The sequence below is a fragment of the Bacteroides sp. 3_1_13 genome, from assembly GCF_001185845.1.
Classification (GTDB): domain Bacteria; phylum Bacteroidota; class Bacteroidia; order Bacteroidales; family Bacteroidaceae; genus Bacteroides; species Bacteroides xylanisolvens.
On record NZ_KQ236955.1, the window covers coordinates 1,317,720 to 1,433,062 of the forward strand.

Below are 115,343 nucleotides of genomic sequence, written 5' to 3' on the forward strand. Positions count from 1 at the left end.
AAGCAATCAGATGTGTTAATGAAGTAAGACGTCGTGCAGGGCATGTCGAATTGAATAATGCAACTTATCCTGCTACGAAAGTTAACGGGCAGAGTGATTTGCGTGAACGTATCCGGAATGAGTATTACTGGGAAATCGGTGGCGAAGATTCCATGTATTTCCATGAATTGCGTTGGGGAACGTGGAAAGATAAGAAGTTTGATAATAATCGTAACGGTCTGATGCAGATGTGGGGTGAAACGACTTATACCTGGTACTGGTTGGGAGATCAGTGCTGGAGCTGGCCTATTCCTGCTAAAGAAATGGAAATGAACTCGAATTTGGAACAGAATGAAGGTTGGATAAATTAATCTTAGTTTTAACTAATAAAGTATATATGAAAAAATTATCTTTTTTAATTGCAACAGCATTGTGTATCATGGCATGTTCCGGTGGCTCTGACGAACAACCGGATGGGCCGGGTAACGGTAATGGAAATGGGGGTGGGGGGAGTACACCTAACCCTGTTTCATTCTCCAATCCTATAGTCGGCAAACAGTTGCCTGATCCGACAATAATTCATGCGGCAGACGGGAACTTTTATTTGTATGTTACCCAACAGGATAATATCTATATTCCGATTTACAAATCTACTAATATGACACAGTGGACTTATGCTGGGGCAGCCTTTCTGCAAAAACCGAACTGGCAGCCGGACACTCGCTTATGGGCTCCGGACATTAACTATATCAATGGCAAATATGTGCTCTATTATACTCTCGGGCACTGGGACTTGCCTAAGAATAGTTGTATCGGGGTGGCGGTCAGCGACTCTCCTGTAGGACCTTTTACGGATCACGGAAAACTTCTTGACTACAATTCTGGTACTATGCAGTGCATCGACCCTTGTTATTTTGAAGATAATGGTAAGAAGTATCTTTTCTGGGGAAGTTATAATAGTACTTCTAAAGGCTATGAAGGAGGTATCCGTTATGTAGAGTTAAGTGCTGACGGTCTATCCATTAAAGGTGCTGTTTCCGAAAAGATAGCGGGTCCTTCAATAGAAGGCATCATGGTTCATAAACGCGGGAATTATTATTATCTATTTGGCTCTACGGGTAGTTGTTGTGAAGAGGAAAGAAGTACGTACCGTGTAGTGGTGGGGCGTTCTAAAAATATCGAAGGTCCTTATGTGGGTAAAAACGGTACTGTGATGAAAGAAAATAGTAGTTATAATGAAGTAATTCTACAGGGTAATAACCTGTTTGCCGGAACCGGGCACAATTCCGAAATTATCACGGATGACGAGGGGAACGACTGGTTCTTCTATCATGCTTGGCAGAAAGCGAAAATAGATAATGGTCGTCAACTGATGTGTGACCGCATACAATGGAGCAGTGATGGCTGGCCTTATATTACTAATGGCACACCGGCATCCGTATCTCGTGCACCTGTATTTAAAAACGAAGAAGAAAAAGAGTAACTTATGAAACTATTCAACTATTTATTGGCCGGGATATTGTGCGCTTCTGCTATTGCTGTCTCGGCGCAGCATCGGGCTGATCCCCAGAAGCTGGTCGATCCGGAATCCTTTTCTATGATTTTGCTTGGTGATCCACAGGGGTATACCAAGTATGATATTAACCAGCCGCTTTTTGATCTTTGCACTGCATGGATTGCGGACAACATAGAACCACTTAAAATTAAAGCTGTCCTTTGTACGGGGGATTTGGTAGAACAGAATGACAACAATGTGTTAAACCGTAAGATGCTAAATCAGACCAGTCGTGAGATGTGGGAGGCAGCGTCGCAGGCTTTGAAAAGACTGGATAACAAAGTACCTTATATTATTGCCGCAGGCAATCATGATTATGGATACAAAGCCGCAGAAAACGGTCGTACTTATTTTCCTGATTATATTCCTTTTGAGCGTAATTCTACCTGGCGGAATATCTGTGTCAGTGAATTTCCTAATCGTGAAGGCAGGGCGTCTTTAGAGAATTCGGCTTTTGAGTTTGATGAGCCGGGATGGGGAAAGATTTTGGTCATAGCAGTAGAGTTTGTGCCTCGTGATGAAGTGCTGCAATGGGCGAAAGATTTGGTAAACAAGCCGGAATACAAGAATCATAAGGTGATTTTTATCACTCATTCTTATCTTAATATAGGTAATAAGCGTGTTACGAAAGATGGGTATAAGATTTCTCCACAAAACTCGGGGCAGGCTATCTGGGAGAAACTTATTTATCCTTCTTCCAATATCCGTCTCGTACTTTGCGGACATGTGGGAAAAGGTACCGGTGAATATGAGAATAATGTGGCTTATCGGGTGGATAAGAACAGTGCCGGGAAAGATGTATCACAAATGACGTTTAATGTACAATATGTAGGAGGTGGTCCGGAAGGGAACGGAGGGGATGGCTGGCTTCGTATTCTGGAATTTATGCCGGATGGTAAAACGATTAAAGTACGTACTTACTCTCCTTTGTTTGGAATTTCAAAATTGACTAAGCATTTGGCGCATCGTACGGCACCGTACGATCAGTTTGATATTATATTGGAATAACTTGACCTAGTAAAAATACTCTTAATAGAAATAATGTAGATGAGAAAAATTATATGCTCTTTAGTGATACTTATTAATAGTGTTTATCTATTTGCACAGTGGAAACCGGTTGCCGGACGAATTATGACGGAATGGGCGGCGAAAATAGATATTGAAAATGTACTGCCCGAATATCCCCGTCCAATTATGGAACGTGCTGACTGGATAAATCTGAACGGATTGTGGAATTATGCTATTTCTCCGGTAGGTCAAGCTATGCCACAAAGTTATGATGGCCGGATTTTAGTTCCTTTTGCTGTAGAATCCAGCTTGTCCGGAGTGGGGAAAAGCCTTGGGGAGAAGAATGAACTCTGGTATCAACGTCAATTTTCGGTTCCTTCCAAATGGAAAGGACATAAGATTTTATTGCATTTTGGGGCTGTTGACTGGAAAGCGGATGTTTGGGTAAATAAGGTAAAGGTGGGACAACATACAGGAGGATTTACTCCTTTTTCTTTTGATATTACGCCTGCCTTGTTGAATGGGGAAAATGAATTGATCGTGAAAGTGTGGGACCCGACTGATAAAGGTCCTCAACCCAGAGGAAAGCAGGTTAGTAAGCCGGGAAGTATTTGGTATACTCCAGTCAGTGGTATTTGGCAAACTGTTTGGCTGGAACCTGTGCCAATCCGGTCGATTGTCAATGTCAAGACGACTCCTGATATTGACAGGAATAAGTTGACAGTAGAGGTTATGACAGATCATCAGATGCTTTCAGATAAATTGGAGGTGAAGGTATTAGAAGGAAAGCAGCTGGTGGCTGTAGGAAGTTCCGTAAATGGTATTCCGGTTGAAATTGCTATGCCGTCTGATGTAAAGTGGTGGTCGCCGGATTCTCCGTTTTTATATGATATGGAAATTTGTCTATATTCAGAAAATAAGTTGATCGATAAGGTTAAGAGCTATACTGCCATGCGTAAATATTCAACGAAACGCGATAAAAATGGAATTGTGCGTCTACAATTGAATAATAAGGACTTGTTTCAGTTTGGTCTTTTAGATCAGGGCTGGTGGCCGGATGGCTTGTATACGGCACCTTCGGATGAGGCTTTAGTATATGATATTCAAAAGACAAAAGATTTTGGATATAATATGATTCGCAAGCATATAAAAGTAGAGCCTGCCCGTTGGTATACGTATTGTGATCGTTTAGGGGTTATTGTGTGGCAGGACATGCCGAGTGGAGATAAGAATCCCGAGTGGCAGAATCGGAAGTATTTTGAGGGAACAGAATTTAAACGGTCTGCTGAATCAGAGGCTATTTATCGTAAAGAATGGAAAGAAATTATCGACTGCCTTTACTCTTATCCTTGTATTGGCACATGGGTACCTTTCAATGAGGCTTGGGGGCAGTTTAAAACCCCTGAAATAGCAGAATGGACAAAGCAATATGATCCTTCCCGTTTAGTGAATCCTGCCAGTGGAGGTAATCATTATACCTGTGGTGATATGCTCGATTTGCATAATTATCCCGGTCCGGAGATGTATTTATATGACGCACAGCGTGCAACTGTACTCGGAGAGTATGGAGGAATTGGTTTAGTGCTGAAGGAGCATCTTTGGGAGCCGAATCGTAATTGGGGGTATGTTCAGTTTAGTACTTCCAAAGAAGCTACTGATGAGTATCTGAAGTATGCTAATATGCTGAAGGATATGATTGCACGTGGATTCTCGGCTGCTGTTTATACACAGACTACAGATGTTGAGATCGAAGTGAACGGATTGATGACATACGACCGCAAAGTAATAAAACTGGATGAACAGAAATTGAAGAGGGCAAATACGAAAATTTGTGAAAGTTTAAAGTAAGAAGCCGGATTAGCTATTTGGCTGAACAAAAAACTCATCTGTAATAACTCGAATTATAGATACTGTTTGCAATATTATATAATTGAGAAGAGGGTATCTGAAAATGAAGTGACCCCTAAAAGTTAGACAAAAAATTTTAGGAGTCACTTCATTTTCAGATACTTTCTTAAAGAATGAGATGTGTCAATATTTTATTAATCTTATAGGCCCTAATAATCCAGAAGGTAGTAATGCCGAATCAGATTTGAAAAAATGGTAGGATGTATAATATTGGGGAGTTACACCTTTTTGTTGATCACCTATTAGTCCATTTCTCCAAAGGTTGGTGACTTTTATTTCCAGAGTATTTTCTCCAGGATTGATTGCAGCGGTTATATCAACAATAAAAGGAGCTTTCCAAAATGTGCCGCATATTTTTCCATTCACATAAACCTCTGCAATATTTTTAACTGATCCCATATCAAGTAATAGCTTATCCGATTTTTTATAATTCTCCGGTTTGATAATAAAAGAGTTAGTATAAGTAGCAGTTCCAGAGAAGTATCGGATGGAAGGAGATGAGTAGTCGGTGAAGGAAACTAAACTATCCATTAAAAGAGATTCGGAATTTCCTATTTTAGGTTGAAATTTTACAGTCCAGTTAGAATCAATTGTAGTTAATTCTTTTTTGTGAGGTAAAGGAATCTCTTGTTTTATACGTTTAGTGGGTTTTATAAATACAACGAATACAGCATCATTTTGTACCATTGAGAATTTAACAATAGTCCGTCCGTCCTTCATCTCATAAGAAACATCCTCTGAAAGTCCGGTTTCAGGATGCCAAATTTCAGGTTTCAATCCAGATACCCGAAAAGAAACTTCCGTATATAACTCTTTATCAGAAGGATTACTGACCCAATAAATATGACCATGATCAAGCAAGCGGTGTCTGTATTTTAAAGTTATATGTTTATTATTGCGGTATATAAAGTCCGGTTGCACACCTGTTGATTCCAGGATTTCTTCTATAGGAGTATCGGTATAGACGTTTTTTCGGTTGGTATGCCAGATGGAAGTTACTAACGCTTTAAATTCATCAGCATTATCCAAATTGCTTCCGCGAAAAATAGGTTCTCTGCCTAAAACAGCAACACCTTCTTCTACCAAAGATGCTATTTTTTTCAATACTTTGAGTGACATTACTTTGGTATTCTCTCCTAATATTAAAATAGAATATTTTCGTCCGGAAGGAGCTAACAAGCACTTCTTGTCCATCTTGATATCATGCACAAATCCATATGGGTCAATAAAGTCGTATTCATATCCTGCAGGTATGTCCGGAAGAGTATGTGCATATAAACCTGTAATACAATTATCTTCTCCGTAATAGTATAAAATGTCTGCCACATTATTACCTTGTTGAAGCATATAACTACTGCGCGCAAGATAATCTATCCATACTTTTGCTTGTTCAGCCCAAGTTTCATGGCGGTTAAACCATTGCCCGTATTGTATTAATCCAAGTCCCGGTATTTTATCATCCACAGGCTGGTGCGATGTCTCATGAATAACAAAACGATTTAATCCGTTTGCTAAAGCTTTATCTGCGATAGGCTTAATGTTTTCTGGACAACATGCATATGCATGGTGGGCTATAGCAGAGCCAAATTCAGCTGCTACAATGTTTTGTCCATAGATATGGGCGACTGAAGCGCTTTCTCTAATATCCGCTTGTCCCATCTGTTGTGATGAACAGGCACCGGAATTAGGCATCCAAAGTGCTGCCATGGGGAATGTTGCCGTTCTTTTTATTTCCATTCCATCACCTACATATACTCTTCCGTTTTCGTGAGCTTCTGTATATCGTCCTTTTAAACCATATTCTTTTACAATAGAATTTATGCGGTCATAATTTTTACGATACAATTCTGCGATAGCCAGGCGCCAATCGCGAAGAAAACACTCGCTTTCACTTGTGTTTTCTATGATTTCGCCGGTTAAAACAGGCAACCAAGGTAATAAATCATATCCATATTTATGCTTAAAGAAGCTAGGTAACGATGGGGTCCAAGTCTGCCAATGCGCTTCGTAACTATCCGTTATAATATATTGGATTCCGCGTTTTCCCATAAAACCGCCGGCAGCTTCTTTATACATATCCATATAAGTGCGAAAATATGAAAGCCAACTTTCCGGATCAAGTTTATCCACTTCTAAACCGGTAGCCTCGGCTGGGGCAGGATGATTGCGTTTACCTGTAAGTGAATAGCCGAAACGGTAAATGCGCCACTTCCCTTCTGGGACATTCCATTTTAAAATGCCGTTCGAGTCGAGCTTGTTCGTTAATATAATAACATTTTTTTTATCAATGGGAGTATTTGTTTCCGGTGTTGGATAGTTCATCAGGTCGTGCGGAGAAGAAAACCCCGCTTTCTCTTCTGTGTGATTTATCTTTACAGTCGGGTGTAATACAAATTCTGGTATTTGAGTACCCGGAGCATTGTTTGTAGGATTAGGAACAAGTACCCGGAAATAACGTGCTGTTGTTTCCGGAATAGATATGGTTTGCTGAGCATTACCTCCATCCGGAATTCCGCAAACCATCCGATAATCAACCCCATTGTCACTACATTGTAGAAAATTTACTGTTTGAGGAGATTCTGAACGCCATTCTGTACGCAAACGGCCACTGACAAAAGATAAAGCTCTTATCGTTTGCGGTTTGGGAAAAGAATATTCTATCCAACCATATTTATCAAATGGGTTGAACGGTAGAAGCTCGGCATTTGTAAAATCTCCGTCTGTAAGTTTATGTAGTGAGAAATTACCACCACTTGAAGTTATTTCAGCATCTAACTCATTTAACGATAATTCTTCGCTTGGCAATCGTACGGCAATCGTGGCAATATCTTCGTAATATTCGGTATAGTTGTTCATGTTTCGTATGGGGATATTTTGAAATTCCCCTGTCGTGGTATATGGGCTTGGTAGTTTCCCGGAAAACATTTTTTGACCTTCTACCGTGAATGTTCGCCACACTAGTTTTTTCATAGCATTTTTAGGATTTACCCAAGGACCTCCTGTTGAGCTCCATCCTGGAGCACTGGCTATACCGACTTCCATATTTAAAGAGTCTGCTAGATGGATGGCATAGCGGAAGGCTTTTTTCCATTTGGGAGTCATGTATACAAGCCGTTCTTTGACAATCGGTTTGGTATACAAGGAAGCGTCAAATTGATGAAATCCTCCTATTCCGATCCTATTCATCCATAATAAGTCTTTATAGATTCCTTCTTCCGTAATATTACCGTCCATCCAATGCCACCATACTCTTGGTTTTGCTTCTTGTGGTGGATTAATAAATCCCTTGTAGATTTCGTGTTCGGAAGTCAAAGCAGATGCGTGTGTCTTTATTGAATATAAGGTTAGGATATAAGAAAACAAGAGTATTGTTACTATAGGGATATTGTTAAAGTGTTTCATATAATTATAATCGTTAAAAGTATGTTTGAAATTCTAAGTTTCTCGCAGAAAGAAGAAGTGCTTTTTCTGTAAGAAACATGAATCACATAAAATGTAGAGGGGTGTGTTAAATTAACGTATTACTCCCCAAATAGTCTCTGCAATCATTTGCATTCCTTCATCATTGGGATGCGTTATGATAAAATCTTGAGTGATTACATATGGCTTCTTATTTATGTCATAAAGTGTATCGCCTATTTGTGGGCGGACATTATATAGATTATCTATCCAATAGAGTGGCACGTAAGTAAGATCGTTGGTTCGTGCGGCATGAATGATGCTCCGTTCTTTACTGTCGTTTTTCCAGAAACAACCGGTAATAATAACACGCTTTGCTTTGCTCTGACAATATTTCACAAGTCGTGAAATTGCATCTGGAAAAGTGGTAACATCTTGTACATTTTCACCTAAACGTATAATAATGATATCTTTGTTTTTGCAATAAGATCCAATTAGGGAGTCAATATCGCATGATAGATTACGCTCCCAAGATGCAATGTTTAAGGGGGTGACAGTTGAGTTCGGATGATACTTACAAAGCATCTTTTCCAATTGATGGCAATAGTCATATTCTATATTGGAAGCAGCCATACCCCAATCGGAAAACCATTCGATATCTTCTTTTATCGGATGTTTTGTAATAGAGTTTCCTAAACAAAGGACCTGTAGCGGGTCATTGACATTATGCGGTTGTTGGCAGGCGATAAATAACCCTCCACAAATAGCTGCAAATAGTATCTTTTTTATTTTATTGTATTTTTTCATTGTTATAACACGATTAATATTCCGTAATGGCTGGTTCTCCTTCAAGCCAGGCTATCATATTTAGTACTTTTTATAAGGTTCGGACATGGCATGGAATGTTTGTGGTATCCATACCCTGTAACGCCCATTGGGATTCCAATCATTGCCAGAAGAAGAAAAGTCGCAAAAATTGATAAGTTTGGGAGTCTTGTTTTCTACGTTTTCTAAATCCGTACCCAATACGGCAGGAACTGTAAGTGTGATCCAAGGGAAGGTTCCTGTTTTGTTTTTTTTAATTTTCGCTTGTATTACACCTTGATTGTTACACTTAATGGTTGCACATTCGTCTATATCACCATCGTTGAAACGACTGTCTCGTGCGAAAAGTAAAGGACCGCGTACTATGGCTTGAGAATTATTTAGTTTTACGACTTTGGTTTCTATCTTGAAATCAAGTGTCACCTTATCCGCATTTTCCCAGATACGTTCTATGTATAGGTAGCCTCCTTTATGCGTTATTTCCTGCTCCTCTCCATTTATATAGGCTTTCATCTTTTCTATTTGAGTCGGTATACGTAACGCAAGCGTGAATTTCTCCTTTTTTTGTACTCCTATGTTTACATTTACCTTACCATGTATAGGATAATCGCTCTCTACATTTAAATGAACTTTATTTTTTTTATTTAGTGAAATAGTGGCCTGTAAAGGTAAATAGAGGTTGAGATAAATGTGGTTGTCTTTTATTGTACAAGCCGTTTTGGGTATTAGAGCAAACCCTCTTGGTCCATTGGCGTTACAACAATTTATATGCATACCACATTGCTCTTCGCCGGGTTGTCTTCGACCTTCCAATGGGCTGTATTTAGAGATTTGACTGCCGTCATTTTTCATGGTTGCCATCAAAGCGTTGTACATGGTGTGTTCAAATTCTTCTGCATAGAACGAGTTGCCGGTTTTGCATAGCAGGCGATGACATAGTTGCATGTAAGTAAATGTGACGCAAGTTTCCATGGTATGGTATGTAGGCAATGTTTGTTTCTCCTTTCCTTTATACCAGCATTCAAAAGCGGCTCCTGAACCTGCTATATTAATCTCATCTTCTTGGATATTGTTTACTGCTTTCTCTGCAATTTTTATGTAAAAAGGATCATTTACTATGGTGCCAAGTTCTATCAGCCCTTCATAACATGACATCATTTCATAAGCTTTCTGACCATTTTCGAATGACCACCAAGATTTTGGAAAAGCGGAACGCTCAGAAACAGGAATGTTTTTCAATGTTTTAGTTATCAGTTGAGAACTCCCTTCCCGTTCGATAGAAGAAACAATGCTTTTGGCAAAAGATAAATATCGGGGATTTCTGGTAATATCGTATAAATAAACCACAGGCTCCAAAATGGAGCAACTGGCCATGCCTAAATAATAACCGGTTGCAGCAATATTAATATTATGTATTTGTAATTGTTCCATGAGATGGTTTATCAGTCGTTCAACTGCATTCAAGGCTTTTTTATCGCCGGTGAGCCTATAATAAGAAAGCAAGGAGAGCGAAGTGTATTTTCTTCCCCAAATATCCCAATTGGTCAGTTGTGCTTCTCGTTTGTAATTTCCTATATATCCATCACTTGTTTGGGTATTCATGAGCTTTTCTACGCTGTTTGTTATCAAATTATACAATTCTTTATCCTTTGTATATTGGTATGAAGCTATTGCCCCGAGTAGCCATTTTCCGAAAAATTCAGATTGCCAGAGATGATCCTCGTTTCGATGCTTGAAAGGCTCGATTAGGTGGTCTGTATTTTGGGATTTTACTCGATGTTCTATGCAGGTGTTAATGCGATTGCCGATATAGCCATCAATATGAATATTTTCTATGTTATATTCTTGAGAGAGAGCTGGTAGTATATTGAGTATACATAATCCGATAATCCATTTTTTATAGTTCATATATTTTTGAGTATTAATTGTTTTCTGCAAATTCATTTGTCATATGTATTGTGTTATGGTAATATTTTTGTGTGCAAATTTGACAAAAACTATACTGGCAACTGTTTTTAACTATTAACAGCTGTCGGCAATCGAATGTGTAAACAGAAGTGAGGCCCCTTCTTGGTATGCAGACGTTTGCTAGTCTATGGGCACTCACTATGTCAGGCTCACGTTAATTTGTCTTCATTATAATTCTGCTTTTATCATAATAGGATAATGATCGGAAGAAAATCGTCCTTGACGCGCATCATCCGTAATGGTTTCAAAGGAGAGAACTTTAATGCTTTTTTCCACTAAAATATAGTCGATTCGATGTTCTGGGTTGAAATCGAAATTCCAATAATGCAAAGTGCCTGCAGGACCTTTCGGGGTAGTCTCTGATATGCTATAAGAATCTTTGAATAGTCCGGAATTTAGAATAAAGGAAATAGGTTCTTCATCTGGGTCACAGTTTAAATCACCGGTACAAAAGTAAGGCAGATCTCCTGCTATTTCTTGTACTTTCTGAACAAGTAACTTTGCGGAGTTGACGCGTGCTTCATTGCTGACATGATCAAAATGCGATGAGAAGAAGAAAAAATATTTGTCCGTCTTTTTATCTTTGAATTTACCCCATGTGCAGATTCGGTTGCAAAAAGAGTTCCAACTTTTAGACGGCTTGTCCGGAGTTTCTGAATACCAAAATTGTCCATGATATAATAATTCCACTCTTTCTTTTTTGTAAAGAATAGGGCAGAACTCTCCAGCTTCTTTTCCATCGTCACGACCTGTACCTATGTATTCATATTGTTTTAATTCTAACAGATCATTCAGTTGGTTTAAAAGACACTCATTAACGCCAAAGATATCAAAATCATGTGATGTGATGATTTCTTTTGCCATTGTCTTTCGGTTTGCCCAAACGTATTGTCCATCTTCAGGTGTGTCATAGCGAATATTGAATTGGGCTACGCAAAGAGAGTTGGATGGCGTTTCATTGTTAAATGGAGGCATTTCTAGTTCATCTTCTATTGTTGAATTGGAGCAACCAATAAAAAAAAATGAAAGAAGAAAGAAGTTGTAAATGAAATTTCTTTTAGAGTTCATAGGTCTTGTTTTAATTATTAGTATTTTATAATTCCATATATTAGTGAGATGGTAAGTTTGAAAATGAATTCAGGTGAAAAAGCGGAGTTATTGCATAAATAGAGAGTTAAAACTTGCATCCTTGCAATAGCTCCACTTGATTTCCTATTGAATATTTTCGACTAAAAATTTAAGCCGTCATCCCAGCCCGGATTTTGCGTAAGTGCACCATTTGTGATGAGACGTTCATTAGAGGGTATTGGGTAAAAATAATCACGTTGTTCATTCCAGAAAAGCGTGAGGCCTTTATGAGGAGATAGATAACCTTTATTTCCATCAGAAAGTTTAATGTCGGAATCTATCTTTAAGTATGTTATACCTTGTGCATTACCAGGCTTTGTGTCTGTATAAAGACAAATATCGTTTTGTCCGTCACCGTTAAGGTCATATTCGCCGGGAGATGGAAAATACATACCCAATATGGCTTGTTTCATGTTTTGCCCGGCTTTCCAGCGCAGGATGTCATCATAACGAAAATGTTCAGAAAGCAATTCGATTGTTCTTTCACGACGAATTTCCAAGATTACCCCTTGATTAGCGCCGGAGACATTTGGGTAGCCGGTAGTGTTTGCTAATAAATAGGGGTCTGGATTTGCATTGGCTGTTTTCATGATGAGATGGGGCATTCCTACACGGTCGCGCAATTTATTGATAGAAATATCCAAATCGTCTTGAGTTAATTGGTTGATTTCAGCTAAAGCTTCTGCATAGTTAAGGTAAACTTCTGCAAGTCTAAAATAGAAGAGATCAATATCACTTTTTCCTCCTACTGCTTCATCTTCATATTTAATTAACTGATATCCGGTCACGCAAGCATTAAGGTCTGGAATATTTTTTCTGTTTGATACTATGGGCTGATAACTTGGGGTACAAATAGACTGTGCAAGACGTGGATCACGATTTTTGCATTCATCTACAAAAGTCATAGTTTCCCAATTGGGATTGTCTGTAAACCGGGAACCATCATTCATCAGATAACTAGCTATAATTTTTCTAGTCACTCCAGGACGTCCTTCACCTACGCTTGTGTGATATGTACCAACTGTATTGTATATATCATACGTTAAATTATAATTTCTTGCCATAATTACTTCCGTTGTTGGAGCATTTTGTGAAGTAAAGAGTTTTCGGTATGCCTGGTTCGTTCCACCTTCTGTATATAAGGTATAATTGCTTTCCTTCATTAATTCTCTAGAGGCTGTTATAGATTCTTGCAAGAAAAAATCGGCATTAGTGCTAAGATTTAAATTGTGGTACTTTCTGAATGTGCCTTCAAAAAGGCAAACTCTGGATTTAAGAGACAATGCTGTCCACTTTGTTACTGTATAAACAGAAGGCGTTGTAGAAAGATTGGTGATGGCAAAATCGAGATCTTCCAATATATTTTTCATGACCAATTCTCGAGAGTCTCTCGGTTTGTTTAATTGGTCTGTTTCAGAAACGAATAATTCTGTGTCATACCATGGGACATCCCCAAATCTTTTTACCATTTCGAAATAAAAATATGCTCTGAAAAAACGGGTTAATGCTTGATAACGTGTCCTGACCGTTTTATCCTTACAATTGACAGAGTATTGCAATAGAGTGTTGAAACGCCGTAAGTATCCCCATTCCCAGCCTCCTCCTGAAGCTGGAACTGTACGGGAGTCTGTTGCCGCGCTATTGGGAGTACTATGAGTTATATTATCGGCATCATCTTTATAAAGATCTCTGTCTTTGGGGAGAGAATTGTAGAAATTTGTGCTAAAAGCCTGTAAATCAGCTTCGGTAGAAAAGAACGTTTCTGGAGTGATTTTGTCTTTCGGCGTTACATCAAGTAAATCATCACATGAACTAAAGCTCAGTATAAATATTGAAGCTGCGATGAGTAAGAATATGTTATTTTTCATATAGTCAAAATTAATTAGAAGTTAATATTAACACCAAATGTGAAACTTTTTTGCCAAGGATAGACCTTCAAAGTTCCGCCTTGTCTGGCTTGTTCCGGGTCGACATAGTCGGTTTTTATCGGTGACCAATAAGCAAGATTTTCTCCGGAAAAATAAAGACGAACTAAGTCAAGGCCTATTTTGTTAGTCAGAAACTTAGGAAGTGAATAACCGATTGTCAGGTTTTTTAATCGACAATAACCAATATTTTGAAGATAGCGGTCATTCACTGTTGAAAGTTCCGAATTTTCTGTAAGGGCAACAGCTGTTCTAGGTCTGGGGAAGTAAGCGTTGGGATTATCTTCTGACCAACATAATTTTTGAAAATCCTTCGGAATAAATGTTCCGTAGGGGCGGTTGTAATATCCCCAAAATGCTTGGGCTTCTCTTCCTGGATACCAATCTATGTGGCCGATACCTTGGAAGAATATATTAAAATCAAATCCATACCATTGGAAAGCCAAGTTAGTGCCATATTGATAGCGTGGAGAACTATTTCCTAAAATTTCGCGGTCACCGGAGCTTCCGACTCTGTTTTCACCGATACTTATAGTTTTGTTACCATCCAGATCCCGGTATTTTAAATCGCCGGCACGTACTCCCCGGTATTCACCCGATGAACTATTGATAGTGGTGTTTACAGATCTTTGATCTACTTCATAGTTCTTAGCTTCTTCATCGGTCGCAAAGAAGCCATCGACGCGATATCCCCATATTTCACCAATCCGCATTCCTTCATAATAAGTCTTAGCTAATAGTTTGTCGGGGTTGTCGAATTTGGTGATTTCACTGATGTAATCACTAAATGTAAAACTCAGTTGATAAGAGAAAGGTTTGTTGCCTAACTTAAACTGATCTCGCCAAGCAACAGAGAGTTCATAGCCCTTTGTACGCATATCTGCACTGTTCATTTTAGGAGCGGAAGTGCCATATACGGCGGGTAATGTGATGCCGGCGGTAAGCATATCCTTTGTATCCCGAATATAATATTCTCCGGTGAAAGTTAATCTGTTGTCCAAAAATGTCATATCCACACCAGCATTATGTTGTTGTACAGTCTCCCATGTCAGATTGTCGGCAGAGGGAGCGGAAATGTCTGCGTAAGATGGTCTCGCACCTCCGAATAAATATCCGGTAGTTCCTATACTGATAGTGCGGATATAGTCATAATAGCCAACTTGTTGGTTTCCTAAACTACCAAAAGAGTATCTGAACTTTAAATTGTTACACCAGTCTTTCATATTGCTGAAAAACTTTTCTTCCGAGACTCTCCAACCAACAGACATAGAAGGAAAGAATCCCCAGCGATGACCAGAAGCAAAACGAGAGGTACCATCATAACGTCCGCTTAGTTCAAGTAAATATATCCCTTTGTAGTCATAGTTTATACGTCCGAAAAAACCTGCAAGTTTATATTCATTTTGCCCTCCTGTCACTTCCATCCGTTTTTGGTTTGTGGCAGGATCTACTCCTATCAGGTTAAAATCATCCAAAACATCGGAAAGAAGATTATATCCTGTGCTACGAACAGTCTTGTTGTAACGAGTTTCATAATTAAAACCACCTGTAACTTTATAATTATGTTTGTTGGATACAGAACCTTGGTATGTGGCAAATACATTCGTTGCCCAATATTCATTGGGGGCAAATTGCTCAAACATTTGATTTTGGAAATTACCGGTATTAAGTATGGATGTTTCTCCCGGATATTTGGAATATGTTCCATTAGATTGCCGGCGTATGTCGTATTGGTTATAGAGCATGTATGTCAAGTTAGCTTTTATCTCCAACCCTTTCAATGGTTTTAATGTAAGTTCTGTAGTGGTCTTGAAGTTATCTTTACGAGTTTTATTTCTGAACCCTTCGCTGTCTAATATGACTAATAAACCGTCCATAATGGCATAGTCGGTCAGTGAAGTAGTATAAAGGCTTGTCCCGTCAGGATTTTGGGTAGGGAAACTTGCCAAACCATGGTTCTGGGCTTGAGATATGTTCGAATTTATACCTCCCAATCCAGGATAAGTATAATTAGAATTGAAAAATTCAGTATTGTTACTAATGTTAAGCCAATCAGTAATATCTGCGGAAATCCTTGAATGGAAATTTATTCTTCTGAATTTGTCAGTATTTCTTCGATACATTCCTTCTTCACTATTATAACCAGCCGAAAGGTAAAATTTCAATTTGTTTGTTCCTCCGGATATGGAAATATTGTGGCTTTGCAATGGTTTCTTGTCTTTGAACAAGTATTGCCACCAATCCGTATTGGCGTAGTATAAGTATACATTCTGTCCGTTTCTCTTATCCAATACGGTCCAAGGGCGGGCAGGATCTTCTGTCTTGTCGTTTCTTCTTTCCCATAACTCTTTCATGTCTTCTTCTGTATACGAGGTATAGCGACGCCCGTTATTGGGAATGTAAAACTGGTCAACCAAAGAAACATGGTAATAACCACGGTTTTCGTAATCCGTAGATGTAGTGGGTTCTGTCCAACCAACACGCCCACTATAGCTAATTTGTACTTTCCCATCAGAAGAACCGGATTTTGTTGTGACTAAAATAACTCCGAATGAAGCACGTCCACCATAAATAGCAGCGGCGGAGGCGTCTTTTATAACTGAAATTGATTCTATATCATTAGGGTTTACACGGTCAAGGTCCCCTTCAACTCCATCGACTAACACCAATGGTGAGCCTCCGTTGATTGAGTTCGTACCACGGATATTAAAGCTTGCAGTATTACCCGGTACACCGGAAGAAGTGGTGATATTGAGACCGGGTACACGTCCTTGTAGCATGTGTGTAACGCTACTGGCCGGTCTGTCTACAAGCTCTTGAGATGTAACGGTCGAAATTGCTCCTGTTAGATTAGTTCGTTTCTGAGAGCCATAACCAACCACCACTACTTCGTCTAAGGTCTTAACATCTTCCACTAAAAAGACTTTTAAGCTATTCAAGTTCTTTAATTTTATTGTTTGTGGAATGTATCCTATATAACTGAATTGAAGAACATCACCAATGTCGGCTGATAATGAAAACTTCCCGTTTATATCAGTTATTGATCCCTGTGATATACCCTTTACTGTTATTGTAACTCCGATCAAAGGCTCCCCGGCTCTATCTGTTACCACTCCGGTGATTTTCTTTATTGTCGGGGTTTGGGTAATTTCTTTTTTAGTGAGTATTATATGGTTTCCTTCTATTTTATAAATAATAGGAGATTCATGTAGTAATATGGACAATACTTCAGAAACCGGTCTGGCCTTCACGCTGATGCTTTTGTGCAAATTTACATCTACATTTTTTTTATAGATGAATAAGTAATTGGTTTGAGATTCAATTTCACTCAATATAGATTCCAGTCTGACATCTTGCTTATTAATTGTAACTTTGGCATTTTGAGAATTTGCATTCTTTGCCATTAAGCTAAATGAGCAGAATAACAAAAGGAATATAGATGTTCGCATAATTCTAAATAATTGTTTTGAATTTGGATTTTTTTTGCAGTAAAAATCCAATAAAGAAATATTTTTCATATATTTGTAACTGATTTATTAATACGATTTTATAAAAATTGTGTTAGGCAGGAGTTGATAGATAGGGCAAATATCTGTCAGCTCTTTTGTTTTTCAATTAGTATCATTTCATAGGCTTGTTTCTCCCGTGTTATTGAGTTAATATTCTTATTATTTTATATAAATGATGTCATCTGTTGTATGTTTGTCATAAATAAAAGGTACATCCTTTTGTAATATCCGAAGGGCGTAATCCAAGCCGTCAGAGATTCTGAATTTTCCTGTTAATATTATGTTGGTAATGCTAGGCTTGTCTACTATAATTTTCAGGTTATAATATTTCTCCAAGTCTTTTATTATTTCTATGAACGATTTGTTTTTGAAGCAATACAATCCTTCTTTCCAGCGATATATATTATAATCTTCAATTTTGCTTATCACTAATTTGCCATTTTTTAGGGTGCTCTTATAGTCAGGTAATAAAACTTGTGAAATATTATTGTCGGAAGGTGATTTGATTTTTATTTTTCCTTGTATTAAAGAAGCTTCGAAGTTTTGTTGTTTAGCATAAGCCTCTACATTAAATTTTGTGCCCAATACTTCTATGTCCATTGCATGAGTATGTACTATGAACGGGCACTTTTCGTTACGGGCAACATCAAAATAGGCTTCTCCGTCTAATATTATTTCACGTTTATCTTCCATGAATGAAACAGGATATTGCATTTGTGTTCCTGCATTTAGCCAAACATTTGATCCATCGGGCAATTCAATATTTACGCGTTGTCCGGCGGGGACTATTATTGTTTGCATAGCTATGTCAACATGCTTATGATGCTCATTCGTTATTGAAAAGATAGTAGCTGTAATACTTACCGCAATGATTATCACAGAAGCAATCTTTAAGAATTCCCTGATGAAATATCTGTTTCTTTTTGTTGTATTTATTGCTGTCCATTTAGGGTTTCCTATAAGAATCATTGCATTGAATAACTTGCGCTCTCGGTGAAACTGTTTGCTATGTTCTTCTGAACTTTCAGCCCACTCTTTCACTGCTTTCATTTCTTCAATAGATGCTTGTCCCTCGAAAAATCGGTATAATGAATTTTTGTCCATAGGTGTTTTTTATAATGATAGCGAACAAAGAGGGTTTATCCCTAGTGGAAAACTCATTTTTTGCAATTGTACAATTTTTTAAGTTTAGCCGCACACACAGGTTATAGAAGCTGTGTGTGCAGGTTATTTGAGTCGTTAATTAATTTGGGTGAATTTGATACATGTTATTTGTAGCCGATGGTAACTTTGTGTATAGCTTTGTTAGGACCGTCTGCTATGTATATGGTTCCATCTGTATCTTGTACAAAGTCAACCGGACTAGTGGTGCCTGAATCTTTCCAACCATTTTCGGCTTTACAAACGAGGATGATTGTGGCGTCCTGATAACCATTCTTTCCAGGTTTTAGGATCTTGGTTTTACGGGTGCCACTATTACCGTCACTGAACCAGATGTAGCCATCCTTATCTACCATTAGCCCCTCTGCTTTTTCCAATTTGGCCGCTTTAGGATCTTCTGTTATATCCTCCGTTATAACTTTGTTACCTCCACCTGCAATCAATGTATAAGCGCCGCTAGAGTCTACTTTATAAATATAGCCGGCATTTGATCCGTCTGTTGCTGCTGCTATCAAGTTACCAGCAGCATCAAAAGCTATGGCTTGTATTTGACGGCCGGTAATTTTAACAAATTCCAACCTTGAACTGCTGTTATAATTTCCTGATGGATATTTTTGGATCGTTCCGGAATTACGGCAAACCGCATACATATTGTTGTGTTGGTCAAATTTTACATCCATAAGGTTGTCCAACCCGTTGCGAGTTAACAAATCGGAAACTTGTTTTGTATTAGGATCCCATACGCTAATTTTATCTTCTCCTTTATATGCGAGGTAAAGTTTTCCATTAGTAGGATTAGTGGTGATTTTCAGCAGAACAGTTCCTGTGCCATTGGGGACGATTTTTTCTCGTTCCATTGTTCTTAAATCTATTGCCCAAGCCTCTGTAGCACTACCACCGTTAGTACTGTAAGCTAATCTGCCATCTTTTAAGAATGTAACGCTTTTTAAATCCTGGGTATTAATATCACTTGGTACAGTGATGAAATTTTGTGTACATTCGTAAATCCTCTCTCTTGTATCTTCGTATGTGAAAAGAGCCGGATTTTTGCCTGTTTTTACACCTACAGAGACGGTTACTGCATAAGTTCCTATTTCGTTTTGAGGTGCGATAATTTTCAATTCGGTCTCTGTGGCATATTTAACAGTTGCTATTGCATCTCCTATTTTTACAATGTTTTCTTCGGGGGTGGTACTGAAGTTCTCGCCGATGATAGTAATTTCCGTGTTTTCTGTTCCGGAGCTTGGGCTGATGGAGCTAACAACAGGAGTGTAGTCTACGTAAGTAAATCTTAAGTTCTCTGTCTTTTGGGCACCTACCATTACTTCTATAATACATTCTCCTGCTTCATTTGCCGGGGCAATTACCTGTAGTTGGGTAGCTGTTACCGATGTAATAGTAGCTTTGGCATTTTTTAAATATACTTTGGCTTGATCTGTAAAATTTTCACCGATAATGGTTATCTTAGTTCCTATTTCTCCTTTTGCGGGAGAACTGGTTGTTGTTTTCAGTTGGAGAGGTGTTGATTGCGAATTTTCATCATCACCGGAGCAGCTGAACATAAGTAAGGCTGTACAAACAGCCATGAATGCTGAAGTCGTTTTCATAATAAATTTGATTAGATGAATAAAAGTGTTTATAAATACAAATTATATAGGTTGAGTAAGAACGCTCTTCACTTTTGCGAATATAAATAGCTGTGTTTTCCATTTTTCATGTTCGCATATATGGTGGCTCTTTCATTGCGAAAATAATAGAGTAAGGTCTTATTCATAAATACTTTATTTTTTGATGTATTTATAGTAATAACGAACAGAGTAAGTTTATCCCTAGTAAGAAAGTGTTTTTTTTAGATTCTTCTTTTAAGTATTTGTGTTTTTTCTTTCATTCCGGCTTGCAGCACCTTTTTCGTGCGGAGAGGAAACCATGTGGATGTTTGTCATATCATACTTACGTTTTTGTGCTTTTATTGATCAAAAGGTTTTGGTTCTAGAATATAGGATACATGGGAAGTGAAAAAGTATGATTGGAGTTGTAGCGGTTTTCTAGTTTAAGAAAAAAAGAAGTAGCGTTGTTGGCAAATAGTCTTTTAAAGCTATTCGTAGAACTTTTGTGGCTTTGTTTATATGATATTCGACGCCTTTTGTTGTCATGTTCAATAGGTCTGCTATTTCTTTGTGGGATTTGTTTTCGTATCGACTCATGGCAAAAATACGTCTGGTTTGCTCCGGTAAAGTTTCTAAGGTTCTATTTACGATTTCTTGAATCTCAGCTGTGAAAATTTCATTAGGTTCAAGTTCTTCTAGAGTTGCGATTCTATTAGATAACTCCCAAGAGTAGATTTGAAAGATTTTATCGGAAGCCATTTGACGAACCTGTTGATTTCGAAGATAATCTATACATTTATGCTTCAAGACAGTCAAAACATAAGCTGGTATGTTTATGTCTGAAGGCAGTCGTTCCTTGTTTTCCCAATAATACATAATTGATTCAATGACAAAGTCCTCGGCCACGGCTTCATCATGCACGTACGTAGAGGCAAAATGAATGAAGCGGCGTTGATAGTCAATGAAAAATTGGTTGAAATTGTTGGTGTAATTGTTTTTATTGAACATGCGTTTTATAGTTATGCTCTGCAAATATACACTAATTTCCTATAAACGATGTCTTATTGGCTTCTTATAGGATTAAAAAAGGTTAAGTATTGCCTTTTGGCGTGAAAGAAGCTATCTGTAATGTACTTGAAATAAGGTGTTGTTGTCATTTAAACTTCGAGTTTACACTGGTTTTATAGCGGTAGAATATAGTTTTATATCTTTAATAACAATGAATAGAAATGAATTTAATGAATGAGTTTTGAGATAATAAATACTGTGCTGACTAATTTGTTGGGCCAGTTGTGTTAAGACGGCCAAACTGAGCTGGAAAGTCTTTGGAAATGCTTGTGCAAATAATTTTTTCAGTAAAATGTACCAAAATAGTTCCTCATTTGGATTATTTGGGTCGGTCAATTCTATTTAAATGCACTACTTTTGCCATTAAGAAAATTAATCACTTAACAAATAATCCATGTATTATGAAAACAATTCTTAGCGCATTAGGAGTTTCCCTTTTGATCTTAACGAGTTGCGGTGGACAAAAAAAGGTTGAAGTAGACTTTATTCAGGACAACATCGACAACGCAGTTGCACAAAACACGATTCAAACGGATATTATCGAAAAATCCGGTAAAATTTTGAATCCGAGAACTATCAATAAAGACGGTAGTATATCTTATATACCTATTGATGACTGGTGTTCCGGCTTTTTCCCAGGCAGTATGTGGCTGACATATAACCTGACTGGAGATCAGAAATGGTTGCCGTTGGCTGAGAAATATACTGAAGCCCTTGACTCGGTGAAATATCTGAAATGGCACCATGATGTAGGTTTCATGATTGGTTGCAGCTATCTGAACGGTTATCGTCTGGCAAACAAAAAAGAGTACAAAGATGTAATTGTTGAAACGGCTAAGTCGCTTTCCACTCGTTTTCGCCCGAATGCTGGCGTTATCCAGTCATGGGATGCTGATAGAGGCTGGCAGGGAACACGTGGATGGAAATGCCCGGTGATTATTGATAATATGATGAATCTCGAACTTTTGTTTGAAGCAACAGCCTTTTCAGGAGATTCTACTTTCTATAATATTGCAGTGAAACATGCCGATACAACAATAGCTCACCACTTCCGTCCGGACAACAGCTGCTATCATGTGGTAGATTACGATCCGGAGACAGGCGAAGTGCGCAAGAGACAAACTGCGCAGGGATATGCAGACGAATCTGCCTGGGCTCGCGGACAAGCTTGGGCTCTCTATGGATATACTACCTGCTATCGCTACACGAAAGATAAGAAATACCTCGACCAGGCGCAAAAGGTGTATAACTTTATCTTTAATAATAAGAACTTGCCGGAAGATCTCGTTCCTTACTGGGATTACGATGCTCCGAATATTCCGAACGAACCGCGTGATGCTTCTGCTGCTGCTTGTACAGCTTCCGCCCTTTATGAACTGGATGGTTACCTGCCGGGTAATCATTACAAGGAAACTGCTGATAAGATTATGGAAAGTTTAGGCTCGCCTGCTTATCGTGCAAAGGTTGGAACAAATGGAAATTTTATCCTGATGCATTCAGTTGGCAGTATTCCTCACGGTCAGGAAATCGATGTTCCTCTGAATTATGCTGACTACTACTTCCTGGAAGGACTGATGCGTAAAAGAGACTTGGAAAAGAAATAAGGAATGAGAAATACAAAAAAATAATGAACAGTAAACAGTGAACAATGAATAATCTATGGATTCTAACGTAACATGTTTACTGTTTATTATTCAATATTTATTGTTTATTATTTCCCTCTTATCATTTACTACTAACCTGTTTTAATTATTTATCATAAACTATCATGAATAAACCTATAAACCTTCTTGTAGGAGGCTTGACGCTCTTTGCCGCACAAGGTTGCAAGGCTCCGAAACAAGCGTCCCAACAAGCGGAGCATCCTAATATAATCTATGTATTTCCCGATCAATACCGTAACCAGGCGATGGGCTTCTGGAGGCAGGACGGATTCCGGGATAAAGTAAATTTTGAAGGAGACCCCGTGCATACTCCTAATCTGGATGCCTTTGCACGTGAATCTATGGTCTTGTCGTCTGCACAGAGTAACTGCCCGTTGAGTAGCCCTCATCGTGGAATGTTACTGACCGGTATGTATCCGAACAAAAGCGGTGTACCATTGAATTGCAATTCTACACGTCCGATCAGTTCCTTACGCGAGGATGCGGAATGTATCGGCGATGTGTTCAGCAAAGCAGGTTATGACTGTGCTTATTTTGGTAAACTTCACGCTGACTTCCCGACTCCGAACGATCCCGAACATCCGGGACAGTATGTGGAAGAAAAACGTCCGGCATGGGATGCCTATACACCGAAAGAACGCCGGCACGGCTTTAACTACTGGTATTCTTACGGAACATTTGACGAACACAAGAACCCGCATTATTGGGATACGGATGGTAAGAGACACGATCCGAAGGAATGGTCACCTTTGCACGAATCAGGCAAAGTCATTTCTTATCTGAAAAATGACGGTAACGTACGTGATACCAAGAAACCTTTCTTCATAATGGTGGGCATGAATCCTCCTCACAGCCCGTATCGCTCCTTGAATGACTGTGAAGAGCAGGATTTTAATCTTTATAAAGATCAGCCTCTGGATAGTCTGTTGATTCGTCCGAATGTCGATTTGAAGATGAAGAAAGCGGAGTCTGCACGTTATTATTTCGCTTCCGTTACCGGAGTAGACCGTGCTTTCGGACAGATTTTGACGACATTGAAAGAATTGGGATTGGACAAGAATACAGTCGTAATCTTTGCTTCCGATCATGGTGAGACGATGTGTAGCCAGCGCACTGATGATCCGAAGAATTCCCCTTATTCTGAATCCATGAATATTCCGTTCCTGGTTCGTTTTCCCGGTAAGATTCAGCCGAGGGTGGATGATTTATTGCTCTCCGCTCCTGATATTATGCCTACGGTGCTTGGCTTGTGCGGACTGGGTGATTCTATTCCGGCGGAAGTGCAGGGACGTAATTTCGCTCCTCTTTTCTTCGATGAAAAGGCTGAAATTGTTCGTCCTACAGGTGCACTGTATATTCAGAATGTAGATGGCGATAAAGATGAAAATGGATTGGTGCAGACTTACTTCCCTTCTTCAAGAGGTATCAAGACGGCTCAATATACATTGGCGTTATATATCGACCGTGATACGAAGCAATTGAAGAAAAGCCTCTTATTCGATGATGTAAAAGATCCATATCAACTGCATAACCTGCCTTTGGAAGAAAATAAGGAGATTGTGGCACAACTTTGCGGTGAAATGGGAGCTATGTTGAAGGAAATTAATGATCCTTGGTATACGGAAAAGATTCTGTCGGATCGGATACCTTATTAGCGATTAGTAATTTATAAAACGCTGATTAACGCAAATAAGTGCCAATTTTAGGAGTAAATCTCTGCGACAATAATAGGTGTTAATCCGCATCCGCGTTTAAATTGAAAATAGTAATGAAAAACAGTTGTTTTATAGTATTATTCCTTTTGGGAATCATTCCTTCAGCTTTCGCCCAACTCATCGGATTTGAAGAAGAAGTGCCCGAAGCATTTAAAGTTTCCGGAAAGGGAGAAGTGAAAATCTCTTCTCTTTTTTACAAGGAGGGTGAAAGTAGTCTGGAATGGGACTTTCAGCCCGGTTCTACGCTGGACGTGCAAATTGCTCCTTTATCGTTGAATACGAGAAACGAGAAGCAGTTCGGCATTACCTTATGGATTTATAATGAGAAACCACAGCAGGATTCCATTCGTTTTGAGTTTCTGAATAAGGCGGGAGAAGTCTCTTATTGGTTCTCTTATCGTTTGCCGGCAGCAGGCTGGCGGGCCTGCTGGATCTCTTTTGAGTATATGCAGGGAGACAAGAAAGATAAGAAGATTGTAGCCTATCGGCTGGTTGCCCCGCAACGGAAGGGGCGTATCTTTCTTGACCGTCTGATTTTCCCGGAAAAGAAAATGAATCTTCGTACCACCCCCGATCAGCAGTTGCCTACTAATAATGGGCTGTCTAATCGTGACTTGTGGCATTGGTGCCTCGTGTGGAAATGGGAACAACAGTTGTATGATATCCCTCTGCCTTCTAAATTGACAAGTAAGCAAAAGAAAGAATTGAAGACTATTGAACAGCGTTTGACAGATTTTCTGGAAATAAAGAAAGCACCCCAAGGAGCGATTAATGCTGCCTATAAGACATTTGAGAAGGCTGCAATTAGTCCGTCTATCGCCGGAACGGGATTTATAGGGACTCCTATTGTTGCTCCTGATGAACAGGACAAGAAGAAAGGAGAAATGTCATGGAACGATATTGAAACGATGCTTTCCGGCTTTGCCTATGATGCTTATTATAACCAGAACGAAACATCAAAGAAAAACTACTTTACCGTATTCGACTATGCTATCGATCAGGGATTTGCATACGGTAGCGGTATGGGTACCAATCATCATTATGGTTATCAGGTACGTAAGATATATACAACTGCCTGGCTGATGCGTGATGCTATCTATAAACATCCTCATCGGGATGCTTATCTCTCCACATTGCGTTTTTGGGCGGCTCTGCAAGAAACTCGTCAGCCATGTTCTCCAACACGTGATGAATTGTTGGATTCCTGGCATACGTTATTGATGGCGAAATTTATTTCCGCTATGATGTTTCCCGATGCAAGGGAACAGGCGCAAGCTTTGAGCGGCTTGTCACGTTGGCTATCTTCTTCTTTGCGTTATACTCCGGGAACGATCGGTGGTATAAAGGTAGACGGTACGACTTTCCATCATGGCGGTTTCTATCCGGGATATACCACTGGAGTACTTGCGACTGTAGGAGAATATATTGCATTTACCAATGGTACAAGTTTTGAACTGACCGAAGATGCGCGCAAACACATGAAATCAGCCTTTATTGCTATGCGCAATTATTGCAATTTCTATGAATGGGGCATCGGAATCAGTGGCCGTCATCCTTTTGGAGGGAAGATGGGAAGCGATGATATCGAAGCATTTGCCAATATCGCTTTATCCGGCGATTTGTCCGGTCAGGGAAATACGTTTGATCGTGGTCTGGCTGCCGACTATTTACGTCTGATACGCAATAGTGATACTCCGAATGCGCGTTTCTTCAAGAAGGAAGGTATTCAACCGGCACAGGCTCCACAGGGATTCTTCGTTTACAACTATGGTTCGGCAGGCATTTTCCGTCGTGCGGACTGGATGGTGACATTGAAAGGGTATACCACTGACGTATGGGGCTCTGAAATTTATACGAAAGATAACCGTTACGGACGTTATCAGAGTTATGGCTCCGTGCAGATTATGGGGAAAGGAAATCCCGTGTCACGTGCCGGAAGCGGTTTTGTGCAGGAGGGATGGGACTGGAACCGTTTGCCGGGCACAACTACCATTCATTTGCCTTTCAACTTGCTTGATAGCCCATTGAAAGGAACGACTATGGCACGCTCCAAAGAGAATTTCTCCGGAAGCAGTTCTTTAGATGGTAAAAATGGAATGTTCGCTATGAAATTGGCAGAACGGGATTATGAGAACTTCACACCAGACTTTGTGGCCCGTAAATCCGTTTTCTGTTTTGATAACCGGATGGTTTGCCTGGGAACAGGTATTGCGAACTCCAATGCGGATTATCCTACGGAAACGACTCTTTTCCAGACAAAATATAATGGTAAGGAGCCCAAAGTAGGAGAGGATAACTATTGGCTTCATGATGGTTATGACAATTATTATCATGTAGTGGACGGAACCGTTCGCGCACAGGTGGCAGAACAGGAATCACGGCATGAAAAGACGCGTGAAATAACCAAAGGAAAATTTTCTTCTGCCTGGATAGAACATGGCAAGGCGCCGAAAGAGGGGACTTATGAATATATGGTATTGATACAGCCTTCTGCTTCCGATCTCGACGAACTGCGCAAAACTCCTGCATACGAGGTGTTGCAACGCGATCAGACTGCTCACATTGTTTATGATAAAAAGACAGGTATCACGGCGTATGCTGCTTTTGAAGCTTATCAGTCTGCCACTGATAAAGTGTTCGTGGCTATTCCTGCGGAAACAATGGTGATGTATGCAAAGGAATCTGATAAGGGGATCCGTTTAAGCGTCTGTGATCCGAATCTGAATATAGAAGAGAAGACGTATACAACGAAAGAACCCAGTCGTCCTATTACTAAGGAGATACGGCTTAAAGGGCATTGGACATTGACAAGTCCGATGGAAAATGTCCGGTTGGAACAGCAGGGAGATCAGACCGTACTGACGGTAACTTGTCAGCATGGACAGCCGGTTGAAATGCTCATGGAAAATAAATAATTAGTGAATAAGATAAGAGAAAATAAGAATTTAAAGAGAGGGTATTAGTTATCATGTTTCTATGAAAAAAGAGAAGACCGGTTCGTGGTGAGCCGGTCTTCTTTGTATGTACAAGATGCATTGAGCACTCTCTTTTCTTGTTACTTATTCAGTCTCCATTCGAAACCGTCTTTGGTATCTTTGATTTCAAATCCGAGTGCTGTCAGTGTGTTGCGGATCTCGTCGGAAGTAGCCCAGTCTTTGTTGGCTTTCGCTTTCATACGTTGTTCCAGTAGCATATCTACTACTTTGCCGTAAGCTGCTTCACGACCATCTGAAGAGCCTTTTTCTTCTTTCAATCCCATGATGTCGAAACTGAACAGATGGAATGTTTCTTTCAGGTCTTTCAGGTCTTCGGCGGAGATGGTAGCATTACCTGCAATGATATTGTTTATAATGCGGGCGCCTTCGAAAAGCTGTGCGATGACAATCGGTGTATTTAAGTCGTCATTCATTGCTTCGTAGCATTTGGCGCGCAGTTCTTTCACGTTGATTCCCTCTGAAGTTGCCGATGAGGGAGTTATCTTATCTAATGCGTCAATGGCTTCCATCAGACGCTGCAGACCCTTTTCGGATGCTTGCAGTGCTTCATTGCTGAAATCTACCGTGCTGCGGTAATGAGCTTGCAGGATGAAGAAACGGATTGTCATTGGTGTGTAGGCTTGTGCTAGCAGCTTATGAGTACCGTTGAAGAATTCGTCCAAAGTGATGAAGTTGCCGAGTGATTTACCCATCTTGGTTCCGTTGATGGTAATCATGTTGTTGTGCATCCAGTAGTGAACCATGTCATCACCTTGTGAGGCTACCGATTGTGCGATTTCACATTCGTGGTGAGGGAAAATCAAGTCCATTCCTCCTCCGTGAATATCGAAGTGTTCGCCCAGGTATTTGCGTCCCATAGCGGTACATTCGGCGTGCCATCCGGGGAAACCGTCGCTCCATGGAGACGGCCAGCGCATGATATGTTCAGGTTGTGCCTTTTTCCAAAGGGCGAAATCGGCGGGATTGCGTTTTTCGCTTTGTCCGTCGAGGTCACGGGTGGTATTCAATACGTCGTCCAGATTACGTCCGGAAAGTTTTCCGTAATGGTGATCTTTGTTGTATTTGGCTACATCGAAATAAACGGAGCCTTCGCTTTCATAGGCGTATCCGGCATCCAAAATCTTCTGTACCAGTTGGATTTGTTCAATGATATGTCCTGAAGCATGTGGTTCGATGCTCGGAGAAAGTACATTCAGTGCTTCCATTGCTTTATGATAGCGGTTCAGGAAATATTGAACAACCTCCATTGGTTCCAACTCTTCCAGACGTGCTTTCTTGGCAATCTTGTCTTCTCCGTCATCGGCATCATGTTCCAGATGACCTACATCGGTAATATTGCGTACGTAGCGTACTTTATATCCTAGGTGGGTGAGATAGCGGAATAACACATCGAAGGTTATAGACGGGCGGGCGTGTCCTAAATGGGCATCTCCGTAAACAGTCGGTCCGCACACATACATGCCTACATGAGGTGCATGAAGCGGTACGAACAACTCTTTCTTTCTATCTAAGGTGTTGTAAATGGTAAGTTGATGTTCCATAACATTTTATATTTGTTTTATTGGAACTGCAAAGTTAGTATAAAATCTGAATATGCGCTCTATCTTTGATGAGTTGATTTTAGCTCTTGAGCTGTTTTACTGGTAATATTATTAGTTTCCCGGTATGAAACTAAAAGTTTCACACCGAGGAACCAATGGTTTCATTACGGGAAACCAAAGGTTTCTCACCGAGAAACTAAAATTTTGTCAGCATGAAAGTAAATGTTTGGTTATTGTTGACTGCAAAACTTATCAATAGCTTCTGCTACACCGTCTTCTTCGTTGCTTAGAGTGATGTAATTTGCTGCTTTTTTTACAGGTTCTTGTGCATTTCCCATAGCAATTCCCAGTCCTGCAAACTTAATCATGGATAAGTCATTATAGCCATCTCCCATTGCTATGACTTCTTCTCGTGCTACTCCTATTTCTTTCAATAAGACAGCAAGAGAAAGAGCTTTGTCAATTCCTTGCGGAACTAATTCGAGGAAATAGGGTTCTGAACGGAAAACGTTAATATGTCCTTGTAGCCGGAGACTAAGTTCTGCTTCAAGCGGAATGAGTTTATCTGCGTCTCCCACGATGAGGCATTTGGCTACAGGAAGCGTGATCTCTGTGAGGAAGTCGTTTGTTTTCCGTACTGCCATTTTATTGAGAAAGGCCTCTTTCTGTACGTATGGGTCTTGAGAGTTTTCTGTTATTATATCTGCTCCGTCATAGGTTAATATACTTAGTTGGTGGGTACGGGCACATTCGTAGAGCATCGGAACAACTTCATTAGGTAACACATTTTCATATACCATCTCTTTTGTTTCCCAATTGATAATTTCACCTCCGTTATAGGAAAGGATGAAACCTCCGAATTCATTCATCCGTAATTCGTTGGCTAATGGTACAATACCATAAGTAGGTCGTCCGGAAGCTAATACGAGTCGTATTCCTTGCTCTTGTATACGTATTAGAGTTTCCCTGTTGCGGGGAGTGATTTCTTTTTTAGAATTGGTGAGTGTGCCGTCAAGGTCGAGCACGATAAGTTTGTATTTCATGTAGCGTTGTTTTGGGTGCAAAGATAGATTAAAAAAGTTTTTCCGCAAGGTGGTGGGGGAAAAGATGTGGCTTTAGCTGAAATTGCACTATGATAGTGCAATTTGTTTTGCTATTTGCACTGTCATAGTGCAAATAATCGTATCTTTGCCTATAAATCAATGATATATGGATAAGTTATTTGAGTATTTCAACAAGATGATACGGGAAACTAATATAGAGTTTCACCGGTATATTTATGCCAAGATAAATTGGAATAGTCGCATGATAGGGCTTACGGGACCTAGAGGAGTAGGGAAGACTACTCTTGTATTGCAACATATTAAAGAAAGTCTGAATTTGAATGATTCTTTGTATGTGACAGCCGAGGATTTTTATTTTGCGAGCCATCGTTTGCTGGATTTAGCGGATGCTTTTGTCAAGATGGGTGGTAGGCATTTATTTATTGATGAAATTCATAAATATAAAGACTGGTCGAAAGAGCTTAAATTGATTTACGATTATCATCCAGAATTGAATATAGTCTTTACAGGTTCATCTGTATTGGATATTAATAAAGGAGCTTCAGATTTGAGTCGTCGGGCTGTCATGTATCAGATGCAGGGACTTTCTTTTCGTGAGTATTTGTATTTATTTCATCGTATTCCTTCTGAAATATATAGTTTGCAGGATATTGTAGCACATAAAGTGGAAATTCCGGGTTTGGAGCATCCGCTTCCACTCTTTCATGACTATTTGCAGAAAGGCTACTATCCTTTTGCATTGGAGGAAGATTTTGATATACGTTTGCGACAGATCATCAATTTGACTTTGGAGTCGGACATACCCCAATTTGCTGATATGAATGTTTCCACTGGGCGTAAACTTAAGCAACTTCTTGCTATCATTGCCAAGAGTGTGCCGTTCAAGCCTAATTTTAGCAATATAGCTAAAATTCTTGAAGTGAGCCGTAATAATATATCCGATTATTGTCTTTATATTGAAGAGGCAGGATTGATTGCGCAGTTGAGAGATGCTACCGGCGGAATACGCGGGTTAGGGAAAGTAGATAAAATTTATCTGGATAATACTAATTTGATATATAGTCTGGCTCAAGATAGTTCTAATATTGGAAATATCAGGGAGACTTTCTTCTTGAACCAGACCCGTATTTTTTCGGATGTAGTAGCTTCTCCTGTTTCTGATTTCTTGATTGATGATATGACATTTGAGGTGGGAGGAAAGAAAAAGGGACAAAAGCAGATTCAGGAGGTACAGAAAGGATTTGTGGTGAAGGATGATATTGAAAGAGGCTTTATGAATGTAGTGCCGTTGTGGCAGTTTGGAATGGGATATTAGTAAATAAAAAGGATACCTCATGAGATATCCTTTTTATTTATGATGGATGTATTTATTCGATATTTGCTCCGTATCCTTCCATATCTGCTGCTAAATCAAATATGCCGTTTTCAGCATCAGTAATAGTTAGTGGCGCAGTGGAATAAGGAGTTAATACATATGGGTCAACTTTCGCATTTGCATCACAATTGCTGTGGTAATTATACCATTTGTTGCTACTTGCTAATCCATATACGATATTATCTTTAACATCTACTGTAGTTACATTTACAGGATGAGTATTATTTCCTACGTAAGTATAAAGATTACTATTCTTTGCAAGACTTGAGTCTACATAAAAGATATTTTTTGTCATAGTGAGACTACCTTTATTGTGTCTGAAATATGGATTGTATCCTGCAATATTAATTATTGTATTATTAGATATTATTGCAGTGAGATTTCCTTCTGTAAATTCTGTTTGTAATCCCCAATTCAATATTTGTCCCGTACAAGGCGTTTTATTGTATACTATATTATTGGTAAATGTAAATTTCTCATATGGAGCCAAGTTTTTGGTTGTATACAGATGTATGAGAGCTTTGTTATCTGCATTGACCATGATACGAGTTCTATTAATAATGATCGTATTGATACCATTCAATTTATCTTTTGCTGTATCTTGATAAATTGGGTTTCCAACATTACTAATCTTACATTCATCTATAATTAAAGCAGTGAAATTGGTAGCACTTGAAGTATTGGAGTTATTAAAATATTGTCCATCAGTTGTGAACTCATTCATATCTAAATGAATATTTTTTATGAACAGATTTCCTGATACGGTTTTCCAAACTCTACTAGGCTTAATAACAGGTTTAGAATCTGAATATTTGCCAATAATAATGATCGTGTTATTAAGATTTACGGGGTTGGCTGTTGTAAAGTCGCTATTTCCTGTTAAAAACAGAATTCGGGTCTTATTTGAATTATTGATATAATTGTCAAGGCTTGTTTCTGTTCCATCCAATTCTACTACTTCTGCATCAGGATAAGTGTTTTTATCAAATGTGGCATCACCGATGGTTATACTTTCTCCGTTATCGAATCTAGCTTTATAGTCAATCCGCGTTTCTGCTTCTCCGAGTTCTACCTGTATTTTTGTAATGGCAGCATACGCTCCTGAAGTAGCGAGAATAGACACATCTTTTGTATTATCAGCAACAGCACGCGATAAAGTCTTTATTGTTGCAGGAGCTTTTATTGTCAATATACCTTCATCATTATCACCGGATGGTTCTGATAAAGTAGCCTCCCAACCTTCGGGAGCGGTGATGATATAAGATTCCACGCCCTTCATGTGTACGATGAAATCTTTTGTAGATCCTGCTGCAATCTTTTGTACTCCTACAATGCTTTCATCAAATATGCAGTAGAAATTGCTGATAATAGGTATGGATAGTTTTGTACCATCTTTTAACTCTAGATTAAAGTTATTACCTACCTTTTCTACAGAATTGAAGAATTTGTCATTTGCAGCTTCACCGTTAGTTGCTTTTACGGGATTGCCAGCAGAGTCTTTCACATTTTCATAAGTAGTCCCATCGTAGCTGACTTGCCAGTATCCTGTTTCTGCATTGATCCGGAAAAGAGGAGTCTTTCCATTTTCTGCAGTTGCTTTTATAGGATTTCCACTTTTATCTTTCAGTTGTGTAAAAGTGACTCCGTTGTCATAGCTGACCGTCCAATAACCATCGTTATCAATCCCCATTTGTGGAATCAAGGCACCAGCTCCGGTTTCCTCAACGAGTTTGAGTGTCTTGCCGTTGCTTAATGTTATTGTATATATACCATCCTTTAATTCAATATTAGTAATGGTAGCGCCTTCTTTACAAAGTTCGCGTACAGCTTCAATATTCCAGTTCAAATCTTGAACGGTTTTTTCAAGGGCAGTAACACGAGTCTTTAAATCGTTAACATCGTCCCACAAGTCGTCTGTCTTATTACATCCTGTCAGACATAAAGTCAGTAACATACATACGTACCAAAGTTTCTTCATAATTGTATCTTGTTTTTAAAGTTATTACTGGAGTGAATTTAACCAAGCCGGAACTGCACCTAAACGTTTGCGCAATTGGGCTTCGTAAAGTGAATATGGAGTGACTGCCTTACCTTGTTCCTCATTCAATTTCATTTGGCTTTCATTGAAGTTAATGCTTCCGCCATGATAGCCAACTACGATTGGAGGAAGGAATTTCCACCAAAGAGAATTACTATCCCACCAAATAAATGGAGAATCTGTGACATTATTCTTTGCGTTAAAGTTCCATAAGGTCAGATCGGCTAAATGATTAGGCATTTGATTATAATCACCCCCTTGGCGGAATCTCATAAAACCACCTGTACAACGGTCAATCAATGTAGCACGAGGTTGTGTTGCGTGAGATTCAAAACAAGCATCGGTTCCCCAGTCTACATTCCAAAGTACAGCACCTATACTTTGCTTGGAAACGCCACATGCATGATATTGTCCTGCTCCTTGTTCATATACATTTCTGTTGTCTATAAGGAATCCATTTGACTTATCTGTCACTTTACCTATAAATACACGTGATGAGGCTTGCGAACGAATGGCTGCATGTCCGCGGTTACCATCTATGATTACGTCGTATACTGATACGTTCGAACTATTAACGATAGAACTAGCTTCACTGACGCTACGAAAACCTACACGGCGCATCCATGAATTTGTTAGACGGACTAGATTAATTGGTTTGTAGGCTCCATCATCCTCCCATGAACCGTGATGGGCAAAGTCTACCTTGGCTTTTCCTTCAAAGGTCATATCTTCCACACCTACGTTTTCATAGTGGGGGTATTTTTGGATAGTCCATTTCCATTGTGAATCTACAGCGTGCATGATTGGTTCTTTGAAAGTGATAGTTTGTCCGTTGATCGCTGCTACTAAATGATAATCATAGACTTGTACACCATCATTATGTAGATTAGTCATGTTTGAAGTAGGTTGGTAAGGTGATAGCTCGGTTTTGATAAGTTCCGGACTATTATCCACCAATTGTAAACATACCCAATCTCCAACTTTAATGCCTGTGGTGGAGGCTACTTCTACGGAGAAAGTTCCCTTATCGGCACTTCCTGTAACTTCGGTAATCTGGGATAGTCCGCTATTATGCTTGATTTCCAGCATTACCGGCGAAGAATACATGACATTTGGATCTTTCGGTTGGTTGGGAGCATCCATTTTTATAATGGTTTGGTCGCGTCCGTCACCTTTTAGAATAACTCCTCCCATTAATAACTGGATTGTTTGTGATTGTCCATCTACATCGTCAGCTGCTGTATGTAAGATGTATTCTCCTTTGGGGAAATAAATTATAGCTTTGGCATTATCCACTTTAGAACCGATTTTAGCTAATATTTTTGTTAGAGCTTCTCGGTCAGACTTATTATCATTGGGAATAGCACCGTAATCTTTTACATTATATACTGTGTAACCTAAAGACCATACATCAGGGGGAGCAACTTCGCCATGCTTATAACCTGCATAGGAGAAATCAAGCAATAGATTGTCGGCTTCTCCCAAATTGTATTTATTCCATGCATCACATGCATTGGCATCATAACCTGTTGTCAGTAGTTGTACTTTAAGAGGTACTATACGAATATAGTTCTTGGAAGAAGTAATGATGATATTGATTATTTCTTCTTTATTCTCTATGTCGTTTGCTTTAGGAGAAGTAATAGAAAGTTCATTATCTTTTAAGACAATATTCCATTCTTTAGGAGCTTTTATTACTACTCCTGTTACATCTTGTTGTTCTACCTCATAAAGCCGTGTTTCATTTAGTGGGAAAATCTGCATATCTTCCATTCCTTTTACCTTTAAGTAGAAAGTATCTATCACTTGCAGTTCAATGGTTTTGTCTGCATAGGTAACTGTAAGCTTTTTGGAAGTTGTGTTATATTCTACTTTATCAAAGATAGAATTTTTTCCAGCACTTTCAATGGCTTCTATTTTACTGCCATCGTTGTTAGTTAGGTTCTGATATGTTTTTCCATTATCATAGCTGAGCAGCCAGTAACCATTTGCATCTATCTTCAGCTTGGGAGATTGAATGGGAGTGGCAGGTTTGTCGGGATCACTAGGCTTACTGGTTGGAATGGCATATATTTTATTGCCATTAGCGTCCTTTAAAGGCATATAGGTAATACCTCCGTCTATGCTATAAATCCAATAGCCTTCATTATCTACAGATAAGGAGGGTACTAGTGCATTGACGGCTTCTCCACTCATAACGGTAATACTTTTTCCATCGCTTAATTCTACAGTATAGCCATTTTTGATGGGAGTGATACCCACAATGACTGGATCATTTAATAAGTACTGTAAACTTTCGATAGAAGTGTTCAATTGATTAGCTGTTTCTTCCAATATTTGGACGCGATTTTTAAGCGAATCAATTTCAGAACGCAGATCATCCGTTTCTTGGCAAGATTGCAGAACGAATAACATGCTGCAAATACCAAATAGTAATAGGTAGGTAATGCTCCTGTTTTTCATACATTTATTATTTCGGGTTATTTATAATTTTCACAGTGGCAAAGATAACCGGATAAAATAAGAGTATATGGATAAAAAAATTCAGGAATACGATGAAATAATACATTTTACACACCTCTGTGATAGATTGAGGCTTTATGTATTATTAGAGCAGGTCTACCCATTGTTCATTGCTTAATATAGGCAATGATTCACTGTCGGCAACAAATGTTTCCGCCAGTTTTCGTTTCTCATCTTGCAGATGCAGAATCTTTTCCTCAATGCTGTTTTGTGTAATGAAGCGATAGGCAATCACCTGCTTGTCCTGACCGATACGATGGGCACGGGCGATGGCTTGCGATTCGGCGGCAGGATTCCACCAGGGATCTATGATAAATACATAGTCGGCTTGTGTAAGATTGAGTCCCACACCCCCTGCTTTTAGTGAAATAAGGAATGCCTGAACATCTTTTTGCTCGGTGAAATGGGCGATTTCGGAGGGCCGGTTGTTGGTTGCTCCTGTTAATAGGGCATATTTCCAGCCTCGTTCTCGGAAAGCTTCAGCCAAGACCTCCAGATGTTTGACGAATGAAGAGAAAATTAGGACTTTGTGTCCTTCGCTTTGTAATGTATCGAATGTTTCGATTATCTGTGCGGTTTTTCCGGATGTTCCGGTATAATCAGGAAGAATGAGTTGCGGATGACAAGAGAGTTGCCGTAAACGCAAAATGCCATTTAGTACACTAAACGAATGGAGCCTGTTCGTACTTTGAGAGTGCTGGAGAAGTATGTTTCGCAGGCTGTTTTTCTCCTGCTCGTAACACGTGTTCTGCTCTTCAGTCATGTCGCAGTAGATTGTTTCTTCCGTAAGTTCAGGAAGTTCCGGAGCTACCTCTTTCTTGCTTCTGCGGAGGATGAATGGGGCAGTCAGTTGTTGCAACTGCATTCGTACGCGTTCGTTTTCCTGGCGAATCGGCATTATGAACTGCTTTTGGAAAGCACTTTCCGTGCCCAGTAAGTCCGGTTGTATAAAATGAAATTGAGCCCACAGGTCCTTTAATGAGTTTTCGATAGGAGTACCTGTCAGTGCGAGTCGGTGTTTGCTTTGCAGTTGAATTGCCGACCGGAAGGTGAGCGATTCGCTATTCTTGATATTCTGGCTTTCATCGAGCACGACGTATTCGAAACGGTAGGAAGAGAGTATATCAATGTTGTTTCTCATCATGCCATACGTAGTAAAGATCAAGTGAAAATGACCGAAGAATTTTTCCGGACGTTTCTTGTCTATAGCCACGGTGTTGTTGTATTCCATCATTGAGAGCCCTGTAAAGCGCTTGGCTTCCCGTCGCCAGTTGTGAAGTAGCGATGTGGGGACTACAATTAGGGTAGCGGGTTGTTTGGGAGCGGATGGCTTATATATGTACTGTAGCAGGGTAAGAGTCTGAAGCGTCTTCCCGAGTCCCATGTCATCTGCCAGGCATCCGCCAAATCCTTGTTTATGGAGATGTACCATCCACGAGAATCCTTTCTGCTGATAGGGGCGTAACGTTGCTTTAAGCATTCTTGGTACGGCAACGTTATGTATTTGCTGCTTCGCGGGGAATTTTTTCACTCCATCCTCACCCAAAGCTGTCTGTACAGCACCTATAAATGCATGTTTCAACCGAATTCCTTTTTCTGTTTGTACTCCCATCTCCAGTAAGTTCGCATATTTGCTGAACCACTCTTCAGGCAGGAGAATCATACGCCCGTCAGGTAGCAGATATTCCCGCTTTTCTTCGAGGATATGTTTGCGGAAACGTGAAAAAGGAATGCGCAGATTACCGATAACAACAGTGATGTGCAGTTCAAACCAGTCAACCTCATCATCGCAGCTTTGTTCGATGCGTATCTCATCCAGACAATACAATGCATTCCCTACATTACTGGTAAGGTGAAAGGATTGCTGCAACATCTCCCGATGATTGTTGATCCATTCGACAATTGTCTTTTCCGGAGCTTTGGCAGATAGTTGGAAGTGTGTGTCATTGAGTTGTTGCAGACCGGCATTCGTTAAGAGTTGGACTGCTTGTTCTTCCACTGTAATGTTACGCCGGAAAAAGCCGATTTCACCGGATGTTTTCCGATAAATGATTTTCTTCATTTCATTAGCACTATCTGGTGCAAATGTCTGGTCTCCATAGCGGAAGACAAGTTGCAATGCTTGTCCGTTGTATGTGGCATCTTCGAATGAGAGAACAGCCTCACAGGCACATTCTTCTTCAGTAATATTCAAACCGTGAGTCTCGATATCGTGATAACGCGCAATTGGAATAACGATGTTGTCTATGTATTTTTCAATCTGTAAAGCGTTTACGCTAATCGATCTTTTCTTTGTGAAAGGTAAGATACGTGCGCTTTCAATGTGCGGAAAGAAATATAACTCCATTCCCAATAATAGAGTGGCCGGCGAGGAGGTCAGTACAACTACCGGTTTTAACTCACTCAAAGAGAACGGTTGCCCTTCATAATAACACTGCAACTGATAACGGAACGTTTTACTGTCAACATGAAATGTTACGCGAATTTCTACGTCGTGAGGGTTGATATGATAAATATGATGGGCGTATAAGATTTTGCTACCAGCTTGTTTCTGATAAAAAGGCAGTCCGTTTTCCCGTATCAACGCCAGCATCTCCAACAGCTTCTTTTCGATAAACGGGCGAATATTATTTTTAATTCGTTCCGGATCTTCGGATAGCTTATGTAGAAAGCGTGATACTGTTTTTTCACGGGAGTAGAGGCCCATCAGATACTTTTCTGTATAGTATGAAGCGATATCGATGGCTTGTCTTTCCGCTTCGCTCATTATGCTCATAGCTTCCGGAGAAGCGTGAAACGCTTGCTCCACTAATTGCAAGGTGCCATCGTTCAGCCTTTCCGCAATATACGGAATCAGTAATATGCCGAGTATCGGATGCTCTGTGAAAACGATTATAACTTGTCCGTTAGTTGGTCTCTCTTTCATTCTCTTTTAGGCTTTAACTGACAAAGATACGGGAAAATACTTAATTTTGCAGCATGATAGAGGAAAACAAACGCGTATTGCTTGGAATGAGTGGTGGTACAGATAGCTCTGTTGCTGCTATGCGACTGCTGGAAGCCGGTTATGAAGTAATCGGGGTAACCTTCCGTTTTTATGAATTGAATGGTTCGACAGAATACTTGGAAGATGCCCGTAATTTGGCAGAACGTTTAGGAATACGGCATATAACATACGATGCCCGTGAAATATTTGCCCGGCAGATTATTGAATATTTTGTGCAGGAATACCTGGCAGGACGTACTCCGGTCCCCTGTACCTTGTGCAATAATTATCTGAAATGGCCTTTGCTTGCTAAGATTGCCGATGAAATGGGAATTTTTTATATTGCTACCGGACACTATGCGCAGAATATACAACTAAATGAAACCTTTTATATAACGTACGCCGCCGATTCGGATAAGGATCAAACCTTCTTCTTATGGGGATTGAAACAGGATATTCTTAATAGGATGCTGTTGCCGATGGGCGATATTACGAAAGCTGAAGCCCGTGCCTGGGCTGCTGAACATGGTTTTCGAAAGGTGGCAACCAAAAAGGATAGTATTGGTGTCTGTTTTTGCCCGATGGACTATCGGACCTTTTTAAAAGACTGGTTGGTCAGAAATGGTCAGATGTCGGTCAGTAATAGTGAGGCATCAATCAACAATAGTCAGACATCGGGCAGCGATAAACAGACCTGGTCTGACAGAATCAGAAGAGGAAAATTTGTCGATGAAAAGGGAAATTTTATTGCCTGGCATGAAGGCTATCCCTTTTATACTATTGGGCAGAGACGCGGTTTGGGCATTCATCTGAATCGTCCTGTATTTGTGAAAGAGATTGATCCTGAAAAGAATGAAGTGATGTTGGCTTCTCTTTCATCGTTGGAAAAAACAGAAATGTGGTTGAAAGATTGGAATCTTGTAAATCAGGAGCGTACTTTAGATCGCTCTGACATAATTGTGAAGATACGCTATCGCAAGCAGGAAAACCATGGCACGATTACCGTCACATCGGATCATTTATTGCACGTGCAGCTTCATGAACCATTAACAGCCATTGCTCCCGGACAGGCTGCTGCATTCTATGGAGACGGATTGCTACTAGGAGGAGGAATCATAGTCAACGCCCGTTAATCTTACATATTGGGAAGATGAACGCTCTGACGCAAGTTTTTTAAAACAAAACTTAGCTGGCTAATCGATATAACTAAGGCACGGATTACACGAATAAACAAGGAAAGAGAATAAACTTATCCATGTAATTCGTGTAATCCGTGCCTGAAAGAAATCGGAGAGTTGTTTTGACGCTCTCTCCTTATACAAGTAACCTCTGTAATGGAAAAAAAAACTTGTAGTGGTTATGTTTTGGTTTTTGGTTATTCTTCCGGATGAGCGCTATTATTCAGCACCAGCATTGCTTCTATATATTCGCGTGTATTGCTTAATCTGGGTACTTTGTGTTGTCCTCCCAGTTTTCCTTTCTGTGCCAGCCAGTCATGGAACAATCCCTGACGGGCTACGATCACTTCCAATGGTTGCAAAGCGATATCTTTCCATCGTTTGGCTTCATAGTCAGAGTTAACCTCTTTCAGCGTAGCGTCAAGTATCGAAGCGAACTTTTCTACGGAATCCGGCATTTTGGCAAATTCTATTAGCCACTGGTGCCTGCATTTTGCGTTCTCATCCATAAACACCGGTGCTGCAGAGTATTCGCAAACTTGTGCTCCGGTCTCGGCGCAAGCTTTTGCCAATCCTTTTTCAGCATTATCGATAATCAGCTCTTCACCAAATGCATTGATGAAATGCTTCGTTCTTCCCGTGATGACAAACTTATAGGGATTCTTGCTGGTAAACTTCACAGTATCACCAATCATGTATCTCCACAGACCACAGGAAGTAGAAATAACCATTGCATAGTTCTTGTTGAGCTCGACTTCTTCAAGACAATAAGCCCGTGGATTTTCTTTTCCCACTTCCTCCAACGGAACAAATTCGTAGAAAATTCCATAGTCGATCATTAATAACATGGCAGGATCGGAAAGGTCGTTCTGGGTTCCGAAATATCCTTCCGAAGCATTGTAGGTCTCTACATAATGCATTTTAGGTGTTGTAATCACCTGTTTATATTGCTCACGATACGGTGTGAAAGCCACTCCGCCATGGAAGAAAACTTCCAGATTGGGCCATACTTCTTCCAGTGCCTGCTTTCCTGTCTTTTCAAGGATACGTTTGATAAGTACCAGCATCCACGACGGCACACCGGATAGGCTTGTCACATTTACCGGAATAGTGCTGTTGGCGATTGCTTCTATCTTGGTTTCCCATTCGCTCATCAACGCAATTTTCTTGCTTGGTACGCGAATGAAATTAATAAGCGGATTTACGTTTTGAATCAGAATAGCGGATAAATCTCCTACTAAACTATGATTGGAATTGAGGTTCGGGCTATGGCTCCCTCCTAGAATCAGTCCCTTGCCGGAGAAAAAATGGCTATCCGGATTGATGCGGAAATAAAGAGCTGCTGCGTCTTTTCCTCCTCTGTAATGAATATCTTCCAGCGCTTCCTTGCTGACAGGAAGGAATTTACTTTTATCATTAGTCGTTCCGGAGGATTTTGCAAACCAGCGTATCTCCGATGGCCAAAGCAGATTCTGTTCCCCAGCTCGCAAACGTTCTACATAAGGCTTAATTTCTTCGTATGTCTGGATAGGAACACGTTTACGGAAATCTTCATAGTTACGGATAGAGGAATAATCGTACTTTCTTCCCCATTCAGTTTGAGCGGCCTGGCGTGTTAAGCGGCTTAACACACGATGCTGTATCTCACTAGCCTGACTAGCATATAGGTCTATCTGTTTTAAACGGGAATCGAAAGTCTTACTAATAATTTTTGTAATATTCATTTCTGCTTTAACATAATAATGTTTAGTCGTGCAAAAGTAACTTATTTATCTTTTTTTTCTATCTTTACGACGGAAATAATCGTTAAAAATTGACGACTTTCATATAAATCCCGAGTTTTAGACTAAAAAATGCGACAATGAGAATTGGAATCTTAACATCCGGCGGGGACTGTCCCGGTATTAATGCCACGATTCGTGGCGTGTGCAAAACTGCCATCAATTATTACGGGATGGAAGTAGTAGGTATTCACAGCGGTTTTCAGGGCTTGCTGACTAAAGATGTCGAATCTATTACAGACAAGTCGCTCTCCGGTTTGCTCAATCTGGGTGGAACGATGTTAGGAACATCTCGTGAGAAGCCTTTCAAAAAAGGAGGCGTTGTCTCTGATGTTGACAAACCGTCTTTAATCCTTCAGAATATCCGGGAAATGGAACTCGACTGTGTCGTTTGTATCGGCGGAAATGGAACACAGAAGACAGCGGCGAAGTTTGCTGCGATGGGAGTGAATATCGTATCTGTACCTAAAACCATTGATAATGATATTTGGGGCACAGATATTTCTTTCGGTTTCGACTCGGCAGTAAGTATTGCTACCGATGCCATCGACCGTTTACATTCTACCGCAAGTTCTCACAAAAGGGTGATGGTGATTGAAGTGATGGGGCATAAGGCGGGTTGGATTGCCTTGTATTCCGGTATGGCAGGAGGAGGGGATGTGATTCTTGTCCCCGAAATTGCTTATGACATTAAAAATATTGGTAATACGATTCTGGAAAGACTGAAAAAGGGCAAGCCTTATTCTATTGTAGTGGTAGCAGAAGGTATTAGGACAGACGGGCGCAAACGGGCTGCTGAATATATTGCGCAGGAGATTGAATATGAAACTGGTATAGAAACTCGCGAAACAGTTCTAGGGTATATTCAGCGTGGTGGTTCGCCTACTCCTTTCGACCGCAATCTTTCTACCCGTATGGGCGGCCACGCGACAGAATTGATCGCCAAGGGTGAATTCGGGCGTATGGTAGCTTTAAAAGGAGACGATATTGCATCTATCCCTCTTGAAGAAGTTGCAGGAAAACTGAAATTAGTTACTGAAGATCACGATTTGGTGATTCAGGGGCGTCGCATGGGGATTTGCTTTGGCTAGTCTCCTCGGCTTCCATAGTAGGTTGTACCGTAGAAATTTCATTATCGGAGGTGTTTTCTTCTAAAACATTCTCCAGTTTTGTCTCGGGAATTACATTCAGTTCGGCTTCAAGTTCATTCTCAAATTCATTCTCAAGTTCAGTTGCCAATTCAGTTTCAGAGTTAGTTGCAAGTTCAACCTCCGGTTCTGTTGTAGTTGCTGAATGTTGTGCTTTGATCTCTTCGACAGTTGACATAAATACGGGTTCCTTTACTTTCTTTATAGCCATTTGGGCAGCATTCTGTTGAGACTCTTTCTTGGAATATCCCGTACCTGTTCCTGCCGGAAGTCCTTCAATGCGTACTTCGGTTTGGAAGACAGGGTTGCTGTCGTGATCGAGAAATTGCTCGATTAACTCAAAGGAAACCTCCATCTTATTTTTTTGGCTCCACTCAATAAGTTTGGATTTGAAGTTAACCTCTTTTCGGGATATTTTATCCAGGTCGATATAACGGTTGATGATCCGTTGCTCCATAAACTGTTTGCAGCGTTCATACCCCTGATCCAGATAAATAGCTCCGATAAATGCCTCAAAAGCATTTCCGTACATATAACTGTTGTGAGAAGAAGAGCGGGTGGAATACTTTATGAGTTTATCCAAACCGATTTCAACGGCCAACTTATTCAAAGTCTCCCGTTGTACGATCTTAGAACGTGTGTTGGTCAGGAAACCTTCTCGTTTCCCTTCAAAACGTTTATAGACAATATCTCCTACGATGGCGTCGAGGATGGCGTCACCTAAAAACTCCAGCCGTTCATTGTTGAGGGGACGTCCCTTGTCGGAGCGGACAGAAGTCGATTTGTGCAGGAGAGCCTGCTCATAAAGTTGGATATTGCGCGGGTAGAACCCGAGTATCCGGTAAAAACAAAGATAAGACTCTCTATCCTTGCGGAACAAGAGCCTTATCTTATCTATTTCGTTACGTAACACGATATTACTCTGCGTATTTCTTGAAGATAACGCACGCATTGTGACCACCAAATCCAAATGTATTGGACAAGGCAACATTAACTTCGCGTTTCTGTGCTTTATTGAACGTGAAATTAAGGTTATAGTCGATATTCTCGTCGTTGTCACCTTCTTCGTGGTTGATAGTCGGAGGAACAATGCCGTTCTTGATAGCAAGGATACTTGCAATAGATTCTACCGCACCGGCAGCTCCCAGCAAGTGACCTGTCATAGATTTTGTTGAACTGATGTTCAACTCGAACGCATGATCACCGAATACTTCCTTGATTGCTTTTGCTTCTGAAATATCACCAACCGGAGTAGATGTACCGTGTACATTGATATAATCTACTTCTTTCGGATCCATTTCCGCATCTTCCAGTGCATTTTTCATCACCAATTTCGCTCCCAGACCTTCTGGATGAGAAGCTGTCAGGTGATGTGCATCTGCAGACATACCTACACCGGCAACTTCTGCATAGATTTTTGCACCGCGAGCTTTAGCGTGTTCCAGTTCTTCCAGGATCAGGCAACCGCCACCTTCGCCCATAACGAAACCATCACGGCTTGCGCTAAACGGACGTGAAGCTTTAGAAGCTTCGTCGTTGCGTGTTGACAGTGCGTGCATAGCGTTGAAACCGCCCACACCTGCCGGGAAGATAGCTGCTTCCGAACCACCGGATACAATTACGTTTGCTTTACCCAGACGAATCAGGTTGAAGGCATCTGCAATAGCGTTGGTTGAAGTAGCACATGCTGAACAAGTCGCGTAGTTAGGACCATGGAAACCATACATGATAGAAATCTGTCCGGCTGCAATATCCGAAATCATCTTTGGAATGAAGAACGGATTAAACTTCGGACCCATTTCCTGACGAGTGTAGTAGTTGCCTACCTCTTCTTCAAATGTATGTATACCACCAATACCGGCGCCGAAAATAACACCGATTTTGTTCAAGTCTTCTTTCTCGACATCAAGACCGGAATCACTCACCGCTTCTTTGGCAACAGCGATGGCATATTGAGTATACAGGTCCATCTTTCTTGCTTCTTTACGGTCTATGTATTTCGTTGCATCGAAGTTTTTCACTTCGCATGCGAATTGGGTCTTGAATAACGACGCATCAAAATGAGTAATAGGCCCTGCTCCACTAACCCCGTTCACAAGGTTTTCCCAAAATTCGGGAACGCTGTTGCCAACGGGAGTAATGGCGCCAAGACCTGTTACTACCACTCTTTTTAATTCCATATTGATGAAATCGAATTACTTAGCGTGTTCTTCGATATAAGATACAGCATCACCTACAGTACCAATCTTTTCTGCTTGGTCATCAGGAATAGAGATACCGAATTCTTTTTCGAATTCCATGATAAGTTCTACAGTGTCAAGAGAATCTGCTCCCAGGTCGTTAGTGAAGCTTGCTTCGGTTGTAACTTCTGATTCTTCTACGCCTAATTTATCAACGATAATCGCTTTTACTCTTGATGCAATTTCAGACATAACTTTAAGTTTTTAATTAATAATTAGTTTTATTTCTTTAAATTTGCGGTGCAAAGGAATGAATATTTATCGTTTTGCGCAAATATTTGACTAAATAAATGCAAAGTTTTGCACATTTTTCACTGTTTTGTGCATCGAAATTGAGGGTTATGAAGAAAAACATCGCAATTTTTGCTTCCGGTTCCGGTTCAAATGCCGAGAATATTATCCGGTATTTCCAAAAAAACGATTCCGTTCAGGTTTCGTTGGTACTTTCTAATAAAAGTGATGCATACGTTTTGGAACGTGCGCATCGTTTGGGAGTGCCCTGTAACGTGTTTCCAAAGGAGGACTGGATAGCCGGAGATGAAATTTTGGCTATTTTGCAGGAGTACCGCATCGACTTTGTCGTACTGGCTGGCTTTCTGGTTCGTGTGCCTGACTTGCTTTTGCATGCTTATCCCGATAAAATTATAAATATACATCCTGCTCTTCTGCCGAAGTTCGGAGGCAAAGGAATGTATGGTGACCGGGTTCATGAAGCGGTAGTGGCTGCCGGTGAAAAGGAAAGCGGTATCACTATACATTATATAAATGAGCATTATGACGAAGGAAATGCAATCTTCCAGGCTACCTGTCCTGTTCTTCCGACAGATTCTCCGGATGATGTAGCCAAGAAAGTGCATGCCTTGGAATATGAATACTTCCCGCAAGTCATAGAACAAGTATTAAGAAATAAGTATTAATTAAGTATTACTCCATGCAGATAATCGTTTGACGGAATTTCATGAAGTTCTCGGTCGCTACGGTTAATACTTAATACTTATTTCTTAATACTTGATTAAATAAGCTGTCTCTTCTCGCCGCAAAGGATAATCCCCGCGTAAGGTTTCGAATTGTTCCGGTTGATTTTTCAATCGGGTGCTATCTTCGACTGGATTATATATTTGGAGGATTGCTTCTTCATGGTTTTTGGCATGTATAATAGGAGAGGCGGGTGCCGGTGCGTTTATTTTATAATCAGCTTCTATTTGGAAGAATTTGCAAATGGCATCCAGTGACATGCGTGTGGCGTTTGCTTTTCCATCGGCAGAGTAACCCGCAATGTGGGGGGTACCGATGAATGCTTTTTCCAGTAGTTCACGGTTAATTTCCGGCTCATGCTCCCATACATCAATGATAGCATCCGAAATGATCCGGCTGTCCAAGGCTTTTAAAAGAGCATCAGTGTCAATGACCTCTCCTCGGGAGGTATTAATGATAACCGGTTTTCGTTTGAGTGACTGGAAGAAGTTCTCATCTGCCAGGTGGAAGGTTTTATATTTCCCTTCCTTATATAAAGGTACGTGAAAGGTTATGATATCACATTCTTCTGCAATTTTATTTAGTGAGGCAAATAGCTCTGTTCCTTCTTTTTCCTCCCGTGGCAAATCATTCAGTAAAACGCGCATGCCAAAATCCAGGGCAACTTTAGCTACCTTACTCCCTACGTTTCCCACTCCTATGATTCCAATCGTCAGTTCGTTTAACTTTTTGTTTCTGCAAGATTTCCACACCAGAAGCGATGACTGTATATATTGGGCGACAGAAGCAGAATTGCATCCCGGAGCATTTGTCCATTCTATACCTGCCTGTTTGCAATACTTTGTATCAATGTGATCGAAACCGATAGTTGCCGTTGTTATGAATTTCACCTGACTACCTTCCAATAAATCCCGGTTGCAATGTGTGCGGGTACGGACAATGAGTGCGTCTGCATCCCGTACGAGCTCCGGAGTGAAATCTTTCCCCGGTACATAAGCCACCTCATCGGCTATTCTCTGAACCGCTTCTTTTATAAATGGTATTTTATTGTCGATAATAATTTTCATATACAATTCATCTTTTATACCCACAAAGGTAACAAATAAAAAAGTAAGAAAGGGTTGCTTGTCTGAAAAATATTACATAGATTTGCCCTATTATATATCTATTAGCTAGTTAAGATTATGACATTTAGTAACCTTTGCAACGAGATTTTTTGGAAATCGACAACAGATTACCATGTAACGGATAGTGTGGATGCTCCGATGAACAATCCTTACGAGTTGAAAACTATTGAGTATTATTTATATCTAAAGAACTGGATTGATGCTGTGCAATGGCATTTTGAGGATATTATCCGTGACCCGCAGATTGATCCGGTAGAAGCATTGGCTTTGAAAAGAAGAATTGATAAATCAAATCAGGATCGTACAGACTTGGTGGAATTAATCGATAGTTACTTTTTAGACAAATACAAAGAAGTAAAACCTCTCTCTGACGCAACGATCAATACAGAAAGTCCTGCATGGGCTATTGACCGCTTGTCAATTCTTGCATTGAAAATTTACCACATGCAGCAGGAAGTGGAACGTACGGATACTACAGAAGAACACCGTCTTCAATGTCAGACTAAGCTGAATATCCTGCTGGAACAACGTAAAGACCTCTCTGCGGCTATTGAGCAGTTATTGGCTGATATCGAAGCCGGAAGAAAATATATGAAAGTATATAAACAGATGAAAATGTATAATGACCCGGCATTGAATCCGGTGCTTTATGCTAAAAAATAACGAATGGCGCGTATTCTCATTATTCGTTTTTCAGCTCTTGGCGATGTAGCCATGACAATTCCGGTAATACATTCGCTGGCTGTTCAATATCCGCAGCACGAAATAACAGTGTTAAGTCGTGCTGTATGGCAGCCGCTCTTTCAGGGGCTGCCTGCGAATGTAGGCTTTGTCGGAGCTGACTTAACAGGCAAACACAAGGGACTTTGGGGCTTGAATAGCCTTTATTCAGAATTGAAAGCCATGCATTTCGATTACATCGCAGATTTTCATCATGTGCTTCGTTCAAAATATTTATGTCTGCGATTCCGTCTTGCCAATAAACCGGTAGCTTCCATATGTAAGGGAAGGGCAGGTAAAAAGAAACTGGTTCGTCGTCACGATAAGGTGATGGAGAATCAGAAGAGTTCTTTTCGCCGTTATGCCGATGTGCTTGAGAAGCTCGGTTTGCCGGTTTTATTAAATTTTTCTTCTATTTATGGCGAAGGAAAAGGCAACTTTGCGGAGATAGAGCCAGTCACAGGACCTAAAGAAGATCAAAAATGGATTGGTATAGCTCCTTTTGCCAAACACAGAGGTAAAATTTATCCGTTAGAGTTACAGGAGCAAGTTATAGCACATTTTGCAGCTAATCCGCAAGTGAAAGTTTTTCTTTTTGGAGGTGGTAAAAGCGAGCAGGAAGTGTTTGACGCATGGATTGCTAAATATCCTTCTGTTGTTTCAATGATCGGTAAACTGAATATGCGTACCGAGCTGAATCTGATGAGCCATTTAGATGTGATGCTTTCAATGGATTCTGCCAATATGCATTTGGCGTCCTTGGTCAATATTCCGGTTGTTTCTATTTGGGGGGCCACTCATCCTTATGCCGGTTTTATGGGTTGGAAGCAATTGCCGGTTAATACCGTGCAGCTTGATTTGTCATGCCGTCCCTGCTCTGTATATGGACAGAAGCCTTGTTGGCGTGGTGATTATGCCTGTTTAAGAGATATAAAGCCGGAACAGGTTATTGCAAAAATAGAAGGGATTGTAGGTTGATATTTGCAGGAATTCAATTTAGTTGTTTTTTGAACCGAAAGAGCGTAGAATCAAATAATGATGGAAAAAGAGATACAACGAAAGAAAAAGGTACTGATAGATCTTACGAATTATGGTAGTCTAACAGCTGGTTTCGGACAGATTGCGGCCAACTATGCGGCCGCTTTTTCGTCTATGCCGGTAGAGGATCTTCATTTTGTATATTTGTTGAGACAGAAATATATGCAGGAATTTGGCCCGAATGTGACCTCTGTTCCGGTACGTCGTATCAATAAGTTTTTCCCTTTTACCCTTCCTAAAGTAGATGTATGGCATGCGGTGAATCAGCAGCGGAAGTTGTTGCGTATTGCCGGTGGTACAAAGTTTATCTTTACTATACATGACTTTAATTTCTTAACGGAGAAAAAGCCTTGGAAGGCTAAAATGTATCTTCGTCGGATGCAGAATAAGGTCAATAAGGCAGCAGTAGTCACAACGATTTCTCATTATGTCGCAGATGTCATTCGTCAACATATAGATTTGAAGGGGAAAGAGATCCGGGTCATCTATAATGGGGTGGAGAGGATCGATATGTTGGAAGGAACCCAGCCGTCTTTTGCGACGGGACGTCCTTTCTTTTTTACGATTGGACAGATCCGTAGGAAAAAGAATTTCCATCTCCTGGTTGACGTAATGCGCCATTTTCCGGAATATGATTTGTATATTTGTGGAGATGCCCATTTCGCTTATGCTGAAGAAGTGCGTAATCTGATTCGTGAGAAGCAAGTCACTAATGTGTTTTTGACAGATGTAATCACTCAAAGTGAAAAGATTTGGTTGTATCGGAACTGTGAAGCGTTCCTGTTTCCTAGTGAAGGAGAAGGTTTTGGGCTGCCTGTGGTAGAAGCTATGCAGTTTGGAAAAGCTGTATTTGCTGCTAATCGCACTAGTTTGCCGGAAGTTTGTAATGGACATGCCATCATGTGGGAACATTTGGATACAGAATCTATGGTGCAAAGTATCCGGGAACATTTGCCTGATTTCTATAAAGATGAGGAACGCTTGACCAGAATGAAAGAACATGCAGCTTCATTCAGTTACGAGAAGCATATACAAGCTTATCTTGATTTATATCGCGAGTTAGCTCAATTGTCTTAATGTCGAAGTTAATTGATCGTATACCTTTTCCGGGGTAATTGATGCGAAACGTTCTTCATAAGTTAATGTTGCTTGTTGTTCCGGCGGAAGAATATCGTCGGGACTAATACCTCGGGCAAGTACGGAATTTGCAGGTAACCACATTGATTTAGAGGCGCTTGGTGAATAAATAGCGAATGAAGGAATTTCGAGGGCTTGCGCAATGTGTCGGGCTCCTCCTTCGTTTCCGAAATAAAACGAGCAGTTGGCGCAAAGTGCTGCCAGTTGTCGTAATGAAGAGGCTTGTATATCAATCTTGATGCGTTCCGGACATCCCAATTCCTTGTAGATATTTCTTGCATCTTCTTCTTCATACCCCGGTGCATAGTTGAAGATCATTTGTATGTCCTTGTATTCTTCCAATATTCTTTTAAGTGTGGTTATCATAAACTCCGTATTCCATTTTTTATGGAGGAGCTTGGTGGTGACTCCTATTAGGAATACAGGGCGCGCGAAATCTATCCCCTCCTTTTCCATATAATATCGAAAGTCTTTTTTCTCCTGGTCAGTGAGGTATAACCTGAATTCTTTTGTATATTGAATAGGCTTGATTTTCTCTAATGGCGCTGCAAGCAATAGGTTGCGTTCTACCATATCAGTTGTTAGACTATTGCTGTAAGTGTCTGTCCGATAATTTAATAGAAAACGTGTGTATCCCTTGATACGCCCTATCCGGAAAGGGGTTTTTAATGAAAAAAGAGAGAAAAAAAGAGTCCGGATCGTAGAACGCATATCGATGATGACATCGTATTTGTTTTGGTGCGTCACTTGCCATACTTTTTTTATATAAGCAGTGAATGGCTTATTCTCATTCTTGTCAAATGTAATAACCTTATCTATGTCCGGGTGACCCTCATAGAGCGATGCTATATTTTTATTCAGCACAAAGTGTATTTCTGCATCGGGAAAACTTTTTTTCAGCGTACTGCACAATGCAACAGCCAGAATAGAGTCCCCTATTTGTCTAAATCGAATAATCAGAATTTTTTTGATTGGTTTCATGCTTGACTTCTTTATGCTTTTTATCGTGCAAACATAGCTAAAAAAAAGCATTTATGTCTAAATATAAATGAAAAGAAAAAAGAAAAAACGACTAAAGTTGTTCGCAACAGTACTTATATGTATAGAGAGTTAGCCAATCTTTGTGAGAAAAGAAAAAAATATAGTCGGAATGTGCCTTAATTTCTTTATCTTTGCTCCATCTTTGTAATTAGTATTATATAGGAGAGTGTAATGAGAGTGATTGTAAATCCCAAGTACGCGCATCTGCAGAAGGAGATAGAAGAAATTCCAAGGTCCTTCCAGGAAAAAGGAGATGTGGTGTACGATGGGCGTAATGTTTTAAAACGAATTGGCTTAGGCAGCATTGATGTTGTGGTGAAGAGCTTTAAGAAGCCTCACATCATCAATCGTGTTGTATATTCGTTTTTCCGGCAATCAAAAGCAGAGCGTTCCTATATTTACTCTATGGAAATTCAACAACATGGCTTTGACACTCCGGAGCCAGTTGCTATGATCGAACAATTCCAGAGTGGCCTTCTTTCACATAGCTATTACATTTGTTGTTATGATGGTGGCGAAACAGTCCGTTCCCTGATGGATGGGAAAGTGGAAGGAAATGAAGATAAACTTTCTGCTTTTGCGCGCTACACAGCTGCTTTGCATCAGGCAGGTATCCTGCATTTGGACTATTCTCCCGGCAATATATTGATCCATCAGAATGATGCGAATGAATATAGTTTTTCCCTGGTTGACGTGAATCGCATGCAGTTACTATCGGATATTGATTGTGATACTGTGTGCCGTAATATGTGTCGTTTATGCATCTCTCGTGAAGTGCTGACTTATATAATGACAGAATACGCTTCTTTGAGGGGATGGGATGTAGAATCTACTGTTAGTCTGGCTCTTCGTTATAGCGATCAGTTCTTTACTCATTATATTTATCGTCGTGCGGCACGAAAAGAAAAAGAAAGGCATATCGTATCCCTAATTTTATTCTTCCGTTTGTACCGTTCTGTGCGTAAGTTCTTTTCCTGGGAACCGCATATCTCACGTTTCTTATTGAAAAAAGAAAAGCACATTTATGATACATACTTGTGTAAGTATGACTATTGCGAATTGCTTTCTGCTGATTATCAATGATTAACTCTTGCTTCCGCGCATGACTACACTGCGGATTTTATGCCTGAAAAAACCTTTCTGATTGGTATATGTGCAGTTATGCTTATCCAAAAATGCAGAAATGACTGCTTCGTCATCATGTAGATGGTATGTGCAAATTGCAAAATCCAACTTCTGGCAATTTTGAAATAAGTTCTTGCATCCGGCCAATGCATGCCGTTCAGCTCCTTCGATATCCATTTTTAGAAACAGATGCTCATCCGTTTGATTGTTGAAGAAGTCATCCAGGGTTTGTTCTCTTGAAGAGTTATGGTCGCTTACATACTTTTGGACAATCGTAACTTTATCTTGCCATGGCTCAAAGGTCGCTCTGATGGCCTCTAGCCATTGTTCGTCCTGCTCAAACAAGTAAACATGTTTGGCTTCATCGATGATTTCCAATGAAGAATATCCTTCGGCACAACCAACATCCACAAATACCTTTCCTGTCACTTCTTTAACGCTGTTGAAGTAATGGTGCGGTGAACGCCTGTCTTGTTCCATGCTCAAAGCCCTGTAATATTTTTGAATTTTCCTAGCCGGAGTGCTCTTTCTGAAATAGAGCCGTTTCTCTTCTTTTTGAACATAGTATAAACCTTTCTCCTCGTCTTTCTGTATGTCAACGGGCATATTTGCATATTCATCTTTGAATTCATACAGGTGTCTTGAATATCCATGTTCTTTAATATATTCATAGTATTTCAGATAAGGAGAGCCGGGCTTATATCCTTTCATGAAATAATATGGGAGAGTGCCATATATAAATTTCTTTATTGTGTGTTTAAGTATGTTCATCTCATTAATTTCTTGTAGATGTTTAAGATCTCTTCCGCTTGCTTTTCTTCAGAGAATCTTTTGGCAAATATTTGCCCTTTTTCAATCATTACTTTCTTTCTTTCAGGGTCAGAGTATATCTGTTTGAAAGCATTGGCCATTCCTTTGATATCGTCGGGATGTATATAGATCGAGTCGGGACCTCCGGCTTCTTCCAGGCAAGAACCTGTTGCGGCTATTACCGGAATTCCAGAGTATAAAGCTTCTATGATGGGGATGCCAAAGCCTTCAAAGCGTGAAGGATATACAAAAATTTCAGCTAGCTGATAAAAAGCCGGCAGATCATCAAAAGGAACATTGCTGATGATGTGCACTCTTTCTTCCAGCTTATTCTCCTTAATAAAACGTTCAATCTTATCAGTGTATTCCGTATGGCGTCCTACAATGACAAGATGAATTTGTTCGGGAAGCATCGTTAATGCTTGTACTGCTGAAAGGGCATTTTTTCGTTCTTCAATACTTCCTACGTTGAGGATATAATGATCCGGTAGCTGATAGTTAGCTCGAACTTCTCTTTTTTTCTTTTCCGTTGCAGGGCGTGTGAATGAAGTATCACATCCTTGATAGACAACTTCTATCTTATCGGCAGGAATCCCGAAATATTCAATAATATCACGTTTGGTACATTCGCTGATAGCAATGATTTTATCTGCATTTTCGCAGGCTTTGCGGAATTTATATGTATATATATTCCTGTCGATCGAATGGTAGTATTGTGGGTATCGCAGAAATATCAGATCGTGAATCGTCACAATGCTTTTTACCTCACTTTTATGGATATTCAGGGGCAATTCGTTGCTAAGTCCGTGAAAAATATCAATTCTTTCTTTTTCCAATTGGCGGGTGACTCCCAACACTCGCCATAACGAACTTAACTTTTTCCAGAAAGAAGTAGTGGGATAAGAAAGCTGTAGTTGCCGATATTGCTTCATTAATTTGTTCAGCCTTTTATTTTCCCGTTTCTTGGGGGCATACAATACATATTCATTCTCCGGATAGAATTGGCATAGAATATCCACTATATAGCGGCTATAATTACCCAAACCGGTGAAATTCAGTACTGCACGTTTTCCGTCAAAACCTATTCTCATTTCTACTTCTTACCTTTATGTGATTATAGTTAGACTTCAAACTCCCGATAAGGTTTATTCAGGTCTAAATAATGGAAATTGTGTTGTCTTTGCCCACTTTGTTTAGGTATGGTCATGTAATCTCCGTATTTCTGTGACAGATAGACATCATATTTCTGTACTCCCCATACTTCTTCATCTTCAAATAAGACTGGAGTAGGGATGCCCAGAATATCTTTAGACATGATTCCTTTCATTCCGTCATCATAATCACAGACCAATGCGGATTGGTCGAAATCATACTTTTTCATTACTTTCCTGATACTTTCTTGTGCTCCGGTAAGGGTAAAAAGCTTTCTGCATAATAGCGGTATCCATGAACTGGGGCCTTTTCCATGCTTGTATGGATCGCGATGAATCAGATAAAGTACACGTTTGTAGAATTCGTACTTTGCAAAATGCATTCTTTGCGCCATGCGGCTCTCCGGAACTCCGTCCAGTGGGAATATATCAATATATACGCCTCCCAAATATTTGAGATGCATACGTTCAATTAGAGTGGTGTCGGCATCCTGTACTTTTGCGAATGGAAGAGGATATTCCTTGTCGTTTTCAGCACATACAGCTTCGTATGGTTTCGGCAACCATTCTTTGGCATTAGCCATTAATAAATCATAATCGGCTCTTGGCATACCGATATCCAGATCATCATCCCAAGGGATAAATCCTTTGTGGCGGACGGCTCCCAGCATGGTGCCTGCCATGATGTAATATCGCAGATTATGTTCTTTGCAAACTTTGTCAACAGCTAATAAATTCTTTAATATGCGAAGCTGTAGAGGGCGGATATCGTAATTTGCCATTTCTATCTGAATTTTGATTAATAAAGACTTGCTGGAATCAGCTTCTGTGCCTGTTGAAAGTCCTCTACGGTGTCCAGTTCGGCCGAGAAGAACTCGGTGGTGTCCATAACGTAAAAACTATATCCTTGTGGAATCAGTCGTTCAAAAGCCCGTTCGTAGAAAATATTATCCAATCCTTCGGTGGTAATCATAATTTCCAGTTCCTGGAATAGAGCTTTGGTGTATTCAACTGACATCTTTTCGATACCGATAGATTCTCCGATAGCATCGGATATAGAGCAAACTTTACTGATTTCAACAACCTTTTGCGCATCGTCTACGATAACTTTTATTTCTTCCTCTCCAAGCTCGTGTCGATTCAGTGCCAATATGTCGGCCTTGTCCGAGTGAAGCAACTTTTCTACAATTTGAGGATCAAAAACAATATCGCTGTCTAATAACAATATTTCTTCCCCGTCTGTATACGGTCGGGTAAGCCATAATGAATAGATATTGTTGGTTGATTCATATTTGTCATTATAGATGAAAGTAATATTTTGGACTGGATAACGTGCCTGCAGAAAATCAACGATTTGTTGCTGGCGATACCCCGTGACGATAATGAATTCGTCGAATCCGTTTTGTATCAGAGCATCAAAAGCCCTTTCCAGTAGACATCGTTCTCCTATCTTGAGGAGACATTTGGGCGTTGTATCGGTCAGCGGGCGTAAGCGTGAGGCTATTCCTGCGGCTAATATTACTGCTTTCATTTGGATGCGATTTCTTTAATTGTGTCTATAACGATCCGGTTTTGCTCTGGGCGTCCCAATGTGATACGCAAATGAGTGTTGATATCCGGTTCATTCATAAACTTCACTTTATAACTTTGTTCGGCAAAAGCCTTTTGTAAAGCCTCTTTTAGCTCTATCGGGTATTTGATTAAAATGAAATTGGCAACCGATTCATATACTTTGAATCCGGGTAACACGCCGATTTCCTTTTCGTAACGCTCACGGTCTTCGTTCATCAGTTTGGCGATGTTGCGGTAGTGTGTGTCCGATTTAAGAGCTGCAATGGCGATATCTTCGGATATTCGGTTGTATCCCAGATATTTATTGCTGTATCTGCTGAATTTTTCCAGTTCTTTACTCATAAATCCGAATCCCATACGTAGGCCTGGTAATCCATAAAACTTGGATAAAGTACGGGAAATAATCAAATTCGGATATTTATTAACCAGTTTTTTGATATAACTGGTATCAGTTGAAACAAAAGAAGCGTATGCTTCGTCTATCAGTACCACTGTTTGGCTGGGTACTTCTGCAAGCAGTTCATCCAGTTCTTTCGGAGTTAAACCGTTGCCGGTAGGGTTATTGGGAGAAGCCAGTAAAAGAATCTTCGGATTCTCTTTCTGAATCATATCTTTCAGCGTCTCAAAGTCATATTTAAAAGTGTTTCCGTCTTCGTAAAGAGGATATTGCAAAGTATGACCATTCACCTCATCTGCAATTGACTTATAATACCACCATGAGAACTTGGGAATCAACATCGTTTTGTTTCCATCTTCTTGAGTCAGGAAGTAATGAACGGCTTGCTTCAGAATATCTTCTCCGCCGTAGCCTAGCAGGACTTGTGTTTCATCTATATCATATAATTCGGATAAGAAAACAGATAATATACTTTTCTTTCCTTCATCATAAATGCGGGTATAAAAACAAAGTTTATTTATATCGAAGTTTTTTAAAGCTTCTACTACTTCTTTTGATGGACTGTAGTTAAATTCGTTTCGATCTAAAAAGTTCAAATTCTTTTCCATATTAGTTTTGTATGATTCCTTTATCGCACCAGGTTAGTTTCCTGATTTTCGTTTCGTTCAAAATGCTGCGGTTGTTGCTCAAATTATCTGTTCCATGTAGTTCGTGATGAAGGTGGAACACAATTCCCGCAAATTTGATGGTACGCTTGCGTACACCGTTATTGATGAGGCGGCATACTAATTCATGATCTTCACTTCCCCATCCGGTAATAGCCTCATTGTACCCATTGACTTTTAATAAATCCTCTTTCCAGAAAGCCATATTGCACCCTCTGGAATATGAAATGTCCCATTGTCGATAATGCTGAAGTAGTGGGCTCAACCAAGGCAAATGTACTCCGTTGATTGTATTTTTAGTACCTTTGTCGTGAATGGAGATTATGCAGTTTTTTTCCGCTAACATTTTTTTTGTTAAACCTTCCCGGATTAATACACGGCTACCGGTTACGAAACTACCTTTTTGGGCAAAACGTGCATGATCTTTGACGAAATCTTTGTGTAAGACGATATCTCCGTCGATTTGTATAATATATTCTTTAGATGCTTTCGCAATAGCTTTGTTGCGGATGGAGGCTAGTCTGAAGCCTAGATCCTCATGCCAGACATGAATAATGGGAACTTCGGAGGAAGCAGCCAATTGATGAATTAGCTCTCTTGTGTCTTCTTTAGAACCATCATCAGCAATGATAATTTCATCAGGAAGGAGAGATTGACGTAGCACGCTTTTAACGCATAATTCTAACGCGTCGCTTCTATTATAGGTGGATATAATCAGCGATGTACTTATGTTGCTCGCCATTGGTTTATTCATATAATTATTACTAAGTTAGTTAAATAGTTAAGGGGGCTTGCACTAAAATTCTACAAATGTATACATTTTATTTGGTTGTGACAAGCATTGAGAGCTTTTTCAAGGTAGCTGCATCAGATTTTATGATTCTTTTTTTCTGTTCTGGAATTAATAAGTATACATACAAGTTCGTTATCTTTGTATCCCAGGCGAGTCACCTTTTCATTGTAACCATACTATTTTCCGCCACGCCAATTTTATCGGCTGTCTTTCAGCCGATAAAATAAAAATGCCCGTAAGAAAATATTTTTGTTTTAACATTCCGGTTTATAGAAACATGGCAGAAGAGCCTTCTTGTCGCAGTCCTTACCATGAAGAATACATTCAAACAAGTGTTTCAGGTAATTCTGAGGGTCTATGCCGTTCAACTTACAGCTTTCTATCAGAGAGAAGGTGAATGCAGAGTTTTCTGCCGCATCCTCACTGCCAACGTTCATACAGTTCTTGAGCAGCAGCTTTACAGGTTTCATCCTTTGCTCACAGAGGTTGTTCGAGATTTCTGCTGAACCGTCCTTGAGGATATTTCTCAAGGATTTCCACTGGTTTATCGTATAGTTCACGGCCTTTCTCATCAGTTCGTTAGCCATAATCTTCGCATCCTGCATCATAATGACCACCTTATGATGGATACGTTCAAGAATCGGTCCTGTTAGCTTAAGCCTTCTTTCCTTAATCTGCTCACCGCTGAGTTTCATCATACGGAACAGGTCTTCATTTCTGAACATCTCACCGATAGGATCTATTATGTCCATCGCTGTTCTGTCTGAAGGCAGGGCATCAACCCACAACCTTCTACAATGCGTCCAGCATCCTATATGAAGCACCTTTGAGTCGTCTCCGTCAAACATCCTGTAAACCGTATATCCGTCAGTGGATATGGTTCCCATAAAATATTCCAGGAATGATTTTGCCGCATCGGACGACCTGCTGCCGTTATTATAGTGATAATAGACCATCTTAATATGCTTGGCAAAGAAAGCCCATAAGTACTTTCTCCTGTAAGCCTTACCTTCCTTTGTTTCCACTCCAACAAGCTCAGTAGTCTCATCAACCATAAGGTAATTAGCTCTCTGTACAAACTCCTTGAAGACATCTTCCATGAACTCCCTTAGTTTGGCGATTCCGTTATGGATATAGCTGTTCAGCGTGGTATTGCTTATGTGGATACCCTCTCTTGCAAGCAGTCTTATCTGTCTGTTCTCAGGCATGCTGAAGTCATATTTCAGACAAAGCAGACGGGCAAGCAGTTCAGGAGAGAAGATACCTCCAAGGTTTTTCAGCGGATGTTCCATGGTGCTTGTGAAAGTGCCGTCCGCAAGCTTTACCCTTGCCACCTTGTAAACATGCTCCACGTTATAAGCCCTTACATGTTCTATGACCCTGTATTCCCACACATCAGGCATACCGTTGCGGTTCATAAACCGTCCCCCTTCTGGAAGCGTGTAATACTCGTCCACTTCATGTACTACCACCTTGTCAACTTTCAATTTTGTTTTCCCGGCACGTGGTGCGGTTTCCTTTCTCCTTGAAGGTTTGCTGTTCTGGGCAGGTATGTTGCCGGAAGAGGTATTGCTGCCGGTTTCGTTATCATCGGTCTTATTATTATCATCCTTCCTGTCAGAACCGTCATACTCGGATTGTTCCAGAGCGGACTTGTCGAGATTACGGTTGTTCAACAGCCTTCTTTGCTCGGAAGTACGGCCGAAACGGTGTTTCCTGCTGTCCTCAAGCTGAAGTCTGAGATTGGAGATCTCGTTTGCCAGCATCCTGTTCACCTCATCCTTTGCTTCAAGCTGCTTTCTCATAAGTTCCATTTCTTTCCTGTAATGTTCAACCGTGGTTGACTGCTTTTCGATGGTATCTTTGAGATCATTGATGGTATCTATCAGATTTTTAGAGTTCTCCCTGTTGGATTCTTCAATAGACTCAAGCCTCGCAATCAATTCTTTATTCTGTTTGCGAAGACCTGCCTTTTCCTCATTCGCCAGACCCAGCTGGCAGCAAAGTAACTCGTATGCTCTTTCATCAATCATGATATAAAGGTACGAAAAATCAGGCACTTACGCAAACTTTTTACCGTTTATTTTTTATACTATCCTGTTGATAATCAGTATGTTAATATTAGCCTTTCGGACTAACGTACATCTTGTCAACTACAATGCTTTCCGTAAGATAAGCCATGTCCGACCACTGTATCCGGTAGCACCTGGAGACTTCATCAAATACAGGTTTCTTGAATTTGCCCATAACAGGACGTTTTTCGTAAAGCACATAAAAACCGCGTTCGTAATGAAGTATCTTCACAACCTTTCGGTTCCGGGACATGAACATATATACATTGGACGCATCGCTCGGGTCAAGGGACATTTCTTCCCTTATACTCTCACACAGACGGAAAATGCCTTTCCGCAAATCAACATTACCGTTAAACAGGTAATAGTTAAGGTTAGCACTCAGTCCAAGCATATCATCCTATCATTTTATTAAGCAACAGGCTCAAATCAAGAACGGTGGTGTTTCTCAGGAACAGTGTTGCGCCAGACGCCAGCTGTAACTTGATCCATTTTATTGGTGGTTCACCTTCAGGATGTTTCACGTCCAACTTCACAGTTGGACTATTGCATGGTTTCCCGGTTATCTGGACTTTGGCAACCTTGGGCTGCTCAACCTGGACTGTCTTGCCTAACTTCTCACTCCACAACTGGTGACGCTGCCAGTTCATGAACTTGTCGTAATTTACACCATAATCAGCACAGAACTCTCGAAGATCTTTGGTCTCGCTGCATAACTGGTAGAGGTCATATACCTCCTGATAGTTTACTTTTTCTTTTGCCATAATCATTCTTGTTAAAGGTTACGGCGCAAAGATATGGCGGCTAACAACTTATGTCAAGGCGGAAAATAGAATGGTTACCTTTTCATTATAACCATTGGATTTGTATAAATCTTCTTTCCAAAAGGCCGTATTACATTCTATTATATGTAAAATATCATTGGCAATACTTCTCTTGTAAATGACTAAGAATAAAGGGGGGCTTCTCTCGTGTTTTTAGGAAGTATTGAACTGGAAATTTTGTAAATGGAAATGATATTTTCTAAGAAACTTATAGTGTACTATTTGTTAATAGTTTTTTCCGCTTAAGCTCTGCTCTTTTTGTATTTATGACTTTTAATTAGATATTGAATGTTAAAGGGCAGTTTTAGGAATAAAAAACGTTTTATAGATTTGAATGTTAGTCGAGTTTCTAAAATAGGAGGGAGACAGTTTTGAGAGAGTCTTGCTAATCCTTTTATTAAGTCAACCCTTTTAATGTTCGAGTACATCGCTGGTAGGTATCGATGATAAATTTCAAATAAATAATATAAGTTTATTTCTTTTTGAAGATGTTTGCTAAGGTTGTTGTCTGCTTGTATCAATCTCCTGATTTCACTAAAAACTATGGTAAGATCATTTAGATGCTTCAAGGTGTAGCCTTGTTCCATATTTGTAATAGAGTCTTCTCTCTTGCAATTATAAAGATAAGTTGTTTGGTTGGTTAAGGTAAATGATCTGGTATTTAAAGCGAGCATGGCATGCATTACTATGTCTTCGTGGTACACGTGTTCCAAAAAATGAATATGAAATTCTTTTAAAAAAGAAAGATTATATAATTTATTCCATGTAGTTACCCATATATCATTTTTTTCTTCATAAAAGTATTGAGCCATACATAATTTACCCTTTCGTGTTATATTAGGGTAATTAGTAATTTTGAGTGAATTTTCATTCTCATCAATTTGATTGATTCCGGCTGCTACAAAGTCTACTTTCTCTTGTGAAATAATATTATATAAAGTTTCAATGCAGTCAGGAACAATAGCATCGTCGCTATCCATAAAGTATAGATATTTCCCTTGAGCAGATTCAATTGCTGTGTTTCTCGTTCCTCCCAAACCGAGATTTTTTTTATGTGTAATTATACGGATACAGTTACCTCTAGGATGTGTGCTTTTAAGTTGGTGGACTATATTCATGCTGTTATCATGCCCTAAATCGTCTACTATCAAAATCTCTAAGTTTTGATAGGTTTGGTTTAATGCGGATAATAAGGCGCGTTCAATGTATTGTTCTACATTATAAATAGGCATTGAGAGAGTTATTAGGCACATACTTTTCTTTAATCATTATAACAAAATAATATTAGTTGATTACAAAGTTACTTTAATATTTGTAATGGTGAAAGTTATTTCGTTTTTTATTGATTTCTTATCCCGAGCTTGCTCTATATAGAAAAGAATAGTTTCATTAGAATAAAACTTTGAATTATTTTCATTACCTTTGTTCAAAATATTATGTTTGTCTAAATAATGAGACTGGTGTAAATTCGGCAATTCCTCTATTGTTTAAGACTATTGTTATTTAATTTAAATTTTGATAATTATGATATATGTTATTTGTTATGATTGGGCTTCAACATCTGGCAATCATACAGGAATGAGGTATCTTTATGAATATATTCAAAAAAGCAATCCTGAATTGTATAAAATGTATACTTTTAATATGGGTAGGCGTTTTTTGGATAAGGGAAAAAGGGGGAAACAAATTTCTGTGTTTTTTACGGCACTTAAATTAGCAATGACATATAAATCAGGAGATAAATTTATTCTTACTGAATATTTACATAGAGATTCGTATCAAATATTGTTTGCAAAAATAATACGCTTTATATGTCCTAAAGCACCTATATATGCTATGGTGCATCTTGTTCCGGAGAAATTGGAAGGGCAATATTCGAAAGCACAAATAAGGAAGAGTTCACGATTTGTTACAGAAATTGTAACATTAGGAAGTAGTTTGACATGCTATCTTAATAATTTAGGAATAGAGAATGTTTATACTTCTTTTCACTATGTCGATAATAATTACTATACTCCTTCTGCAAATCTTTATAACAGAGATGATGATGTTAAGGTAATAGTAATGGGTGCCTTGGCACGTGACTTTGAGCAGATCGCTTATATTGTTTCAAAACTTCCGCAAATTCGTTTTTATATATGCAAAGGGCGGGAGAAAATTGATTATTTGTTTTCAGGTTTTAAGAATGCAACATTGGTGGGATATGTTCCTGAGGTGGAATTAAAGCATTATATGAATGATTCTGATATTTCTTTAAATGTAATGAAGGATACTATTGGAAGTAATGTAATTTGTACTTCAATGGCAACTGGATTGGCGATGGTGGTTAGTGATGTTGGATCTATACGTGACTATTGCGATGAAACCAACGCATGTTTCTGTTCTTCTCCCGATGATTTTATAAAGAATATTATGATCTTAGCAAATGATCGAGAGTTGCTCAATTCGTTAAAGAAAATGTCTTTGAAAAAGGCACAGCAGTTTTCTATAGATAATTATTGTGCTAGCTTGTCATCTCTATTGAAATAATTGAAGAGTATGGTCGCTTTGTTATGATAGCAAATGATTTATATTTTTTGTGTTATTTGTTTCGGATATCGCATATTAGTAATTTTATAAAGTGTTTATAGAATCCTATAGCCTTACGTTTTTTGGGAGAGTATTTGTTTTGCATCTCTGGTACACTTTTATAGTAACTCTCTGCGAGGCGGGGAGAAAAGAAATAATGTGCATCACGAATTAAATTTCGTACGTTAAAAAGCTCCCAATAAAGAATTTTGTAATGTTTTGCATGAGGTAATAAACGAATTAGCGTGTATAGTGTGGGTATATAATCAGTGTGTTCTGCATATATACACTTACGTAATAAGCGAAGTTTTTCTTCTTCGATAAAAGAAAATACATCTTTATTGTTTAAAAGATGGAGACCGTTGGCGTAATTCGTGATTTCTGTTAATATGATTTTGTACATTTGAAAGTCTTTTTCAAATGTGAGGGTAGATGTTATTGATTTTTTTTGAATTTTGTAAATATAGGTTGTATGTTTTATTATGTCTATTATTTCTGCTTTACATGCGCATTGAAAACTCCAGAGACAGTCTTCGTGTATTAAATTATTTTTGAAGTATAGATTGTTTTTGACAATAAACTCTTTTCTAACTAATTTGTTCCATGCCATCACATAAAACTTTTCTTGCATATATGCTTGAATTATTTTTGAGTTCCCTTTAATGATAGATGTCCCAAGTTCAAGAGGAGGAAAAAAGTCTGAAGAACCTTGTACTATATAATCTCCAATTACTATATCAGCACATGATATCTTGGCTCTGTTAGATAAAGTTTCAATACAGTCCGTGGAAATTTCATCGTCACTGTCCAAGAAATATAGATACTCTCCCCTGCTGTTTTTAATTCCTGTATTACGTGCGGAAGATAAACCTTTATTCTCGGCATGTTCTATTATCTTGATTGGAACTGATGGTGCTTCTTTTTGTAGTACATCTTTTATAATAGATATGCTTTCATCTGTTGTTTTGTCGTTGATAATAATAATTTCTATATTTTTATATGTTTGATTGAGAACCGAGTGCAAGCAACTTTTTATAAAAGGTGCTACGTTATAGACCGGAATGATAATAGAGATAAGTGGCTTCATTTAATAAAAGTTGATATAGTGAAATTAGCGATTGATTTATTTGTTAGGCTCGTTTAATATCTGTTTGTAGATGTTGAATCTTTGTTCGAGCATGTTTGAAGGATTGTATATATCTTTCATTTTACTTTTAGCTTGCCTTACTAGTTTCTCTTGTAATTCAGTATTTTGAGAGAGAGTAATAATAGCATCTGCAAACTCTGTAGCACTATCAGCTTTTAAATATTCTTCTTTATCGAGAAGGTCAATTCCTTCAACTCCTTTTGTCGTGGTTATAAATGGAATATCGGCCGAAACAGCTTCTAAAATTTTCATTCTCATCCCACTACCTATACGAATGGGGACAAGCGCAATGCTTCCTTTAAGAAAGGATGGTAAGTCTTTTATATACCCAACTGTTTCCATTTCTGGACAACTATGTTGAAGCTCTCTTATGTGCGTTTTCCATTTACCTACTACCTGTAAAGTGAAAGTGAAATTTTGTTTACGTAAGTATGGTGCAATTTCCTTGCAGAACCAAATGAGAGCATCTAGATTTGGATAATGGGTTTCACTTCCTACAAATGTCAATCTGTTGCTTGTACAAGGTATGAATTGAGGCGGTGTATCCATATCTGTTTGTATTACTGCAGGAGAAGTGTAAATGCGATTATTTTGCCCTAAAAACTTAGTTAGAATTTGTCGGTCAATCTCGGTTAAAGTAATTATGTGCTTGTAATGTTGTAAGGCAAACCGTTCAAAGTCTTTTGCGATATGATATATTAATTGGTCGCTCTTAGTGATTCTTGGAAACAGTTGCATTTCATTTTCATTTCGAATATATCTAATTTCATGATGTACAAAAATTGTTTGTGTATTGGAGGGAAGTAAGTATCCTAAGGAGATTAATTTATAAAACTCAACTTGAATGATGTCAAAGCCGTATGTAGCAACTTCTGTGACATACTTTATATAATCTACATCTAATTCTTTGAATATAGAAGTTGATAGTGTAGATTCTTGACGTATAAAATCGGGCGTAAAAACAATGTTTTCAGGAATAATTTGTCGTCTTATTTTTCGCTCTATAGATTGTTTTGTCTTGATGAGCCATTTGTAGTAGAATGGATGGTGTACTTTAGGTTGCTTATCATCTTTTTTTGTAAATACAAAAAAAGTTACGTTATCCCATATTTCTTTTAATTTGCTTATGTCGTATGCTTCTGAAGCGTATTGCACTTGTAGCAAAATAGATACATCCATTTTATGGCGGAGGTAATCTACCATATTGAAGAAAGCTTGATTTCCTCCAGAATTCAGGGGGAATGGTATATACGGAATGATAAATAGTATTTTCATTTTTTTGATATTATTTTTTTCCAAATATGATGAATTAAAACTTGCAAAGAAACATTTGGCGTGAGTTTTCTTAGAGCATTGCATAAATGTAAAAGGTCATGTATACTAAAATTATTCTTCAATGAATGCTGTAAGAATTTATATATATAACATTTGATCGCTTTTTTGAATTTCTTTTCGTTAAGATGAGAATGATAGTTTATGCCGACCCATTCAATGAAAAGTATTGTTGCACTAATCTTCTCTTTATTGAAATGAGTGGAGTTTGATATATTTTCTCCTTCGGCATTTCTCCAACTGACGGGATTGCCAGGTAAAGAAATTATTCCTCCTGTAAATTCTGCAAATTTAGCCCATGTTGCATCATCGGTACACCAAGCCAGAGGGAATTTTATAAATCCTCCTGTTTGTTCCCATACTGTTCGGCTAAATACATACTCACAGGCAGCAGAACTAATTCTTCCAGATAATTTATCTAATAAGAATTCATATCCAGAAGTTAAATCGGTATTAAAAGGAGGGTTTTTATACTTAAGTTTACCATACTCGTCAACTACTTCTAAAGGGAAACGGAATATATATTTTCCACCAGAATGTTTTTGTAAGGCTTGAATTACACGTGCTACTCCGTCAAAGGGCATTAAGTCATCATCTGAAAAAAGCCATATAAATTCTTCTTCTGACAATAATATACATCGTTCCCAATGGCCGGGTAGGTCTTTCTTACCCATATTTTGTTCAAAACGATGATATATGATGTCAAATCTGTTTTTGTAGTGATCTACTATGGTATCTAATTGGTAGGGACTTGCATCATCACCTATGTATACGGTAAAGTCGTGGTTGTTTTGTTTAGCGATGGAATCAAGTGTTTCTCGCAAAAAACGTGGTTTATAAGCTGGTATGATAATTGCTAATTTCTTCATTTTTATTGCTATCAATTAAGTTTTGCAAATATACACACTAAGTTTGTTTAAATATTGTATTTGCAGACTTTTGTGATGGAAAACTGTACTGGCATGTTGCTGATTGCAAAATAAACTATAGAATTTTTCTTTTTTAGGTTCTTAGATTAGGTAGAGTAGCACAACATTGTGAATATATTATCAACGAAAGATTTGGCTTTTAACCAACAATCGTTTTTGATAATTATAGTCTCAAGGTCCAGACACAGAATAATATATTTCAGACAATGCACGGAAACTTTTGGGCTTATCTTTATGCTTGTTACAATTCATGGTACTAAAGATACGCAATATATCGTAAGTCTAATCTGTTTTAACTTTATTTTGTTTGGACCAGTGAGTCAATGTTTTAATATGTCCCAAATAATATAGCTCCTCTTTGGACATGTTGTCGTTGTTAATATACCAAGGTAAGTGTCTCACGGAATAAGGAAAGCCGGTTCGAATACAGAAACAATCAGGGTCGATAGGTTCTCCGACAAAATAGGGCTTATATACGGCAAAGGTCGTATCTATTAATGCTTTGAAAATATTAGGTTCTATCTCTTCTTTCCAGAAAATGCTTTCCCATTCTATAACTTTCTCTTTTAATTTATAATGGTCAGGTAAATCGTTTATGCATATTGAAAATCCAACCTTTAACGCTTTTGGATATTTTTGTAGTAATAAAATGAATTTCTCAATAAAATCGTCAGGACAATCAGGAAGGATTTCCAGATCCGAATCGGTGTATGCATAATAAGAATCTTTGAACTGCTTGAATATGCCAGTTTTCCATAATGCTAGATGTCCGACATTTTTATTTAGCATATATACAGGGTATGGTATTTTTGTATAGTATTCTAATAGTGGGGGATATGTTGATTGGTTATCGATGATATATAGATTGTGGTATCCTTTATTTTCTAAACCATGGATTAACTTTGTTAGCATTTCCAAACGGTTGTAGTTGTTAATAATGATAGGAATATCTTTATAGTTTATTCTTTTTACTCCCAAAAATCTTTTTTTAATTTCGGGAATAAACCATTTAAGAAATAGTTCTTTAGACCTTTGGAAGTCCTGATTGAATGCTTGATATTTTCGAATTAACTTTCTTCTCATTTTTTATTTCTATTAACAATGATGGCATACATTAACTCCTGATTATGCTCTGCAAATCTATTATTTTTTTTGTTAAGAACCTGTTAAAGATGGCTGAATTAAAAAAAGTTTTCGCCATAGCACAATAAATACTTTATCTGAAGTAATTAAACTGATAATAAAAAAGATGTATCATTGTTATAGAATCATTCTTTTTGCATGGTAATTAATTGCCGAATGAAACCTGCAGCTTTTCTAAAAAATGCTAGTTTTATTCGGCAATTTACTTCGTATTCCTTTTGCCATCTAATCTTAGGGGTGTACTTTATGCGTCTGCTCTGTCTTAATAAGGTGAAGAAAACAAGTAATAAAACAGCTGTTAGCATGAGAATAATAGCTCAATATTGCAACAGTAAAGCTGATCAATGAGTGCGGGATAGTTAGTATTAACTATAAAAACACCTTTGAAAGCTATAGTTAATACTATAAAATTGATATTTTGCTATTGTTTTATTATTCAATAAGAGAATTATTGTCATTATATCGAATTCACGTTAAATTATTGACAAACAGTTTGCAAATATCAAGATTATTTGCGAATATTGCATCTTAGTTGTGTATACGCCTGTTGGATTTAAATACTTGGGTGCTTCTATTATGCTAAATGACAGTAATAGTGCGCAACTTATTAATAATAAAATATTTAATTCCGCCGATAGGTGTAATACCGTTTTTATGTACAATTTAAAATTTCCAAACTATGTTGCTCCGGAAGCTGTAATAGGGGCTGAAACCATTATCGAAGAGGGTACTATTATATTGAAAGGAGCTATTATCGGTAGTCAGTGTAAGATTCATCGCCACATATTTGTGGATGAGGGGGTTAAGATAGGCGATAAGGTTAAGATTCAAGACGGTGTGATGATTCCACATGGTGTGACTATTGAGGATGGCGTTTTTATCGGTCCATCAGTTGCTTTTACAAATGATAAATATCCAAGAGCTATCAATAAAGATGGAACATTGAAAAGTGGGGGCGATTGGCAGGTTAGCGAAACTATTCTAAAGTATGGTTCTTCTATTGGGGCGAATGCAACTATAGTATGTGGTGTTACTATAGGTGAATGGGCAATGGTGGCTGCTGGTTCAGTTGTAACAAAAGATGTCCCTGCAAATGCATTGGTTATGGGGAATCCTGCAAAGGTGATAAGATATTTTGAGTAATATTAGCTATGACTGACTATCTTGTAGAATTTTTGGAAACTCCTCTATTTAAGCTGGGTTTAACTATCTTTTTTAGTTATGTAACTTGGAGACTGACAGAGAAGTTAAATCCAAGGTTTTTGTGGAAAGATTATAAACGCAGACAAAATCTTAAAAGAGGCTATATCAATAAGGATAATGTTAAATTCGGAATTGATCATCATGATTATTTTGATCATGATGATGGCGGGTATATTGATGATTTAATAACTATACGATTAGACAAAACTCTCTATGAGTATAATTTTGAGGAAGAGTTCTCACAAAATTGTCAAAGAATACCTAAGCTCAAGCTAATTAAAGAATATATTAATATTAACTTCCCAGAAATAAATCTTGACGAAGTTGTTAGAACTGTAATAGTGCCGGGGGTGCTTAGGAATTCAGGGGATAATATTTATGTGGTTAATGATATTCGGAAAAGTAGAAAAGACTATATTAATGGGAGAAATTCTGTAAAACGCCTTGAAGCCTCAGTTTTTGAGCTTGATTTAGTTAGGATGACTGCTGATACAGTTCAGTTGATTGATCGATTGTACTTATATTTCCAAGGAAAGAATCCGGATTTATTTGAAATTAATTATAAGACAAATAAACGGTTGGAAAATACAACAAAAGAGGTGACTGAGTTAATTGGATTTATGACTAAGGTTAGTTTAAATGGCTTTATCATAAGTACTAAGAAAGTTAATAAAGAATATCAGTTGTTTTATAATAAAAAACAAGGTTTCTCATATGGAATTTCGTTCTCAGAAACTACATTAAAAAGCATAATAAGAACTTCTAGAACTAAAGTAAACGGGCTGATGTTAAAAGAAATGCTATGTAAAGCAGTGCCGTCTTTAGAGGTTAGAGAACAGCAATTCACTGATATTGCCATATCATATTTAGATGGCCTGTATGTCGAGATTCTAGGTGTATTGCTTGTTGATAATCTTGCTCCCTTTTCTGACAGTGACTCTGTGTGGCTGGATTTTACTCTTGATAGTATTCGTCAAGAAGCATTCAATAAAGACAGTTCTTTAGAACATGCTTTGTCATATGCTGCTAATATCAGGCAAAGGGCGAATAATAATCGTTTTTATTCATTTAATAAGTAGCTTATCTATGAACATAAATTTAAAAGATACTCTTGTTGATGATACTATTATAGTGCAAGTCCAACCTGTTTTAGAGCAGGTTCAAACAGTGACTACTCATTTTGATATTGTTGGGAATTTGCTTTGGGATAATTTGTTTGCACCATTACTCTTTGGAATATCTATTCCACTTGTATATAAGTTTGTAAAAAAACTCTTGAAAAGGTATAATTTGAAGAAATATCAATCTAAAATAATACGGGAAGACCAATATAAAGTGCTTGTTAATAATGTTTGTCTGGAGGATAAGTATTTTCGGGTTAATAAGATTAATGATGACGAATTTATTATTCCATTTCCTGAAACAAGAGAGAAGAAATTGGAGGAATTAGGATTTAGAAAAGTATATAAAAAGAATAAAAATCAATGTTTGCATAATAGTCTTTATAATTATATTAGCAAGTATTATGGAGAACAATTGACTTATAGAGGAGAAAATTACTCAATCCCAGAATTTATAACTAGGCTTTCTGAAGAGACGGCTGATGTTTTTATACATGAAATGCATCAAGCGAAACTGCGGTTTAATAAATATCTATATGGTATATATGATGTGAGAGTGGATGAGGATGATAAATGTGAAATTTCTGTTTATAATTCAGACTATTTTACATATAAGTGTACTGTTAATTTGTATAATGCGTTGGCTACTATTCCAGTTAAATCATGCTTTCCGGATTTTAATGTAAATGTGGCACAAGTAAGACCTTTTTATAATTCAGTAGCTGTTGGAGGTTTTGTTATAATCGATCGAGGAAATGGTGATGAACTTGTTACTGGGTTTCGTGGGGAGAATTGCCAAAGTGGTGGGTATTGGCACTTTTCTTATGATGAGACATTTACGGAAGATGACAAGTCGGATGAGGATGATCAACCAAACCTTATGACATGTTTGAGGAGGGCGTTAAGTGAAGAACTTGGGATTTTAAGAAAAACTCAGGAAAAATGTATCCCTACATCTCAAATTACTTTTTTAAATGTGGGTGTCATCCGTACAGCTGGAAATGATAATAGACTGGAATTTGAGGTGTGTTCATTTGTTCGAGTGTGCTTGTCGGAGGCATTCACATTGGAGGATTTTATTCATGGTTATCGTTTTGCTAAAGATGCAGAGATTGAAACCAGATGCCTGGAGTTTATTCCAATCAAAGAATTGGATAAATTTATATCTACTCATAAGATATCTCCAGAATCCAAGCATTTGGCCCAAACGATCTCTTTGTTGAATGATTTTGATTTGCTCGGGACCGACAAAGAAGGATATCATGAAATTTTAGAAGCAAATAAGCAATAATGAAAATAGCATGAAATTATGACCCTTTTAATAGGTTGATAAGTTCTATTAAATAGCTATCAAGCTCATAAAATGTCGATATTTTACCAGAGAGGACAGAAATATAGAATGGCGGTTGCTTTGCCATTTGAATAAGGGTATTTCTTTCATCTGTTTTTTCTGATGAAATCTGAATGGGCTTAATTGCAAACATGGAAGAGATGTATTCAATACCATGTAATTGGGGGTGTATAAATTCCTCATACTGTGTTTTCATTGCTTCATATGCAGTTAGTGGTTTATGTAGGCATAGGTTACAGTTCCCGATATTGTGAGGACTGCAACTACCATTTTTCATACATGGAAATGATGGCTCTGGGGATGAAACGGTATGTGGGGTGTAGTGGACAGAAGTTAGTGTATGATATTTACTAAAGCCGAATGGCATGATTGAAAAGAATTCGCCGTCCATAACAGTAATGCCGATATCTTTCAAAGTGTCTGGTACTTTGCATAAAATAACTTCACAAAGTTCGTACTTTAAGTTGAATCCCGGTTTGTTGAATAATTGGCTTACTATATTGGTAGAAGCATAAGTTGCATTTACCACTCCTTTGCATTCAATATACTCGCCGTTTTCTATTTCTATTTGATAGCGTTCATTTTTATCTGTAATTGAAATAACCTTCGTTCCCGAAAACGTATCTACATTTTTAACATCACTAATGTGGTTTAGTAGTTTATTTAGAACAATCTTATAGCTATATGAGTATTCTTTAGTAAGATATAATGCTTCAACTTTATTTGAGTTAAATAGTGTATTAGGATCAACTTCAGAATATGGTATATTATTTCTATTCATAAAATCTTCATATTCAGATTTGTTGGTTAACGACTCATTATTTGCGATAGCATAATAGGCCTTAAATTGAGAATTAATACTTTCACCAAAGTCATGTATAAAGCGCTCTTTATATTTTAGTATTGTGTTTACTGTTTTTTGACCTCTTGGGTAATGTAAGCCATTGTGGAGGCGGGCTTGATTGACCATTGATGCTCGAGAGAAGAAATTTTGATCTATATCAATAACAGCAACGGTAACTTCACGTTGCGACAAAAAAAGGGCAGTATATAAACCATATATGCCTCCGCCTAATACGACTATATCAAACTGTTTCATAGTTGTTTAATTTGTTTTGCCGGTGCGCCATACCACATCTGATTATCAGGTATATTTTGGAGTATTAATGATCCCATACCAATAATAACATTATTCCCTATACGAATTTGATCTTTGATATTGCTGGATGCATAAATAATACACTCATTCCCGACTTTGACGGAACCGGCTATTGTGACGGAACTTGCTATCCAGTTATTTTTACCAATAACTGTATTGTGTCCAATAGAACACAAACCATCTATTTTAGTTCCATCTCCTATTGTTGTAGGTGATAATGTGCCTTTGGTAATTTGACAATTAGGGCCAATATCAACCTTGGAGCCTATAATGACGTTTGAGTAATGCGGGAATTTGTGTAAGCTTCCATATTGATCTCTTTCGCAGCCTAATCCGGAATGACCTATGACTGTTCCAGCATGAATGATTACATCGTCTCCTATTTCAACGCCATCATAAATGACAACATTTGAGTGAATGATGCAATTATTTCCAATGGAAGCATTCATAATTGTTGCAGATGGGCTTATCTGTGCGTTTTTGCCGATAGATTTTTGAATGTCAATAGGCTTATAATAATTGGGATGGAAAAATCTCTCTGCAATGAGAATGAAAACAAGACGCGGATTGCTGACATGGATGATGACTTTATTGAAAAGTTTCGGAGTGATTAAAACCTCTGTGTCAGTTATTAGATATTTTACATTTGATTGCTCAGCTAACTTTTGTTTCTCTTTTTTGTATGTTGCTATCCATCCCATACATTCGGGTAATGAAGAATCTAATGTCGAGATATTTTTAACAACTAAGTCCTCTACATCATGTGATACATTAATAACGTATTCTTTGATATATTCAATAATGTCTGATAGCTGAATCATCTTTATATTTGTTTGCAATTTATTGTGTGTAAGTATTCTTTTTGCTTATCCTTACAAAGATAGTTATATTTGGCATAACTCCTAAATAAATATCTATAAAAAGTTATGCACTATTCTATTTCAATATTCAAAAAGGAATGTGAAAAGTGGCTGGCGAAGAATTAATGTTTTCCTAGTTGTAGGAAATTGGAAAGTATTTTGTGGATGTGATATTTGCTTTTGCTGTCTTAAGCGGTAAATGGTTCTCTTTTTATTCAAAGTCTATTATCTATCTCTGCCATTATATCTTGCTTTTTGCAATTCTTTCCTTGTTGGACTTGTTGCGATACAGATATTTCTATGTATATTTGTATGATGTGAACTTAGACAGATTGAAATATGAGTGGCAAGATTTACCCTATCGGTATACAGAACTTTGAAAGTCTTCGTAATGATGGCTATTTTTATATTGATAAAACAGCATTGATTTATCAATTGGTGAAAACCGGAAGTTACTATTTTTTGAGTCGTCCGCGCCGTTTTGGCAAAAGTCTGCTCATTTCTACGCTTGAAGCTTACTTTCAAGGAAAGCAGGAACTCTTTGAAGGGCTGGCTATGGAGAAACTGGAAAAAGATTGGGTAAAATATCCCGTTTTATATCTTGATCTTAATACGGAAAAATATGATACTCCGGAAAGTCTGGAGAACAAACTCAATGGGGCGTTGGTGGAATGGGAGAAGATATATGGTGCGGAGCCCTCGGAGAAATCCTTAGCGATGCGTTTTGAGGGGATTATTAAACGTGCCTGCCGGCAGGAAGGACAGCGTGTGGCTATTCTTGTGGATGAGTATGACAAGCCGATGTTGCAGGCCATTGGTAATGATGCCTTGCAAAAGAGCTTTCGCAATACATTGAAAGCTTTCTATGGTGCATTAAAAAGTCAGGATGGCTGTATTAAGTTTGCTATGTTGACGGGAGTTACCAAGTTCGGTAAATTTAGTGTGTTCAGTGATTTGAATAACCTGAATGACATTTCAATGTGGAATAAGTATATAGATATTTGTGGTGTGAGCGAACAGGAACTATACGATAATCTGGATGCCGAGCTTCATGAGTTTGCCAATGTGCAGGGAGTGACGTATGAAGAGATATGTGTCCGGTTGAAAGAAATGTATGATGGCTATCATTTCACGCACAATTCCAAAGGAATGTACAATCCCTTCAGTCTGCTTTTGGCTTTTGATAGGAATGAGTTTAAAAGCTACTGGTTTGAAACAGGTACTCCCACTTATTTGGTGGAATTGCTGAAGAAACACCATTACGACCTTCATCGGATGGCTCATGAAGAAACTGATGAACAGGTACTGAACAGTATAGATTCTGAATCTACCAATCCTATTCCGGTAATCTATCAGAGCGGGTACCTTACTATTAAAGGGTATGATGAAGAATTTGGAATTTACCGTTTAGGTTTTCCTAATCGCGAAGTGGAGGAAGGATTTATCCGTTTTCTGCTTCCTTATTATGCGAACGTAGATAAAGTGGAATCTCCCTTTGAAATTCAGAAACTTGTTCGTAAAGTGGAGGCTGGTGATTACGAATCTTTTTTCCGTCGTCTGCAAAGTTTCTTTTCTGATATTCCATACGAGCTTGCCCGCGAACTGGAGTTACATTATCAGAATGTACTTTATATTGTATGTAAACTGGTTGGTTTTTATGTAAAAGCGGAATATCATACGAGTGAAGGCCGTGTGGATATGGTATTGCAGACTGACAAGTTCATTTACATTATGGAATTTAAACTGAATGGTACAGCGGAAGAAGCTCTGCAACAGATAAATGACAAGCACTATTCCCGACCATTTGAAACGGATTCACGAAAACTTTTTAAGATTGGTGTGAATTTCAGTGCTGAAACGAGAAATATAGAGAAGTGGTTGGTCGAAAATTGAATTGCCTGCGCCGGAAATAAGATATTCATTTCTCATATTCTCATAGATTTGATTTAAATAGCAGATAATTAATAAAGTAAGCTATGAGAAATACTTTTAAAATTGGTATTTCTGTAACCATTCTATTTTCCGCCTTGACATAAGTTGTTAGCCGCCATATCTTTGCGCCGTAACCTTTAACAAGAATGATTATGGCAAAAGAAAAAGTAAACTATCAGGAGGTATATGACCTCTACCAGTTATGCAGCGAGACCAAAGATCTTCGAGAGTTCTGTGCTGATTATGGTGTAAATTACGACAAGTTCATGAACTGGCAGCGTCACCAGTTGTGGAGTGAGAAGTTAGGCAAGACAGTCCAGGTTGAGCAGCCCAAGGTTGCCAAAGTCCAGATAACCGGGAAACCATGCAATAGTCCAACTGTGAAGTTGGACGTGAAACATCCTGAAGGTGAACCACCAATAAAATGGATCAAGTTACAGCTGGCGTCTGGCGCAACACTGTTCCTGAGAAACACCACCGTTCTTGATTTGAGCCTGTTGCTTAATAAAATGATAGGATGATATGCTTGGACTGAGTGCTAACCTTAACTATTACCTGTTTAACGGTAATGTTGATTTGCGGAAAGGCATTTTCCGTCTGTGTGAGAGTATAAGGGAAGAAATGTCCCTTGACCCGAGCGATGCGTCCAATGTATATATGTTCATGTCCCGGAACCGAAAGGTTGTGAAGATACTTCATTACGAACGCGGTTTTTATGTGCTTTACGAAAAACGTCCTGTTATGGGCAAATTCAAGAAACCTGTATTTGATGAAGTCTCCAGGTGCTACCGGATACAGTGGTCGGACATGGCTTATCTTACGGAAAGCATTGTAGTTGACAAGATGTACGTTAGTCCGAAAGGCTAATATTAACATACTGATTATCAACAGGATAGTATAAAAAATAAACGGTAAAAAGTTTGCGTAAGTGCCTGATTTTTCGTACCTTTATATCATGATTGATGAAAGAGCATACGAGTTACTTTGCTGCCAGCTGGGTCTGGCGAATGAGGAAAAGGCAGGTCTTCGCAAACAGAATAAAGAATTGATTGCGAGGCTTGAGTCTATTGAAGAATCCAACAGGGAGAACTCTAAAAATCTGATAGATACCATCAATGATCTCAAAGATACCATCGAAAAGCAGTCAACCACGGTTGAACATTACAGGAAAGAAATGGAACTTATGAGAAAGCAGCTTGAAGCAAAGGATGAGGTGAACAGGATGCTGGCAAACGAGATCTCCAATCTCAGACTTCAGCTTGAGGACAGCAGGAAACACCGTTTCGGCCGTACTTCCGAGCAAAGAAGGCTGTTGAACAACCGTAATCTCGACAAGTCCGCTCTGGAACAATCCGAGTATGACGGTTCTGACAGGAAGGATGATAATAATAAGACCGATGATAACGAAACCGGCAGCAATACCTCTTCCGGCAACATACCTGCCCAGAACAGCAAACCTTCAAGGAGAAAGGAAACCGCACCACGTGCCGGGAAAACAAAATTGAAAGTTGACAAGGTGGTAGTACATGAAGTGGACGAGTATTACACGCTTCCAGAAGGGGGACGGTTTATGAACCGCAACGGTATGCCTGATGTGTGGGAATACAGGGTCATAGAACATGTAAGGGCTTATAACGTGGAGCATGTTTACAAGGTGGCAAGGGTAAAGCTTGCGGACGGCACTTTCACAAGCACCATGGAACATCCGCTGAAAAACCTTGGAGGTATCTTCTCTCCTGAACTGCTTGCCCGTCTGCTTTGTCTGAAATATGACTTCAGCATGCCTGAGAACAGACAGATAAGACTGCTTGCAAGAGAGGGTATCCACATAAGCAATACCACGCTGAACAGCTATATCCATAACGGAATCGCCAAACTAAGGGAGTTCATGGAAGATGTCTTCAAGGAGTTTGTACAGAGAGCTAATTACCTTATGGTTGATGAGACTACTGAGCTTGTTGGAGTGGAAACAAAGGAAGGTAAGGCTTACAGGAGAAAGTACTTATGGGCTTTCTTTGCCAAGCATATTAAGATGGTCTATTATCACTATAATAACGGCAGCAGGTCGTCCGATGCGGCAAAATCATTCCTGGAATATTTTATGGGAACCATATCCACTGACGGATATACGGTTTACAGGATGTTTGACGGAGACGACTCAAAGGTGCTTCATATAGGATGCTGGACGCATTGTAGAAGGTTGTGGGTTGATGCCCTGCCTTCAGACAGAACAGCGATGGACATAATAGATCCTATCGGTGAGATGTTCAGAAATGAAGACCTGTTCCGTATGATGAAACTCAGCGGTGAGCAGATTAAGGAAAGAAGGCTTAAGCTAACAGGACCGATTCTTGAACGTATCCATCATAAGGTGGTCATTATGATGCAGGATGCGAAGATTATGGCTAACGAACTGATGAGAAAGGCCGTGAACTATACGATAAACCAGTGGAAATCCTTGAGAAATATCCTCAAGGACGGTTCAGCAGAAATCTCGAACAACCTCTGTGAGCAAAGGATGAAACCTGTAAAGCTGCTGCTCAAGAACTGTATGAACGTTGGCAGTGAGGATGCGGCAGAAAACTCTGCATTCACCTTCTCTCTGATAGAAAGCTGTAAGTTGAACGGCATAGACCCTCAGAATTACCTGAAACACTTGTTTGAATGTATTCTTCATGGTAAGGACTGCGACAAGAAGGCTCTTCTGCCATGTTTCTATAAACCGGAATGTTAAAACAAAAATATTTTCTTACGGGCATTTTTATTTTATCGGCTGAAAGACAGCCGATAAAATTGGCGTGGCGGAAAATAGTATGGTTACGGTATTTCTCATAGTTTTATTCGCAAATAGACCTTGATTTGGCTTATTTCTCATACCTGTTGAACTCATTTCTCATAATGGCCCGGTGTTGGTATATAAATAGGCTGTGTGGGCTTACCTATATTCTGTAAGTTGCCTTGTGCTTTTAGGCGACGGATTTGTCTACTGGCCATACTTTGAGTGAAACTGCAGAGCGACTGCATATTACTACGGGTTAATACAGGATGAGTTGCAAAATAGGCAGTAAGTTTCTTGTCGATCTCTTCTTCTGAAAGAGAAGCCGAATGTGGCTTGTATTTCGAACGTCGTAAGTGACTAGTCATGCACAAACTCTTTAAATCTCTGTCAGCCTGGAAATTAATGGACTTAAGTTTCACTTTGTCAGCACGAGTGGTAAGCGAGTGCACGGGTTCGGTAGCTTGCAATGTAATCTGGAAATAGCCGATTCCATCCAGATGTACTCGTTCTCCCTCGCACAGATGGTTGCCCATGCATCTACTCAATTCCATTAACATGGCTTCTACTTCTGCTTTCCCGAAAGTAGTTGCCATGTGGATTTCTCTTGCCAGCTTTTGAGTGGTCACATGTTGAAAATTAACCACCCGTGGGTGATAACTAGGTTCTTCCCCTTCTTTTTCCGGTTGGGGATTCTTATAAAACTCGAATTGTATTGCCATCTTTGTTTTAATTTAATGGTTATTTATATGTTATGTACTGATGCTCTTAGTGTATCTTGCTTTTATTCTTTTATTATTCAACCGCCATCCTGATTGTTCCACTACAGTGAACGGTTCTTTTCACTCTAGTAGACAGAACTTTTTACTGTAGTGAACAGGCCTGTGCACTCCAGTAGAACGATTGGGATGCTCTTTCAAAGATACGACATTATTAGGTGAAAAACAAGTAATTAACTAGTTGTTTTCATGAAAGAAATAGCTAGCTGTTTTCTAAAATAAGCTTGGCGGATAAACAGGAGAATAGTTGTGTCTGACTATGAGAAATACCCTGAAAGAGTATGAGAAATAGCGGTTTTTTGAAGAAAATCGATGAGGATAGTATGAGAAACACCTGTTTTAAAAACGTTTCTCATAATGTACTTCTTTGATTATATGTGCTTTATCTGAAATCTATGAGAACATGAGAAATAGAATTGAAAAATCTTTTCTAGTAGAAAGATGAAATAAGTATTCTCTGAAAAGTTGTTTGTGTGGAATATTTACAGTATATTTGTGTCGTAATAATCGCCCTACAAAACACATGCAGGACAAATAAATAAAGTAATGAGAATAACACTGGTAAGAGACGATGGCAAGGTGAACACTATGCGTACGTTGAGAATTGAACAGCTCGTGGAGCAAATGAAAGTGGAAACTAAAACACAGCCCGTCTCAAAAATGAGAGAAGTCCTGCCTTTTATGCTTCCGGGTGATAAAAATGACTATGTACAGAAAGTGCCGAAGCTGATACCTGCAGCCGCCTTTTTTCGCAAAGGCGGCATAACGACGATGAGTGAATACAACGGAATTGTGATGATTCAGGTCAACAACTTGTCCGGACGTATGGAGGCGGATGAGGTGAAAGAACGGGTAAAGGAGCTTCCGCAGACTTACTTAGCTTTCACCGGTTCTTCCGGAAAGTCTGTGAAAGTATGGGTACGCTTTACTTATCCCAATGATCGTTTGCCGACAACTAGTGAAGAAGCGGAGCTTTTTCATGCGCATGCCTATCGGTTGGCAGTGAAATTTTATCAGCCACAACTTCCTTATGATATCGAGCTGAAAGTACCTTCGTTGGAGCAATATTGTCGTTTAACTTTTGACCCGCACTTGTATTTTAATCCCGAAGCAATGCCTATTTATATGAAGCAGCCTGCCGCTATGCCGGGTGAGGTGACTTATCGCGAACGGGTACAAACGGAAACTTCGCCATTGCAACGGCTTGCGCCGGGATATGAAAAGTGTAATGCACTTTCTGTCCTTTTCGAAGCTGCTTTTGCACGTGCGTTGGATGAAGAGACTGATTATCAACCGGAAGGAGACAAACAATCGCTGTTGATTAACCTCGCAGGACATTGTTTCCGTGCCGGTATTCCGGAGGAAGATACAGTGCGATGGTCTCGTGCTCATTATCGCTTGCCGAAGGACGATACATTGGTTCGGGGAACCGTGCGGAATGTATACCGCACTTGTGAAGGATTTGCGAGTAAAAGTAGTCTGTTGCCGGAACAATTATTTGTCATGCAGATGGATGAGTTTATGAAACGGCGTTATGATTTTCGTTTCAACCAGTTGACGTCACAAGTGGAATGTCGTGAACGGAACAGTTTTAATTTTTATTTTCATCCGGTGGATAAACGATTGATGGCAAGTATTGCAATGAATGCACATTATGAAGGGCTTAAGCTGTGGGATAAAGACGTGGTACGTTACCTGAATTCGGATCATGTGCCGGTTTATCAGCCTATCGAGGAATTCCTTTATGACCTTCCTCATTGGGATGGTAAGGATCACATCGGCGATCTTGCCAAACGAGTTCCTTGCGATCATCCTCATTGGGCGCAATTGTTTCGTCGTTGGTTTCTTAGTATGATAGCGCATTGGCGTGGAATGGGAAAGAATCATGCAAATAGCACTTCTCCTATATTGATAGGTCCACAGGCTTATCGTAAGTCTACATTTTGCCGGTTGATTTTGCCTCCATGCTTGCAGGCTTATTATACGGATAGCATTGATTTCAGCCGGAAGCGGGATGCCGAGTTATACTTGAATCGCTTTTTATTGATTAATATGGATGAGTTCGATCAGATTGGCATCAATCAGCAGTCTTTCCTCAAGCATATTCTGCAAAAGCCCGTTGTCAACACACGACGACCGAATGCTTCGGCTGTGGAGGAACTTCGTCGGTATGCTTCTTTTATAGGTACGAGCAACCATAAAGATTTACTGACGGATACTTCCGGCAGTCGTCGTTTTATCGGTGTTGAGGTGACTGGAGTGATTGATGTGGTCCGCCCTATTGATTATGAGCAATTGTATGCCCAGGCAATGGCACTGCTGCGTAGTAATGAACGTTACTGGTTTGATGAGAAGGAAGAGGCTATTATGACGGAGGCGAACCGGGAGTTTGAGCAGTCGCCGGCAATCGAGCAGTTGTTCCAGGTGTATTACCGGGTAGCGGAAGAGGAAGAAGAGGGAGAATGGTTACTTGCTGCAGATATACTTCAGCGGATACAAAAGGCAAGTAAAATGAAGATTTCTTCCGGACAGGTTAATTATTTCGGGCGTATTTTGCAGAAGCTGGGAGTAAAGTCATTCAGGAAAACACGCGGAGTTTATTATCATGTGGTGGCTGTTGGGCAAGGGGGATGATGAAATAATGCACGAGATGTGCATTTTATTATTTTATAATAATTATCTTTGCGTAATAACGTGAGATATACGAAGACTATGATAAGAAATCCTTTTATAACAAGTGGATATGTGTCTGCTGATTATTTTTGTGACCGTCAGCAGGAAAGCGAACAGTTGGTACGCGAAGTGATGAATGGGAATAACCTGGCTCTTGTCTCTACCCGACGAATGGGAAAGACGGGCCTGATCCGTCATTGCTTTCAGTTTCCTGAAATTAAGCAGGATTATTACACCTTCTTTATTGATATATATGACAGCCGGTCATTGCGCGACTTGGTATTTGCACTTAGTAAAGAGATTTTGGAAGTACTGAAACCTGTGGGGAAGAAAGCTTTGCATGGTTTTTGGGAATGTGTGAAATCTTTGCAGGCCAGTATCTCTTTTGATGTGAATGGTATGCCTTCTTTGAATTTGGGATTAGGAGATATACAAGCTCCGGCTACTACGCTCGATGAAATTTTCCGGTATTTAGAGCAAGCGGATAAGCCTTGTTTGATTGCCATTGATGAATTTCAGCAGATTACCGGGTATGCAGAGAAAAATGTAGAGGCTACTCTCCGGACTTATGTGCAGCATTGTAATAATGCGCGTTTTATTTTTGCCGGGAGCCAGCGTCATGTGATGGGGAATATGTTTTTGACGCCTTCCAGACCTTTTTATCAAAGTGTGTCAATGATGCATTTGGAAAGTATTCCTTTAGAAGAATACATTCGTTTTGCATGTATGCATTTCAAACGTGCAGGCAAAGAAATGGAAGAAAGTGCTGTTACCACAGTTTATCAACAGTTTGAAGGAGTCACATGGTATATACAAAAAGTATTGAATACACTTTATGATATGACCCCGGAGCACGGAGTCTGTAAAGTGGAAATGGTGTCAGAGGCTATTCGGCAGATTATTGATTCATTCAGATATACTTATTCGGAAATCCTTTTTCGTTTGCCGGAAAAGCAAAAGGAGTTACTGATTGCTATCACTAAAGAGGGAAAAGCGAAAGCTATTACTTCCGGTGCTTTCATAAAGAAATACAGACTGGCTTCAGCCAGTTCTGTGCAGGCAGCATTGAAAGGGTTACTGGAAAAGGATTTTGTGACCCAAGAAAAGGGAGTGTATCAAATATATGATCGTTTCTTGGGTATTTGGTTGAAAGAGAATTATTGAGTCGTTTTTTGTTTGTTGAAACGTGCTTTTCGATAAATCGCGTTAATAATTAGCTGAAACTACTGCCTGTTAATCAGTTTTATTGTATCTTTGCGGTCTTAACTTTTTTAATGGTAAATAATGAAGGAATTTCTACAACTAATGCGACGTTTCGTGTCGCCTTATAAGAAGTATATCGGCTGGGCTATTTTGCTGAATATTTTGTCTGCTGTATTCAACGTATTTTCGTTCACTTTCTTGATTCCTATTCTGAGTATTCTGTTTAAAACAGAAGGAGCGGATAAAGTATACCATTTTATGGAATGGGGTAGTGGTGATTTAGCAGATGTTGCCAAGAATAACTTCTATTATTACATATCTCAAATGATAATGGATAATGGTCCTACTATAGCCCTTATCTTTTTAGGATTGTTCCTGATGATAATGACATTGTTTAAAACCGGTTGTTACTTTGCTTCTTCAGCTGTAATGATTCCATTGCGTACGGGAGTAGTACGTGATATTCGTATTATGGTATATGCAAAAGTAATGCGCTTGCCAATGTCTTTTTTCTCTGAAGAAAGAAAGGGAGATATCATAGCTCGTATGAGTGGTGACGTGGGAGAGGTTGAAAACTCCATTACTAGTTCGTTGGATATGTTGATGAAGAGTCCGATTCTGATTCTTCTTTATTTTATCACTTTGGTTATAACGAGTTGGCAGTTGACCCTTTTTACCATCGTTGTATTGCCGGGAATGGGTTGGCTGATGGGAGCAGTCGGAAGAAAACTGAAACGCCAGTCATTGGAGGCACAGTCAAAATGGAGTGATACGATGTCGCAATTGGAAGAAACACTGGGAGGTTTGCGCATCATCAAGGCTTTTATTGCGGAAGATAAAATGATTAACCGCTTCACCAAATGTAGTAACGAACTTCGGGATGCAACAAACAAGGTTGCTATACGTCAGGCTATGGCACATCCGATGAGTGAGTTTTTGGGAACCATTCTGATTGTAGCCGTACTGTGGTTTGGTGGTACATTGATTTTAGGCAAGAATGCCACGATTGATGCTCCTACATTCATCTTCTATATGGTTATCTTGTATAGCGTAATCAATCCGTTGAAAGACTTTGCTAAAGCAGGATACAACATTCCGAAAGGTTTGGCTTCTATGGAACGTGTTGATAAAATCCTGAAAGCAGAGAATAAGATTAAGGAGATTCCGAATCCGAAACCGTTGAAAGGTTTGAATGACAAGATTGAATTTAAAGATATTTCTTTCAGCTACGATGGTAAGAGAGAGGTACTGAAACATGTAAATTTGACAGTTCCCAAAGGAAAAACGATTGCACTGGTTGGACAGTCAGGTTCCGGTAAATCTACCTTAGTCGATTTGTTGCCACGTTACCATGATGTACAGGAAGGTGATATTACCATTGACGGAACGAGCATCCGCGACGTGCGTATTGCTGATTTGCGTAGTCTGATTGGTAATGTAAACCAGGAAGCTATTTTGTTTAATGATACATTCTTCAATAACATTGCTTTTGGTGTGGAGAATGCGACAATGGAACAAGTGGTAGAGGCAGCAAAGATTGCCAATGCGCATGATTTCATTATGGAGAAACCGGAAGGATATAATATGAATATCGGTGACCGTGGTGGAAAACTGTCCGGTGGTCAGCGCCAGCGTATCAGTATCGCCCGTGCCATCCTGAAGAACCCTCCGATTCTGATTCTCGATGAGGCTACTTCTGCATTGGATACCGAATCAGAACGTCTCGTGCAGGAAGCGTTGGAACGTTTGATGAAAACACGTACGACGATTGCTATTGCCCATCGTCTTTCTACTATTAAGAATGCAGATGAAATCTGCGTGTTGTATGAAGGAGAGATTGTAGAACGTGGTAAGCATGAGGAACTTATAGAATTAAACGGCTATTACAAACGCCTGCATGATATGCAACAACTGTAATGCGGCAATTGTAATTTTTTGATAATGCAATGATATTATTAAGTTTTGATACAGAAGAATTTGATGTACCTCGTGAACATGGCGTAGACTTTCCGTTGGATGAAGCGATGAAAGTATCAGTCTATGGTACGAACCGGATACTGGACTGCCTGAAAAAAAACGGGGTGAAAGCTACCTTCTTCTGTACAAGCAATTTTGCAGAAAATGCGCCGGAGGTGATGCGGCGCATTATGGACGAAGGACATGAAGTGGCTGCGCATGGATGTGACCATTGGCAGCCGCAGGCTTCAGATGTCAGCCGTTCAAAAGAAATTCTGGAACGTCTTACCGGCAGAACGATAGAAGGCTATCGCCAACCGCGTATGTTTCCCGTATCAGATACGGAACTTGAACGAATGGGGTATGTGTACAACTCCTCATTGAATCCCGCATTTATCCCCGGAAGATATATGCATTTATCAGAGCCGCGTACCTGCTTTATGATAGGCAAACTACTTCAAATCCCGGCTTCTGTAACTCCATGGATTCGTTTCCCACTATTTTGGTTGTCTTGTCATAATCTGCCGATGTGGCTTTATCAAAGCCTGGTAAACCGGGTGTTGAAACATGACGGATATTTTGTGACCTATTTCCACCCATGGGAGTTTTATCCGTTGGGTGAACACCCTGAATTTAAAATGCCTTTTATCATCCGCAACCATTCCGGTAAAGGAATGGAGGAACGTTTGGATATGCTTATTCGCAACCTGAAAGAAAAAGGCTACCCTTTTATGACTTACTCGGAGTTTGCGCAGATAAAACTGGCTGAACTAAATAAACCGAACGAACAATGATTAAATTGGCTATTGTATCCCCCTGCTATAATGAGGAGGAAGTGTTGGAAGAGTCAACCACCCGTTTGACAGCTTTGTTTGATGACTTGGTGGCGAAAAAAAAGATCAGCGCCGACAGTTTTGTGCTTTTTGTGAATGATGGCAGTAAAGATCGTACATGGAGCATTATTAAACAACTGCACCGGACGAATCCATATATAAAAGGAATGAACCTGGCTCGCAACGTAGGACATCAGTATGCCATCATGGCCGGTATGATGACCGCTAAAGACTGGAGTGATGCCGTTATTACCATTGATGCCGATTTGCAGGATGACCTGAATGCGATTGAGGAGATGATCGATGCTTATACACAAGGATATGATGTCGTATACGGGGTGAAAGTATCCCGCCAGGCAGATCCGATGCTGAAACGTCTTTCCGCAACCGCTTTTTATAAATTACAGCACCGGATGGGAGTAGAGACAATCTACAATCATGCGGATTTCCGTTTTTTGAGTAGGAGAGTACTGGAACAGCTGTCTCATTATCAAGAACGTAATGTCTATTTGCGTGGTATTATCCCATTGCTGGGTTTTCCTTCTACTACGGTAGATGACGTAATCCGGGAACGGACAGCCGGAACCTCCAAATATACAGTAAGAAAGATGTTCAGCCTGGCCTTGGACGGAATAACCTCTTTCTCGGTGAAGCCTATTTACGGTATTGTTTATCTGGGAATTATATTTGTTTTTATCAGTATACTGATAGGAATTTATGTATTGTATTCTTTAATTTCGGGTACGGCAGAGCATGGCTGGGCATCTTTGATGTTGTCTGTCTGGTTTGTCGGTGGAATTGTTCTAATGTCAATAGGAGCTGTCGGGTTGTATATTGGGAAAATCTATAAAGAAGTAAAACGTCGTCCGCTCTATAATGTGGAAGAAGTACTATACGATGACCAAGATAAGTAAAGCTATATTTGACAGGCATCCGGACTGGCGGGATAAGTTCTGGCAATTCGTTCGTTTCGGAGTTGTCGGCACTGTATCCTCGGCTATTCATTACGGAGTGTATTGTCTGGTTTTACTGGTTGCAAACGCCAATATCTCTTTTACGGCAGGTTATGCCGTCGGATTTATTTGCAATTATTTCCTGACTACCTTTTTTACTTTTCGTTCCAAGCCCTCGTCTCGCAATGCGGTTGGGTTTGGCTTTAGTCATCTGATTAATTATCTGCTTGAGATTGGTTTATTGAATCTCTTCCTTTGGATAGGGGCAGGCGAACTTCTGGCGCCGATACTGGTGATGATAATTGTAGTACCTATCAATTTCCTAATTCTTCATTTCGTTTATATCTACAAAGGGAGAAAATAATTTTATTAAATCTCTTTCATTTAATTCATAAAAAGAAAAGGCTATTATGAAACGTTTTCTAAATCTTATTGTATATATACTCACAATACATGTTTCGGCTTTGCTGATCGCAGGACTGTTTCGCCTGGTACTTTTTATCTCATCCTATCATCAATTGACTTCTGAAGCCTTGTCGGATAAGAGCCTTTCAATGCTTGCTTTTGTGCATGGTGTCTGGTTTGATAATGTGATCGGTTGTTACATACTTCTGTTGCCGCTGGCAATTGCGGTGGTGTGTGGAGTCTGCAACTACTATGGGAAAGCATTGTTCCGTTTCTTCACAATCTTTTTCAGTGTGTTTTATGGACTGGTCTATTTAATCAGTGCGTCGGACATACCCTACTTTGCCTATTTCTTTAAGCATATCAATTCTTCTATATTCGAATGGTTCGGTTATGCAGGAACTACCGCCGGAATGATATTGGGAGAAAGTGCCTATTACTTGTCCATCGGATTATTCCTGCTCTTCTTGGCCGGGTTCATAGTATGGCTTGTCTGTCTGTCGCGTTATTTCCATCGTCGTAGCCTTACCATTTCCGCTTCGTTCCCATTTTGGAAGAGAGGAGTTGTGCTTCTGGTCGGAGCTTGTCTGATCGGCCTCTGCATCTTTGGAATTCGGGGGCGTACAGGTTATAATCCGATCAAAGTGAGTGCGGCATATTTCTGTCAGGATGCTTTTCTGAATCAATTGGGAGTAAGTCCGACTTTTAATCTGTTGACGAGTGTGATGGATGATATGCGTCCTGAAAATAAATACTTGCATCTGATGGATGAGCAGGAAGCCATAACTAAGGCGCAAGCTCTGCTCAACCGTCAGGGAGAGGTAGCCGTCTCACCGTTGGCTGTGTACAGACATGCTTCAAAAGCAGATAGTGTGCAGCAAGGTCGCCCCAATGTTGTACTGATTATGATGGAATCCATGTCCAGTAAACTGATGAAGCATTTCGGGCAATCAGAAACGCTGACTCCTTTCCTGGATAGTCTGTATACCCGTTCTATTAGCTTCCGTAATTTCTATTCGGCAGGAATCCATACGAATCATGGTTTGTATGCCACCTTATATTCTTTCCCGGCGATGATGAAACGAAACCTCATGAAAGGCTCTGTCATTCCCCGCTATTCGGGACTGCCTACTGTCCTGAAAGAAAACGGTTATTATAACCTTTTCTTTATGACGCACGAAGGGCAGTATGATAATATGAACGCTTTTTTCCGGACAAACGGCTATGATGAAGTGTTCTCACAAGAAAATTATCCGGCTGATAAGGTTGTGAATAGCTTCGGAGTACAGGATGATTTCCTGTATGACTATGCAATTCCGGTATTGAATCAGCGGGCTGCCACCGGAGAGCCTTTCTTTGCTACTTTGCTGTCCATCAGCAATCATCCGCCGTATGTGATACCTCCTTTTTTCCATCCGAAAACGAGTGAACCCGAGACGCAGATTGTTGAGTACGCGGATTGGGCTTTGCGTAAGTTTTTTGAAGAGGCACGTAAACAGCCCTGGTTTGATAATACGATATTTGTGTTGGAAGGAGATCATGGCAAATTGGTGGGAGACGCCGAATGTGAGCTGCCGGAATCTTATAACCATATCCCGCTGATGATTTACTCCAGCTGTATTCATCCGGAAGAGAAAAACACTTTTGGAGGTCAGGTAGATATACAGCCTACGATATTGGGGCTGTTGAATATTGATTATCTACAGAATAATTTTGGAGTGGATTTGCTGAAAGAAGAACGTCCCTGTATGTTTTATACTGCCGACAATATGATTGTGGGACGCAATGATACGTTATTGTATCTTTATAATTACGAGACGCAGCAGGAATTTACTTATCATATAGACAATGGCAAATTGAAAGCCGTTCCGATGGATGATCGCTTTTTGCCTTTAAAAGAATATAGTTTTTCCATGCTCCAATCGGCAGAGTTCCTTGTGAAGCATGGAAAAACGGTAAATTCTGTCCCTTTTACTCAACAATAGGAGTAGTTTCGGTTTTTTCAGGCTGTTCGTTTTTAATGAACTTGTATACTTTGGCTATTTGCCGGAGCACTCGTTTAGGAGATTCGTAAACCTGTTCGAACTGATACCCCTCTTTCTCAAATTCAGGAAGATATTTCTCTGCGTCATTGGTGCCGATCAACAAGAAACCTTTGGCAGGACGTTTTTGGTAGAAGTTGTCGAGACGGTTATTCAGGTAGAAATTAATCTCGAAGTAATGTACAGGGTCACCTGCTGCATGCAGACTTTCTTCAATGAATTCGTACATAGTTCCTTCGCTTTCCGGCGCAATCTTTTCGATCTCTGCAGCGATGAATTTGACGGATTTCGAATTTAATGCTGCCGGCTGATAAGCACCGTCCAATGCAAGGTATAATCCCATGGTAAGCACGACGAGGGCATACAGGAAGCGGTTGCTCAATGCATGTTTCCGTTGATAGAACCACCAGTAGATACCGAGGATGGTAGGAACGGCAACCAGCAACAAGGCTCCTGCTCCGCTAATATTCTGTATGGCGCGCATGAAATTAATGTTGTCCTGTGCGTGACGGCCGTGGAAGATTGTTTCAGGGATGAGCCCGCATTTTAACACAATGAAGCAAGTGAACAGCAACAGACTGATTACCGCAAGAATACTTCCATATACTTTGATGACTTTGGATTGCTTCTTGACCAGATAAAATAGATATTTGGCAAGGAAATAAGCAATGAAAGGATAGATAGGCATCAGATAGACGCTGCGTTTGCTCTGCGGAATGCAGTAGAAAACGAAGATGACGACAATACTGGTGAAAGAGAATAAATCTACCGGATCCATATTCTTTATCCAAGCAGTGAAACGTTTCCACCAAGCGGCTGGCTGGATATTGAACTTACGGTAAGTCAGGCTGAACAGAGAAAGTACGACTAACAGTGTCCAGGGAACATATCCGGCAAACAAGGTCACAAAATTATAGTGCCAGGGGTTCACGCATGAATCATAACTCATGGTATTCGTCATACGGCCGAGGTTTTCTTCCATCACTAATGCGAGGAATTCTTCTCCACCTTGTTGGTAAGCAGCTACATACCAGCAGATAGGCAGGATGAGAGAAAGGATAGCCCAGGCGGAAAGCAGCAGGAATGCCTTGAAGAAGTTGACACCTCGGAGCAACAAGAATATGCCTACAACTAAGCATGGAATGATAGTACCTACCGGTCCTTTAGTCAGTGTTCCGCAACTCATCAGGAGAATGGCCAGCCAGGGAATACCTTTGAGCCCCTTCTCATACCATCTGTAGAGACAATATAGAGCGCCAACGGTGAGCGCTGTCAATACCATGTCCACCCGGCAGTTGGCTCCGGCCCGGTGTAATTCGAAATTAGTCAGGGTAATAAAGGCAGCCAATAACGCCAGTTGCACTCCTTTTCTTTTGGCAAAGAACAGAAAGCCGCAGAGAGTCATGGCAATCAAGGCGATGGCGGACGGCAGGCGGGAGGTCATTTCTGTGACTTGCCCTCCGTTCACTACTGCTGATACAGCAGCGATGCTCCAATGGAAGAAAGGCGGTTTGTAAGCCATTTCTCCTCCGTTGTTTCTGGGTAAGATCCAGTTTCCGCTATCCAGCATGGAATAGGAAACAATAGCTTCGCGAGGCTCACCTTTCGTGTGGTATTCCGACAAGCCGAGGAAAGGCAGGATAGTAACTACGCAAATGACTAATAACAGCCAGAAAGCTTTGTTTGAAGTCAATGTTTTCATCTTTTCTTATGATTGAAATTTATGTTCTTTTATTTTCTGCCGAAGTCGGCCGGAATTTCTCCCCATTCTTTCGTTTCCCATTTCAGGATACGAGTGGTATATGTATTTTCCCGCAACCATTTTTCTGCCCGTTCGATCAATAAAAACAGTTCTTCCGTTTCCGGAGTGCGGGGGAGCTTGGTTTTGCACTTCTTCTGTCGTACCCAGCTGATCGCATTGGCGCTATCACTGTAAATAGGCATGTCGAAACCTTTGTTCTTCAACAACGCCAACCCGTGTACGATGGCTAGAAACTCGCCGATATTATTCGTGCCTTTCATCGGGCCGAAATGAAAAATTTCCTGCCGGCTGGCAATGTGTACTCCACGATACTCCATCGGTCCCGGATTGCCACTACAGGCTGCATCGACTGCCAGGCTATTGTCGATCACGCAAGAGGGTAAAGTATCTGACGAAGGTTTGGAACCTCCTGCTTTAGACTTTGCATTTTTGCCGATATAAGCGTATGGAGACATTGACAGCGCGCGTTCCGCTTCTTCGCGCGTATCGAATGATTTGTATTTGGCAGCTTCGTATCCTTTGATTTGAAGCTGGCAGTCTGTCCAGGAAGTGTAAATTCCGGGTATGACGCCTTCCCATACGACATAAAATTTCTGTTTTGCCATTTTTCTGACGATAAATTTAGATAGTCAATGAATTGACGCTGCGAAGGTACAAATATATTCTCTAACTGAACAAGTTAGGGGGGATACTTGTTATAAAAAAAAGAGAGTTTTAAGAATATAAAATAAGAAAGGAACTATGATGGAAAGATCTTTTAGTGAAGCTTTGAAACAACGTCGGACTTACTATTCAATTACTAATCAGTCACCTATATCCGATCAGGAGATCGAATGTATCGTTAATATGACCGTGCGTCACGTACCGTCAGCATTCAATTCACAGACTACACGTGTGGTGCTCCTGTTGGGAGAATCTCATAAGAAACTGTGGCAGATCGTGAAAGATGCATTGAAGAAGATTGTACCGGCTGAAGCTTTTGCAAAGACAGAAGAGAAGATAGATCATTCCTTTGCCTGTGGCTACGGAACTGTACTGTTCTTTGAGGATCAAAAGGTAGTGAAAGGACTTCAGGAGGCTTTCCCGTCTTATCAGGAGAACTTCCCGGGATGGTCATTGCAGACTTCTGCCATGCACCAGCTGGCTATCTGGGTGATGCTTGAGGATGTAGGTTTCGGAGCATCGCTGCAACACTATAACCCGTTGATTGATGAAGAAGTGCGCCGTGCATGGAACTTGCCGGAACATTGGCATCTGATTGCGGAAATGCCGTTCGGACTTCCTATTGGCAAACCGGGTGAAAAAGAATTTCAGCCGCTTGAAGAACGGGTGAGAATCTTTAAATAAATCGGGAATGAAGAATGAATAATGAAGAATTGGATGGCATAATGGCTAAAATTCTTCATTCTTCATTCTTCATTCTTCATTAAATGATTAATTTTGTGAGCAAAATTAGTCATTTATGGTTCGTATCTTCCTTACCGGCTATATGGGTGCCGGAAAAACCACGCTGGGTAAAGCATTTGCCCGGCAGATGGATATACCGTTCGTTGATCTGGACTGGTATATCGAAGAGCGTTTTCACAAAACCGTTGGAGAATTATTCACTGAACGAGGCGAAACAGGATTCAGGGAACTGGAGCGGAATATGCTTCATGAAGTAGCCGAGTTTGAGAATGTGGTCATCTCGACGGGAGGTGGAGCGCCTTGTTTTTTTGATAATATGGACTTTATGAACCGGACCGGAAAGACGGTTTTTCTCGATGTGCATCCGGATGTGCTGTTCAGACGCTTGCGTGTGGCTAAACAGCAACGCCCTATTCTTCAGGGGAAAGAGGATGACGAACTGAAAGCGTTCATCGTTCAGGCGCTTGAGAAACGCGCGCCTTTTTATCACCAGGCACAATATATCTTTAATGCAGATGAATTGGAAGACCGTTGGCAGATTGAAACATCAGTGCAACGTTTGCAACAACTTCTCGGATTATAATCTGTGCCTAAATTGTATATCAGACTTTATTTTTTTGATACTCTTTATTGTTCATTCAGTCAATATTAGTACCTTGCACTCGTTATGAGATTTTTTTATTGACTAATAACACAAAATTAAGGTAAAGTCTATATCATGAAAATTTTAAAAGAGAAATTTGGAGAGTTATCCGCTAGAATTAAAGCATCCGGACAGCCTGCAAGAGTATGGTTTCCACAGTATACACCGGCCTCATTATTAAATGCGGAAAATTGGTGGGAAGCATTGGCTGTATGTGAATATGCTTTGGACACAAAAGAAGACGAGAAATTAACAGAAGATTTTTTTGAACTGATATTCAGTGCTTTTGACTGTAACGTAGAGGTCGATCTCAACGCAGAAGAATATGAATTCTGGTGGGAGAAGGTGATACAGGTATGTGACCGTGTAGCTGTGTTTAGCGGTGCGGGATGGGCACAGAAAGGTGCGCAATATTCTGAAGCCCGTTATGGAAAGCGGGATATGAGTTATTTGTTTCCGTATTACGAAAAGGCTGCCGATATGGGTTGGGCTGAAGCGGAAGCAACTGTTGCCTATTGGCTATACATGGGATTCTATTGCGAACAAAATAAAGAAGAGGGCGAACGACGTTTTGCCGCTCTCACTTCTCCCGAAGCTATTTTATGGGGAAAACATTATCGTGCTTTTGTCGAAGAATTTACAGGCGATAAAGCGAAAGCATCGCAGATGCGTCATGACCTGCTTGCCGAACTGCCTGAAGGAGAACGTTTGCGTGCTCATGTATATGCAGCACTGGGAGACGCGCTCGACAGGGCGGAAGGCAGTGTGGCAGAGGAAGCTGCTTACTACGAAAAGTCTCTGGAGATAGTTCCCAATCTTTATAGTCTTAAAAATCTGGCTACCCTTTATTTCCGTTATCCGGAACTGAATAAACCGAAAGAACTGGGCTTTGAACTTTGGAAAAAAGCCTGGCATGCAGGGGTGTGGTCTGCCGCTAACTTCCTGGGATATAATTATCAGGAAGAAGAATGGCTGGATATGCCGAAAGCTATTGAATGGCTGGAAAAGGGGATGCTTTATTGTGAATCTTACAGTGCGTATGAACTGGCGCTGATCTACCTGTATAATGATGAATATAAGAACGTGGAACGTGGACTGATGTGTCTGAACCGTTGCGTGGAAGATAACTATATACAAGGTATAGAAGGACTGGCTAATGTCTATTTCAACGGTGAATTGGTGGAAGAGGACATGAATCGTGCGAAAGAATTGTTGGAGAAGGCTATTGAGTTGGGTTCGGGAAATGCAGCTTATCGTCTAGGCTGGATGTATGAGCGTGGCTTCTTGTCTGAACAACCGGATTATGTGAAGGCGTTAGAGTATTATGAAAAGGCAGCTTCGCTGAACAATGCCGACGGATATTGTCGGATGGCGCTTTACCTGGCTAATGGATACAGCGGTGTAAAAGATGCCGATAAGTCGAGAGAATGTTATGAAAAAGCAGCCGAACTGGGTTCCTGCTTTGCTCTTGTAGAACTGGCGTTCTTGTATGAGAATGGCGATGGAGTGGAGAAGAACTATGAAAAGGCATTTGAACTGATTAGTAGGGCTGCCGGACAGGGTTATCCTTATGCGATGTTCCGTTCTGGTCTTTATATGGAAAAAGGTGTTCTTGGCGAAGCAAAACCGGAAGAGGCGTTCGCTTGGTATACAAAGGCGGCAGAAGCGGATGATAATGATGCGATCTTTGCTCTGGGACGCTGCTATAAAGAAGGAATCGGAACGGCAGAAGACTGGGATAAGGCACTCGAATGGTTCGGCAAAGGGGCGGAGAAGGAAGAGTCCCGTTGTTTGACAGAGCTGGGCCTGGCTTATGAAAATGGCAATGGCGTGGAAGAAAATCCGCAAAAGGCTGTGGAGTATATGATGAAAGCTGCTGAACAGGACTATGGTTATGCCCAGTTTAAGATGGGAGACTATTATTTCTTTGGTTGCGGTCCCTGTTTGGAAGACAATAAAAAGGCTATGGAATGGTATGAGAAGGCTGTGGCCAACGAAATTCCAATGGCAATGTTGCGTATGGGTGAGTATTACCTGTATGATTATGACAGTCTGAACGAATCGGAAAAGGCTTTTGCCTATTTCAAGAAAGCTGCCGAATACGAGTGGTATAGCGAAGGATTGGGTATCTGTTATGAAATGGGTATCGGAGTGGAAGATAATGAAACGGAAGCTTTTAAATATTATACGCTGGCTGCGGATAATGGAAATACGACGAGTATGTATCGTACCGGACTTTGCTATTACAACGGAGTAGGCGTGAAACAGAACTATGCCGAAGCTTACCGATGGTTTACGGATGCGGCAGGGAATGGAAATATTGCTGCGACTTATTATCTTGGTAAGATGATGATGTATGGTGAAGGTTGTACTCCTGATCCGGAAACTGCGGTGCAATGGTTGCTGAAAGCTGCCGAAAAGAATAGCGACAAAGCGCAATTTGAACTTGGAAATGCCTATCTGACGGGCAAAGGCGTGGAAGAAAACGATGAAATTGCAATGGAGTGGTTCGAAAAGGCCGCAGAGAATGGCAATGAGAAAGCTCTTAAAATTACCGGAAGGAGGAGAAAGTAAAAGAGGAACATGGAAAAAGAAGGGAATAATCTGTTTCAGGTCAATCTTAAAGGTATGATTGCCCTGTTATCAGAACACATTTATAGTAACCCGAATACTTTTGTTCGCGAATTGTTGCAGAATTGCGTAGATGCCATCACGGCACTACGCAATATCGACGAGAATTACAACGGACGCATTGATGTCTTTCTGAATGAGGACAAAACGGTGGTGTTCAGGGATAATGGAATCGGACTGAAAGAGGAGGAAGTTTATCGCTTTCTGACGGTTATCGGAGAGAGTTCAAAACGGGATACTCCCGATGCGGACGATTTTATCGGAAGGTTCGGTATCGGATTGTTATCTTGTTTTGTGGTGACTAATGAAATCACCGTGGAGAGTCGTTCGGCAATGGGCGGACAGCCTGTTTGCTGGTGTGGCAAAGTGGATGGGACGTATCAGCTGACTTTATCGGACGAAGAACGGCCTATCGGGTCGCAGGTGGTGTTGCATCCGAAAGGAGACTGGATGCATCTTTTTGAATATGAAACGTTTAAGAAGATACTGGTCAGTTATGGGGAAGTGTTGCCATATCCTATCTATCTGCATTATCAGGGAGAAGAGGAATTGGTAAATACGCCTTCGCCCGTATGGCTTGACCCGAAGGCGACTCGCAAAGAACTGCTGGATTATGGGGCAAAAGTATTTCAGTCGTCTGCTCTTGATGCTTTCCGGATTTATACTGACAGTGGTAAGGTAGAAGGGGTACTTTATGTTTTGCCTTTCCGCACACAATTTTCAGTACGCAATTCCCATAAGGTCTACCTTAAACGTATGCTGTTGAGTGAGGACGATTGTAATCTGTTGCCGCCGTGGGCTTTCTTTATCCGTTGTCTGGTGAATGCGGACGGATTGCTGTCTACTGCTTCCCGCGAATCTTTGGTGAGCAATGACCAGTTGAAGGATGCACGGAAAGAGATCGGGATAGCTATCAAGGATTATTTGCGGGGATTGGTGCAGAATGACCGAGCCATGTTCAACCGGATCTTGGATGTTCATCACTTCCATATCAAGGCGATTGCTTCGGAAGATAATGAACTGCTCCGTTTGTTTATGGATTACCTTCCTTTTGAAACAAATAAGGGGCTGCGTGGTTTTGGAAGTATTCGTTCGGCAAGTAATGTGATATGCTATACCAAGAATCTGGAAGATTTCCGTCAGGTGCGTCGTATAGCCGGAGCGCAAGGATGGCTGGTGGTGAATGCTGCTTACACTTTTGATGAAACTTTGTTGAAAAAGTATGTCCGTCTGAATCCGGAACTTACGTTGGATGAAATATCTCCTTCACGGTTGCTGGAACAGTTTGGCGAAGTGGAGGCGAATAAAGAGTTTCAGGCTTTTGAAATGAAAGCGAACGAGCTATTGAAGCGGTTTGGCTGTGTCTGCCGTCTGAAACATTTTACTCCGGTGGATATTCCGGTAATCTTTGTGGCGGAGGAAAAGGAGAATGTAGCTAAAAGTGCCAATAATCCGTTGGCGGCTGTATTGGGGGCTGTGAATACTGCCAAGCAGATTCCACCGACACTCACTTTTAATGCGGATAACGAAATGGTGCAGACTTTATTGCAAATACAGGGAGACAATAAATTGTTTCAGCATGTGGTGCATATATTGTATGTACAATCGCTTCTGCAAGGTAAATATCCGGTGAACAGTGAAGAAATGGAGCTTTTCAACCGTTCGCTTAGCGAACTGATGACTTCGAAAATGAATGATTTTATAAATTTCCTGAATTAAAAAAAAGAGTATGAGATACACACTTGAAATACAAAAACTGCTGTTGCAGACACAGAATGACAGCCTGCATCCCCGTGAAAAAGCCAATCTATTGAAAGAAGCTATCCGCATCGCTGATGAGAACGAAGATGTGGAATGGGCTACGGAGTTGAGACTGGATCTTATCTATGAACTGAATCTTCTTTCGGCAGATGCGGAAGAGATTACAGTGTTCTCTAAAATCCTGGATGATTACGAGAATCACAAGGATGTAATCAAAGAAGATGACTTGTTGTGGAAATATAAATGGATCTGGGCTTGTACGTTCGATCTGCCGGAAATTCCGATGGAACAGGTGAAAGCGATCGGTGAGGATTATAAAACCCGTATTCTCCGGAATGGATATTCTTTGCGGAGTTATTATCACCGCTGGTCTGTGGAATGTATTTGGATGCGCCAGTATGACAAGGCGAAAGAATATATTGACAAGATGTTGAATGAAAAGATAGACGATCAGTCGTGTGAGGCTTGCGAACTGAATTTTATGCTGGATTATTATCTGGAAACAGGGCAGTTTGATGAGGCTTACAGCCGGGCGCAGCCATTGATTAATAAGCAGGTCACCTGTTATGAAGCCAATTTGCGGGCTTACTTGAAGCTTTCTTATTATGCACAGAAAGCTGGCAAACCGGAGGTTGCCGCCGATATGTGTGCACGCGCCGAAGAAGCATTGCTGGGAAGAGAAAAGGATGAATATCTTTTGCTTTACTTGGGATTGTTTATTGCTTATAATATAATGACGAAGCCGGAAAGAGGCTGGGAGTATGCCGAGCGGTGCATCGGTTGGAGCTTGCGTACGAATACGTTGAAGAAATATCGCTTCTCTTGCGATATGGTAGAGGCCTTGAAGTATGAGACCCGTCCGGAAGTCTCCTTGTCGTTGCCGGAGGAATTCCCTCTTTATCGTCCGGACGGAATTTATCAGGTCAGTGAGCTTCGCAATTATTTCTATCAGCAGGCGGAAGAGCTGGCACTTCGCTATGACGCCCGCAACGGAAATAGTGGTTATATGGACCGTTTGAAACAATTAATGTCCAATTAATTGCCAACATGTAGATTAATCCGTATTTTTGCCGTCCAATTATTTACTAAAAACACTGAATAACAGAAAATGAGAAAGTGGCGTATTGAAGATTCTGAGGAACTCTACAACATCACAGGTTGGGGTACCTCGTACTTTGGTATTAATGACAAAGGTCATGTCGTTGTTACACCTCGTAAAGATGGAGTATCCGTTGATTTGAAAGAACTGGTCGATGAGTTACAATTGCGTGATGTGGCATCTCCCATGCTGGTGCGTTTCCCGGATATTTTGGACAACCGTATTGAAAAGATGTCATCCTGCTTTAAACAGGCAGCCGAGGAGTATGGTTATAAAGCCCAGAACTTTATTATTTATCCGATTAAGGTCAACCAGATGCGCCCTGTGGTGGAAGAAATTATCAGCCACGGAAAGAAGTTCAATCTCGGACTGGAAGCCGGCTCTAAACCGGAACTCCATGCGGTGATTGCGGTCAATACGGACTCTGACTCATTGATTGTTTGCAACGGATATAAAGACGAAAGTTATATTGAACTGGCTCTGCTTGCTCAAAAGATGGGTAAACGTATCTATCTCGTTGTGGAGAAGATGAACGAACTGAAGCTGATAGCAAAAATGGCAAAACAGCTGAATGTGCAGCCTAATATCGGTATACGTATCAAACTCGCTTCTTCCGGTAGCGGAAAGTGGGAAGAGTCGGGAGGAGATGCCAGCAAGTTTGGCTTGACTTCCAGCGAACTTCTCGAAGCGCTCGATTTTCTGGAGAGCAAAGGCTTGAAAGATTGTCTGAAGCTGATTCATTTCCATATCGGTAGTCAGGTGACGAAGATCCGTCGTATAAAAACGGCTTTGCGTGAGGCTTCACAATTTTACGTGCAGCTCCATTCAATGGGCTTTAAGGTGGAGTTTGTTGATATTGGCGGTGGATTGGGAGTGGATTATGACGGAACCCGTTCGTCCAATAGCGAAGGTAGTGTAAACTATTCCATTCAGGAATATGTAAACGACTCTATCTCTACGCTGGTAGACGTGAGCGATAAAAATGGTATCCCGCACCCGAATATCATAACGGAAAGTGGACGTGCATTGACGGCACACCATTCTGTTCTCATTTTTGAAGTTCTTGAAACCGCTACTTTACCCGAATGGGATGACGAGGAGGAAATTGCTCCGGATGCACACGAATTGGTGCAGGAGTTATATGGAATCTGGGATTCGCTGAATCAGAACAAGATGTTGGAAGCATGGCACGATGCGCAGCAGATCAGGGAGGAAGCATTGGACTTGTTCAGTCATGGAATCGTGGATCTGAAAACCCGCGCACAAATCGAGCGTCTGTATTGGTCTATTACACGTGAGATTAATCAGATTGCCGCCGGTTTGAAGCATGCGCCCGATGAATTCCGTGGATTGTCCAAACTGCTTGCCGATAAATATTTCTGTAACTTCTCGCTGTTTCAGTCACTTCCTGACTCTTGGGCAATTGACCAGATATTCCCGATCATGCCTATTCAGCGATTGGATGAAAAACCGGAGCGTTCGGCTACCTTGCAAGATATAACCTGTGATTCGGACGGCAAAATTGCCAACTTTATCTCTACCCGTAACGTGGCTCATTATCTGCCTGTACATGCACTGAAGAAAACAGAACCTTATTATGTGGCTGTATTCCTGGTGGGTGCTTATCAGGAGATTTTAGGAGATATGCATAATTTGTTCGGTGATACGAACGCCGTGCATGTTTCGGTGAACGAGAAAGGATATAATATCGAACAGATTATCGACGGAGAAACGGTAGCGGAGGTATTGGACTATGTGCAGTACAATCCGAAGAAGCTGGTACGTACGCTCGAAACTTGGGTGACGAAATCAGTGAAAGAAGGAAAAATCTCCTTGGAAGAAGGAAAAGAATTCCTTTCCAACTATCGTTCGGGGCTTTACGGATATACTTATTTGGAATAACCGGCAGGGTGCCGGAGCCGGATTCTCCATTCGGTGAACTTATTAGAAATCAAGAAATGAGAGAAAAACTAACAGTTATTAAGGTGGGTGGCAAAATCGTAGAAGAGGAAGCCACCCTTCGTCAGTTGTTAAATGACTTTGCCGCTATTGACGGACATAAAGTGTTGGTTCATGGTGGCGGTCGTTCGGCAACAAAGATTGCCGCGCAACTGGGTATTGAAAGCAAAATGGTAAATGGTCGTCGGATTACCGATGCCGAAACGTTGAAAGTCGTAACGATGGTGTACGGCGGATTGGTGAATAAAAACATTGTGGCAGGTCTGCAAGCACGCGGAGTCAATGCACTCGGATTGACCGGAGCGGATATGAATGTAATCCGTTCGGTGAAACGTCCGGTGAAAGAAGTAGACTACGGGTTTGTGGGAGATGTGGAACAGGTGGATGCTACTTTATTGTCGGATTTGATACATAAAGGCGTTGTTCCCGTGATGGCTCCATTGACGCACGACGGTCACGGCAATATGTTGAATACGAATGCAGATACCATTGCCGGGGAGACAGCGAAAGCGTTGTCGGCTCTGTTTGATGTGACATTGGTGTATTGTTTCGAGAAGAAGGGTGTGTTGCGTGACGAGAATGATGACGACAGTGTGATTCCTCAAATCACCCGTGCCGAATTTGAACAATATGTAGCCGATGGCGTTATTCAAGGAGGTATGATTCCTAAGTTGGAAAATTCCTTTGAAGCAATAAATGCAGGAGTTTCTGAAGTGGTAATCACCTTAGCGTCAGCGATTAACGACTCTGGAGGAACGAGAATAAAAAAATAATTCAAAAAAAAGTAGTGGGCGACTGTAACTTTTCATATCCTAGCCCGTCATTATTATAGAGATGCAAGAAATCAGCTTCCGAAACGATATTTTGCCGTTGAAGGATAAACTCTTTCGATTGGCTCTCAGAATCACCCTGGATAGGGCCGAAGCCGAGGATGTCGTTCAGGATACCATGATAAGAGTGTGGAACAAGCGTGATGAGTGGTCTCAATTTGAATCGGTCGAAGCCTATTGCCTGACAGTGGCAAAGAACCTGGCGATAGACCGGAGTCAAAAGAAAGAAGCTCAAAACGTGGAACTCACCCCCGAAATGGAGGAAGAACCTGATGCAAACAGTCCGTACGACCAGATGATTCATGATGAAAGAATGAACATCATTAATAGACTGGTAAACGAACTTCCCGAAAAACAGCGGCTTATCATGCAACTGAGGGACATTGAAGGTGAAAGCTATAAAAAAATTGCAACCTTGCTGAATCTGACAGAGGAACAAGTCAAAGTGAATCTCTTCAGAGCCAGACAAAAAGTAAAACAAAGGTATTTAGAAATTGACGAATATGGATTATAAGGATATAGAACAGCTCCTCGAGCGATACTGGCAATGCGAAACTTCCGTTGAGGAGGAAGCAACATTGCGCGACTTCTTCGCAAAGGAAGAAGTTCCGGCTCATTTGCTTCGCTATAAGAATCTGTTTGTTTATCAGCAGGTTCAGCAGGAAGTAGGACTGGGCGAAGACTTTGATGCACGTATTCTGGCAGAGGTGGAGCCTACGGTAGTAAAAGCGAAACGTTTGACACTGACCGGTCGTTTTATTCCTCTGTTCAAGGCTGCTGCCGTAATTGCAATCATCCTTTCTTTGGGGAATGTGGCACAACATTCTTTCTCCGGAGATGATGGAAGTGTATTGGCTACGGATACCATTGGTAAACAAGTAACTGCACCGTCGGTCGCTATCTCAAATGATGTGAAAGCGGAACAGGTTTTGGCGGATAGCCTGGCGAAGATCAACCATAAGGTGCAAGTTATAAACGAATAGACATTTTCATTTGCTTTAAACATATAATATAGTTAGTGTGCTTAATTAAAACAACAACGAAGGCGAAACTGTGAAGTTTTCAATTCTCTCAAATTTTTATAATGAAACTAACTAAATAAATGGGCTACCGCGTGATGCAGTAGCCCTTTTATGCTTTTAAACTGTCTTTATTTGATCTGCCGTATATTTTTTCGTGGCGCATCCACTTCTTGAGGATCTCCTTTATAGGCAATATCACCGCTTCCTTTGACGCGGGCAACCAGCTTCTGACTGGCATAGCAACTGATGTTGCCGGAGCCGCTAATGCTTGCGTCTGTGTTTTCTGCTTGCAAATCGGCAGCCTGAATATTTCCTGATCCGGCAATAGAATAGCTCGCTTGAATGGCTTTGCCGTTCAAATTGATATTGCCCGAACCGGAAATACTTGCCTGACATTCCTGACTCTCTATTTGTTGTAGTCTTACATCTCCCGAACCATTAATTGAAACGGCCATTTTTTGGCAATTGAATCCTTCTCCCTGAATGTTGCCCGAACCGTTGATATGGAATTCAATATCTTTAGAGGTTTGTATCCCATTGATTAATCTTATATTTCCTGAACCGTTGACCGACAGCTTATTCAGTTCCGGAGCAAAAACTTTTATTTCCAGTTTTCCTTTCCAGATAGTGATATTCTTCTTGAATTTTATAATGAATGTACTACCCTCCACATACGTTTCAATAAGTGGTATGATGTTGTCGGAACCATGAATTTCGACATGGCTGCATGTGTCTTGCCAATAACTGATGTTGGCACTTCCCACTAGTTTGATTTCATTGAAGTGGTCGGCTTTCACTTCTTTGGAGATGTAATTCTTGCTGCCTACGATGTGTTTTCCCTGCAAGCAAGAGCCGGCAGTAAGTACTAGAAACATTCCCGTGACTAATACGAGCAATAAACTTGTTTTCATAATTACGCTTTTCTATGATTGATATAATGGTTAGACGGAGGAACTTGATCTAAAGTTGCATCTTCCATAAAGTTTTTCGTTAGCGTCTTCTTTTTTATTACTTTTGTGGCTGTTGATAGGAGGATTATAATGGATAAGATTATAGAAGATGGTGAGTTAGGGCGCTTGGTGATACGCGTCAATTCACGTGCGAGAAGTCTTGTGTTTCGTACCAAGAGTGATGCTGTTTATGTTTCAGTTCCTCCCGGTACTACCCTGAAAGAAGTGAAACAGGCCATCGAGAATTTGCGTGGAAAACTTCTGGCCTCCCGGCAAAAAATCGCTCGTCCGTTGATTGATTTGAATTATAAGATTGATGCGGAGCATTTTAAACTATCTTTGGTGTCGGGCGAGAAAGATCAGTTTCTGGCTAATTCCCGTCTGGGGGTGATGGAGATCGTTTGTCCGCCTCATGCCGATTTTACAGATGAGAAACTGCAAAGCTGGTTGCATAAGGCTATTGAAGAATCATTGAGACGAAATGCCAAAAGTATTCTGCCTTCACGTTTAGCCTTCTTGTCCAAGCAATGCGGATTGCCCTATTCGAGTGTGAAAATAAACTCCAGTCAGGGCAGATGGGGGAGTTGTTCGGCTCGAAAAGCTATTAATTTATCCTATTACCTGGTTTTGCTGCCTTCTCATTTGATAGACTACGTGTTGTTGCACGAATTATGCCATACCCGCGAGATGAATCATAGCGAACGATTCTGGGTGTTACTTAATCAATTTACAGAAGGAAAAGCATTGACCTTGCGGGGAGAATTGAGAAAGTATCGTACGGAAATATAAAATGCTTTACAGCCAAGATAGTGCTATCGCATTGTCACGAACTTAGTTTATTCTATCTTGGGTAAAGCCTTGTAAGCTCCTATTTCTGGCTGTCTTCTAAATCTTATACATTCCTGATGATGGTTCGTTATGATACGTAATAGGGGGATATGTCTTTATTATTTGGCTAATTGTTTAATCCCGTCCGATTCTTTTTCAAACTGATAAGCCCCTCCTTTTTCGCTAAGATCAAATGTGGAGACTAATTCTGTGTTATTATCTACGATCAATAAAGCGCTTTGTTCTGCAAAACGTCCTACTTCTACCGTGTAAGGCTCTTCCGATATGGTTTTATTGGAGATAAGACTGTCGTTGATGAACAAAGAAATCGAATCTCCGGCAAAACCTTTTACCAGACTGATCGTGTAGCTTTCGATGAAATGACGTTCTTCCTGCTTTTCCCGTTGTAGCCGCATACTCATATATACGAAAATAACCACGACAAAAATGACGGCAAAAGCAAGAATTCCGTTACCTACCATAAACTGTTTATTTGTGTTGAGACGATGTGCCATAGTCGTTATTTTTTGAATTGTGGCGTAAAGATACGAATATAGCACTGTTAATTCATACTTTTTTTCTTTAATCTTTTGTAGTCGAATAGATTATTTATATCTTTGCAACCGGAAACGGATGAAAGGTGGAGGGGCAATTAAGCTCCTTTTTTTGTTCTTATATAGTTAATAAATGATAGAAAAGAAAACTGTTTGTCAGATTGTAGATGAGTGGCTGGAAGGAAAAGACTACTTTTTAGTAGAAGTAACTGTGAGCCCGGATGACAAAATTGTGGTCGAAATTGACCATGCAGAAGGTGTTTGGATCGAAGATTGTGTGGAGCTTAGCCGCTACATAGAGTCAAAACTGAACCGTGAAGAGGAAGATTATGAACTGGAAGTAGGGTCGGCCGGTATCGGACAGCCCTTTAAAGTACTGCAACAGTATTATATCCACATCGGACAAGAAGTGGAGGTATTGACTAAAGACGGACGCAAACTGGCCGGCATACTGAAAGATGCCGATGAAGAGAAGTTTACGGTAGCGGTACAAAAGAAAGTAAAACTAGAAGGAGCAAAACGTCCGAAACTGCAAGAAGAGGACGAAACCTTTACTTATGAGCAAATAAAATATACTAAATACTTAATTAGCTTTAAATAGTTATGGCCAAAAAAGAAGAAACAATCAGCTTGATTGATACATTTTCGGAATTTAAGGAACTGAAGAATATCGATAGAACGACGATGGTTAGCGTACTCGAAGAGTCGTTCCGTAGCGTAATCGCGAAAATGTTTGGCACCGATGAGAATTACGACGTGATCGTGAACCCGGATAAGGGTGACTTCGAGATCTGGCGTAACCGTGAAGTTGTGGCCGATGAAGATTTGACTAACCCGAATATGCAGATTTCGTTGAGCGAAGCACAGAAAATTGATGCTTCCTACGAAGAAGGTGAAGAGGTGACTGACGAAGTGATCTTTGCCAAATTCGGACGTCGTGCTATCCTGAATCTCCGCCAGACATTGGCTTCCAAGATTCTGGAACTCGAGAAAGACAGTATTTATAATAAATATATAGATAAGGTAGGTACGATCATCAATGCAGAAGTGTATCAGATCTGGAAGAAAGAAATGTTGCTCTTAGATGATGAAGGAAACGAGTTGCTGTTGCCTAAGACCGAACAAATCCCGAGCGATTTCTATCGCAAAGGTGAAACGGCCCGTGCAGTAGTTGCCCGCGTGGATAACAAGAATAATAATCCTAAGATTATCTTGTCACGTACTTCTCCCGTTTTCCTGCAACGTTTGTTCGAGATGGAAGTACCCGAAATTAATGATGGTTTGATTACCATCAAGAAGATTGCCCGTATCCCTGGCGAACGTGCCAAGATCGCGGTAGAATCTTACGATGACAGAATCGACCCTGTAGGAGCCTGTGTAGGTGTAAAGGGAAGTCGTATTCATGGCATTGTTCGTGAACTTCGCAATGAGAACATCGACGTAATCAATTACACATCGAACATCTCATTGTTTATACAGCGCGCTTTAAGCCCGGCTAAGATTTCTTCTATCCGTTTGAATGAGGAAGAGAAGAAAGCAGAGGTTTTCCTCAAACCGGAAGAAGTTTCGCTGGCTATCGGTAAAGGCGGTTTGAACATCAAACTGGCCAGTATGTTAACTGAGTACACTATCGACGTGTTCCGTGAGTTGGATGAGAATGTAGCGGATGAAGATATCTATCTCGACGAATTCAGAGACGAAATCGACGGATGGGTGATCGACGCCATCAAGGCTATCGGCATTGATACAGCGAAGGCTGTGTTGAATGCTCCTCGTGAGATGTTGATTGAAAAGACGGACTTGGAAGAAGAGACAGTGGACGAGGTAATACGCATTTTGAAATCGGAGTTTGAAGAAGAAGGTGAAAATTCAGTAGAAAATTGAGAATTTAAAATTGAAAAATGAAAGTTATCTCTGTTATACTACATCGTAACTTTTAATTCTTCATTCTTAATTCTTCATTTAAACAAGCTCCATTTATTCATTAATTTTAAAATATGACGATAAGGTTAAACAAAGTTACAAGAGATTTGAACGTAGGAATCGCGACGGTAGTTGAGTTCCTGCAAAAGAAAGGGCATACCGTAGAGGCTAATCCTAATACCAAAATTAGCGAGGAGCAATACGCTATACTCGTAAAAGAGTTTAGTACAGATAAGAACCTTAGACTTGAATCGGAGCGTTTCATACAGGAACGTCAGAATAAGGAACGTAATAAGGCGTCTGTTTCGATTGAAGGCTTCGAAAAGCAGCCGGAGAAACAGAAGTCGGAAGATGTGATTAAGACAGTCGTACCTGAGGATGCACGTCCGAAGTTTAAACCTGTCGGAAAAATTGATTTGGATAAACTGAATGGCCGTAAACCTGAAAAGGTGGAGAAAGAGCCGGAACAGAAACAAGAAGTACCTGTTGTAGAACGGCCCGTCGTTAAACCCGAAGTGAAAAAGGAGCCCGAGAAGAGAGAACCCGAGGTGAAGAAAGAAGAGGTGGTGATACCTCCTATTTCTGTAGTAGAGCCTACTCCAGTGGTAGTTGAGCCCGTAGTAGTCTCGGAACCTGTAGTGGAGACGAAGCCGGTAGAAGTTGAAAAAGTAGTAGAAGAAGTGAAAAAAGAAGAGCCGAAGGTAGTAGAAACTGCACCTGTGAAGGCGGAAGAACATAAAGAAGAAAAAAAGGTGGAAACTGCACAGGCTGAAGTAACCCCGGTAGCAGAAAAAGCTCCGGAGGATGATGGTGTTTTCAAAATCCGTCAACCGGAATTAGGCGCGAAGATCAATGTGATCGGTCAGATCGACTTGGCTGCATTGAACCAGTCTACTCGTCCGAAGAAGAAATCGAAGGAAGAGAAGCGTCGCGAACGTGAAGAGAAAGAGAAAATCCGTCAGGATCAGAAGAAACTGATGAAGGAAGCCATCATCAAAGAAATCCGTAAGGATGATTCTAAAGTGGTGAAGAACGGTCCGAAAGAAAGCGCAGATGCTGCTAAGAAAAAACGTAACCGTATCAATAAAGAAAAGGTAGACGTTAATAACGTTGCGACTTCCAACTTTGCTGCACCGAGACCTAATATACAAGGTAAAGGTGGCAATGGTAATAACAACGGTCAGGGCGGACAAGGAAATAGTAACAGAAGAAATAACAACAATAATAAGGATCGCTTCAAGAAGCCGGTTATCAAACAGGAAGTGAGCGAGGAAGACGTAGCAAAACAGGTAAAAGAAACTCTTGCACGTCTGACAACCAAAGGTAAGAACAAGACGTCCAAATACCGTAAAGAAAAACGTGAAATGGCTTCCAACCGTATGCAGGAACTGGAAGATCAGGAAATGGCAGACAGCAAGGTATTGAAGTTGACCGAGTTCGTTACGGCTAACGAACTGGCAACGATGATGGATGTATCTGTCAATCAGGTTATCGCTACTTGTATGAGTATTGGTATCATGGTTTCTATCAACCAGCGTCTGGATGCGGAAACAATCAATCTGGTGGCAGAAGAATTCGGATTCAAGACAGAATATGTAAGTGCGGAAGTGGCACAAGCTATCGTTGAAGAAGAAGATGCACCGGAAGATTTGCAACCGCGTGCTCCGATTGTTACAGTGATGGGACACGTTGACCACGGTAAGACCTCTTTGCTTGACTATATCCGTAAGGCGAACGTAATTGCCGGTGAAGCCGGAGGTATTACACAGCATATCGGTGCATATAACGTGCAACTGGAAGACGGTCGCCGTATTACGTTCCTTGATACTCCGGGTCACGAAGCGTTTACCGCTATGCGTGCACGTGGTGCGAAAGTAACGGATATTGCTATCATTATTGTGGCTGCCGATGATAACGTGATGCCGCAGACGAAGGAAGCAATCAATCACGCGATGGCTGCCGGTGTACCTATTGTATTTGCAATTAATAAGGTAGATAAACCGACTGCGAATCCGGATAAGATTAAAGAAGAACTGGCTGCAATGAATTACCTTGTTGAAGAATGGGGTGGTAAGTATCAGTCACAAGATATCTCTGCCAAGAAAGGTATGGGTGTGGAAGATTTGCTGGAAAAAGTATTGCTCGAAGCAGAAATGCTCGACCTGAAAGCAAATCCGGACCGTAATGCTACGGGTTCCATCATCGAATCTTCACTGGATAAGGGACGTGGATATGTAGCTACTGTATTGGTATCTAACGGTACTCTGAAAGTGGGAGACATCGTACTGGCAGGAACCAGCTACGGACGTGTGAAGGCTATGTTCAACGAACGTAACCAACGCATCAAAGAAGCAGGACCTTCCGAACCGGCTTTGGTATTGGGATTGAACGGTGCACCTGCCGCAGGTGATACATTCCATGTTGTTGAAAGCGATCAGGAAGCTCGTGAAATCACCAACAAACGTGAACAGTTGGCTCGTGAACAGGGCTTGCGTACGCAGAAGATCCTTACGTTGGATGAGTTGGGCCGTCGTATTGCTTTGGGTAACTTCCAGGAATTGAACATCATCGTTAAGGGTGACGTGGACGGTTCTGTTGAGGCATTGAGCGACTCGTTAATCAAGTTGTCTACGGAACAAATCCAGGTAAATGTCATCCATAAGGGTGTGGGAGCAATTTCCGAGTCGGATGTTTCTCTGGCTGCCGCTTCGGATGCGATTATCGTCGGATTCCAGGTACGTCCTTCGGGTGCTGCCGCTAAGATGGCTGAACAGGAAGGTGTCGACATCCGTAAGTACTCTGTCATCTACGATGCAATCGAAGAGGTGAAGGCTGCTATGGAAGGTATGTTGGCTCCGGAACTGAAGGAACAAATCACGGCAACTATCGAAATCCGCGAAGTATTCAACATTACGAAGGTGGGTTTGGTAGCCGGTGCAATGGTGAAGACCGGAAAGGTGAAGCGAAGCGACAAGGCTCGTTTGATCCGCGATGGTATCGTCATCTTTACCGGAAACATCAACGCGTTGAAGCGCTTCAAGGACGATGTGAAGGAAGTAGGTACAAACTTCGAGTGTGGTATCAGTCTGGTGAACTGCAACGACATGAAGGTAGGCGATATGATCGAGACATTCGAAGAAATAGAAGTGAAACAGACTTTATGATTTATGAGTTATGATTTATGAATTATAAGGGTATAAGGCCATTCGCGAAGTAATGGTTGCAACAATAGATGGGTGGTAATGTGGTACTATTTTATATGGGACACCACCTTACCACTTTATTGTTTTATCACCTGACAGAAATATAAATCATCGATCATAAATCACAGGAACATAAATCATAAATCACAAATCATAAATCACAACGTGGCAACGATTGATATCATTATCCTTATTGTAATAGGCGCCGGAGCGGTGGTAGGCTTTGTAAAAGGCTTTATCCGCCAGTTGGCTTCTATTTTGGGGTTAATAGTCGGGCTGTTGGCGGCGAAAGCTTTGTATGCCTCTTTGGCGGAGAAACTTTGCCCGACAGTGACGGATTCGATGACAGTTGCGCAGGTGTTGGCTTTTATCATGATTTGGATTGCCGTGCCGTTGATTTTTGTACTGATAGCTTCGTTATTGACAAAAGCAATGCAAGCAATCTCGCTGAACTGGCTGAACCGCTGGTTAGGGAGTGGGCTGGGAGCACTTAAGTTTCTGTTGTTAACGAGTGTAGTGATCGGTGCGATAGAGTTTGTAGACAGCGATAATAAGTTAATTAGTGCAACAAAAAAGGAAGAATCTTTGTTATATTATCCGATGGAAACGTTTGCGGGGATCTTTTTCCCTGCTGCGAAGAATATGACGCAACAATATATATTAGAGAATAAAGATGCAACAAGAAGAACCCAATAAAATGAAACCCAATCAGAAAGACGAACTCGAAAAGAAGACTGATAATGAGTTTGTCCGGAAATTTGCGGAGGAGAAATATAAATACGGCTTCACCACAGAGGTGCATACAGACATCATTGAGCGTGGACTTAATGAAGATGTCATTCGTCTGATTTCATCGAAAAAAGACGAACCGGAGTGGTTGCTGGAGTTTCGCCTGAAAGCGTATCGCCACTGGCTGACGCTGGAGATGCCGACTTGGGCACATCTCCGTATCCCTGAAATTGACTATCAGGCGATTTCTTATTATGCCGATCCGACGAAGAAGAAAGAAGGACCGAAGAGCATGGAGGAAGTCGATCCTGAATTGATAAAGACGTTTAATAAACTGGGTATTCCTTTGGAGGAACAGATGGCTCTTAGCGGAATGGCGGTGGATGCTGTTATGGACTCCGTTTCCGTAAAGACTACCTTCAAGGAAACGCTGATGGAGAAAGGAATTATCTTCTGCTCGTTCAGTGAAGCCGTGCGGGAACATCCCGATTTGGTGAAGAAATATATGGGCTCGGTGGTAGGTTACCGGGATAATTTCTTTGCGGCGTTGAACTCCGCTGTCTTTTCTGACGGCTCTTTCGTGTATATTCCGAAAGGTGTACGTTGTCCGATGGAACTTTCCACCTATTTCCGTATCAATGCCCGTAACACGGGGCAGTTTGAACGTACGCTGATTGTGGCGGACGACGATTCATACGTTTCTTATCTGGAAGGATGTACAGCGCCGATGCGGGATGAAAATCAGTTGCATGCGGCTATCGTTGAGATAATTGTGCACGACCGCGCAGAGGTAAAATACAGCACTGTTCAGAACTGGTATCCGGGCGATGCAGAAGGCAAGGGCGGTGTATACAACTTTGTGACAAAACGCGGTAACTGCAAGGGAGTGGATAGTAAACTATCTTGGACACAAGTGGAAACTGGTTCGGCAATCACTTGGAAATACCCTTCCTGTATTCTGACAGGCGATAACTCGACCGCTGAATTCTATTCCGTAGCTGTAACGAACAACTATCAGCAGGCTGATACCGGAACGAAAATGATTCATCTGGGCAAGAACACCCGCAGTACGATTGTAAGTAAAGGTATCTCCGCCGGACATAGTGAGAACTCCTATCGTGGGTTGGTACGTGTGGCCGAGAAAGCGGATAATGCCCGTAATTATAGCCAGTGTGACTCTCTGTTGCTGGGAGATAAATGTGGTGCGCATACTTTCCCTTATATGGATATTCACAATGAAACGGCAGTGGTGGAACATGAAGCCACAACGAGCAAGATCAGTGAAGACCAGATATTCTATTGCAACCAGCGCGGTATTCCGACAGAAGACGCGATCGGGCTTATTGTGAACGGATATGCAAAAGAAGTATTGAATAAACTTCCGATGGAATTTGCGGTAGAAGCACAGAAATTGCTTACTATCTCGTTGGAAGGAAGTGTGGGATAGTGATATAATGTAGAAAACTACATTATATCAGATTACAATATACATAATATACTTGCTTTATGAAAACATTAGGTAAATTGTTAATTTTGATATCAGCATATATTGCTGAAGGTTGTAAATTAGCCTGGTATCATATCAAACGTGAATTTCTAAAAGGTTATTATAGTAAGTAAATATTAATATATAAAGAAACGATTAATTAGTACATATAATCATGTTAGAAATAAAAGACCTGCATGCCAGCATTAATGGCAAAGAGATATTGAAGGGTATTAACCTGACGGTGAATCCCGGTGAGGTGCACGCTATTATGGGGCCGAATGGTTCCGGTAAAAGTACGCTTTCTTCCGTATTGGTGGGAAATCCGGCTTTTGAGGTAACAAAAGGTTCGGTCACGTTTTATGGAAAGAACCTGTTGGAGTTGAGTCCTGAAGATCGTAGCCATGAAGGAATCTTTCTTAGTTTCCAATATCCGGTAGAGATTCCGGGTGTGAGCATGGTCAACTTTATGCGTGCTGCAGTGAATGAGCAACGCAAATATAAAGGTCTGCCTGCGCTGACAGCCAGTGAGTTTCTGAAACTGATGCGTGAGAAACGTGCGGTGGTAGAGCTGGATAATAAGTTGGCTAACCGCTCGGTGAATGAAGGTTTTTCGGGTGGTGAAAAGAAACGGAATGAGATTTTCCAGATGGCCATGTTGGAACCGCGGTTGAGCATCCTCGATGAGACAGACTCCGGTTTGGATATTGATGCGCTCCGTATTGTTGCGGAAGGAGTGAACAAACTGAAAACTCCTGAAACAAGCACAATCGTTATTACTCACTATCAACGTTTGCTTGATTATATCAAACCTGATATTGTACATGTCCTTTATAAAGGTCGTATCGTAAAAACTGCCGGACCGGAACTTGCGCTGGAACTGGAAGAAAAAGGATATGATTGGATCAAGAAAGAAGTAGGAGAATAACAAATAATAAGTTATGATAGTTGAACAACAATATATAGACCTCTTCTCACAGACGGAAGCAATGATCTGCAAGCATAGCGCCGAAGTGCTGAATGCGCCTCGTGCAGCTGCATTTGCCGATTTTGAACGCCTCGGATTTCCGACCCGTAAGATGGAGAAGTACAAATATACGGATGTGAGCAAGTATTTTGAACCGGATTATGGTTTAAACTTGAATCGTCTGGCTATTCCGGTCAATCCGTATGAAGTGTTTAAGTGCGATGTGCCGAATATGAGTACCGCCCTGTATTTTGTGGTAAATGACGCATTTTATAATAGAGCACTTCCTAAAGTCAATCTGCCGGAAGGTGTGATTTTCGGCAGCTTGAAAGAAGTGGCCGGACAGCATCCGGAATTGGTGAAGAAGTATTACGGTCAGTTGGCAGATACTTCCAAAGATGGGGTGACTGCTTTCAATACAGCTTTTGCACAAGACGGTGTTGTATTTTATGTGCCGAAGAATGTAGTGGTAGAAAAACCGATCCAGCTGGTAAATATCCTGCGTGCAGATGTCAACTTCATGGTGAACCGCCGCGTACTAATCATCCTGGAGGATGGCGCGCAAGCCCGTCTGCTGATTTGTGACCATGCAATGGATAACGTGAACTTCCTGGCAACACAAGTGATTGAAGTATTTGCAGGCGAGAACACGGTATTCGATATGTATGAACTGGAAGAAACACATACAAGCACCGTTCGTATCAGCAACCTGTATGTAAAGCAGGAGGCAAACAGCAATGTATTGTTGAATGGAATGACTTTGCATAATGGTACTACCCGCAACACCACTGAAGTATTGTTGGCAGGAGAAGGAGCCGAGATAAACCTCTGTGGCATGGCAATTGCCGATAAGAACCAGCACGTAGACAATCATACAAGCATCGACCATGCCGTACCGAACTGCACTAGTAATGAGCTGTTTAAGTACGTACTCGACGATCAGTCGGTAGGTGCGTTTGCCGGATTGGTATTGGTGCGTCCCGATGCGCAACATACGAACTCCCAGCAGACTAACCGGAATCTTTGTGCTACGCGTGATGCGAGAATGTACACACAACCTCAATTGGAGATTTACGCGGATGATGTGAAATGTTCGCATGGAGCAACGGTAGGCCAGTTGGATGAGGGTGCATTATTCTATATGCGTTCACGAGGTATTGCAGAGAAAGAAGCCCGTTTGTTATTGATGTTCGCATTTGTCAATGAAGTGATTGATACCATTCGTTTGGAGGCACTGAAAGATCGCCTGCATCTGTTGGTAGAAAAACGTTTCCGTGGCGAGCTGAATAGATGTCAGGGCTGTGCCATTTGTAAGTAACCACTAATAATTAATAAACGTGGATATTCAAAAGATACGTGAGGATTTTCCGATATTGAACCGTACGGTTTACGGTAAACCTTTGGTTTATTTCGACAACGGTGCGACGACGCAGAAACCCCGTCTGGTAGTTGATGCGTTGGTGGATGAATATTATTCCGTAAATGCCAATGTGCATCGCGGTGTGCATTATCTTTCGCAACAAGCTACGGAATTGCATGAGGCTTCTCGTGAAACGGTGCGTCAGTTTATTAACGCCCGTAGCACGAACGAAGTTGTTTTTACTCGCGGAACAACGGAAAGCATCAACCTGCTTGTTTCCAGCTTTGGTGATGAATTTATGGAAGAGGGGGATGAAGTGATTATTTCCGTGATGGAACATCACAGTAACATCGTTCCTTGGCAACTGTTGGCTGCCCGAAAGGGAATTGCCATCAAAGTGATTCCAATGAATGACAAAGGCGAACTCTTGCTGGATGAATACGAAAAACTATTTTCCGAACGAACGAAAATAGTCAGCGTGGTTCATGTTTCGAATGTGCTGGGTACGGTGAATCCGGTGAAAGAAATGATTGCAACGGCTCATGCGCACGGCGTACCTTGCCTGATAGACGCTGCACAGTCTATCCCTCACATGAAAGTGGACGTACAGGAGTTGGATGCTGATTTTCTGGTGTTCTCTGCCCATAAAATATACGGTCCGACAGGTGTCGGAGTGCTTTATGGAAAAGAAGAGTGGTTAGACCGCCTTCCGCCTTATCAGGGAGGAGGAGAGATGATTCAGCATGTCTCTTTTGAGAAGACCACTTTCAACGAACTTCCTTTCAAGTTTGAAGCCGGTACGCCCGACTATATCGGAACTACCGGACTGGCAAAAGCCCTTGATTACGTGAATGGACATGGACTTGAGCAGATAGCAGCCCATGAGCATGAACTGACAACTTACGCTTTGCAACGGCTGAAAGAGATTCCCCGGATGCGTATATTCGGTGAAGCAGCCGAACGGGGAGCAGTCATCTCCTTCCTGGTAGGAGATATCCATCATTTCGACCTCGGAACGTTGCTGGATCGTTTGGGTATTGCCGTGAGGACGGGGCATCATTGTGCACAACCTCTCATGCAACGTCTTGGTATAGAAGGAACTGTACGGGCTTCGTTTGCCATGTACAA

89 protein-coding genes (2 of these 89 cut by a window edge) are annotated in these 115,343 nt (G+C 40.4%); 48 read left to right on the forward strand and 41 right to left on the reverse strand.

Features of this window, described 5'->3' with window-relative positions; translation table 11 throughout:
* The 4 genes in view from HMPREF9009_RS04765 to HMPREF9009_RS04780 are tightly spaced (at most 39 nt apart) and all read left to right on the forward strand, a layout consistent with a single transcriptional unit that may run on beyond the window.
* Window positions 1-350, forward strand: the end of a protein-coding gene (locus tag HMPREF9009_RS04765; RefSeq protein ID WP_369798421.1) for a RagB/SusD family nutrient uptake outer membrane protein. Its footprint begins 1,483 nt before the window's first position; only the last 350 of its 1,833 coding nucleotides appear in the window; its start codon lies beyond the left edge, outside the window; its stop codon occupies window positions 348-350.
* 26 nt (window positions 351-376) lie between these two features.
* Window positions 377-1,462 carry a family 43 glycosylhydrolase gene (locus tag HMPREF9009_RS04770; protein WP_004307466.1) on the forward strand — a complete coding sequence of 362 codons (1,086 nt, stop codon included), beginning with the start codon at window positions 377-379 and terminating at the stop codon, window positions 1,460-1,462.
* Window positions 1,463-1,465: 3 nt separating this feature from the next.
* Window positions 1,466-2,542, forward strand: a complete 1,077-nt coding sequence (locus HMPREF9009_RS04775; RefSeq protein WP_049701584.1) for a metallophosphoesterase — start codon at window positions 1,466-1,468, stop codon at window positions 2,540-2,542.
* Window positions 2,543-2,581: 39 nt separating this feature from the next.
* A complete protein-coding gene (locus tag HMPREF9009_RS04780; RefSeq protein ID WP_049701585.1) occupies window positions 2,582-4,390 on the forward strand; it encodes a glycoside hydrolase family 2 protein in 1,809 nt (602 codons plus the stop codon).
* A 183-nt stretch (window positions 4,391-4,573) separates the two neighbouring features.
* On the opposite strand, the gene HMPREF9009_RS04785 is transcribed toward HMPREF9009_RS04780, so the two are convergent.
* The 9 genes from HMPREF9009_RS04785 to HMPREF9009_RS04825 form a co-directional block, all read right to left on the reverse strand.
* Complete coding sequence (locus HMPREF9009_RS04785) at window positions 4,574-7,852, reverse strand: glycosyl hydrolase (RefSeq protein ID WP_004324296.1); 3,279 nt, start codon at window positions 7,850-7,852, stop codon at window positions 4,574-4,576.
* A gap of 111 nt (window positions 7,853-7,963) precedes the next feature.
* A complete protein-coding gene (locus HMPREF9009_RS04790; protein WP_225473440.1) occupies window positions 7,964-8,656 on the reverse strand; it encodes an SGNH/GDSL hydrolase family protein in 693 nt (230 codons plus the stop codon).
* Between the two features lie 60 nt (window positions 8,657-8,716).
* On the reverse strand, window positions 8,717-10,618 hold the full coding sequence (locus HMPREF9009_RS04795; RefSeq protein ID WP_225473442.1) for a beta-L-arabinofuranosidase domain-containing protein: 1,902 nt from the start codon (window positions 10,616-10,618) through the stop codon (window positions 8,717-8,719).
* 192 nt (window positions 10,619-10,810) lie between these two features.
* Complete coding sequence (locus HMPREF9009_RS04800) at window positions 10,811-11,710, reverse strand: endonuclease/exonuclease/phosphatase family protein (protein ID WP_004324299.1); 900 nt, start codon at window positions 11,708-11,710, stop codon at window positions 10,811-10,813.
* A gap of 161 nt (window positions 11,711-11,871) precedes the next feature.
* Window positions 11,872-13,638: a RagB/SusD family nutrient uptake outer membrane protein gene (locus HMPREF9009_RS04805; RefSeq protein ID WP_008998194.1), complete on the reverse strand. Its 1,767-nt coding sequence runs from the start codon at window positions 13,636-13,638 to the stop codon at window positions 11,872-11,874.
* Window positions 13,639-13,652: 14 nt separating this feature from the next.
* A complete protein-coding gene (locus HMPREF9009_RS04810; protein WP_049701586.1) occupies window positions 13,653-17,213 on the reverse strand; it encodes a TonB-dependent receptor in 3,561 nt (1,186 codons plus the stop codon).
* Between the two features lie 150 nt (window positions 17,214-17,363).
* Entirely contained in the window at window positions 17,364-18,308 is a 945-nt protein-coding gene (locus HMPREF9009_RS04815; RefSeq protein WP_049701587.1) for a FecR family protein, read from the reverse strand.
* A gap of 164 nt (window positions 18,309-18,472) precedes the next feature.
* The gene (locus HMPREF9009_RS04820; protein ID WP_049701588.1) at window positions 18,473-19,972 is read right to left on the reverse strand and encodes an IPT/TIG domain-containing protein; all 1,500 of its coding nucleotides are present in this window, start codon (window positions 19,970-19,972) and stop codon (window positions 18,473-18,475) included.
* Window positions 19,973-20,410: 438 nt separating this feature from the next.
* Window positions 20,411-20,980, reverse strand: coding sequence for an RNA polymerase sigma-70 factor (locus tag HMPREF9009_RS04825; protein ID WP_004307454.1), 570 nt, complete (start codon window positions 20,978-20,980; stop codon window positions 20,411-20,413).
* Between the two features lie 461 nt (window positions 20,981-21,441).
* On the opposite strand from HMPREF9009_RS04825, the gene HMPREF9009_RS04835 reads away from it, so the two are divergent.
* From HMPREF9009_RS04835 to HMPREF9009_RS04845, 3 genes are all read left to right on the forward strand, one after another.
* The gene (locus tag HMPREF9009_RS04835; protein WP_049701590.1) at window positions 21,442-22,644 is read left to right on the forward strand and encodes a glycoside hydrolase family 88 protein; all 1,203 of its coding nucleotides are present in this window, start codon (window positions 21,442-21,444) and stop codon (window positions 22,642-22,644) included.
* Window positions 22,645-22,808: 164 nt separating this feature from the next.
* Complete coding sequence (locus HMPREF9009_RS04840) at window positions 22,809-24,359, forward strand: sulfatase family protein (protein WP_004298319.1); 1,551 nt, start codon at window positions 22,809-22,811, stop codon at window positions 24,357-24,359.
* Window positions 24,360-24,472: 113 nt separating this feature from the next.
* Complete coding sequence (locus HMPREF9009_RS04845; protein WP_049701591.1) at window positions 24,473-27,334, forward strand: chondroitinase family polysaccharide lyase; 2,862 nt, start codon at window positions 24,473-24,475, stop codon at window positions 27,332-27,334.
* Between the two features lie 140 nt (window positions 27,335-27,474).
* Here the strand turns inward: HMPREF9009_RS04845 and cysS are convergent, their stop codons facing one another.
* Window positions 27,475-28,956: a cysteine--tRNA ligase gene (gene cysS, locus HMPREF9009_RS04850; protein ID WP_049701592.1), complete on the reverse strand. Its 1,482-nt coding sequence runs from the start codon at window positions 28,954-28,956 to the stop codon at window positions 27,475-27,477.
* 230 nt (window positions 28,957-29,186) lie between these two features.
* A complete protein-coding gene (locus HMPREF9009_RS04855) occupies window positions 29,187-29,999 on the reverse strand; it encodes a Cof-type HAD-IIB family hydrolase (RefSeq protein WP_049702255.1) in 813 nt (270 codons plus the stop codon).
* A gap of 166 nt (window positions 30,000-30,165) precedes the next feature.
* Here HMPREF9009_RS04855 and HMPREF9009_RS04860 point away from each other — a divergent pair, with 166 nt between their 5' ends.
* Window positions 30,166-31,335, forward strand: coding sequence for an ATP-binding protein (locus HMPREF9009_RS04860; protein ID WP_049701593.1), 1,170 nt, complete (start codon window positions 30,166-30,168; stop codon window positions 31,333-31,335).
* Between the two features lie 52 nt (window positions 31,336-31,387).
* Here the strand turns inward: HMPREF9009_RS04860 and HMPREF9009_RS04865 are convergent, their stop codons facing one another.
* From HMPREF9009_RS04865 to HMPREF9009_RS04875, 3 genes are all read right to left on the reverse strand, one after another.
* Window positions 31,388-33,373 carry a PL29 family lyase N-terminal domain-containing protein gene (locus HMPREF9009_RS04865; protein ID WP_049701594.1) on the reverse strand — a complete coding sequence of 662 codons (1,986 nt, stop codon included), beginning with the start codon at window positions 33,371-33,373 and terminating at the stop codon, window positions 31,388-31,390.
* A gap of 24 nt (window positions 33,374-33,397) precedes the next feature.
* A complete protein-coding gene (locus HMPREF9009_RS04870; RefSeq protein ID WP_049701595.1) occupies window positions 33,398-35,896 on the reverse strand; it encodes a DUF4955 domain-containing protein in 2,499 nt (832 codons plus the stop codon).
* Window positions 35,897-36,041: 145 nt separating this feature from the next.
* Window positions 36,042-38,882 carry a DEAD/DEAH box helicase gene (locus tag HMPREF9009_RS04875; RefSeq protein ID WP_049701596.1) on the reverse strand — a complete coding sequence of 947 codons (2,841 nt, stop codon included), beginning with the start codon at window positions 38,880-38,882 and terminating at the stop codon, window positions 36,042-36,044.
* A 53-nt stretch (window positions 38,883-38,935) separates the two neighbouring features.
* Between HMPREF9009_RS04875 and mnmA the strand changes: the two genes are divergently transcribed.
* Complete coding sequence (gene mnmA, locus HMPREF9009_RS04880; RefSeq protein ID WP_049701597.1) at window positions 38,936-40,075, forward strand: tRNA 2-thiouridine(34) synthase MnmA; 1,140 nt, start codon at window positions 38,936-38,938, stop codon at window positions 40,073-40,075.
* A 242-nt stretch (window positions 40,076-40,317) separates the two neighbouring features.
* Here the strand turns inward: mnmA and HMPREF9009_RS04885 are convergent, their stop codons facing one another.
* Window positions 40,318-41,844 (reverse strand): GH3 auxin-responsive promoter family protein, encoded by a 1,527-nt coding sequence (locus HMPREF9009_RS04885; protein WP_009039115.1) that lies wholly within the window; start codon window positions 41,842-41,844, stop codon window positions 40,318-40,320.
* A gap of 137 nt (window positions 41,845-41,981) precedes the next feature.
* On the opposite strand from HMPREF9009_RS04885, the gene HMPREF9009_RS04890 reads away from it, so the two are divergent.
* Window positions 41,982-42,992, forward strand: a complete 1,011-nt coding sequence (locus tag HMPREF9009_RS04890) for an ATP-dependent 6-phosphofructokinase (RefSeq protein ID WP_008024010.1) — start codon at window positions 41,982-41,984, stop codon at window positions 42,990-42,992.
* On the opposite strand, the gene rnc is transcribed toward HMPREF9009_RS04890, so the two are convergent.
* From rnc to HMPREF9009_RS04905, 3 genes are read right to left on the reverse strand one after another with little or no spacing between them, the layout of a single operon-like run.
* Window positions 42,934-44,001, reverse strand: coding sequence for a ribonuclease III (gene rnc / locus HMPREF9009_RS04895; protein WP_049702256.1), 1,068 nt, complete (start codon window positions 43,999-44,001; stop codon window positions 42,934-42,936). The genes HMPREF9009_RS04890 and rnc overlap by 59 nt on opposite strands.
* Complete coding sequence (gene fabF / locus HMPREF9009_RS04900; protein WP_004315552.1) at window positions 43,967-45,229, reverse strand: beta-ketoacyl-ACP synthase II; 1,263 nt, start codon at window positions 45,227-45,229, stop codon at window positions 43,967-43,969. The genes rnc and fabF overlap by 35 nt, the downstream gene beginning before the upstream one ends.
* Window positions 45,230-45,244: 15 nt before the next feature.
* Window positions 45,245-45,481, reverse strand: coding sequence for an acyl carrier protein (locus HMPREF9009_RS04905; RefSeq protein WP_002558672.1), 237 nt, complete (start codon window positions 45,479-45,481; stop codon window positions 45,245-45,247).
* Window positions 45,482-45,579: 98 nt separating this feature from the next.
* Here HMPREF9009_RS04905 and purN point away from each other — a divergent pair, with 98 nt between their 5' ends.
* Complete coding sequence (purN, locus tag HMPREF9009_RS04910) at window positions 45,580-46,206, forward strand: phosphoribosylglycinamide formyltransferase (protein WP_008024015.1); 627 nt, start codon at window positions 45,580-45,582, stop codon at window positions 46,204-46,206.
* A gap of 84 nt (window positions 46,207-46,290) precedes the next feature.
* Here purN and pdxB read toward each other — a convergent pair whose 3' ends face one another.
* Window positions 46,291-47,331, reverse strand: coding sequence for a 4-phosphoerythronate dehydrogenase PdxB (pdxB, locus tag HMPREF9009_RS04915; RefSeq protein ID WP_049701598.1), 1,041 nt, complete (start codon window positions 47,329-47,331; stop codon window positions 46,291-46,293).
* Between the two features lie 117 nt (window positions 47,332-47,448).
* Here pdxB and HMPREF9009_RS04920 point away from each other — a divergent pair, with 117 nt between their 5' ends.
* Genes HMPREF9009_RS04920 through HMPREF9009_RS04930 form a run of 3 tightly spaced genes read left to right on the forward strand, consistent with a single transcriptional unit; the run spans window position 47,449 to window position 50,226 of the window.
* Complete coding sequence (locus tag HMPREF9009_RS04920; protein WP_004315555.1) at window positions 47,449-48,054, forward strand: DUF4254 domain-containing protein; 606 nt, start codon at window positions 47,449-47,451, stop codon at window positions 48,052-48,054.
* 3 nt (window positions 48,055-48,057) lie between these two features.
* Window positions 48,058-49,089 carry a glycosyltransferase family 9 protein gene (locus tag HMPREF9009_RS04925; RefSeq protein WP_049701599.1) on the forward strand — a complete coding sequence of 344 codons (1,032 nt, stop codon included), beginning with the start codon at window positions 48,058-48,060 and terminating at the stop codon, window positions 49,087-49,089.
* 60 nt (window positions 49,090-49,149) lie between these two features.
* The gene (locus tag HMPREF9009_RS04930) at window positions 49,150-50,226 is read left to right on the forward strand and encodes a glycosyltransferase family 4 protein (protein WP_049702257.1); all 1,077 of its coding nucleotides are present in this window, start codon (window positions 49,150-49,152) and stop codon (window positions 50,224-50,226) included.
* Here the strand turns inward: HMPREF9009_RS04930 and HMPREF9009_RS04935 are convergent.
* Complete coding sequence (locus HMPREF9009_RS04935) at window positions 50,209-51,267, reverse strand: glycosyltransferase family 9 protein (protein WP_049701600.1); 1,059 nt, start codon at window positions 51,265-51,267, stop codon at window positions 50,209-50,211. The genes HMPREF9009_RS04930 and HMPREF9009_RS04935 overlap by 18 nt on opposite strands.
* A 231-nt stretch (window positions 51,268-51,498) precedes the next feature.
* Between HMPREF9009_RS04935 and HMPREF9009_RS04940 the strand changes: the two genes are divergently transcribed.
* On the forward strand, window positions 51,499-52,410 hold the full coding sequence (locus tag HMPREF9009_RS04940) for a lipopolysaccharide kinase InaA family protein (RefSeq protein ID WP_049701601.1): 912 nt from the start codon (window positions 51,499-51,501) through the stop codon (window positions 52,408-52,410).
* Here the strand turns inward: HMPREF9009_RS04940 and HMPREF9009_RS04945 are convergent, their stop codons facing one another.
* From HMPREF9009_RS04945 to HMPREF9009_RS04990, 10 genes are all read right to left on the reverse strand, one after another.
* The gene (locus HMPREF9009_RS04945; RefSeq protein ID WP_049701602.1) at window positions 52,411-53,223 is read right to left on the reverse strand and encodes an FkbM family methyltransferase; all 813 of its coding nucleotides are present in this window, start codon (window positions 53,221-53,223) and stop codon (window positions 52,411-52,413) included. It abuts the gene before it with no gap.
* Window positions 53,220-54,353 carry a glycosyltransferase family 4 protein gene (locus HMPREF9009_RS04950; RefSeq protein WP_049701603.1) on the reverse strand — a complete coding sequence of 378 codons (1,134 nt, stop codon included), beginning with the start codon at window positions 54,351-54,353 and terminating at the stop codon, window positions 53,220-53,222. The genes HMPREF9009_RS04945 and HMPREF9009_RS04950 overlap by 4 nt, the downstream gene beginning before the upstream one ends.
* A gap of 29 nt (window positions 54,354-54,382) precedes the next feature.
* On the reverse strand, window positions 54,383-55,195 hold the full coding sequence (locus tag HMPREF9009_RS04955) for a LicD family protein (protein ID WP_049701604.1): 813 nt from the start codon (window positions 55,193-55,195) through the stop codon (window positions 54,383-54,385).
* Between the two features lie 17 nt (window positions 55,196-55,212).
* On the reverse strand, window positions 55,213-55,944 hold the full coding sequence (locus HMPREF9009_RS04960) for a phosphocholine cytidylyltransferase family protein (RefSeq protein WP_049701605.1): 732 nt from the start codon (window positions 55,942-55,944) through the stop codon (window positions 55,213-55,215).
* Window positions 55,941-56,990 (reverse strand): pyridoxal phosphate-dependent aminotransferase, encoded by a 1,050-nt coding sequence (locus HMPREF9009_RS04965; RefSeq protein ID WP_049701606.1) that lies wholly within the window; start codon window positions 56,988-56,990, stop codon window positions 55,941-55,943. The genes HMPREF9009_RS04960 and HMPREF9009_RS04965 overlap by 4 nt, the downstream gene beginning before the upstream one ends.
* A 1-nt stretch (window position 56,991) precedes the next feature.
* Window positions 56,992-57,801, reverse strand: a complete 810-nt coding sequence (locus HMPREF9009_RS04970) for a glycosyltransferase family 2 protein (protein WP_049701607.1) — start codon at window positions 57,799-57,801, stop codon at window positions 56,992-56,994.
* A 293-nt stretch (window positions 57,802-58,094) separates the two neighbouring features.
* Window positions 58,095-59,873 (reverse strand): IS66 family transposase, encoded by a 1,779-nt coding sequence (tnpC, locus tag HMPREF9009_RS04975; RefSeq protein ID WP_004300191.1) that lies wholly within the window; start codon window positions 59,871-59,873, stop codon window positions 58,095-58,097.
* 88 nt (window positions 59,874-59,961) lie between these two features.
* Window positions 59,962-60,306: an IS66 family insertion sequence element accessory protein TnpB gene (gene tnpB / locus HMPREF9009_RS04980; RefSeq protein WP_004297053.1), complete on the reverse strand. Its 345-nt coding sequence runs from the start codon at window positions 60,304-60,306 to the stop codon at window positions 59,962-59,964.
* Window position 60,307: 1 nt separating this feature from the next.
* On the reverse strand, window positions 60,308-60,676 hold the full coding sequence (locus tag HMPREF9009_RS04985; RefSeq protein WP_170834904.1) for a hypothetical protein: 369 nt from the start codon (window positions 60,674-60,676) through the stop codon (window positions 60,308-60,310).
* A gap of 302 nt (window positions 60,677-60,978) precedes the next feature.
* The gene (locus HMPREF9009_RS04990; protein ID WP_049701608.1) at window positions 60,979-61,968 is read right to left on the reverse strand and encodes a glycosyltransferase family 2 protein; all 990 of its coding nucleotides are present in this window, start codon (window positions 61,966-61,968) and stop codon (window positions 60,979-60,981) included.
* 292 nt (window positions 61,969-62,260) lie between these two features.
* On the opposite strand from HMPREF9009_RS04990, the gene HMPREF9009_RS05000 reads away from it, so the two are divergent.
* Complete coding sequence (locus HMPREF9009_RS05000) at window positions 62,261-63,265, forward strand: glycosyltransferase (RefSeq protein WP_049701610.1); 1,005 nt, start codon at window positions 62,261-62,263, stop codon at window positions 63,263-63,265.
* A 52-nt stretch (window positions 63,266-63,317) separates the two neighbouring features.
* On the opposite strand, the gene HMPREF9009_RS05005 is transcribed toward HMPREF9009_RS05000, so the two are convergent.
* From HMPREF9009_RS05005 to HMPREF9009_RS05020, 4 genes are all read right to left on the reverse strand, one after another.
* On the reverse strand, window positions 63,318-64,391 hold the full coding sequence (locus tag HMPREF9009_RS05005) for a glycosyltransferase family 2 protein (RefSeq protein WP_083444148.1): 1,074 nt from the start codon (window positions 64,389-64,391) through the stop codon (window positions 63,318-63,320).
* A 36-nt stretch (window positions 64,392-64,427) separates the two neighbouring features.
* On the reverse strand, window positions 64,428-65,726 hold the full coding sequence (locus HMPREF9009_RS05010) for a glycosyltransferase (protein WP_049701612.1): 1,299 nt from the start codon (window positions 65,724-65,726) through the stop codon (window positions 64,428-64,430).
* Window positions 65,723-66,652 (reverse strand): glycosyltransferase family 2 protein, encoded by a 930-nt coding sequence (locus tag HMPREF9009_RS05015; protein WP_049701613.1) that lies wholly within the window; start codon window positions 66,650-66,652, stop codon window positions 65,723-65,725. The genes HMPREF9009_RS05010 and HMPREF9009_RS05015 overlap by 4 nt, the downstream gene beginning before the upstream one ends.
* Window positions 66,653-66,994: 342 nt before the next feature.
* A complete protein-coding gene (locus HMPREF9009_RS05020; protein WP_049701614.1) occupies window positions 66,995-67,795 on the reverse strand; it encodes a glycosyltransferase in 801 nt (266 codons plus the stop codon).
* A gap of 621 nt (window positions 67,796-68,416) precedes the next feature.
* Between HMPREF9009_RS05020 and HMPREF9009_RS05030 the strand changes: the two genes are divergently transcribed.
* The 3 genes from HMPREF9009_RS05030 to HMPREF9009_RS05040 are packed head-to-tail and all read left to right on the forward strand — an operon-like array spanning window position 68,417 to window position 71,470.
* Window positions 68,417-68,998: an acyltransferase gene (locus HMPREF9009_RS05030; protein ID WP_270311666.1), complete on the forward strand. Its 582-nt coding sequence runs from the start codon at window positions 68,417-68,419 to the stop codon at window positions 68,996-68,998.
* An 8-nt stretch (window positions 68,999-69,006) separates the two neighbouring features.
* Entirely contained in the window at window positions 69,007-70,137 is a 1,131-nt protein-coding gene (locus tag HMPREF9009_RS05035; RefSeq protein WP_008641811.1) for a hypothetical protein, read from the forward strand.
* Between the two features lie 7 nt (window positions 70,138-70,144).
* On the forward strand, window positions 70,145-71,470 hold the full coding sequence (locus HMPREF9009_RS05040) for a hypothetical protein (RefSeq protein WP_015532125.1): 1,326 nt from the start codon (window positions 70,145-70,147) through the stop codon (window positions 71,468-71,470).
* Between the two features lie 16 nt (window positions 71,471-71,486).
* On the opposite strand, the gene HMPREF9009_RS05045 is transcribed toward HMPREF9009_RS05040, so the two are convergent.
* Complete coding sequence (locus HMPREF9009_RS05045; protein ID WP_015532126.1) at window positions 71,487-72,629, reverse strand: FAD-dependent oxidoreductase; 1,143 nt, start codon at window positions 72,627-72,629, stop codon at window positions 71,487-71,489.
* A complete protein-coding gene (locus tag HMPREF9009_RS05050) occupies window positions 72,626-73,510 on the reverse strand; it encodes a UDP-3-O-(3-hydroxymyristoyl)glucosamine N-acyltransferase (RefSeq protein WP_008024060.1) in 885 nt (294 codons plus the stop codon). Before HMPREF9009_RS05050 ends, HMPREF9009_RS05045 begins: the two co-directional genes overlap by 4 nt.
* 378 nt (window positions 73,511-73,888) lie before the next feature.
* Between HMPREF9009_RS05050 and HMPREF9009_RS05055 the strand changes: the two genes are divergently transcribed.
* From HMPREF9009_RS05055 to tnpC (HMPREF9009_RS05070), 4 genes are all read left to right on the forward strand, one after another.
* A complete protein-coding gene (locus HMPREF9009_RS05055) occupies window positions 73,889-75,442 on the forward strand; it encodes an ATP-binding protein (RefSeq protein ID WP_049701616.1) in 1,554 nt (517 codons plus the stop codon).
* A gap of 191 nt (window positions 75,443-75,633) precedes the next feature.
* A complete protein-coding gene (locus HMPREF9009_RS05060) occupies window positions 75,634-76,002 on the forward strand; it encodes a hypothetical protein (RefSeq protein ID WP_170834904.1) in 369 nt (122 codons plus the stop codon).
* Between the two features lies 1 nt (window position 76,003).
* On the forward strand, window positions 76,004-76,348 hold the full coding sequence (tnpB, locus tag HMPREF9009_RS05065; RefSeq protein ID WP_004297053.1) for an IS66 family insertion sequence element accessory protein TnpB: 345 nt from the start codon (window positions 76,004-76,006) through the stop codon (window positions 76,346-76,348).
* Window positions 76,349-76,436: 88 nt separating this feature from the next.
* A complete protein-coding gene (tnpC, locus tag HMPREF9009_RS05070; RefSeq protein WP_004300191.1) occupies window positions 76,437-78,215 on the forward strand; it encodes an IS66 family transposase in 1,779 nt (592 codons plus the stop codon).
* Between the two features lie 152 nt (window positions 78,216-78,367).
* On the opposite strand, the gene HMPREF9009_RS05075 is transcribed toward tnpC (HMPREF9009_RS05070), so the two are convergent.
* Entirely contained in the window at window positions 78,368-78,979 is a 612-nt protein-coding gene (locus HMPREF9009_RS05075) for an HU family DNA-binding protein (protein ID WP_004314474.1), read from the reverse strand.
* A 603-nt stretch (window positions 78,980-79,582) separates the two neighbouring features.
* Here HMPREF9009_RS05075 and HMPREF9009_RS05080 point away from each other — a divergent pair.
* From HMPREF9009_RS05080 to HMPREF9009_RS05110, 7 genes are all read left to right on the forward strand, one after another.
* On the forward strand, window positions 79,583-81,670 hold the full coding sequence (locus tag HMPREF9009_RS05080; protein WP_049701617.1) for a virulence-associated E family protein: 2,088 nt from the start codon (window positions 79,583-79,585) through the stop codon (window positions 81,668-81,670).
* Window positions 81,671-81,748: 78 nt separating this feature from the next.
* Complete coding sequence (locus HMPREF9009_RS05085; protein WP_049701618.1) at window positions 81,749-82,873, forward strand: AAA family ATPase; 1,125 nt, start codon at window positions 81,749-81,751, stop codon at window positions 82,871-82,873.
* Window positions 82,874-82,993: 120 nt separating this feature from the next.
* Complete coding sequence (locus HMPREF9009_RS05090) at window positions 82,994-84,829, forward strand: ABC transporter ATP-binding protein (protein ID WP_049701619.1); 1,836 nt, start codon at window positions 82,994-82,996, stop codon at window positions 84,827-84,829.
* Window positions 84,830-84,858: 29 nt separating this feature from the next.
* Window positions 84,859-85,662, forward strand: coding sequence for a polysaccharide deacetylase family protein (locus HMPREF9009_RS05095; RefSeq protein ID WP_049701620.1), 804 nt, complete (start codon window positions 84,859-84,861; stop codon window positions 85,660-85,662).
* The gene (locus tag HMPREF9009_RS05100; RefSeq protein ID WP_004314479.1) at window positions 85,659-86,615 is read left to right on the forward strand and encodes a glycosyltransferase family 2 protein; all 957 of its coding nucleotides are present in this window, start codon (window positions 85,659-85,661) and stop codon (window positions 86,613-86,615) included. Before HMPREF9009_RS05095 ends, HMPREF9009_RS05100 begins: the two co-directional genes overlap by 4 nt.
* Window positions 86,599-87,018, forward strand: coding sequence for a GtrA family protein (locus HMPREF9009_RS05105; protein WP_004314482.1), 420 nt, complete (start codon window positions 86,599-86,601; stop codon window positions 87,016-87,018). The genes HMPREF9009_RS05100 and HMPREF9009_RS05105 overlap by 17 nt, the downstream gene beginning before the upstream one ends.
* A 46-nt stretch (window positions 87,019-87,064) precedes the next feature.
* Window positions 87,065-89,044, forward strand: coding sequence for an LTA synthase family protein (locus HMPREF9009_RS05110; RefSeq protein ID WP_049701621.1), 1,980 nt, complete (start codon window positions 87,065-87,067; stop codon window positions 89,042-89,044).
* Here the strand turns inward: HMPREF9009_RS05110 and HMPREF9009_RS05115 are convergent.
* On the reverse strand, window positions 89,031-90,803 hold the full coding sequence (locus HMPREF9009_RS05115) for an ArnT family glycosyltransferase (RefSeq protein ID WP_049701622.1): 1,773 nt from the start codon (window positions 90,801-90,803) through the stop codon (window positions 89,031-89,033). The two genes, HMPREF9009_RS05110 and HMPREF9009_RS05115, sit on opposite strands and share 14 nt — an antisense overlap.
* A 29-nt stretch (window positions 90,804-90,832) precedes the next feature.
* Entirely contained in the window at window positions 90,833-91,468 is a 636-nt protein-coding gene (locus HMPREF9009_RS05120; protein WP_049701623.1) for a ribonuclease H1 domain-containing protein, read from the reverse strand.
* A gap of 139 nt (window positions 91,469-91,607) precedes the next feature.
* Here HMPREF9009_RS05120 and HMPREF9009_RS05125 point away from each other — a divergent pair, with 139 nt between their 5' ends.
* From HMPREF9009_RS05125 to HMPREF9009_RS05165, 9 genes are all read left to right on the forward strand, one after another.
* A complete protein-coding gene (locus tag HMPREF9009_RS05125; protein ID WP_008770436.1) occupies window positions 91,608-92,210 on the forward strand; it encodes a nitroreductase family protein in 603 nt (200 codons plus the stop codon).
* A gap of 115 nt (window positions 92,211-92,325) precedes the next feature.
* The gene (locus HMPREF9009_RS05130) at window positions 92,326-92,853 is read left to right on the forward strand and encodes a shikimate kinase (protein ID WP_004314493.1); all 528 of its coding nucleotides are present in this window, start codon (window positions 92,326-92,328) and stop codon (window positions 92,851-92,853) included.
* 135 nt (window positions 92,854-92,988) lie between these two features.
* Window positions 92,989-95,487: a tetratricopeptide repeat protein gene (locus HMPREF9009_RS05135; RefSeq protein ID WP_049701624.1), complete on the forward strand. Its 2,499-nt coding sequence runs from the start codon at window positions 92,989-92,991 to the stop codon at window positions 95,485-95,487.
* Window positions 95,488-95,496: 9 nt separating this feature from the next.
* Complete coding sequence (locus tag HMPREF9009_RS05140; RefSeq protein WP_049701625.1) at window positions 95,497-97,263, forward strand: HSP90 family protein; 1,767 nt, start codon at window positions 95,497-95,499, stop codon at window positions 97,261-97,263.
* Window positions 97,264-97,273: 10 nt separating this feature from the next.
* Entirely contained in the window at window positions 97,274-98,344 is a 1,071-nt protein-coding gene (locus tag HMPREF9009_RS05145; RefSeq protein ID WP_008024077.1) for a hypothetical protein, read from the forward strand.
* Window positions 98,345-98,413: 69 nt separating this feature from the next.
* Window positions 98,414-100,306 carry a biosynthetic arginine decarboxylase gene (gene speA, locus HMPREF9009_RS05150; protein ID WP_008024078.1) on the forward strand — a complete coding sequence of 631 codons (1,893 nt, stop codon included), beginning with the start codon at window positions 98,414-98,416 and terminating at the stop codon, window positions 100,304-100,306.
* Between the two features lie 56 nt (window positions 100,307-100,362).
* On the forward strand, window positions 100,363-101,136 hold the full coding sequence (gene argB, locus HMPREF9009_RS05155) for an acetylglutamate kinase (protein ID WP_044129844.1): 774 nt from the start codon (window positions 100,363-100,365) through the stop codon (window positions 101,134-101,136).
* 61 nt (window positions 101,137-101,197) lie between these two features.
* Window positions 101,198-101,707: an RNA polymerase sigma factor gene (locus HMPREF9009_RS05160; RefSeq protein WP_004315420.1), complete on the forward strand. Its 510-nt coding sequence runs from the start codon at window positions 101,198-101,200 to the stop codon at window positions 101,705-101,707.
* Complete coding sequence (locus HMPREF9009_RS05165; protein WP_004315419.1) at window positions 101,697-102,176, forward strand: hypothetical protein; 480 nt, start codon at window positions 101,697-101,699, stop codon at window positions 102,174-102,176. The genes HMPREF9009_RS05160 and HMPREF9009_RS05165 overlap by 11 nt, the downstream gene beginning before the upstream one ends.
* A 167-nt stretch (window positions 102,177-102,343) precedes the next feature.
* On the opposite strand, the gene HMPREF9009_RS05170 is transcribed toward HMPREF9009_RS05165, so the two are convergent.
* On the reverse strand, window positions 102,344-103,126 hold the full coding sequence (locus tag HMPREF9009_RS05170; protein WP_049701626.1) for a head GIN domain-containing protein: 783 nt from the start codon (window positions 103,124-103,126) through the stop codon (window positions 102,344-102,346).
* Window positions 103,127-103,255: 129 nt separating this feature from the next.
* On the opposite strand from HMPREF9009_RS05170, the gene HMPREF9009_RS05175 reads away from it, so the two are divergent.
* Window positions 103,256-103,954, forward strand: coding sequence for a YgjP family zinc-dependent metalloprotease (locus HMPREF9009_RS05175; protein WP_049701627.1), 699 nt, complete (start codon window positions 103,256-103,258; stop codon window positions 103,952-103,954).
* A gap of 158 nt (window positions 103,955-104,112) precedes the next feature.
* On the opposite strand, the gene HMPREF9009_RS05180 is transcribed toward HMPREF9009_RS05175, so the two are convergent.
* On the reverse strand, window positions 104,113-104,508 hold the full coding sequence (locus HMPREF9009_RS05180; RefSeq protein ID WP_049701628.1) for a hypothetical protein: 396 nt from the start codon (window positions 104,506-104,508) through the stop codon (window positions 104,113-104,115).
* Between the two features lie 172 nt (window positions 104,509-104,680).
* On the opposite strand from HMPREF9009_RS05180, the gene rimP reads away from it, so the two are divergent.
* The 8 genes from rimP to HMPREF9009_RS05220 all read left to right on the forward strand — a co-directional run.
* Window positions 104,681-105,148, forward strand: coding sequence for a ribosome assembly cofactor RimP (gene rimP, locus HMPREF9009_RS05185; RefSeq protein ID WP_008642741.1), 468 nt, complete (start codon window positions 104,681-104,683; stop codon window positions 105,146-105,148).
* A 2-nt stretch (window positions 105,149-105,150) separates the two neighbouring features.
* Entirely contained in the window at window positions 105,151-106,431 is a 1,281-nt protein-coding gene (nusA, locus tag HMPREF9009_RS05190) for a transcription termination factor NusA (protein ID WP_008024083.1), read from the forward strand.
* Window positions 106,432-106,544: 113 nt separating this feature from the next.
* Entirely contained in the window at window positions 106,545-109,634 is a 3,090-nt protein-coding gene (gene infB, locus HMPREF9009_RS05195) for a translation initiation factor IF-2 (RefSeq protein WP_049701629.1), read from the forward strand.
* Between the two features lie 204 nt (window positions 109,635-109,838).
* Window positions 109,839-110,369, forward strand: coding sequence for a CvpA family protein (locus HMPREF9009_RS05200; protein WP_004309457.1), 531 nt, complete (start codon window positions 109,839-109,841; stop codon window positions 110,367-110,369).
* Window positions 110,347-111,849 (forward strand): Fe-S cluster assembly protein SufB, encoded by a 1,503-nt coding sequence (gene sufB, locus HMPREF9009_RS05205; RefSeq protein ID WP_004309458.1) that lies wholly within the window; start codon window positions 110,347-110,349, stop codon window positions 111,847-111,849. The genes HMPREF9009_RS05200 and sufB overlap by 23 nt, the downstream gene beginning before the upstream one ends.
* A gap of 214 nt (window positions 111,850-112,063) precedes the next feature.
* Window positions 112,064-112,816, forward strand: a complete 753-nt coding sequence (gene sufC / locus HMPREF9009_RS05210; RefSeq protein WP_004307398.1) for a Fe-S cluster assembly ATPase SufC — start codon at window positions 112,064-112,066, stop codon at window positions 112,814-112,816.
* A gap of 13 nt (window positions 112,817-112,829) precedes the next feature.
* Window positions 112,830-114,173, forward strand: a complete 1,344-nt coding sequence (gene sufD / locus HMPREF9009_RS05215) for a Fe-S cluster assembly protein SufD (protein WP_004309459.1) — start codon at window positions 112,830-112,832, stop codon at window positions 114,171-114,173.
* Window positions 114,174-114,192: 19 nt separating this feature from the next.
* A protein-coding gene (locus HMPREF9009_RS05220) for an aminotransferase class V-fold PLP-dependent enzyme (RefSeq protein WP_049701630.1) crosses the window boundary here: on the forward strand, window positions 114,193-115,343 show its 5' portion. Its footprint extends 61 nt past the window's final position; 1,151 of the gene's 1,212 nt are visible here — the first part of the coding sequence; it begins with the start codon at window positions 114,193-114,195; its stop codon lies beyond the right edge, outside the window.

Excerpts from the sequence above, each read along its gene's own strand:
- HMPREF9009_RS04970 (WP_049701607.1), bottom strand. The coding sequence starts at position 57,801 with ATGAATAAACCAATGGCGAGCAACATAAGTACATCGCTGATTATATCC.
- tnpB (WP_004297053.1), top strand. The coding sequence starts at position 76,004 with ATGCTTGGACTGAGTGCTAACCTTAACTATTACCTGTTTAACGGTAAT.
- HMPREF9009_RS05135 (WP_049701624.1), top strand. The coding sequence starts at position 92,989 with ATGAAAATTTTAAAAGAGAAATTTGGAGAGTTATCCGCTAGAATTAAA.
- HMPREF9009_RS04930 (WP_049702257.1), top strand. The coding sequence starts at position 49,150 with ATGGAAAAAGAGATACAACGAAAGAAAAAGGTACTGATAGATCTTACG.
- HMPREF9009_RS04865 (WP_049701594.1), bottom strand. The coding sequence starts at position 33,373 with ATGAAGAAACTTTGGTACGTATGTATGTTACTGACTTTATGTCTGACA.
- HMPREF9009_RS04985 (WP_170834904.1), bottom strand. The coding sequence starts at position 60,676 with ATGGCAAAAGAAAAAGTAAACTATCAGGAGGTATATGACCTCTACCAG.
- HMPREF9009_RS05175 (WP_049701627.1), top strand. The coding sequence starts at position 103,256 with ATGGATAAGATTATAGAAGATGGTGAGTTAGGGCGCTTGGTGATACGC.
- fabF (WP_004315552.1), bottom strand. The coding sequence starts at position 45,229 with ATGGAATTAAAAAGAGTGGTAGTAACAGGTCTTGGCGCCATTACTCCC.
- tnpC (WP_004300191.1), bottom strand. The coding sequence starts at position 59,873 with ATGATTGATGAAAGAGCATACGAGTTACTTTGCTGCCAGCTGGGTCTG.
- infB (WP_049701629.1), top strand. The coding sequence starts at position 106,545 with ATGACGATAAGGTTAAACAAAGTTACAAGAGATTTGAACGTAGGAATC.
- tnpC (WP_004300191.1), top strand. The coding sequence starts at position 76,437 with ATGATTGATGAAAGAGCATACGAGTTACTTTGCTGCCAGCTGGGTCTG.
- HMPREF9009_RS04800 (WP_004324299.1), bottom strand. The coding sequence starts at position 11,710 with ATGAACTCTAAAAGAAATTTCATTTACAACTTCTTTCTTCTTTCATTT.
- HMPREF9009_RS04855 (WP_049702255.1), bottom strand. The coding sequence starts at position 29,999 with ATGAAATACAAACTTATCGTGCTCGACCTTGACGGCACACTCACCAAT.
- HMPREF9009_RS04790 (WP_225473440.1), bottom strand. The coding sequence starts at position 8,656 with ATGAAAAAATACAATAAAATAAAAAAGATACTATTTGCAGCTATTTGT.
- speA (WP_008024078.1), top strand. The coding sequence starts at position 98,414 with ATGAGAAAGTGGCGTATTGAAGATTCTGAGGAACTCTACAACATCACA.
- HMPREF9009_RS04815 (WP_049701587.1), bottom strand. The coding sequence starts at position 18,308 with ATGGACAAAAATTCATTATACCGATTTTTCGAGGGACAAGCATCTATT.
- HMPREF9009_RS04940 (WP_049701601.1), top strand. The coding sequence starts at position 51,499 with ATGAGAGTGATTGTAAATCCCAAGTACGCGCATCTGCAGAAGGAGATA.
- HMPREF9009_RS04780 (WP_049701585.1), top strand. The coding sequence starts at position 2,582 with ATGAGAAAAATTATATGCTCTTTAGTGATACTTATTAATAGTGTTTAT.
- HMPREF9009_RS04935 (WP_049701600.1), bottom strand. The coding sequence starts at position 51,267 with ATGAAACCAATCAAAAAAATTCTGATTATTCGATTTAGACAAATAGGG.
- HMPREF9009_RS05080 (WP_049701617.1), top strand. The coding sequence starts at position 79,583 with ATGAGAATAACACTGGTAAGAGACGATGGCAAGGTGAACACTATGCGT.
- mnmA (WP_049701597.1), top strand. The coding sequence starts at position 38,936 with ATGATAGAGGAAAACAAACGCGTATTGCTTGGAATGAGTGGTGGTACA.
- HMPREF9009_RS04905 (WP_002558672.1), bottom strand. The coding sequence starts at position 45,481 with ATGTCTGAAATTGCATCAAGAGTAAAAGCGATTATCGTTGATAAATTA.
- nusA (WP_008024083.1), top strand. The coding sequence starts at position 105,151 with ATGGCCAAAAAAGAAGAAACAATCAGCTTGATTGATACATTTTCGGAA.
- HMPREF9009_RS05010 (WP_049701612.1), bottom strand. The coding sequence starts at position 65,726 with ATGAAAATACTATTTATCATTCCGTATATACCATTCCCCCTGAATTCT.
- HMPREF9009_RS04990 (WP_049701608.1), bottom strand. The coding sequence starts at position 61,968 with ATGCCTATTTATAATGTAGAACAATACATTGAACGCGCCTTATTATCC.
- HMPREF9009_RS05100 (WP_004314479.1), top strand. The coding sequence starts at position 85,659 with ATGATTAAATTGGCTATTGTATCCCCCTGCTATAATGAGGAGGAAGTG.
- HMPREF9009_RS05110 (WP_049701621.1), top strand. The coding sequence starts at position 87,065 with ATGAAACGTTTTCTAAATCTTATTGTATATATACTCACAATACATGTT.
- HMPREF9009_RS04835 (WP_049701590.1), top strand. The coding sequence starts at position 21,442 with ATGAAAACAATTCTTAGCGCATTAGGAGTTTCCCTTTTGATCTTAACG.
- sufD (WP_004309459.1), top strand. The coding sequence starts at position 112,830 with ATGATAGTTGAACAACAATATATAGACCTCTTCTCACAGACGGAAGCA.
- HMPREF9009_RS05145 (WP_008024077.1), top strand. The coding sequence starts at position 97,274 with ATGAGATACACACTTGAAATACAAAAACTGCTGTTGCAGACACAGAAT.
- HMPREF9009_RS04805 (WP_008998194.1), bottom strand. The coding sequence starts at position 13,638 with ATGAAAAATAACATATTCTTACTCATCGCAGCTTCAATATTTATACTG.
- HMPREF9009_RS04965 (WP_049701606.1), bottom strand. The coding sequence starts at position 56,990 with ATGGAAAAGAATTTGAACTTTTTAGATCGAAACGAATTTAACTACAGT.
- HMPREF9009_RS04920 (WP_004315555.1), top strand. The coding sequence starts at position 47,449 with ATGACATTTAGTAACCTTTGCAACGAGATTTTTTGGAAATCGACAACA.
- HMPREF9009_RS04775 (WP_049701584.1), top strand. The coding sequence starts at position 1,466 with ATGAAACTATTCAACTATTTATTGGCCGGGATATTGTGCGCTTCTGCT.
- HMPREF9009_RS04785 (WP_004324296.1), bottom strand. The coding sequence starts at position 7,852 with ATGAAACACTTTAACAATATCCCTATAGTAACAATACTCTTGTTTTCT.
- HMPREF9009_RS05105 (WP_004314482.1), top strand. The coding sequence starts at position 86,599 with ATGACCAAGATAAGTAAAGCTATATTTGACAGGCATCCGGACTGGCGG.
- HMPREF9009_RS05020 (WP_049701614.1), bottom strand. The coding sequence starts at position 67,795 with ATGAGAAGAAAGTTAATTCGAAAATATCAAGCATTCAATCAGGACTTC.
- pdxB (WP_049701598.1), bottom strand. The coding sequence starts at position 47,331 with ATGAAAATTATTATCGACAATAAAATACCATTTATAAAAGAAGCGGTT.
- purN (WP_008024015.1), top strand. The coding sequence starts at position 45,580 with ATGCAAAGTTTTGCACATTTTTCACTGTTTTGTGCATCGAAATTGAGG.
- HMPREF9009_RS04840 (WP_004298319.1), top strand. The coding sequence starts at position 22,809 with ATGAATAAACCTATAAACCTTCTTGTAGGAGGCTTGACGCTCTTTGCC.
- cysS (WP_049701592.1), bottom strand. The coding sequence starts at position 28,956 with ATGGAACATCAACTTACCATTTACAACACCTTAGATAGAAAGAAAGAG.
- HMPREF9009_RS04885 (WP_009039115.1), bottom strand. The coding sequence starts at position 41,844 with ATGAATATTACAAAAATTATTAGTAAGACTTTCGATTCCCGTTTAAAA.
- HMPREF9009_RS05005 (WP_083444148.1), bottom strand. The coding sequence starts at position 64,391 with ATGAAGCCACTTATCTCTATTATCATTCCGGTCTATAACGTAGCACCT.
- HMPREF9009_RS04890 (WP_008024010.1), top strand. The coding sequence starts at position 41,982 with ATGAGAATTGGAATCTTAACATCCGGCGGGGACTGTCCCGGTATTAAT.
- HMPREF9009_RS05055 (WP_049701616.1), top strand. The coding sequence starts at position 73,889 with ATGAGTGGCAAGATTTACCCTATCGGTATACAGAACTTTGAAAGTCTT.
- HMPREF9009_RS04810 (WP_049701586.1), bottom strand. The coding sequence starts at position 17,213 with ATGAAAAATATTTCTTTATTGGATTTTTACTGCAAAAAAAATCCAAAT.
- HMPREF9009_RS05015 (WP_049701613.1), bottom strand. The coding sequence starts at position 66,652 with ATGAAGAAATTAGCAATTATCATACCAGCTTATAAACCACGTTTTTTG.
- HMPREF9009_RS05050 (WP_008024060.1), bottom strand. The coding sequence starts at position 73,510 with ATGATTCAGCTATCAGACATTATTGAATATATCAAAGAATACGTTATT.
- HMPREF9009_RS05090 (WP_049701619.1), top strand. The coding sequence starts at position 82,994 with ATGAAGGAATTTCTACAACTAATGCGACGTTTCGTGTCGCCTTATAAG.
- HMPREF9009_RS05180 (WP_049701628.1), bottom strand. The coding sequence starts at position 104,508 with ATGGCACATCGTCTCAACACAAATAAACAGTTTATGGTAGGTAACGGA.
- HMPREF9009_RS05115 (WP_049701622.1), bottom strand. The coding sequence starts at position 90,803 with ATGAAAACATTGACTTCAAACAAAGCTTTCTGGCTGTTATTAGTCATT.
- HMPREF9009_RS04770 (WP_004307466.1), top strand. The coding sequence starts at position 377 with ATGAAAAAATTATCTTTTTTAATTGCAACAGCATTGTGTATCATGGCA.
- sufC (WP_004307398.1), top strand. The coding sequence starts at position 112,064 with ATGTTAGAAATAAAAGACCTGCATGCCAGCATTAATGGCAAAGAGATA.
- HMPREF9009_RS04945 (WP_049701602.1), bottom strand. The coding sequence starts at position 53,223 with ATGAACATACTTAAACACACAATAAAGAAATTTATATATGGCACTCTC.
- HMPREF9009_RS04860 (WP_049701593.1), top strand. The coding sequence starts at position 30,166 with ATGGATAAGTTATTTGAGTATTTCAACAAGATGATACGGGAAACTAAT.
- HMPREF9009_RS04870 (WP_049701595.1), bottom strand. The coding sequence starts at position 35,896 with ATGAAAAACAGGAGCATTACCTACCTATTACTATTTGGTATTTGCAGC.
- HMPREF9009_RS05000 (WP_049701610.1), top strand. The coding sequence starts at position 62,261 with ATGATATATGTTATTTGTTATGATTGGGCTTCAACATCTGGCAATCAT.
- HMPREF9009_RS04825 (WP_004307454.1), bottom strand. The coding sequence starts at position 20,980 with ATGTTCAATAAAAACAATTACACCAACAATTTCAACCAATTTTTCATT.
- HMPREF9009_RS05165 (WP_004315419.1), top strand. The coding sequence starts at position 101,697 with ATGGATTATAAGGATATAGAACAGCTCCTCGAGCGATACTGGCAATGC.
- HMPREF9009_RS05040 (WP_015532125.1), top strand. The coding sequence starts at position 70,145 with ATGAACATAAATTTAAAAGATACTCTTGTTGATGATACTATTATAGTG.
- HMPREF9009_RS04960 (WP_049701605.1), bottom strand. The coding sequence starts at position 55,944 with ATGAAAGCAGTAATATTAGCCGCAGGAATAGCCTCACGCTTACGCCCG.
- HMPREF9009_RS05160 (WP_004315420.1), top strand. The coding sequence starts at position 101,198 with ATGCAAGAAATCAGCTTCCGAAACGATATTTTGCCGTTGAAGGATAAA.
- HMPREF9009_RS04820 (WP_049701588.1), bottom strand. The coding sequence starts at position 19,972 with ATGAAAACGACTTCAGCATTCATGGCTGTTTGTACAGCCTTACTTATG.
- HMPREF9009_RS04955 (WP_049701604.1), bottom strand. The coding sequence starts at position 55,195 with ATGGCAAATTACGATATCCGCCCTCTACAGCTTCGCATATTAAAGAAT.
- HMPREF9009_RS04925 (WP_049701599.1), top strand. The coding sequence starts at position 48,058 with ATGGCGCGTATTCTCATTATTCGTTTTTCAGCTCTTGGCGATGTAGCC.
- HMPREF9009_RS05035 (WP_008641811.1), top strand. The coding sequence starts at position 69,007 with ATGACTGACTATCTTGTAGAATTTTTGGAAACTCCTCTATTTAAGCTG.
- rnc (WP_049702256.1), bottom strand. The coding sequence starts at position 44,001 with ATGCGTGCGTTATCTTCAAGAAATACGCAGAGTAATATCGTGTTACGT.
- HMPREF9009_RS05125 (WP_008770436.1), top strand. The coding sequence starts at position 91,608 with ATGGAAAGATCTTTTAGTGAAGCTTTGAAACAACGTCGGACTTACTAT.
- HMPREF9009_RS05045 (WP_015532126.1), bottom strand. The coding sequence starts at position 72,629 with ATGAAACAGTTTGATATAGTCGTATTAGGCGGAGGCATATATGGTTTA.
- HMPREF9009_RS05095 (WP_049701620.1), top strand. The coding sequence starts at position 84,859 with ATGATATTATTAAGTTTTGATACAGAAGAATTTGATGTACCTCGTGAA.
- HMPREF9009_RS05170 (WP_049701626.1), bottom strand. The coding sequence starts at position 103,126 with ATGAAAACAAGTTTATTGCTCGTATTAGTCACGGGAATGTTTCTAGTA.
- sufB (WP_004309458.1), top strand. The coding sequence starts at position 110,347 with ATGCAACAAGAAGAACCCAATAAAATGAAACCCAATCAGAAAGACGAA.
- HMPREF9009_RS04875 (WP_049701596.1), bottom strand. The coding sequence starts at position 38,882 with ATGAAAGAGAGACCAACTAACGGACAAGTTATAATCGTTTTCACAGAG.
- tnpB (WP_004297053.1), bottom strand. The coding sequence starts at position 60,306 with ATGCTTGGACTGAGTGCTAACCTTAACTATTACCTGTTTAACGGTAAT.
- HMPREF9009_RS04795 (WP_225473442.1), bottom strand. The coding sequence starts at position 10,618 with ATGAATTTGCAGAAAACAATTAATACTCAAAAATATATGAACTATAAA.
- HMPREF9009_RS05140 (WP_049701625.1), top strand. The coding sequence starts at position 95,497 with ATGGAAAAAGAAGGGAATAATCTGTTTCAGGTCAATCTTAAAGGTATG.
- HMPREF9009_RS04950 (WP_049701603.1), bottom strand. The coding sequence starts at position 54,353 with ATGAGAATAGGTTTTGACGGAAAACGTGCAGTACTGAATTTCACCGGT.
- rimP (WP_008642741.1), top strand. The coding sequence starts at position 104,681 with ATGATAGAAAAGAAAACTGTTTGTCAGATTGTAGATGAGTGGCTGGAA.
- argB (WP_044129844.1), top strand. The coding sequence starts at position 100,363 with ATGAGAGAAAAACTAACAGTTATTAAGGTGGGTGGCAAAATCGTAGAA.
- HMPREF9009_RS05060 (WP_170834904.1), top strand. The coding sequence starts at position 75,634 with ATGGCAAAAGAAAAAGTAAACTATCAGGAGGTATATGACCTCTACCAG.
- HMPREF9009_RS05085 (WP_049701618.1), top strand. The coding sequence starts at position 81,749 with ATGATAAGAAATCCTTTTATAACAAGTGGATATGTGTCTGCTGATTAT.
- HMPREF9009_RS05130 (WP_004314493.1), top strand. The coding sequence starts at position 92,326 with ATGGTTCGTATCTTCCTTACCGGCTATATGGGTGCCGGAAAAACCACG.
- HMPREF9009_RS05075 (WP_004314474.1), bottom strand. The coding sequence starts at position 78,979 with ATGGCAATACAATTCGAGTTTTATAAGAATCCCCAACCGGAAAAAGAA.
- HMPREF9009_RS05120 (WP_049701623.1), bottom strand. The coding sequence starts at position 91,468 with ATGGCAAAACAGAAATTTTATGTCGTATGGGAAGGCGTCATACCCGGA.
- HMPREF9009_RS04845 (WP_049701591.1), top strand. The coding sequence starts at position 24,473 with ATGAAAAACAGTTGTTTTATAGTATTATTCCTTTTGGGAATCATTCCT.